This is a genomic window from Erysipelotrichaceae bacterium 66202529 (assembly GCA_017161075.1).
Lineage (GTDB): Bacteria > Bacillota_I > Bacilli_A > Erysipelotrichales > Erysipelotrichaceae > Clostridium_AQ.
In genome coordinates this window covers 57,672-173,014 of the sequence record CP046174.1, presented here as the reverse complement: position 1 = coordinate 173,014, position 115,343 = coordinate 57,672, and the positions used below count along the sequence as shown (strand labels likewise).

Genomic DNA, 115,343 nt, shown 5'->3' with positions numbered 1-115,343 from the left:
TATTCTGTTTTGGATAGTTACGGTTATTGTACTATCCATATGTATGATATTGCATTCACGCAGGCATGTGAAAAACTGCTGCTGATAAAATATAACTGTATATAAAATTGCACTCATATAGGAAATATATTAAGTTTTGTTTATTTCATATATATGATGACATTTTATTCATTATATCAGCCGTTGGATAAGCAAGGTAAAACGTAAGATAATACGCAAGTTATATATAGCATGAATAAAGGAAGTGAAACAATTAGATAACTATATGCCGCTATTTCATATTATAAATGCCCTGCTAAGCAAAGTCTCATCTATATATAAAAATAGGTGAAAGCAACTATAGGGTGTCATGAAAATGACGGTATCTGTCAGAAGATACCTTCCTCTTTGCTTACGAAAAACAGCATTATCATTATTTACATTTGGTTTCCTTCATATATACGAACCTCATCATGAAATAATATCCACCGTGATGAGGTTTTAACGATTTCCTTTTTTAAACCTGATAATCATCCAGCAAATACTTTTTTGCTTCTTCACACAAACATTATAATTCTTTTTTCCATATGTCTGCCAATGCTTTAAACAACGGATTTTCATCCTGTTCACTGCGGAACTCATCAATCGCCGTTAAGGGAAGATCAATATGCGGATAAATTAGCTTCTACCACCAGATATATTCGGCAGCCGTAAATCGTATGAGGTTGTTCGCTTTATCAAGGAACCTATACTGAAACAGCAACAAATATAAAGAACATATAGCTTTTCCACACTTTATGGAAGAAGTAAAAGAACAAAAAAGAAGAAGTGACTTTCCTTTGCTTGAAAGATTTCATTCTTCTTTTCTTTATTACTGATATCTTAATTATCCATTATTGAGTAAGAAACGATATGTATCTCTCATTCCTTTTACGATATACATTTTAATTTCTGCATTTTATTCATATCTATTTTTTGTATGCTCAGATTGCACACACAATTGTCTCATAAAATGCACACTCCTTATAAATTTTCCCCATTTGATTTGATTACCTGGCTGTACCAGTAGTAGGAATCCTTCGGTATGCATCTGCCGCTTCCATTACCTTCATTGTCAATATCGACATAGATTAACCCGTAGCGTTTTTCCATTTCACAGCTGTTTCCACTGACAATATCAAACGGCGACCACATGGTATATGCAAAGATATCTGTACCTTCCTCTATCAGGTTTTTTAATTCCGCAATATGACGCTTTTGATAATCAATACGATATATATCATGTATACAGCCATCACGATCAGGAGCTTCTTCTACTCCAACACCATTTTCCGCAATCATCATCGGCACTCCGTAGCGATCCCAATACTGCGCCATGGTAGTATAGAGTCCAGTCGGATCAATCGTCCATCCCCATTCTGTAGCTTTTGTATACGGATTGCTGCAGCGATTTCCTTCTTCATCAACGCAATGGCTATAATAATAGGCAACAGCCAGAAAATCCATTGTATACGCTTTAATAAGCTCCTCATCCCCAGCTTCCATATGAATGGTAATTCCATTCCTTTTAAACCAAGTCTTCGCATATCCCGGATATCCCCCACGCAGCTGCACATCTGCAAAGAAGAAATCCTTCATACGGTTTTTTTCAATGGCTATTTTCACATTTTGCGGGTCACACGTTTTTGCATAAGTCAATTGATCCGCCAGCATCATTCCTATTTGTAGAGCTGGGTCAATAGCCCTCGCCGCTTGAACAATTTTAGCACTTGCTACAAATTCATTATGTACCGCCTGATATTTTGCGGCTGTAAAATCCTCATATTCATCCATTACCATTCCAAGGGAGCTAAAGGACTCACCGAAAATCAGATTTATCTGATTGATTACAATCCAGTATTTCACCTTATCTTTATAACGTTTCAGACAGGTAGCGGCAAAGCGGGTATATAAATCAATCGTCTGTCTGCCATACCAGCCCTGATACTTGTTCACAACCGTCAAAGGCATATCATAATGTGTCAATGTAACGATTGGTTCAATCCCCTGTCTGTGTAACTCATCAAAAACATCATCATAATACTGCAGACCTGCTTCATTAGGCACTGTATCATCCGCATTCGGAAATATTCTAGCCCAGCTGATACTCATGCGAAAGGCTTTAAAACCACATTCCTTCATCAAAGCAATATACTCCTTATACCGATGATAGAAATCAACCGCGTTATGCTTTGGATAATAGTTCTGCTTCTGCTCAGCCTGCACATCCGCAATCCGCTTCTCCAATACATCTCTTGTATAATTGATATTGCCTCCGCCTTTTGCTTTTTTATAACAGATTTGAATATCCGCAACATTTAATCCTTTTCCATCCTCAAGATAAGCACCTTCCATCTGTACAGCAGCACTCGCTCCACCCCAGAGAAAGTTTTCAGGAAATACACCCATCAATTTTCCTCCTTTCTCACAAACATATTTGCAAAGCAGCGAAAGGTATCAACCAGGGAATCACATAGTTCTATTTCACTGTTAATCGTCATCAGTGTGTCCTGTGCATGATTAAACAGCATGCAGTATTCATACTGTACCCCCCGTGCTTCTGCCTGGATAATTGCAGTCTGAGCAGAGTGAGCCTGTGTGATTTCTTTTTTTGCTTCCTGCAGACACGTATCTGCCTCCTCAAATTGCAAAGCCTGTACATGCTTTAATGCCTTTTTAGCATGCAGTCGTGCATCTCCGGCATGTGTCAGAATACCCATAGCAGTCATAATCAGTTCGTTATTATCATCAGTCATTTGCTTCCATCTCCATTTCTTCCTTTACCATTTTATTTTCATGTGCCTTAAAGAACGGCCACCAGATTAGCCATGACAGCAGGAACATACCGACAACCAGAATAACTGCACGGAAATCTCCATGAGTTGCCAGGAATGAACATATTGGCATAGGAAGCTGATTAACATTCATAACTGCATGTGGAATTGTAACAAGTCCGCTGGAAAAAGCAAACCATGCAATTGTTGGCAACACGAGGGCATTGATCCACATAGGAATCATTAGAATTGGATTTAATGCAATCGGTGCGCCATAAACCAGGGGTTCATTGATATTAAACAGCGAAGGAATCATAGCAATCTGACCAAATTTTTTGATCCTCTTACTACGTGAGCGAAGCATCATGATATTTAATGCCAGTGTCATTCCCATTCCACCTATGAATATAACGGAGAAAGTCACATTGGATGTATAAATATTTGTCGGCTGCAGTCCCTGTTCAAAGGCTGCGGCATTTGCGGTGATACCTGCAAGTCCAATCGGACTGGTGATTGGATTCATAAACCAGCTGTTAATTCCGAAGGAATAGAAGAATACAGGTATAAAAATACAAAGCATAAACCCTGGATATGTCTGTCCAATACTAATCAATGGTGAGAAAAGATCGGTAATAAGTGCAAATAAATCAATATTACACCAATAAATAAGAATTGTTGTCAACACTAGTACAACGATTCCAGGAATTACCTGATTCAGCCAGCGAATGAGAAAATCCGGAAGAGATACAGAATCTTCGAACAGATGCAGCTTGAAATACAGGTTGCTGATAACAATGGTTACAATACCGGAAAAGAATGCAGATATCATACCAGAGCCCCCAAACCTTCCAAAAGCGACCTGAAACTGAAAATCAACGATAGTTGGCTTTATAACCATAAAAAACATCATCAGGGCTATTAACCCGGTTGAAACACCATATTCTTTAAACCCGTATTCCTTGGCTCCATGATAACCGACAAGAAATACAAGCGTCAAAGACATGATGCCAAAGCTGAAATTGTAAACCGGTGAAAGATCAGGCAGAAATGAGATATAGCCTGCTAGAAGGTTGTATATGGATATAATACTACCCAGCAGCAGAATCGGCACATTGGCCATCAATGCTCCGGAGAGTGTACGAATGATTTTCTTGTCCATAGCCTTCGCAACCTTCGGTGCGAAGCTGGAACCCAACCAGTTAATAAATGTGTTCATGTTTCTATTCCTTTCCCTTTAATGTTTCCATACATAAGGCAAGCAATCCCTTACCGTCTAAACCTGCATACATATCTTTTGGAATGATAAGAACCGGAATCTCGTACGGATCACACATCGCCTTTAAATCATCAAACGCATAGGACAGATGTGGGCCTATCAACAATATATCTGTCTTTGGAAGATCATCTGCAATATTGTTCTGGCTTTTGGCTTCCACCTTTGCTATAATCCCCTGTTTTTTTGCTGCTCCACGCATCTGCTGTGCAAGGAAGCCGCTGGACATCCCTGCTCCGCAGCATAATAATATAGTTAGCTTTTCCATGTTTTCTACCTCCTAATGGTACTGGAACTGTTCCACGCCTATATTATCTCCGGTATATATGATTTCCTCAACCTGTAATCTTTCATCACAGGAGTGAAAAATTTAATATTTTCCTCCCTGCAGTGAAAAAGATTCATTTTGAATTGATTACATATTGCATTATAATAAGAGAGAAGAGAGGGATAGTGCTATGAAAAAGAAACATGAAGAGCTTGTTCAAATACTCAGACAGCAGAAACAGCCGATTTCTTCTACCAGGCTTGCTAAGCTGCTTCAGGTTACTCCGCGTTCTGTGAAAAACTATATAGCTGCCATACAGGAAGAATTACCCGGACTGATTGCTTCCAGTAACAAGGGATACCAAATCCATGCAGATATAGCTGTACAGGGCGAAAACAGTGATATTCCTCAGACGTATCAGGAACGAAGCTCCTACATCATACGGCAGTTTTTCATCGGTCATGTAGAGACAATAGACCTCTATGATCTCTGTGATGAGCTGTTTCTCAGCTATTCCTCGATTAAAGGATTGTTAAATCGTATGAATAAAGAATATCAGCATACCGGTATCACTTTTCGATGCCGTAATGATAGGGTATATGCTGATGGTGAAGAACGAAATAAAAGAAAATTTCTGACAGATATCATATATCAGGAATCCAGTGAGCGCTTTGTGGACTTACAGGTTTTAAAGGAAATATTTCCAAATCTGAATATTCAGAGGATTCATGATATCCTACATGAAAATTTCAAAAAGCACAGCTGTTATATAAACGATTTTGGCTATACAAACCTGACCCTGCATCTTGCCATACTGCTTGACCGTCTGCTTTGTGGAAATACAATTCTGCATACGGAAGAACAGCAGCCAATATTTTCAAATATTTCATTATCAGTCATAGAAAATCTTGAAAAAAGCTTTCATGTGACCCTGCTTGCTGGAGAGCGCTGTGATATACATAATTTGATTAGCACCAGTATCAATCTATGTCATGCAGAAAACCGACAGGACCTGATTGATATTGTTGGTCAGAATATCTATGAAATCACACAGACCGTCATCACCTCCATAAACAGGCAATATGGTTTAACACTGGATAAGGATACACTGCTGTATCCTCTTGCCCTGCATTTTAAAAATCTGTTTGCCCGTTGCGAAAAAAACACAACACTTAGAAACCCATTACTGGAAAGCATACAATCATCCTGTCCCATGCTCTTTGACTGTGCCATTTATGTGGCTAATTATCTGGAAGCTTCCTGCAATCTGCATATCACTTCGGATGAAACTGCTTATTTAGCAATGCATATCGGAGCGGATATTGAGCGGCAGAGCAGTGAAAGCGGAAAGCTGAAATGTATACTGCTGTGTCCAGACTATCAAAACAGCAGGCAGGAGCTGTGTAATTATCTGCTTATTCATTTTGATACGGAAATTTGTATACAGGCCTCCTGCTCCTATGAATCACAAATACCTGATATTCCGATAGATTTATTGTTTACCACCATACCTGTGCAAAAAAAATATAAACATATCATAATGATTCCACCTTTAAAAAAGGCGCTGGATTTGAAACAGATTTTTGAAAAAATACAGGATGTTACGGATCAAAAAAAGCTGCATATTCTTTCTGATAATTTTTCTGTTTTTTTTAATGAATCACTATTTCTACTGCATACAGATGACCACATGAGGAAAGAAAATGTAATTCGCAGTCTGCATAATAAGCTGTATGAACAGGGCTACACTTCACCTTTATTTTATGAGGATGTTATGAAACGCGAGGAAGCTGCTTCTACTGCATTTGGCAAAATCGCTGTTCCTCATTCCATGAAAATGGATGCAAAAAAGACAGGAATTGCACTCGCGTTATCCAGACAGGGTATTGAATGGGATAAACAATTTGTACACGTTGTCCTACTGATTGCCATCCATGAACGGGATTCACATCTGTTTCGCAAGCTGTACGAAGCGCTTATACTTTTATTTTCACAGGAATCCATACTTGAACAAATAAGTCACTGTACAACCTTTACCGAATTTAAGCATCTACTGCTTACCTATACCAAATAAAACAGACAGTAGTTACAGTAGAACTAATATAGAAAACGATAAATACTAGCGGTATACTGTTTCCTAATCACGAAAAAAGAGGTAATTCAGATGATTTACCTCTTTTCATATTATTCTATGCTTTAATAAATTTATTGGATTATTTTAATAGTTATCTGTTACAACCTTTTTATCAAGTCCAAGAACTACCGGAACAGATTTATATCCTACACCCATGCGATCGATTCCCATATCGATCAACTGCAGGAAATGCTCTCTTGTACGGATACATCCGCTTCCCTTTACCTTACATTTTCCGTCAACCTCTTCCATCATAACCTTAATGATTTCCGGAGTTGCACCATGTGCTTCAAAGCCGGTTAAGAAGCCTGTACTTGTCTTCACGAAATCTGCTCCTGCCTCAATACAGCACTTGCATGCCTTGCGTACCTGCTCCTCATTTAATGCATCAGTTTCAAAAATAACCTTAATTTCTCTACCATATTTATGAGCAGCATCGGCACATGCCTTCAAATCCTTTGTGACTTCATCATATTTACCGGAACGAATCAGACCAAAGTTGGCAACAATATCCACTTCCTTTACACTATCATATTTTGCGACAATTTCAATCTGTTTTACTTTAGACTCTGTTGAGCTTGTTCCGAATGGAAAATCACATACTGGACAAAGCATTGTATCACTGCCTTTAACATAAGGTTCACAGAGATCCATGTAGCCTGGATTGATACAGATGGTAGCGCAGCCCAGCTCTACACCATCCTTCGTAAGAGCAATAATATCTTCTTCTGTAAATTCAGGTTTTAATACTGAGTAGTCGATATACTGTGCCAGTTCCTTTGTCGTCATTTCACTTGCTTTTTTCGTTGGTTTCATTTTGTCACCTACAACACCATAGTGCCCTTTCTTACAAACCTATTATAAATCCACATTCAAACAAAATCAAGCATTTTCATTCTATAAATCATATTTTTCTAAACAATATGCTCGTTTTTGCTCATTTATATATATATATATATATAATAATTCTCATTCCTATATTTTATGTAAATTCCAGTATGAAGCTTATATTTTTTCTTTTGTTAATAAAGCAGTGTCTGTGAACAGAAAAATGTAACCTTTTATTTGATATTTAGAAAGATCATATCACAAACAAGATACCTCCCCTCCTACATCTTATTTGAAGATAAAACCAGAAATCATATAATCTCGATATATAAAAAAACACGACATTTGCCGTGCTTTTTCACTTACCTTATTCTTAGTAGTTTTTTGCTTCTTCTGCGAAATGTGCTCCTGAATATCCGCATACAGGACATGCCTTAGGTGCAGCAGTTCCTTCATGACGGTATCCACAGATATCGCAAACCCATACAGTTGCTTCGTCTTTCTCAAATACTTTACCGTTCTTAACGTTATCCAGTAATTTCAGGTAACGCTCTTCGTGATGCTTCTCGATTTTAGCAACCTGCTCCATCTGGAAAGCGATTTTAGCAAAGCCTTCCTCTTTCGCAGTTTCTGCAAATCCCTTATACATGTCAGTCCACTCATAGTTTTCACCAGCAGCTGCATCCTCCAAGTTTACTGCAGTTGTAGGAACCTTATCCTCATGCAGAGCCTTGAACCACAGTTTAGCATGTTCCTGCTCGTTACGTGCAGTTTCTTCAAAGATATCCGCAATCTGCTCCATACCTTCCTCACGAGCCATCTGTGCATAATAGGTATATTTGTTACGTGCCTGAGATTCACCAGCGAATGCTGCCATCAAATTCTGTTCTGTCTTAGATCCTTTTAATTCCATGTTTTTTTCCTCCGTTTTAACTTTACATTGATCTGATCAGTGTTTCTGATCGATACCATTTTGCTTTTTCAAGCAATCTTCGCAGATACCCTCTGCCATTAAATTGTGTGTCTTGATTGGAAGTCCCGTCTGCTTTGACATTTCCTCGTTGAATGACTCAAGATAAGGAATATCCAAATCAAGGATGCGGTCGCACTTTATGCAGTGCAGGTGATAGTGCGGTTTACAAGTTTTATCGTACTGATAACCATCTATAGGATGCGCAATCTTTTTGACTTCATGCATCTCACAGAGAATATTCAGATTTCGATAAATCGTTGCCAGACTGATTTTCTGACCTCCGGCATTCATTTCCTGAAAGACCTGCTCCGGTGTGACATGACCCTCAATCTGCTTCATATAATTGAGTATCATATCGCGTTGTTTGGAAGACTTTCTTATCATGTCAACCTCCAATCTTAAGAACCATTCTTATTATATATCCAAATTTGTCATTCGTCAATAGGTTTAAGAATAAAATTAAAAATAATTCTTAGTTTATATAAAGGTTCATTTTCTGATATAGTCTTAACAAAAATTACAGCTATACCAGTTTGAAAACAGATAATAGCTTTATCCATACCTATATGCTCTTCCCTATAAAAACTTGTATAAAATTATTATGCATCTTCTGCTCAAAAAGAAAAAGGTCATAAGCTATGGCCTTCTTCTCTATCATATATAGGATATAAATCGTATATATGAAAATTAGTATATTATCCCCTGTCCTGCTTTTCCATAAGCAACACGATACACTGTGCCTGTACACCCTCCTCTCTGCCGACAAATCCCAGCTTCTCTCCACGCGTTGCTTTAATACTCACCTGCTCCATACTGCAATTCAATGCGGCTGCCACATTCTTTCTCATTGCCGGAATATGAGGTGCCATCTTTGGGCGTTCTATCATAATCATGGCATCCAGATTACCAATCAAGTAGCCCTTTTCATCCATTATCTTATAGACCTGCTTCAGCATCCACAAGGAATCCATATCCTTATATCGCGGATCTGTGTCTGGGAAATGACTTCCTAAATCGCCAAGTGCCAGCGCTCCGAGAATGCTCTCTGCAATCGCATGAAGCAATGCATCCGCATCCGAATGCCCGAGAAGTCCATATTCATGAGGAATCTGCACACCTCCCAGAATAAGGCTTCTGTCCTTAACCAGCTGATGTATATCTGTAGATTGTCCGATTCTCATTCAACCGCCTCCTTATCATATACTATAGTGTAGCGCAGTTTGATTCTGTACGCAATTATCATTTCCTGAAAGATTAGAGGTAACATGAACGAGTTCATCACATCATCTGATTTTCTTTACATAATACTGTGAACATATTGAAAACAGGACGATCTATATCAATACCCTTTCTTTTCCAATTACCTTACAATCTTTTCATTATCGCTCTGTTGTTCGTATATTATTAAACAGATAGCGCTAATTATTGGCAGTCTTATGAAACAATCTTTAAAAAGAAAGTTTGAATTTCTTACTTTTCTGTAATTTATCCAAAAATACTACAAAATAAAAGAACCTTATGGTATTATTAACTTATAATAAAAATAGTAAGGGAGAGAAACAAATGAAAAAATTAACCGCATTGGTATTAAGCTTTGGAATGCTGTTTTCCATGGCTGCATGCTCCGGATCCAAGGTAAATGATGATGCTTTGGATAAACTGGAAGCATCTGTTAAGAAGTTCAGTGAAGTAAAATCCGCTAATTACTCCGCAGATATGGATATGACAGTGGATAAGGAAAATGCAAAGATAAAGCTGTATGGAGATTTCATCACAGAAACAAAGAAGCCGCTGCAGCTTAGTATGACACTGGATATGGAAGCCAGTGGACAAAAGGTCGATAAATACATGCAGCTTCATGTCAAGGACGATACGATGTATATGAATATGATGGACATGATGAAGCAGAAAACATCTCTGAAGGATGCGATGGGTACTGCAAGTATTCCTAACATGAACTTTGATGCCGATACCTTTAAAATGAACAAGGAAGATATGAAGAAATACCTGAAGGAAGCATCTGTAAAGGGAAATGACCTGAAGCTTTCTTTCGATGTTGAAAAAATCAATGAAGAAGCTAAAAAGCAAACAGAGAAAAACAATGTCACGGATGCTAATGTAGAATTCAAGAAGCTGGATATGGATGTCACCTTAAATAATGACTTCATGGAAAAAGCTGTCATTACACTGGAAATGACAAATACAAAGGGAGAAACAAAGCAGGAATTAAACGGTACCGTTTCTCTGACGATAAAAGATATCAATAGAGTATCCAACATCGACTTCCCGAATTTTAAAGACTACACGGAAGGCAGCATACAATAACATAAACGGCCGTTGAACTCCTATGCTTCACGGCCTTTTCTAAATTGACACATAGGATATAAATATAGTGTGTTATATGCCGGTTCAGGCTAGATAGAAAGGGATGAGGAAATGAAAAAAGCACTGACTATGCTGATGTGCATGCTGATGGTATTTACACTGGCTGCATGCAGCAGCAAGAATAAAATCGATGAAGAAGCAATGAAGACCTATATCACAGCAACAGATAATTTGGCAAAGGTAAAATCCGCCGCCATTGACATGAAATTTCTGGTTGATGCGGATGAGCTGAATACCCATGCGAAAATAACGATGAATGGGAGCTTTAATGCAAAACAGAAGCTACAAATGGCGCTGCGGGTGGATGCTGCGGTTAATGGCATCGGCATGGAGGATTTAGCTACTATTTATATGAAGGACGATGTTGTATATGCCAATATCATGGATATGCAGAAAGAATATATGCCGCTGGATGATAAGATGCTGAGCAAGCTGAATCTGGATAAGGAGACAGGAAATTTAAAGACAAACGCTGAAAAGGCTTTTGAAGAAATGTCAATAGAGCGAAAAGATGGTAAAAAAATTATTACAGCTGTTTTAAACAAAAACAGTCTGAAATCCGCCAAGAGCTATGCAAACAAATCCATAAATGATGACACCTTCAATATCGGAGATGGTATTAAGGTTACTGATGTAAGTGAAGCTGCCTATATTATGACAGTAAATGAACAGAATCAATTAGAACGTCTGGAAATGAAAATCACTGCCGCCTATGTCATGGAGGATGCAGATGAAAATAAAAAAACAGCAGTAATGGATATAAATATGTCTTTGAACATCAACGATATCAATCAAGTAGATACCATTGATTTCCCATCCTTTAAGGGATATAAAAGGGCGAATCAGAGTAAAACTGGAGCGAAGGATCTGCTGGATGAATTTAGTGATGAAAATGCGGCCTGAGGATTGCATTTTTCAAGGATATCTGATATGATGTACAGGCTTATAAGGGAGTAGTTAGCTCACATTTGAGTAGTTAGGTCAACATAATGATTCATAGTGAATCTGGCTTAAGTATTAAATAACGAGACTTATGCGTGTGTTTTTCACGTATGAGTCTCTTTTTCATTCAGGAGGATAAGATAATGAGTTTATTTTCAATTTTCATGATTGGGATCGGGTTAAGCATGGATGCATTCGCAGTAAGTATCGCAAGGGGTATGACCATGAAGAAAGAGGAGCTTCTGCGTTATGCACTGATACTCGGGTTTTTCTTTGGCATCTTTCAGGCCGTGATGCCGCTGGTGGGCTGGTGGGCAGGCAGCTATTTTCAGGAAATCATCGCTTCCGTTGATCACTGGATTGCATTTGGCTTACTGGCGATTATTGGAGGGAATATGATACGGGAATCCTTTCACGGGGATGAGGAAGCCTGTGAAGATAAGTCTCTGACACTAAAGACCATTCTGATTCTGGCAATCGCGACAAGTATTGATGCACTTGCAGTGGGTATCAGCTTTGCTTTTTTACAGGTACATATCTGGACTGCAATTACGATTATTGGTCTTACCACCTTTGCTTTAAGCTTTGTAGCCGTTTATCTGGGAAACCGCCTGGGTGACCTTCTTGAAAAATATGCTGAAATTCTTGGCGGTATTATTTTAATACTGATTGGCATTAAAATCCTTCTGGAGCATCTATTTGGATAGAATTCAGGTTCTTACCCCGGGTTAGATATCAAGAGCTACAAAAAGTAAAAAAACAGGTTGTGCGATGTTTTGATTTATGAGCTTGTCTTGTAGATGCTGCCAATTCTGTTCCCAGTATAAACCGTTAAATACCTGCAGGTACTCCTTTTTCTTTCTATTTATGATAAAATAGTACGTACATGAAGACGAGGGAGGAATGTATATGAAGCAGCCACTGGCGTTTCGAATGCGTCCGCAGCATCTGGATGATATTATCGGGCAGCAGCATCTGATTGGCGAAGGCAAGGTTCTTCGCAGATGTATCATGGAAAAACGATTATTCTCCATGATTTTCTATGGCCCTCCAGGTACCGGTAAAACAACGCTTGCCATGGTGCTGGCAAATGAGCTGGAGCTGCCCTACCGCCTGTTTAATGCGGTAACCGGAAATAAAAAAGATCTTGAAACCATCTTCCAGGAAGCTAAGTTTTATGAGGGACTTATTGTTATTATAGATGAGGTTCACCGGTTAAATAAGGATAAACAGGATTTACTGCTGCCACATGTCGAAAACGGGAATATCACACTCATCGGCGCAACGACAAGCAATCCGCTTCACGCGATCAATCCGGCAATCCGTTCTCGCTGTCATTTATTCGAAATCAAGCAGGCAGAGCAGGAGGATATCGAGCACGCATTGAAAAAAGCAATCCATCATCCGGATGGACTTTCTGACAGTGTACAGATTGAGGAAGAAGCCCTGCATATTATCGCCCGCCACAGTAACGGCGATATCCGTTATGCTTTGAATATTTTAGAAATCTGTGCGATTGCCTGTGAAGGCACTATTACACAGGAGCTGGTTTCTCAATATTCTCAGTTTCCAAATATGAGTATGGACAGTGACGGTGACGGCTATTATGATGTATTAAGCGGTTTTCAGAAATCCATACGCGGTAGTGATGTTGATGCGGCTTTATATTATCTCGGCATCATGATCGAGGCAAATGACATGGAAAGCATTGAACGCCGGCTGCTTGTGACCGCCTATGAGGATATTGGCTTAGGCAATCCTGCCGCTGTAGCACGCTGTGCAACTGCTATTGATGCCGCAAAGCGTGTCGGATTTCCGGAGGCCCGTATCATACTGGCTGCTGCTATCATCGACCTGACGCTATCTCCGAAATCAAAGAGTGCCGAACATGCCATTGATGCCGCAATGAGTACACTGCGCCATACCTCCTACAGTGTTCCGGATTATCTGCGCTTCACACCTGTACATATGGATGATGATGAAAAGTATGACTATGAACGAAGTGATCTCTGGAATCGTATTCAGTATCTGCCGGACAGGCTGAAAAACAAACGGTTTTATGAACCAGAACTGACCTCCTCCTATGAAAAAATCCTCGCGCAGAACCTGGAGAAGCTGAGAAGGGTTCCCAGATCCAGCAACCTGAAGGAATTAAAGAAGAAATCATAATTAGGAATTCTGTGAGAATTCCTTTTTCATATGAGTGCATGGTATGCAAAACCTGTAAGGATTTCATATGCACAGAAGTCAAAAAAACGATATAATCCCTGTTATATCGCAATTCACATTCTTCTCCTTTAAACATCTTATGTTAGAAAATTTTCAAATAATGCTTTAAATCCCGATGACTTTCAAAGCCATGCTGACACAATAAATTGAACAAATTCTCCCGCTTCACACTTGCCGTCATACGCAGACCGCAATATCCATTTTTCCGTACACGTTCCTCAAACACATCATAAATCTGACGTACCTCTACATTTTCGGCATAGTCATCACTGACAACAAACGCAACAATATTGATCAGTTTATCAGAATATAATGTTTCATACGGTGCCCCGTGAATATAGCCGATTACATTTCCTTCATCCTCAGCAACAGTGATGATGTCACTGCCTGTTTCCAGAATAGAAATAATTCTGTCATACACCTTTTCCACATCATAAGAATACCCCAGCTTCTCATTCAGTGTATGGATGTCTTTATAATCCTCTGCTTTAATTCTTCTGAATTCCATACAATATCTCCTTTCCATATCAGGTTTAGTCTATCATATTTTTTACATAATGTAACGTGTCTTATATAATTCTTGCCGCATTTTTTTGAATTATACAGGATGTATAAAACTTCCTCCTGTGGGGATGCTGTAAGTGCTGAAGCATTTCACATGCAATTTACGGATACGACAGCTATGATTGTTAGAAAGACGGAGGATTAACTATGACACTTTTGATAATTGCGGCAGCAATCATTATACTTCTGTTATATATATTTACCAAAAAGAGCGAGCGGCCGGTACGCAGAGAAAATTTACAGGTGGATTTTCAACAGGATGAAGCTGAGATTTTTCTTGCGGGAGGCTGTTTCTGGGGCGTACAAAAATTTCTTTCCACCATAGAGGGAGTGCGGTTTACAGAATGCGGATATGCAAACGGCAGGACAGAGAATCCGACCTATGAGGATGTATGTACAAAGGATACAGGCTTTGCGGAATGTGTGCATGTTCTTTATGACCGCCATATGGTAACCTTAGAGGAGCTTTTGGAGCAGTTTTACACAATCATTGATCCGATTTCTAAAAACAGGCAGGGAAACGATATCGGCACACAGTATCGAACAGGTATCTATTATACAGATCCAAAGGACGCAGAGAAAATCAGCCGATCTTTGGATAAACTTCAGAATACATGTAATCAGCCAGTTGCAATCGAGCATTGCTCACTTGAAAATTTTTATTCGGCAGAGACCTGTCATCAGGATTATCTGGATAAGCATCCGGATGGATACTATCATATACCAAGGTCAAAATTTGAGAGGAAGGATGCAAATTCAGTACGCTTTAGCGTCCCTGATAAGCAAGAGTTGAAACAGATGCTGACGCCGGAGCAGTATGCAGTTACACAGGAAAATGCAACAGAGCGACCGTATCGCAATGCCTACTGGGATACCTTTGAAAAAGGGATTTATGTGGATGTTGTCAGTGGAGAACCTCTGTTTGCCTCAACAGATAAGTTTGTTTCTGGCTGCGGCTGGCCAAGCTTTACGAAGCCGATCAGCAAAGCATTACTCAAAGAGAAAAGCGATGTAAGTGCTGGAATGCATCGCACAGAAGTGAGAAGCTCTCTTTCTGATGCACATCTTGGCCATGTGTTTGAGGACGGCCCGCAGCATTATGGAGGGATGCGCTATTGTATTAACAGCGCAGCGTTAAGGTTTATACCTCTGCATGAAATGGAGGAACAGGGCTATGGAGATTATCTGTATCTCTTACAATCAGAAGAATAGAAAATTCCCTTCCACCAGCGAATATGCTTAAATTGCTATAAAAAAGGGTTTCCCTGAATTCTGCATTACTAGTGCATATATCCATTTGTATATGGTGATTCCTGTTTTTCTTCATTCTCTTTTCATACACGTATGATGTTATGCGCTTTATCACATTGCACTTTTGTATAAGGATTGACAAACAAATAACTAACATGTTCACTGTATTCATAAGAATATGATGCAATTCTCTTTTCTTAATGAATTTTATATCCTTTCTTTTATAATAAATCTTGTATAAAATATCATTTACATTAGAAAACTGTAACGGTTTGAAGAATCACAATCTTCTAAACGCTACAGTTTTTTTTAGCTATGCACTCATCAAAGCCTAAATAATTCCTGTAAATGCCCCGATAAACGCCAGTATAATATAAATGATAATCAGATGCGTCGCTTTGGCATGCTTCTTTACCATCAAAATCCAGGTTACTACTAACAGAAGCAGCGGCAGTACGGAAGGGAACACTCCATCCAGAAAGCCCTGTACTGTAACATCCTTTACAATCGTAATATTCACGCTTAACGCCACAAAGCTGGCACCAATCGCACCTGTAACAATCAACCCAAGGATTGAGAACGCCTCCTGAATACGTTTGGCATTTTTCCCAAGGAACATATTCACGGATTCAATTCCAAGTCGATATCCCCGGAAATAGACAATGTAAGAGAATGCCACGATCAACGGAAACATTGTAAAGATATAAAACAAAGGCCCTACAATACTTCCATCAGCCGCAAGTGATATACCGATACTCAGGAAAATCGGACACATCAGCCCCTGAAAGAAGCTGTCACCAATTCCTGATAAAGGCCCCATAAGTCCCACCTTGACACCGTTAATCATCCCGTCATCGATTTCAGCACCGTTTGCGCGATTTTCTTCAAGCGCAGCCACAATGCCAGGGACAACACTTCCCAGAATCGGCTCTACATTATAGAAAACACTGTGCCGCTTCAATGCCTTAATTTCTTCCTCCTTATCATCCCCGTATAGCTCTTTGATAATAGGCAGCATGCTATGCAGAAAGCCGAATGCTTCCATTCGTTCAAAGCCAAGAGATGTCAGATGGAAGAATGACCAGTTTAAATAGCTTTTCATTAAGGTAGCTTTTTTCAATTTTTTCTGTTCCATCAGAATTCAACCTCCATATCATCTTCCTCCTGATCCCCGCTGTTGGAGCGGCCAAGCAGCTTATAGGCAATGACCGCAAAGATTACAGCAATCACGGCAACGGCAACCATACTCAATTCAAAATATGTAATCAGAATAAATCCTGTCAGGAAATATACCCAGTAGGTACCATCCTTAATCAATAGACTCGTAATCATAGTAATTCCAACAGCAGGCAGAACGCCGCCTACAATTTCAAGTGCATGAATTGTCCATGCAGGTGCTGCATTCGTCAGGCTGATTACATAATCTGCACCGAAATACAAAACAAGAAAGCCAGGCACAAAGCGAAGCAGGAAGGTTGTTAGCTGGGCGCCAAATACATGATATTTTATAACACCCTTATAATCCCCTTTTTCCGCAGCCTTTACTGCCATATTCCCCCAGAATACATTACAAAATTCCATACCGTTCCAAATGAGAATACCGACAATACCCAGCGTCGTTGCCAATGCGATGGATACATTCGCATCCCCGCCGGACACTACTCCCAGCGCAACAGCAGGGTAGGCGACAACTGCGATATCTGTCTGTATGGAGCCTCCAACGGACATTGTAGCGAGATATACTGTCTGTACTGCAGCCCCTACGGTAACACCGGTAGAGACATCCCCAAGAATGATGCCGACGATCAGCCCGGAAGCAAGCGGCTTACTTAAAACATAGTAACCTCCAAAATCCCCCATTAGAACCGGTACACACTCTGCTGCCAGATAGCTGAACAGAGCAATCAGCACTGCCTGTAGTATACTCATGATACTCACTCCTCTCCTATGAATTATTTATGATGGATGGATTTCCAATCTACAGCCTGTGTGGATGGAATATTCTGAAACACAATATCCTTACCCTTTTCGGAAAGATACTCACATGCCTGAATTTCTTCATGATTCAGTGCGGTAAACTGTGCCAGAAGTGTTCTTCCCTCCTCCTGTGAAACTGGACCGAGGGTAATTCTTTCGCCTATATTCACACCGCCTTTCTCCAGCTTTTCAAATACGATGGGTGACCTTGCAATCAGAATATAATTGCGCTCACTCTCAGCAGCCTGCTTTGCCTTGATCAATGCCTGCTCGATGGTATAGATGTAAACCTTCATACCCACTGCCGCATTCTTATAAATCTGACGCATGGTGGGATCGTTTGAAATTTCATCATCGACAAGCAGAATTCCGTTGTTCTGGAAAATCTTGCTCCACATGGTAACCGTCTGTCCATGTATAGCCCGATCATCCACTCTCGTAAAAACAAATGACATACTGTAAGCCTCCTTTTTGTATTAACCTTAATCAAATTATTACATACAATTATTTTATTGTCTATACAAAAATTGAAATTTCATAAATTCGTTATGCGTTTAGGAAATGTACAGTCAATTTGAAAAAATATTTTATGTCTGATTTTTAGACACAATTCCGCATTGTCCATGAATAGACTATAAACACATAGTCTTTTTTTATTATGATTTCTCATTCTGATTGTAAAAAAGCTTATACAAACTGCACTCCTGTCTATGTGAAAACGCTAAAATCAGGCTGGTTGACAATCAAAACACAGCATGATAATAATGAAATTAGAAATGATAGGAGGTCATATTATGAACTACGATTTTGGCAGAGCATCCACAATACCATCTATATTCAATGATGAAACAAGAGAGCTGCAGCTTCCCCCTGATACTGTCGTGGAGGAAATCGCTGTACGCAGAATGAAGGATATGCGTGAATTATTCCGCGATTCCAGTGACTTTGAGGATGAGTATCCATTGTATTATATGTATAACGGTATTTATCGAAGGGCGCATAAAGCGATTTTCAAGGAACAGCACATCCGGTATGAATACACCATTCTTATGCCGCAGAGTATTCATGGTGAGATGATGAAGGCTCACGGTCATATTCATGGCATTCACCCCGTGAAAAAGACAAGACATATGGAAGCCTATGAAATTTTGCAGGGAACAGGTTTCTTTGAGCTGTTTACCTATAAAGAGCAATCCATACAGGTCATCATGCTGAAGGTTAAGAAGGGAGATTATCTTATCATACCAAGTGATTATTATCATCTATCCATCAATACCGGAAAGGATCCATTTATTTTTGGTGATCTGATTATCGAGGATGCCAATAGTGAATACGGACATCTGAAGGAAAAAAAGGGAGCACCTGTGTATGTCATGGAGGGCGCTCAAGGAATGCCTGTTTTTAACATAAACGAGCATTACCAGGGATATGAAATAGGAATCACACAGTTAAACGCTGAGGATGTTCCATGGGATAATCCGGTTGATTCGATTCCTTTATACGCTCATTTTATTGCAAATCCGGAAGCCTTTCACTATCTGAAATAGGCTGTATACAAAAAAAGGAAAAGCATCATTTCACAACTTTGGCAAAAAAAGATGCCCTGATACGAAAAGCCGATAAGGATCATTCGTATACAGGGCTTTTTTACTGCCATCGTTTCATCTTTTTGAAGTGAATTACACTAATCTGACGTATAAAGATTATTTCATTTCTGCTTGCCTGTAATATATCCAGCTACTCATTACAGGTATACAGCTGCCGCAATAACGGCTCCAGCAAAGGTTGCTCCTCTGCCTGCATACCAAACTCCCCCATACGGTATCAGGCTTATAGCTTCCATGAAAATCACTGCCGCCGCTGATAAAGAGCTTTCTTTTTTGGGCATATGTCTTAAAAAATTGCCGTTCCTTTTCATCATGGTACGTGGTAAATACCTCAATACCGTCGATGCCATCATGATACAATTCATCCAGCAATTCCTCCCTGTGATAAAAAGCAACTCCAGGATGGGCAAGCACTGCGATGCCGCCATACGCATGAATACGATCAATGACAACCTGTGCTTCCGGATAAGGAACAGGGACAAATGCTTTTTTTCCATAGGAACAAACATCCCAATAAAAGTCCACAACCGCATTCGCTGCCTTTTCCCCATCTGTGAAATACGGACGCAGCTCCTGGATATCCTTTTGTTGTGCAAGCTGCAGAAATGTCCCGTAAATAACCTGAAATGGATTCTCTGTCTCGCATCTGTGTAAAAGATACTCTAACGGCATAACTACCTGGTACAGCTCCTGCAGCAGCTGTGCCTTTTTGCGAAATGCTGCGAATTCCAATGCGTTGATTTCTTCCTGCAAATTCCGGAATACCGGCGCATGATAATCCAGTCCATACCCGATGATATGTGTTTCATAACCATGAAACAGAGAATCAAATTCTATCGCAGCTATGACATGAACACCGTGCCTGTTTCCTTCCTCACGCATTGTATCAATTCCCTGCATACTGTTATGATCACATAAAGCCACTGTTCTCAATCCTGCTTTTTTAGCTATTTGTATAAGCTGTGTACATTCGTATTCACCATCAATGCTCCATTTGGAATGCAAATGAAGATCTACCATACTAGTCACAATTCTGCATCATTGTCCGCTTCCTGTTCGATTACCGGGCAAAGCTCCATAATGCTCTCCTTCCCCTTTTTCACACAATGCTCACAAAGCTGTGGAAGCTTCATAAAGTTTCTGGACATATATGCTTCCAGCACCATGATAAGATTACACCCTGCAATAATGCGGATTTCATGAGTGCCCTGTGCCTGCAGCAGCTGCGCCTGATTCGCCGGTGAGCCTCCTGGGATATCGCTGAGTATCAAAACACCGTCTCCCTGATCCAATGCATCACATTTAACAGACAGCTTCTCATGAAAGCCTGCAGGATCATCCCCCTCCTGCAGACAGAGAATATCCATCAGATATGTCTCATCATTAAAAAAGCAGTAAGAATCGCGAAGCCCCTGAGCCAGCGGGCCATGTGAAATCAGAAGTATACCAGTCATCCTATCATCCTCCTCTTTTTCTCATCATACCTTGAAATATGTCACTCGTCAATATTTGTTTGTACATATTATTCAATTTACATACAATTTAATTTTTGTATAGACAATATGATAGTTCGATGCTATAATGCAATCGTAAAGATCATACGCTGAAAGCTACGCTGGAGCGGAAAGGATGAATGAATATGAAATATCTAACATCAGCATCTAATTATGAAAAACACCCCACAACAGTCATTCACGGTCACGACAATCAGGCCGTAAGAGGCTATCAGAGCGTCTGTGAACGCATAAAAAGCAAAATCCACAACGAGCGTACCATAGTTTGTGTGGATTGCTATATCGGTGTCGATCAGGAGGAAATACAGCAGGGCTTATGTGAAGGAATTTCCTTTGATAAAATCATTCACAGTGATGATATTTTCTATGATAACGATAAAATCTATGAGCTGCTCAAACGCAATATAACGGATGACCGTGTATATGGAATCGCCTATTATGGCAAATGGATGGATCTCGTTGACCCTGAACGGCTGGCAAAGGCAAGACAGGAAGTGCAGCAGGCAGAGGGTACGATACTTATCATTGGTACTGCTGCCGATTACATTGCGAAAAGTGATATTCTGATACTTGCTGATATGACCATATGGGAGATACAAATGCGTTACCGTCATGAGCATCTGCCAAATTTCCATACCGATAATGCGAATGAGGATATCATTCGCAAATTCAAACGCGGATACTTTATCGATTGGAGAATCGGAAATGTTCATAAGCAAAGCCTGTATGATCACTTTGACTTCTACCTGGATACCGTAAAGCATAATGATCCACGCATGATTGACCGAGATGCTTTCGACGATGGCTTAACACAGCTGTTACAACAGCCCTTCCGTACTGTTCCTTTCTTCGATGAGGGCCTGTGGGGCGGTCAGTGGATGAAGGAGGTCTGTGATGTTGAGGATAAGGACAGAATCAATTATGCATGGAGCTACAATCTGTTATTTCAGGAAAATGAAGTATCCATTACCTTTCAGGATATAGATGTAAATATTCCCGGCTATACACTTATGCAGCGCTTTCCAAAGCAGCTGATTGGGGAAAAAGGGTTTGCGAGATTTGGAGCGGAATATCCGATTCGTTATGATTTTCTGGATACCATGGAAGGAGGCAATCTGTCTCTGCAGGTGCATCCAAACCAGCAATATATGATTCAGAATTTTGCTATGCCTTTTACGCAGGATGAAAGCTATTATTACCTGGATTGTGCTCCCGAGGAAACCTACATCTATCTTGGTCTGACAGATACGGCGAATCGTGCGGATATGGAACGTGATCTTCGTCTTGCGGCAGAGGGAAAGCTGGATTTCCCTGCCACTAAATATGCGAATAAGCTCCCCGCAAAAAAACACGATCATTTCAGTATTCCTGCAGGAACGGTTCATTGTTCCGGAGCGAATACAATGGTTCTTGAAATTTCATCATCCCCTTGTATCTTCACCTTTAAGCTTTGGGACTGGGGAAGAATCGGTTTGGATGGATTACCAAGACCTGTCCATATCGATCATGGTATGAAAAACATTCAGTGGGATAAGCATACAGACTGGATTAAGGAAAATTGTGCATGTGATCCGGTACTTATCGAAGAGGATGAGGTACATAAGGAGGAGCGCACAGGTTTATGTGAGCTGCAATATCTGGAGTGCAGACGTATCTGGATGACAGGAAAAACAACACATACAACCAATGGCGAGACGAATGCCCTGAATTTAATCAGTGGAAAGGAAGCTGTGATAGAAAGTCCTGATGGTCAGTTTGCACCTTATGTGATTCATTTCGCAGAAAGTGTCTGTATTCCTGCAACAATTACATCCTATACCATAACGCCTTGTGGAGAGAGTGAGGGTAAAGAGGTTGCTGTCATGAAAACCTTTGTTCGCTTCTGACATGAAAACGCTCTACCGGATAGAACCGATTGGTCATGAGCGTTTATGGGGAGGAAATCTACTCGCAAGGGAATTTCATCTTTCTGATACAGGCTCTATTGGTGAAATCAGCTGTGTAAGTGCGCATCCAGCATGTGACTGTCAGGTGGCAGATGAAGGCTGTACGCTTTCAGAGTTTTATAAAGCACATCCCGATTTCTTTCACCTCTCGTGTCAGGATTTTCCATTACGCGTGAATGTCATGGATGCACAGGATGATTTATCCATACAGGTTCATCCCGGAAAAAGCACGCATACACAGGCTCAGCCGGAAGCATGGTATGTTGTGGACAGTGTGAATGCTTCCCTCTATCTGGGACATCACTGGCGTACAAAGGCAGAGCTTATACAGGCAGCGGAAAAAAATCTAATCCAGCGTGATGTTATCCGCCTTCCTTCTCATACCGGTGATTTCTATTATCTGAAACCCGGAACGGTTCATGCAGTGGGAAAAGGAAATCTTATCTATGAGCTGACACGGCAAGCCGATATCACATATCGCCTGTATGATTATCATCGGACAGATAAGCAGGGAAAACCCAGAACACTGCACATCGAGCAGGCAGCGGAATGTATCTATTATCCGCAAATTCTAAGCAGCCAGCAGCCATTATCCTATATACAGTCAGAAGCATGCAGTATCTTCGTGTATATTGATAAACCGCAGGTGTTCACCCTCATGAAAATCGAGCTGCACGGCACAATAAAGCTGCAGCAGTCGGATTTCTACGTGTATACGGTTCTTCAGGGCAACGGTACGATGAATGGGAAAGCTGTAACCAAATGGGAGAGTATTCTGCAGATTTGTGAGAGTGAGGTCTGCATAACGGGGAATATGACACTTATGGCCGCAACCTATCGAGAAGAATAGCGATTGGTGTGGCACACATAATAAAAATTATAGTAAAAAACCGCGTATTAGTTCATATAACACGCGGTTTTCATATTCTTTTTGTTCCTTCATACCAGGATATAAGCATTATGTGAAAGCTATTTTCAAATTGCTTTATACTTGTAAATCGTTGTTTTTACACTTCACTTATCACTTTTTTTGCCCGAAGAATCAGAAAGGTCGGTTTGATAAATTCCTTATTCAATTTCGGATACTCGTTCAATGTCTTTTGATCCGGCAATGCTTCCACCATGTCCTCAATCATAAATCCGGCATGTGCAAGCGTTGTTACTATCGACCCCATGGTACGGTGATAGTTTTCCACATGATCCACATACCAGAAGCCGCTTCTTTTTCCTTCCCTGCCATAATCGGAAAACGTATAAGATATACAGTTCCCGTTCTCATCATGATTATAATGCCCTCCCTTTCCCTGAGACGCTGTCATGAGTGGATGCTCCTGGGAAAACAACAGGATGCCGCCCGGATTTAAAAGCTCATAAATATTGTGAATCAAGGCTGTAAAATCCTCGGCATAGTGGAAAGCCAGAGAGCTGTATACTAAATCGTATGTTTCTTGCAATGTATGTAACTCATCCATGTTCATAAGCAGGTAGTCGATTACCGGATGTGAGAAGCTCTTATGTGCAATCTCTAGCATTTTTACAGATATGTCAATTCCTGTAACATGCCTGGCGCCTGCCTTGGTAAAGCTTAAACAGTTATGACCGAAGCCGCAGCCGATATCCAGAATCGTTTTATTTTTTATTTCCGGTAATAAACGTTTCATCTGCGGCTGCTCAATCAGATCATTCAAATTCTTTTTATGAAACCGTAAATCCATATACTCTTTAAAAAAAGTATCATTATCAAATATATTCTGTGTCATAGTCTCCCCTTTTCTATTCTGTCTTTAAGAATGTTATACGAGCGCTCTGCCTGTGCTCCCAGCGGATCTGCACGTTTGGTATATACATTCAGAAGCTGCAAAGCCTCCTCATAAGGAAATGCCGACATGCATAGCAGAAGCTTCCACATGAGGAGCTGATCCTCCTTCCATTTCTCAGCAAACCCCATGAACATCGTAAACAGCTCCTTTGTGGCAGCTGCCGAATGATAAAACAGCATATATCCTGCGGCATCCAGTGCTTCGCTAATAGCGGTTCGATCTGACCCGTTTAAAATACTCAGTAAGACCGGCAGTACAGAAATATCCATCTTTCCCATACTGCGGGCAATGATATCACGCGGCAGAGGATAGGATTTCTTTTCGGATACCGTTTCTTCTACTCTTTTATACTGATTCTTTCCTATTTTTCCCAGGTATTCGCCCATTTTTTCAGCTGTTTTTATGCTTCCCGCTTCCAGAGACTGACAGATTGCTATGCGTGTATACAGACATGTTTCCCTTGCGAGCTGTTGTAAGAGATGATCTGCCACAGTATCCACAATATCCATAAGACTCATAGCCGCAGCACTACGCATACCGGCAGAGGGAGCATTCAGCATACGCAGCTTCTCTGAATACTCCATATCCTGCAGTGTTCTGATATCCTCACAGGATGCTTTTCCCCGGCTCTGAAGCTGTTTTTCTGTACTCTTCATTGCTTTCCTCCTTTGTAAAAAGACACCTTTCAGTGTCTGTGTTGGTTATTACTTCTTATACTTCTTAGACGTTTCCGTACTTACTACAGTATATGTGAACATCTTATAATTGTAAATCGTTTTCGTGTATTCGATTGGATCATTGTTCAAATCATAGGCCGTATTGTATACAATGAGCGCAGGGCCTGATTTCGCCTGCAGCAGAATATGGGCATCCTCTCCGCGTATGTTGTCAGCGCGTATATCATCTCTTGCCCAGGATAAATCCAGATGATAATGCTCATAGAACACATCATATAGAGAAAAGCTTTCAAAATTAAACATTTCTAGACCTGGACAATATTTTGCGTTAATGTGTGCGTATTCCACTGCGATTGCCTCATCGTTTGCATAACGGATTCTATGCAGAAAGTATACTTCATCTTCTTCTGTCAGATTCATTGCTTCCCGAGTATGTTCATCCGGTTTTATTTTCTCAAGGTGTAATACCTTGCTGTGACATTTCAGACCCTTTCGCTCCATCAGCTCTGTAACACCGAGAATTTCCTTACTCCGCTGAATCATTAAATCCATAACAAAAGCTCCGCGTCCCCGGTCAATCCTAACAACGCCCTGCTGTTCCAGCTTCTGCAAGGCATGGCGAATTGTCATCCTGCTTGCGCCGAAGCGTTCCTGCAATTCCCGTTCAACAGGAAGCTTATCTCCCTGCTTGTAAATTTCCTGTCGAATTTCCTGATGGATAACATCTGCAATTTCCAGATATTTTGGCTTACTCTCTTTCATGTACCTCACCTCAATGTATGTTATGTCTATTATAACAAATAAATCTTCATTTGTATGTACTTTGGCAGATGATATACCTCTTATGATGATTGTATACACAAAATATCTGTTTGGAACATATTTTTCATCCTTCTGCGTCCTCATATTGCAATAAACATAAGCTGTTTATTTGTCATTTCATAATATTTCCCGGTAAAGCACAGTGTAACGTATATCTGATTCTATTATAAATATCCTGCATCCACATATTTATAAGATGGTACCGATGCGCACCGTCTTGTTTTTCTGTATCCTAACAGTAAAAGGAACTGATTCATATATTCTTGAACCAGCCCTTTCTTTTCTTTATAAATAATTCCTATGATTTCAATCTCGTATGATATCCTAGTAGTAATATTTCACTTTATCGTTGGAATTGAATAATCTGATTTTTTCTTCAACAACCTTACCGCATGCTTCCATTGCTTCCGGATAAATTTCCAGAGGCTCACGGTATCCAGGATTTGCATTCAGAACCTCGCGTGCTTTATTATAGAATGCAACCTTGATATCACTGGAGATATTGATTTTACAAATACCGTTCTGTACAGCAGCTGCGATTTCCTCATCCTTGTTGCTGGATCCGCCATGCAGTACCAGAGGCACATCTACCTGGCTCGTGATGTCCTTCAGAATGTCAATACGCAGCTCTGGCTTCATGTCCTTTGGATAAATACCGTGTGCTGTACCGATAGCAACTGCAAAGGTATCAATACCGGTATCCTCGATAAACTGCTTTGCTTCTTCTGGAACGGTATAGATAACCCCCTGTGTACCGCCCTCAATGGAATTTCCGGTGGTACCGATTGTTCCGAGCTCAGACTCTACGGAAATATTTGCAATGTGTGCAGTTTCAACAACCTTTTTTGTAACTGCGACGTTTTCCTCATAAGGCAATGTGGAAGCATCGATCATAACTGATGTCATACCTGCACGAATGGCACGTACTACAGTTTCATAAGTATCTCCGTGATCTAGGTGGATACATACCGGTACATCTGTATGTGCTGCCTCATAAATCATTGCCTGAATCTGTGCATCACCAACAAAGTTGAATTCATCCGGGCTCATTTCCAGAATTACCGGGCTTTTCATTTCCTTCACTTTTTTCATAACAGCCTTTAACAGCTGGTCGCTTCCGATATTGAAAGCAGGTACCGCGAAATGATTCTTCTGTGCGACTTCAAGTAAATCCTTCATATTCATTAACATAGGTTTAGCTCCTTCTTCCCTTATAGGGATTTTCCTTCCGATTTAGATAATCTGATATAATGTCTGACAATCTCACGACTGTCTATTTCAACCTGATGCATCATCACCCAGTAATTGATGTCCGGGTCTTTTTCCAGATGCTTCTTAATACTGTCAACATTGGCATTCATAAAATCACAGCCGACATTGATCTTGTTAATTCCGTATTTTACACAATTTTCTATATTTTTGTCCCCTGAACCGGAGCCTCCATGCAGAACCAGCGGCATTTTCGTAAGCTCCTTGATTTCCTTCAGACGTTCAAAGTCAAATTCAGGAACATAGCCCTCCGGATAGTTTCCATGAGAGGATCCAAAGGAAATCGCCAATGCATCAATGCCGGTTTCCTTTGCGAAACGCAATGCCTGCTGCGGATCTGTTTTCATGGCGTCACTAGTATAATTGCCGCCTTCACTGCCCCCCATGCATCCGATTTCCCCTTCTACAGAGGCATCAAATTGCTTAGCGAATTCAACGATTTCCCTTGTCATTCGAATATTGCCTTCCAAATCATAACGGGAGGCATCCACCATGACGCTGGAGTAACCGTCCTGAAGTGCTTTCTTCAAATATCCGATTTCTTCCCCATGGTCAAAATTTAACGCAACCTCAACACTTGCGCGCTGTGCCAGCAGCTTCACGATCGGTGCAATCAGCTCGCTGTCACAGTGATTCACCATATGCTCCTGAACAATATTCACAATGATGGGAGCTCTTAATTCCTGTGCTGCACTAATAACAGCTCTTGCGGTTTCTATATTAAAGCAGTTGATTGCCATGACTGCATAGTTTCCTGCATTGGCTCTTTGCAGCATGCCCTTCATAGATACGTACATTATAGTCCTTCTTTCTTTTTATGAGAATGTGATATCTGATAAATCCATTTCTTCCTCTATTTCTTCTACCTGTACTTCATCTGCCTCTGTTCTCTTCTTCTTGATCAGTACCAGAAGCACAGCTGTCACACAGGTACCTGCCAGCAGGGCAAGCAGTGCTGCGAATGGATTACTCATAGCCGGGATAACGAAGACACCACCAGATGGTACGGCACTTCCAACACCCAGCGTAAAGCTGATTGCACCTGTAACACCACAGCCGATGGATGTACAGATAACTGTACGGATCAAATCATTCATAGCAATTGGAATAACACCCTCTGAGATCATGCACAGTCCCATTGGGAAGGCTACCTTGATATTTTCAACCTCGGTTGAGGTATAGATACGTTTTTTTATAAATTTAGAAATAACGAGTGATAATGTAATTCCCAGTGGCGGAACCATGGCAGCAAGCACCTTGATTGCTTCCGGCTCTAAAATACCTTCCAGCAGTAAGCCGTCGCAAATCAGATTCGGTACCTTACTGATTGGTCCTCCGAAATCCAGACATCCAAGTGCTCCGATGATAAAGCCGTACAGTACCTTGGAGCTCTGATCCAGACCTGTGATGAAGTTTGTCAATGCTTCTGTTAACCATACGATTGGTGTACCGATGACAAAGTACATCAGAAGTCCTGCAATGATAGAAGATAATGTCGGTATAATCATCATCGGCATCAGTGCCTCTGCCCAGTGTGGAACCTTCAGATTCTTTCTGATGAACAATGCGATGTAACCAACGATATAACCTCCAACCATACCACCCAGGAAGCCGGCTCCCAGGAAGGAAGCAATCTGCCCCATCAGGAAGCCTGGTGCGATACCCGGACGATCTGCTATGGAGTAAGAAATATAACCTGCGATAAATGATGGAAGAAGCCCCATTCCCAATACACCGAGTGATGTCAATGCACTAGGAATCGTCATCTTGCTTAAATCTGTGACTACCTCTCCGCCCATCAGGTTTCCGATGGCGATCAGAAGACCGGATGCAACTACCAGCGGCAGCATATAGGAGATGGCGGTAAGGGCATGGCGTTTCAGCTCAGCACCAAATTTTTTCATAATCCTTTTTCCTCTCTTTCCTTATTTGTTTAATTCTGTTTCAATTTTCTGAATCAGCTGTTTCGGCGCTTTCACACACACATTGGTAGGAACCTTTACTGTCTTTTTCCCCTCAAAGCGTTCCGTGCCTGTGATCGCAATATCAATGGCAAGAATGACAACATCTGCGGCCTTGATCTGTTCCGGTGTTAACTCATCCTCTGTACCAATTGTTCCCTGTGTTTCCACATGGATGGTGTGTCCCATACCTTCCGCAGCCCGAATGAGCTTCTCTTTTGCGATATACGTATGTGCGATTCCGGATGTACAAGCTGCAACTGCAACGATATTCATTTGTACGTCCTCCTTTCCTTAACTGTCTATATTATAAAATGATTCTGACATTCCTTCCGATTCATTGTGGTATTTTTAATACTGCACTTTTTTCTTCTCTTTGAAATTTCAGGGAAGATAAATGTGGTACTTTTTATTTTCCTGCAAATATGTCCTTCAATTCTTCTACAGTCTCTACCTTTAACAAGCGTTCCACTGCCTCATCGTTGCCAAGCTTTCTGGCGATATCTGCCAGCAGCAGCATGTGATTGCGTGCATATTCATGATCATTGCTTACCGCGAACAGGAAGACCAGGCGAACGCCCTTATCATCCAGTGTTTCCCATTCAATTTCATTCTTCAGCTTTGCAATCGCAATACCGACCTGTGTTACGGAATCACTCTTTCCGTGGGGAATTGCAATATAGTTACCGATTCCTGTAGTACCCTCGCTTTCCCGTAAATAAATATCCTTTTTAAAAGCCTCAACATCCGCAATATATCCGGCATCCTTCAGCTTGCCTGCAAGCAGGGTCAACACCTCATCCTTGTTTGTCGCTTCTGCGTTTAAGTCGATGATTCTCTCATCCAATACATCTATTAGTTGCATATCCTTTTCCTCCTGATAAATTTTTTTATGATTGTATATGCCAAGGCACACTTGCCTGTGCTGCCTTGTTTACTGTATCAGATAACGATACAGCTCCAGATTCGATTTCTTACTGCGTATGATTTTTACCTTTTCATCCGTTTCTATCAGCGATATATATTGCTTATAGAAGGACTGTATTCTACGAATCTCCTCATGTGTTGACATTTTAAAGCCCAGTAGGAAGATCACATCCACACGGTCATCATCCCATACAATCGGCTCCGGTAAAACAGCAATCGCGACATGGGATTCATTAACCTCACTCATAGCTCCATGGGGAAGCGCCACCCGGTTTCCAATGCTTGTCGTTGTTGCCTGCTCTCTTTCCATGACGGAATCATAAAACTTTCCTGTCACATAGCCCTTCAGCTCCATACGCTCACACATGTATTTCAACAGGGCTTCCTTACTATCAAAGGATTCATTGATAAACATCAGCTCCGGTGAAAACAACTGAAAGCAGATTGGCTCAAAGGGGTTGATTTCCTCCGATACCCGAAGATTCAGATTATCCATAAAGCTGCGCAGCATACCGATGCCCGTATCACTTAACAGATTCGGTATGACGATAACACGCTTATCCGTTTCCTTTAACAGCTTGGAGCTGATGATGATATCCTCATCCGGATGCTCATACAGCTTGAAATCATGATAGCTGATAACCTTCAAACTGCTGATTTCCGGTACAGTTTTACGGATACGCTCGCTTAGAAGCTGTGCATGTCCCAGATTGCTTTCCGCAAGCAGAACTGCACTGTAGCGCTGATTTCGTCTTTCCAGTGCAGATTGTATATAAAGCACGATATATCCAAGCTCATCCTCTGTAATCTGCAAACCGAAGGAATTCTCGAACATCATGGAAATCGACCACGCTGCACGGAATACGGTCTTGTATTCCGTTTTTATAAAATTCACAAGTGAATTGCTCTGCGGAGAACCGTAACGCAGACGGAATATGGTTGGCCGCATATGGAAAATCAGACTTTCCCGCAGCTTACTGTCATTTGTCAAATCCACTTCCAGAATATTTCCGATCGTCACCAGCATCTCATCAATAAAATTCAATATCTTCTGATCATATTTGGAGATATTGGAGATCATATCCACAGCATTGCTGATGCCGATAAATTTTGAGCATAATATCTGAGTTGCCAGAAACATGACATCCTCATTTGAGAAGATGACATGCATTTTCTCATGCAGCTTTTTAAAGATGGCAATCGTAAACGGATATTCGTTATAGCGCTCCAGAATTTCCTGATCCTCCTGGGCGATTCTAAGCGGTGTACTGAAATCCTTGCGCTGATAAGCCAGACAGCAGTAAATGAGTATTTCATAGAAGGATGAATCCGTGAAGCGGTAGTTCCATTCATTCTCTGTCTCAATGATTGCTTTCTTTATCAAGTCAATATCAATGTTAGAGAAAAATTCCTGTGTCTGTCTGCGTGTTTCATCCAGATCATGATCGAGCATGATATAGTCCTTCAGTGCAATCCGATAGCTCGTCTCATCATATTTCAGTGAACAGCCGCGGCTGCGTTCATTGTTGATTTCTATCCCATACGGCCTCAGCCATTTTTCACAGTCCTTTATCACCTTCAATACCGTTGGGGGACTGAGATACAGCTCCTCTGCCAGCTTCTGTGTTGTAATTGTTTCACGTGGCATCATACGAAAGAAAATCTGCAGAGTCTCTCTGACCCGCTGTGTTGCGTCATAGCCTACACTGAAATGCTCCGCACCATCCAGCAGCCGCAGCATTTTTTCCTTTTGTTCCTCATTCATATTCAGCCAAATGCCGACGCGTGGCTTCTTTTCAATCGAACCAAGCTGATTTTCCTGTAAATAGTTCTGCAAATGCTCCAGCTTGTTTCGGGTAGCTTTTTCCGAAAGAGCAATCATGGAAGCTATTTTCCCTGTTGCGACGATATCGCCCTGTACCAGGATTTTCAGTATTTCCTTTATATAATAATTTTCTTTTTCAGACTTCATAGACACCTCCTGTGTCTGCAGCTTCTACACCTGAAGAAACGCAAGACAGGCTGCTCCGAGCAATCCGCTGTCCTCACTCAGATTTGTTTTCACAACCCTTACCAGCGGCTGTATATTCGGATACACCCTTGCTTTAACTCTTTGTTCCACGTCCTCAACAAAGCCCGGTATCTTAATCGCAACACTGCCCCCCAGAATCACGATTTCCGGATCGATAAATGCATAGATAATGGCAATGGTATTCGCAAGATATTCCTTTGCGTCCTCCATAATCTTTATTGCATAAGTATTACCAGCCTGTGCAAGAGTATAGACATCTCCGGCATGCTGAACTGTCAGACCGGCATTCATGGCACGCGTTGTTATTGCCGTACCACTGCAGATGGCTTCCACACCGCCGGGATAAATGAAACCATGACGCGGCCCGTCCTTCCACAACGGTATATTTGCAATTTCATGTGCAAAGCCATGCGCTCCCTGATAAATTTTTTTATCAATGACCAGACCGGAGCCAAGACCTGTGGAAACGGTCAGAAACTGCACATAGGTACAGTCCTTCCCCTGTCCCAGAACCGCCTCTGCAAGGCAGGCCAGATTTGCATCATTTTCCAGATATACAGGTACCCCTAGCAGCTTTGCCAGCTCCTCACTCACTGCAAAGCCATGCCATTTCCCCTTTAAGTTAGGTGTATCGAGAATCACTCCATGCTTTAAATCCAGCGGCCCCGGACAGGATAAGCCAACCCCGTTTACATGGACTCCAAAGCCCTGTACGGCCTCCTGAATTTTTTTCAGTGTTGCATTCGGATTATCTGTATCCGTTGAAAACTGCACCCTTTGCATGATCTCATAGGCTTCGTTCACAATGGCAATTCTTGTATTTGTTCCGCCGATATCAATTCCTGCCGTATACAATCATATCCCTCCTTCATTTTACATGTTAAGAATATCATGAACGCATTGTTCCCTCAAAAAATTATGGGGAAAATAAATGAGGTAGTTTTTCCTTTTTGGGTAAACAGGGCTTCGTTTATCTGATTACATACGACTTCTCATATGCAAAAAGGATAGAAAAAAACCGATTAAATGAATACGAAACTCATCATAAATCGGTTTTTGCATTCCCTGTACTTCTATTTATTTCTTAATAATGCTTTCATTCCAATGCTCATTTGGCGCTACTTCCAGTAAATCCGCTACTGTAGAAGCGACATTGGACAGACCAATACTTTCATCCTGCTTCAGTTCAACATCTGCACCGTAAATGATAAACGGAACCTTATTCAGCGTATGAGAGGTTTTTGCCTTTATTGGAGCATCTGCTTTTTTCTTCTTCTCATACATTTCATCAGCATTTCCATGATCGGCAGTCACAATCAGAATACCGTTAACCGTATCCACTGCTTTTTTCACACGAGCCAGCTGCAGGTCTACAGCTTCCACACCGATTACTGTCGCTTCGAAGTTTCCTGTATGACCAACCATGTCACCGTTTGGATAATTTGTACGCAGGAAATCATAGTTTCCGGACTCAATTGCTGCACACAAAACATCTGTAATCTCGGCAGATTTCATCCAAGGACGCTGTTCAAATGGAATGACATCGGATTTAATTTCCACATAATCCTCCAGCTTATCATCGAACTTCTCTGAACGGTTGCCGTTCCAGAAATACGTAACATGTCCGAATTTCTGTGTTTCACTGATTGCATATTCACGGATACCGTGCTTACACAGCTCTTCCGTTAAGGTAAATTTAATTTTCGGAGGGTATGTCAGGAAATTGTGCGGAATGTTCAAGTCAGCATCATACTGCAGCATACCCGCAAACATAACCTTTGGCATACGAACACGGTCAAATTTGTCAAAACTGTCATCACCGTCAAATGCCAGAGAGATTTCCTGTGCACGGTCTCCACGGAAGTTAAACAGTATCACGCTGTCTCCATCCTCAATCGTACCTACCGGTTTTCCATCCTCTGTAATAACGAATCCAGGCAGATCCTGGTCAACGACACCGGTTTCTGCACGATATGTCTCAATAGCCTCTCTGGCAGATGCAAATTCTCTGCCTTCACCAAGAACATGAACATGCCATCCCTGTTCCACCATTGCCCAGTTTGCTTCATAGCGATCCATTGTAATCGTCATACGTCCGCCGCCGCTCGCAATGCAGGCATGGAAGCTGTCATCATTCAGCTCAGCCATATAAGCCTCAATATCATCTACGTATGTTAATGCACTTGTTTCCGGAACATCACGTCCATCCAGCAAGGCATGTACACGCACTTCCTTCACACCGTCCTCTTTAGCTTTTTTAATCAAAGCCTTTAAATGGTTAATGTGAGAATGCACATTTCCATCAGACAGCAGTCCCAGGAAATGCATTTTTCCATCCTTACAGTTATTTACAAGACCACTCCAGGTATCCGTTTTGAAGATTTCTCCAGTCTCTATGTTTTCATTTACCAGCTTTGCCCCCTGGGAATAAATCTGACCGCAGCCCAACGCATTATGTCCTACTTCACTATTTCCCATATCATCATCTGTCGGCAGTCCGACTGCAAGGCCGTGTGCCTTAATTTCTGTATGCGGGCTGTTTTCCCACAGGTCGTCTAATGTTGGTTTATACGCTTTTTTTACGGCATTTCCAAACTCGGAATCACTGATTCCAACACCGTCCATAACCACTAATACTACTGGTCTTTTACTCATTTTCAATACCTCCTGTATTCCCTAATAATATAACACTTTTTGCCTGTTTTAGGAATCCTTTTGTCCGAATTTCAAGCGTTTTTGTGAAATCCATCACATTCCTATTCTATATGTGTTTCTGAAGAAAGGCATCAACCTTATCCCAATATGCTTTTGGATCAGTATCTCTGCTTTTTCCGTGTGCTGCCCCCTTTACAATCATGAGCTCCTTTTCACCTGTAGCGGCTTTATATAACGGATACACCATTTCCGTAGGTACAAAATCATCTGCGTCTCCATGGATAAACAGCATCGGCACCTTTTTCCTCTTAACAGCAGACAGGGCATTTGCATCCTTCAAATCATATCCTGCGCGCAGCCTTGTGACAAGATTCGCCGCATCAAGTGCCGGAAAGGAAGGCAGCTTGAATAAATCATCCAGCTGAAATGAAAATTCATCCCAGGCACTCGTATAGCCGCAATCCTCTACTGCGACATGGACGGCAGACGGAAGGCTTTCCTTACCGCTTGCCATCATCACCGTGCTTGCCCCCATAGACACGCCGTATAAGCCGATATGTGCCGAGCTGTCCTGCTTCAGGATATAATTACTCCACTCTACGATATCGTCACTGTCCCAGGCACCCATACCAATGGAATCCCCTTCACTTTGCCCGTGTGAACGTAAATCGGGAATCAGGACATGATAGCCTTCATCAGCAAAGTGATTTGCCACCTCTGACATATTTTTCGCTTCACTCATATAACCATGTACAACAATCATCCATTTACTCCCAGTATTCTGGATTTCATAGGCGTGCAGCTTATAGCCCTCCTTATTTTTCATCCATACATCCTTTGTATCACGAGCAAGCATTTCCTCATATGAGGCTTTGGAAGCCTGCACAGCTTCAGGATCCTCCTTCTCGTTTCCAAAGACGATACTTTTATCACTATGTGCATCAATCGCCAGTGTATAGAAATAATTCCCGGCAAAGCCAAGACCACCGAATACGACTATCAGCAAGCTGATTCCAATACCAAGCAAAAGCTTTGTTCTTCTTTTCATCCAATCACTCCATTTACTTTTATAATCAAACTTTGTTATTATACCAGACATTGGCTGAAAAGCAAGTAAATGGATATCGTCGTTCCTTGTGTATTTATCAAAACTCTTGAAAAGGAAAAAATGGTATACGGTACTTCAATATCCCCAACAAGTCGAAAACATAGAGTTAAAGATAATCTTAAAAATAGACCTACGCTCTCCCTGTACAGTGGATTTCAATTTTATTTTTTTTTAATCATTCCCATTCCAAAGCTACACATGAATATACCGCAGCTTCGATTGGTAAAGCTTGTTCATTAAAGCATACTTTGGGATTATGATGTGCATAAATATTATCTGAATCAGCCTTAGCTCCTATCATAAAATAAGAAGCTGGTACTTTATCTGCAAACACTGCAAAATCATCAGAACCAGTTGTGTGTAATCCAGATACTATATTAAATTTGGCATTCATAGAACTTAACGCCTTAGCAATTTCCATATTTCTTTTTTCATCACAGCAGAGCACAGGTATATCTGTTAAAACCTCCACCGTGCTTTTTGCATGAAAAGCATTGGCAATATGATTCACAATCTCCTTAATTCTCACAATTAAATGCTGTTTTAATTCATTATCAAATGTGCGAAGTGTTCCTTGTAATATACCTGTTTCCGGGATAACATTACTTACCGTTCCAGCGTTAAATTGCCCAATTGTCAATGTTACTTCTTTGCTTGGAGCGCATTCACGTGCGATTAACTCCTGCAATGCTTGATAAATATGAACCCCGACATTGATAGGATCTATTCCATTCTGTGGCATAGCACCATGTGTACCCTTTCCCGTTATCGTTATCTTAAAACCAAATACAGATGTTCCTGTCATAGTTCCATAAGCAATTGTTCCTACAGGAATGTTGGACGCCACATGAGTAGCAAAAGCTGCGCCTACTCTAGGATTATCCATTACTCCTTCAGCAATAACTGCGTTAGCTCCCTCAAATGTTTCCTCTCCTGGTTGAAACAATAACTTTATTTTACCCTTTAATTCTTTTTCGTGTTTTTTTAATATTTTAGCTGCTCCTAACAATGCGGTCGTATGGATATCATGTCCGCAAGCGTGCATATTACCATTTTGTGAAGCAAAAGATTGTTGGCTTTCTTCACACATAGGAAGCCCGTCCATGTCTGCTCTAAGAAGTAAACATTTATCTCCTGCACCAATATAACCGATAACACTATTACCATTAACTTTTGTTTCGAAGGGAATATCCCATTCCATCATTTTTTTCTTCACGAAGGAAACCGTCTTAGGAAGCTCAAGCCCTAATTCAGGTATTTTGTGAAGCTCTCTACGCCATTCTACAAGTTCATTATACATTTCTTTGCTTTCAGCATAAATTGAAGAATACATTCTTTCACTCTCTTTCCTGAAAATCTTATAATAAGTATTTTAACCCTTTTTCATATATTTGTCTTGCAGTATATTTTTATATCTGTTATAACATATACATTATAACTGAAAGGAAATTAAAGCATGGAAATACGTCATTTAAAACTGCTTATTACGATTTCTCAATGCGGTTCAATTAACAGCGCTTCACAAAGACTGTACATTTCTCAACCCTCACTATACAATACCGTAAAACGATGTGAGCAGGAATTAGGATTTCCAGTTTTCATAAGGACATCAAAAGGTGTTAAATTAACAGAAAAGGGGGAGAAGTTTATTGAAATAGCCCAAAATATTATCGCGGAATATAAAAAAATAGAAGCATTATCCGACACGAATAAAACAGTTTCTATTTCATTTATTTATTTATCATATATTCTTGAGGCTCTTTTTAAATTTCAGGAACAGGGATTTTTGCTTTCTGACATGTTTCGCAGAACAGATCCAGTTGAAATAATAAATGATGTTATATGTCAAAAAGCACATATTGGAGTTATGCCGGTATATCAAGGGGATTTCAATGGATTTGCAGAGGAAATAAAGCAATATAATTTACAATATCATATGCTTTTTGAAGCCGTACAACTATACGTTATTGTTAGTCAGACGCATTCCCTCGCCGGCAAAAAAAGTATTTCTATCAGTGAAGCACTTGAATATCCTTTGACTTATTATACGGCAGTACCGAAAAAATCTGTATTTAGAAATATATACGACTCTAAGCGTCCCCTAAAAGTACAGAATAGAGATGAATTATTTTTAGTACTGAAAAACAATAAACATTTTTCACTTTTAACACTCACATCCAATTCAAAGAATCCAGAATTTTGTTATATTCCGATAACAGATAATGCGTTCAAAATGAATGTATGTGCGATTTTTCCTTCTAGTACTGCACTTTCCAAGCAAGAAATTGAGCTGCTTGAATTTTTAAAAAACACAGTACATTTTATATAATTTAGGATTTCATTCAAAGCTTTGGCTTTATAAAAATACACAGACAACCTCAATAAGGTTTCATATGATTAAGAAAATGACCGTAAAGCTGATAAACTAAGGCTTTGCGGTCATTTAAAAGATATGAGCAGATAATCAAAAGTATATATTAAAGATTAAACAAATCCTCATAGTTTTTCCGCAGCTGCTCAGCTGCCTGCTCCTTATCCACACCCTTAATTTCGCATAGCTTATCAAATGTATAGCGCACATACATCGGTTCATTTTGTTTGCCTCTGAACGGATGCGGTGTCAGATAAGGACTGTCGGTTTCCACGAACAGCCTGTTCAACGGGAGTGCTTCCGCTGTTGCAGGAGCGCCTCTGGAATTTTTAAATGTGAGCGGGCCGCCAAAAGAAATATAAAATCCTGATTTTATCAACTCCTGTGCAACCTCCTTGCTACCGCTGTAGCAATGCATGATGCCTTTTACAGAATCAGCCTCCTTTAAAATATCCAACGTATCCCTAGTAGCCTCACGCATATGAATCAATACAGGTCTGTTATATTTACAGGCAAGCTGAAGCTGCCTTACAAAGCCGTCCTTCTGATCCTCAGGCTTTACATCATCCCAATGATAATCTAAGCCGATTTCTCCCACCGCTATCAGCCGCTCCTGCTTCAGCAGCTCTTCCAGCCGCACATAATCAACCTCTTTAAAATCATACAGATCATTTGGGTGAAAGCCCAGCGCAATATCAAAGCGTTCCGGCTCCCGATCCTTTAGGTACTGTGCCCGCTCATATTCTGTAAAATTCGTACAGACGATGAGCATCCTCTCTATCCCTTCCCGCTTTGCATGATCCAGCACCTCATCAATGCGCTCATATAATGCATCACAGGTGATGTGACAATGCGTATCAATCAATGTATTCATATCGTTATCCTTTCTGTTATTTGCCAAGGCAGAAGTTGGAAAACAAAGTATCCAGCAAATCCTCACGATGAACTTCACCCAGAATTTCCTTTAATGATGTATATGCATTCTGAATATCAATTTCCACAATATCCAGCTCCATACCTGCTTCCATAGCCTCCAGTGCCTGATGCATGCTGTTCTCTGCCTTCATCATCAGCGCAATCTGCCGCTCATTATGAAGCAGCGGCTCCTGTAAAACAAGCTGATGCCGGTCAAAGAGCTTATGAATCTCTGCGATTAGCGCTTCTATCTCGCCCTTTGCCGCTGCAATACAGATGCCATCGCTTCGCTTCGATACATCTGTCTTATTATAAACAATAATGTGTGTTTTATCTCTGGTAAGCTTTAGCAGCTCCCGGTCCTGTTCATCCAATGCACGGCTGTTATCTAATACGACGATAACAAGCTGCGCATCGGAAATAGCTTTCAGACTGCGCTGTATACCAATCTGTTCCACCACATCGCTTGTTTCCCGTATTCCTGCCGTATCAATCAAATTCAAGGTTAAGCCCTGAAGGTGTATATGTCCTTCTACGATATCCCGTGTTGTCCCTGCGATATCCGTCACAATCGCCTTTTCTTCCTCCAGCAGCGCATTCAGAAGACTGCTCTTTCCGACATTCGGCTTTCCAACGATTGCTGTCTTTATTCCCTCTTTCAGAAGCTGCCCGCTTTGAGCGCGGTCAAGGATATTCTGTATACGCTTCATCCATGCTCTGGCTTTTGGCTGTATGATTTCTGTACTCAGCTGTTCCACATCATCATATTCCGGATAATCAATATTCACCTCAATATTGGCGATGATATCCAGCAGCTCCTGAAGAAGGGGATCCAGCAGTTTTTTCACACTGCCCCGTATGCCCTGCATAGCCATACGTGCATTTTCGTTTGTATCTGCCTGAATCATATCATTAACTGCTTCCGCCTGTGTCAGATCGATACGCCCGTTCAGAAATGCACGTTGTGTAAATTCTCCCGGATTTGCCAGCCGTGCCCCGTGAGCAAGGCACAGCCGCAGGATCTTCTTTGTTATAAAGCTTCCCCCGTGACAGTTGATTTCCACAATATCCTCACACGTAAAGGTTTTTGGTGCATGAAAAACACTGACGAGGACCTCATCAATCAGCTCATCGTGCTCCTGATCATACACATAACCATAGCTGATCGTATGGCTTTTTTTCTCTTTGATATTGAAATTTAAAATGCTGTCCGCTATAGACACCGCATCAGTTCCACTCATTCGGATGATGGAGATTGCCCCATCCACAGCCGCTGTTGAAATTGCGGCGATTGTATCATTTAACATAAAAACACCTGCCATTTACCACGTTATTGTACCACAAAAAGGCAAGAAAAAAAGGTTATTTACATAATAACCCTTTCGTCCTACTGATCACTGTTCATGCAGTCTGCCGCAGGTTCTTCCTCACGGCTATGCCAGGAATTGTACACACGGCGTATCAGCCGATGTACCAGGAACAGGAATATTGCATAGCCGGCAGCAGCCAGCGCCAGTATTGGATAATAATATGCAGATGGTATATGAAGATACCGAATTCCGAGATAACTGATTAGGTACACGCCTGGAACAATCGCCATAAGCCAGCATGCTATGCTGGTAAGACCTTTCGCAGACTTCATGAAACCAGCTCCTTTACAATTATACCGATATGCTTCCACCGAATGGGACGAACAGCAGAGGCTGCCAGTATCTTATATGATCGCTAGATACCATCTAACACATTTATGATAATATATGCGCCTGTTTAAACAATTACAATGCATCGAATGGTGTACATAAGTTCCGTGAATGGCGGCAATAAAAAACAGGGAATGCACGCATTCCCTAATCCTGCTTTAACAGCTCTTTTCTCCATTGCGGTATCTCCTCAACAGCAGTCCAGTATTCGCGTAAATCAGCTATTTTCCCGTTGCGGATTTGAAATATACCGATAGTAAGAAAAGTCATATCCTTTCCTTTGACCGATGCTTCGCTGATCAGGATATCGTTTGCTTCATAAATGTGCAGTACCTCTTCCTCCCATTCACCGGGATAGACTTCATTCACATAAATAAAATCATCAAGCTTAAAAACCTCTTGTGTATTCGGCCATGTAATCTGTGCAGTCTCATGAAAAAGTGCCCTTACATCATCAAACCGCTGTTCATGAATCGCATTCCAATAATCATATACGATGCAATGCATATATGCTCCTCCTTTCATCGTTGTTTCAGAAAGAACGTATTCGCATAGTGCCCGTGATATGCTTTATCTGCTCTTCATTCTCATACCAGTGCAGACTTTCATTCATGATCCTCCACCTCCCGTATTTTACCCAAATCCATAGAATAGAACTGGCAATCCGTGGTACGGTGCAGGAATCCATACTCTATCAAATACCTGCGCAGCGATACAAAATCTTCAAATATCTGCTTTAAAAATGCATTGATTTCTTCTTCGCTGTATACCTGATGAGGCTCCAAAAATTCACAAATTTTACGCAAAATGATAATTTTTTTCTTTTCCTTTGCCGGTATCTGCTTCAGCTTCAGCGGTTCAGTGGACAGGGTCATCGTTTTTAACACCTGTTCCTCATCTTCACTTGTTGCCACATACCGCTCATCCACCTGAGCTGCATGATCGTGTACCTCCAGCAGATTATCCATCATACCCTCAACGGATAATTCATAAAGAGCCAGATACATTTTTGCCTGTCTTGCTTTTTCACGAAAAACAAAACGCTGATGCCGTACGGTTGAAGCACTCGTATTTGTCAGGGAAGCGATTTCCTTATCACTTTTTCCCTCATGAATATACTGCAACAGCTTCTTCTGTACATCAGTCAGACTGCTAGACTTCTTATCAAGCTGCAGCAGCTGTTCAAAAACAGAGCCGTGCTCCTTCTGTATATGCATTTGTACTGCCTTTTCTGCGCGATAAAAATGACCGTTAATTGGAAAGATTTCCCCATCTTCAAACACTGCATCACAGAAATTGCAGTGATAAAAATTACGTTTATCCTTTGTATATCCGTTTTTTATTTCTTCTAAATTTTTTTCTCTTGTTATTTTCATATTCCATCACCTGTTAAGCAACCGCATATGATATAGTATATCATATTTTTTCAGTTTGCGATATGATGATGAAATTCCGGTGTTGAGGAATCAATAATGCGAAATTCATAGCCCTGCGACTGCATACTTTTCAAAATTACAGGCAGAGCTTCTACAGTTGCCTTATTGCCCGTACCGTCATGCATTAGAATCATGACCTCCTTTTTATCACGTATTTCCTTTAATGCCGTATTGATCAGTGTATCACTTCCCACATAGCAGTTTCCATCACCATTGGAAGCATTCCAATCATAATACGCATATCCCTTCTTTGTCACAGCAGAAGCCAGCGTGCTCATAATACCGCTGCTGTATTTCCTGGATACCGTATTGCTTGTACCACCCGGAAAGCGAAGGATATTTACCTTATGTCCTGTCTGCTTTTCGATCAATGCATTTGTTTTATCTACATCCTCAAAATAAGCCTTTTCACTGGAATAAATTTTTCCATAATCATGGGAAAAGGTATGAATACCAATCGCATGTCCAAATGCATCCTCTTTCTGAATCAGATCATAGTATTCCGGATTGCTGCCGGTCACAAAGAAGGTCGCCTTGACATGATAGGCTTCTAAAATATCCAGTATCTCCTGCGTGTGTTTACTTGGGCCGTCATCGAAGGTCAGATATGCGACCTTTTTTTCTTCCACCTTTGCTACTGCGGATGTATCCTGTTCCATGGGAAAATACTTCTGAGCCCAGAAGAATGCCACCCACATCAGTGCCAGAAATGCAGCACTGCTCAAAATCACATCCCGCCATACTTCTTTTTTCATTTTATCACATCCTCGCAGTTAGCTTTCCCGTAAATGCGCATCTTATAAGGAACCTGGCAAAACATTCACGCAGAAAGAAGAAACGTGATATAATGGAATACAAAAGGAGGGGTCTTTTATGTTGTATGATCGTCAAATAGCTGCCGCCTATCTGGAAGGCAGAAATCCGGCACATGAGGAACCCTTTTCTCTTTTGCAGGGATATGAGATAGCTGATCCAAAGCGCAGAGATATTGTACGTGAGCTGGATGTGCAGCTGGAAAGCATCGTAGAAGAATTTCCAACCTTTAACAAAGACCTTTTTCAGGCTGTTTTCCCAAAGTATGAGGAACAATTGAGGAATGTTACGATTATGGCTGTAGTTGGTACCAGAGAAAACCGCATTGTGAAAACGGAGGACAGCTTTTGTATCCTCATCGACCTTATCCACATTGCAGATTATACCCGCATCGTATCCCAAATGACCTATATACTGCAAAATTATCTGACATTTGAGCTCTCCAAATTTCTGATACATGAACGCTTTCCTGTTCGTTCCCGTAAATATCTAAGTTTGTTAAACCACCTTGCCTTTACAAACGGTCTGGCAAATTATCTTGCATGGAATGAATCCTGTAATAATTATAAATTTTATACACAGAAATATGAAGCTCATAAGGAGCGCTCCTTCGGACTCCTTGCACAGGCTCTACAGGTGGAAACCAAGGCATTACAGCATAAAATACTGGTAAGTGCTGTGTCTCAGGAATTCTGGAATCAATTTCCTTCCGTTGCAGGTATGTTTTATTTTGATGATATTTATCGTGATCTGGGTAAGGAAGGCGTTGTTCTGCTGTATGAGCATGGACCGAAGAACTTCATTCAGACAATTTTCCACAGCTAGGTGAGCGTATGAAAATAGAAATACTTACCGCTGATATTACCAGACTGCAGGTGGATGCAATCGTTAATGCTGCAAATACCTCATTGCTGGGAGGCGGCGGTGTAGACGGGGCCATTCACCGTGCAGCAGGAGCACAGCTGCTAAAGGAGTGTCGAGCATTGCACGGGTGTAGAACCGGAGAGGCAAAGATAACAAAGGGATATCAGCTCCCCTGCCGCTACGTAATCCATACACCCGGACCAATCTGGCACGGTGGCAAACAGAATGAGCAAATGTTGCTGGAAAGCTGTTACAGAAGCTGTATGCTGCTGGCTGAGCAATATCATATCAAAAGCATTGCATTTCCTGCAATCAGCACCGGAGCATACCGGTTTCCATTGAAGCTTGCGGCACAGATTGCTCTGCAAACACTACAGACTATATCAGAAACAATATGCACTGTAACAACGGTTTATCTTGTCTGCTATGATGATGAAACGCATAGGGTTTATGAGCAGGTTAAAAAAGAATTGAATATATAAAATCCCGTCTTTATGGGATTTTTCTTTATTTGACGAATGTGTACGTACATGATAAAATCAAGCATAGGTGATGAATATGTCAAAATATGAAGCGATTTATCGTGATATTCTTGGAAGAATAGAGCAAAACATATACAATGCCGGAGATACGCTTCCCGGTGAATATGAGCTTATGAAAATCTATAGTGCCTCCAGAGACACGGTACGTAAAGCTCTGCTACTGTTGGCTCAAAACGGTTATATACAAAAGTCCAAAGGCAGAGGGAGTATCGTTCTGGACCGACAGCGCTATGACTTTCCTGTTTCCGGCGTAATCAGCTTTAAGGAGCTCGCAGATAAAATGGAGCAGGATGTAGCTACAAAGGTCATCTGTCTGGAAAAAACACAACCGGATGAACGGATTCGTCGTATCTTTCATATGGATGCTGATGCAAAGATATGGCTGATTCAGCGAGTACGCTTTATTGATCATGAGGCCGTCATTCTAGATACGGATGTACTGGATGCAGCAATTGTTCCTGAGCTTAACGAGGATATCTTAAAGACCTCTCTTTATGCCTACATCGAAGATACACTACACTTAAAAATCGCCTATGCGGAAAAGGAGATAACCTGTCAGAATGTCAGTGGACTGGATACAAAGGTTCTGGATATGAAGCAGTATGATATGGTTGTAAATGTGGAATCCTGTACCTATCTGGATGATGCTCGTATTTTTCAATACACCAATTCAAGACACCGCCCGGATAAATTCCGGTTCAAGGATTTTGCAAGAAGGGTGAAAATGGCATAGAGGAAAACAACTCATAGTAACACGTTACATGTTTTACAACACCAGTTCATAGGACTGGTTTTTTATTGCAATAACGGAAACAACACTGATGTCACATATCCGATATATAGTTTAAAAAATTTCAAAATAACCATTGACACACATGTACGTACAAGTTATACTATAGGTGTAAAAGATGTACGTACAAGTTCAAGGAGGGTTTTATGGCAAAGTTCCAGGAAGATGTAAGGAAGCTGCTCACTTATATAGGCGGCAAAGAAAACATACAGGCGGTATCGCACTGTGTCACAAGAATGCGTTTTGTACTCAAGGATCCTGCATTGGCAGATATTGCGGAAATTGAAGCACTGCCAAGTGCAAAAGGCACATTCACACAATCCGGACAGTTTCAGGTCATTATCGGTAATGAGGTCAGTGAGTTCTATAATGAATTTACAGCATATGCAGGAATTGACGGAGTTTCCAAGGATACCTTAAAAAGCTCTGCGAAATCCAATCAGACTGTTCTTCAGCGTATGATGGGAGCCCTTGGCGAAATTTTTGCCCCTCTGATTCCCGCTCTGATTTGCGGAGGTCTGATATTGGGCTTCCGTAATATTATTGGAGAAATTGCCATGTTTGACGGACAGACACTGGCACAGCTATCACCATTCTGGAATGGCCTTTACAGCTTCCTGTGGCTGATAGGCGAAGCGGTCTTCCATATGCTTCCTGTGGGAATCGTATGGTCAATTACAAAGAAAATGGGTACGATACAGATTCTTGGAATCATTCTCGGTCTTACGCTGGTCTCCCCGCAGCTTTTAAACGGCTTCCAGGTGGCAGCCACAAAAGCCTCGGATATTCCTGTCTGGGATTTCGGCTTCGCACAGATTCAGATGATCGGCTATCAGGGACAGGTCATCGCAGCTATGCTGGCCGGCTTTGTTCTTGTATATCTTGAAAAATTCTTTCGTAAGCATTGTCCTGCTGTCATTTCCATGATTGTTGTTCCTTTCTGTTCTCTGATACCTGCTGTTATCATTGCCCATACACTGGTAGGGCCGATCGGATGGACGATTGGAAATGCGATTGCCGATGCGGTATACAACGGCCTTACCTCCAGCTTTGGTGTTCTATTTGCGGCTTTGTTCGGCTTGGTATACGCTCCCATCGTTATGACTGGACTTCATCATATGACCAATGCCATAGACACCACATTGACCAATATGTTTGGTGGTACGATCTTATGGCCGATGATCGCTTTATCCAATATTGCACAGGGCTCCAGTGTACTTGCTATGGCTGTTCTACAGAAAAATGATGAAAAGGCACAACAAATCAATATACCCGCACTGATATCCTGCTATCTTGGAGTTACAGAACCGGCGCTGTTCGGTGTCAACCTGAAATACGGGTTTCCTTTGATCTGTGGCATGATTGGCTCCAGTGTTGCTGCTGTCATATCCGTAGGCTTTGGCGTACAAGCATTCAGCATCGGTGTCGGCGGCTTGCCGGGTATCATTTCCATAAAATCACAGTTCTGGCTCGCTTTCCTTGCTGCTATGGCAACTGCAATCATCATTCCGTTTGTATTGACGCTTATTGTCGGCAGGAAGAAGCTGTCATCAAAAAAGGAAACAATGAAAGCTGTAAAAGCAGAAGAAAGATTTCAGGCACCGATGAGCGGTATCTGTCTGCCTTTAGAAGCTGTTGAAGATCAGGCATTTTCATCAAAGGCCATGGGAGACGGCTTTGCTATTGACCTGCAGGATGGAAGAATTTATGCACCGTTAAGCGGAACTATCGTAATGGCATTCCCAAGTGGACATGCTTATGGTATACAGACGGACAATGGTAAGGAAATCCTGCTTCATATCGGTATGGATACCGTGGAACTGAATGGGGAAGGCTTTCATTCGCATGTTAAGCTGAAAGACAACGTTAAGCAGGGAGATCTTATAGCTGAGGTTGATCTTGCCTATATCAGAGGAAAAGGAAAATCCCTTGTTTCTCCTATCGTGTTTACAGATGGCACAAGGGTTAAGCTGCACAAGGTAAATGAAGAGGTTACAGCAGGTGATGAACATATCATCACTTACAATTAGGAGGTTGTTATGAATTTTAAAGAAAAAACAGTATATCAGATTTATCCAAAATCGTTCCAGGATTCCAATGGTGATGGCTGGGGAGATCTGCAGGGTGTAATTTCCAGACTGGACTATCTGCAGAAGCTTGGGATAGATTATATCTGGTTCAATGCGATGTTTGTTTCTCCGCAAAGAGATAACGGCTATGATGTTGAGGATTATCTAAGAATAGATGAGCGTTATGGTACCATGGATGATTTTACACAATTATGCAGGGAAGCAAAAAAACGCGGCATCGACATTATGCTGGATATGGTCTTTAATCACACCTCTATACAGCACGCATGGTTTCAAAGAGCGTTAAACGGAGAAGAGAAATACAAAAAATATTATTTCTTCCGCAAAGGAAAAGCGGATGGCAGTGCTCCTACAAACTGGCAGTCTAAGTTTGGAGGGCCTGCATGGGAATATGTAGAACAGCTTGACGAATATTACCTTCACCTCTTTGATGTCACACAGGCTGATTTAAACTGGGATAACCCTGAGGTAAGAAGGGAGCTTGTGGATATCGTCAATTTCTGGCGCAGTAAGGGTGTTCATGGCTTCCGCTTTGATGTTGTCAATCTGGTTTCAAAAAGCTGCTTTGAGGATGATCCGAATCTATTCGATGGAAGACAGTTTTATACGGATGGCCCGCATATACATGAATATTTAAAGGAACTGAATCTTAACAGCTTTGGAAATGATACAGACAGTATGACAGTAGGAGAAATGAGCTCAACCACACTGGAGAACTGTGTTCATTATTCCGGCGCTCAAGCACATGAGCTTACAAGTGTATTTACCTTCCATCATCTAAAGGTGGATTATAAGGATAAAAAGAAATGGGAGCTTATGCCGTTTGACTTCATGGAGCTGAAGCAGCTTTTGAATGACTGGCAAACAGGAATGCAGGAGGCAGATGCATGGAATGCATTGTTCTGGTGCAATCACGATCAGCCACGTGCCCTATCAAGATTCTGTGATGATCAAAATTATCGAATAGAAGCCGCGAAAATGCTGGCAACCACACTCCACTGTATGCGTGGTACGCCATACGTGTATCAAGGAGAGGAAATTGGTATGACGAATGCCTATTATACACATATTTCCCAATACCGTGATGTGGAGAGTACAAACTTCTATGAAATTCTCAAAGCCGAAGGACGCAGTAAAAACGAAATCCTCCATGTTTTGCAGGAACGAAGCCGTGATAACGCAAGAACACCCATGCAGTGGAGTGCTGAGAAAAATGCAGGATTTACAAATCAGACGCCATGGATACCAGTGATTGATAATTACAAAGAGATCAATGTGGAAAACGCATTGCAGGATGAAGCCTCTATATTTTATCATTATCAGAAGCTGATCCGTATGCGAAAGGAATATCCACTCATTCAGGATGGCCGCTTTATCCCTATATTAGAGACACATAAAGCTGTATTTGCCTACAAACGTGTATCGGCTGATGATGAGCTTCTTGTACTCAGCAATTTCTATCCTGAAAAAACCAATGTTGAGCTAAAGGACATAGACGGCTATGAACGATTACTCAGTAATTACAAGGATAGCAGATTGCAAACAGAAATGACACTGCGTCCGTATGAGTCTGTTATATTCTACAGGACGAAATAAAGCAAAAGAACCGCATAGCATTACAGGCGGTTCTTTTATACAGGATAAGCTTTCAAAATTCACCATACGGCTATTCACATTTTACAGAACTGTTTTCACTCCTACACATTACGTTATATGGATTTTCTTGTTTTGAATAAATGCACCACAGCTTTCACAGTAGCTAATAATAGTGTTAAAGGATTCCAAATACGGGTACATGGTTCGTATCAGAAGAAATGATGTAAGGCATTCACTTTCGTTTTGACTTCGGATATTCCTTGCATACAAGGGATTTTTTATATGCTTCCTACCTCTATATATTGACTTTAAATCGTAACAGATTTATAAAAATGGCACCCTGATAAGTGTCCGCATCGTATGCGTCAGTTTATACCAAGGTACCATTTTACAATATTAAATCTTTTTGCTTTTTATGTTTCCATATCAGATATAAGCCTGTACTACCCGTATGGCAGCATGTTAATAATTATTCGGTGAAGCCTCACTCGCTGACCCGTGTTCCTTTTCGGTCTTGATTTCAAAGTGAATCATCAAAGACAGCAGGGCACGCAGCAGGATGATGGCTCCCAGAATATAGATTTCCGAAAAGCTTCTGACAAGTACTGTCTTCAGTATTTCGGCACCCATTTTAAACTCCAAACCTAATGCCAGAGCATTTGCCAGTTCGATACGGATCGGATAATGTTTATGGGTGAACAGCGCTTTGATATAGTGATAAAACGCCTTCAGCGATCCGATGGTGATCACAATGATACCGATGATTTCCAGTATGGATACAATCTCCGGCAGCATGGACTCTATGAAATGTTCCAGCATACAGTTTCCTTTCTATGTATTCTTATTCAGCGTATTTCGCAACGATTTCACTGACTGGTCTGCTTTCTTCCACAGCCTTGATAACCTGTCCGAGAACAGGTCCTACAGATAATACCTTCATTTGCGGGTACAATGCAGCCTTGTCATCCTGAGGAATTGTATTGGTACATACAAAGCCTGCCAGGTTGGCAGCCTTCAGACGATCTATAGCCGGCCCGGAAAGAACGCCGTGTATGCAGGAAGCATATACAGCCGTTGCGCCTTTATCATACAGCATTTGAATACCTGCAGTTAAGGTACCTGCCGTATCCACAATATCGTCTACCACAATAGCGATTTTACCATTTACATCCCCAATGATGTTCATAGCTTCCGCAACGTTTGGCTTTGGACGACGTTTATCAATGATTGCTAATGGAGCGTGAAGAATTTCTGCAAGTCTTCTCGCACGAGTAGTTCCGCCGTGGTCTGGAGATACAACCACAACATCTTTCAGATTCAGACTCTTAAAATATTTACCGATGATGCAGATGGCTGAAATATCATCTGCAGGAATGTCGAAGAAGCCCTGAATCTGCGTTGCATGCAGCTCCATGGTGATAACCCGGTTTGCCCCTGCACGTTCCAGCAGATCCGCAACAAGCTTGGATGTGATCGGCTGTCTTGGTTTTGCCTTACGATCCTGTCGTGCATAACCGAAATACGGCATAACGACAGAAATATGACCGGCACTTGCACGCTTGCAGGCATCAATGGCAATCAGTACCTCCATGATATTGCTGGAGACAGGTGCACATGTGGATTGAACGATGTAAACGTTTTTTCCGCGCACGGACTCCCCTATTTCTACCAAGATTTCCCCGTCGGAGAAATGCTTTACGTCACACTGACCTAAAGGTATCCCTAATTCTCCCACGATTTCATTTGCTAGCTCAACGCTTGAAGTTAACGCAAAAACTACTGTTTTGTTTTCCATTGTTCTACAATCCTGTTCCTTTCCTATTTGTTCTTGTAAGTTGTTCCGAATCCCTTTTTAATGGACTGTCGTGCTCTTGCAATCCCCATATCACCGTCATCTACGGAATCCGTGATAGTGGAGCCTGCCGCAAGCAGGGCGTTCTCACCGATGGTAACAGGTGCAATCAGATTACAGTTGCTTCCGATAAATGCCCCGTCATGTACCGTTGTGCGGAATTTATGCTTGCCGTCATAATTGACAGTAACCACACCGCAGCCGACATTGATTTTCTTACCAAAGTCAGAATCTCCGATATATGTCAGGTGGGCACACTTGGAGCCATCACCAAAGTGAGAGTTTTTAAATTCCACAAAGTTTCCAATACGGCAGTCTTCACAGATTTCTGTATTGTTTCTTAAATGAGACATCGGCCCCACCGTGGAACGGTTTCCTACACTGCTTTCAACGATCTTACTGCTGTCAATCGTTACATCATCCCCAATCACAGCATTGCGCAGAAATGAATTCGGCAGTATTGTAACGTTCTTTCCAATTACTGTTTTTCCCTGGATGTATACATTCGGATATATGACGGTATCCTCACCAATGACAGCATCCACATCAATATACGTATGTTCAGGATCAACAATCGTAACTCCTGCACGCATATGAGCTTCATTTACATGACGCTTCATCCATGCATTTGCTTTTGCCAGATCTACACGGTCATTGACACCCATCGCTTCATCCGGATCCTCCACAACCATAGCATTGACACACAGATCCTTTTTATTAAAAATTTCCACAAGATCTGTCAGGTAATATTCCTGCTGTGCGTTATCATTGGTGATTTCCTTCAGACCTTCAAACAGTGCCTTGTTATTGAAACAGAAAATTCCGGTGTTGATTTCTTTTACCTTCAGCTCTTCTTCACTGCAATCCTTTGCTTCAACAATCTTTTCCACTTTTCCCTGTGCATTGCGGATAATGCGTCCATAGCGCTCCCCGTCCGGCAGCACGCTTGTCAGTACGGTACAGGCAGCATCGCGGTTGCTTTCAAATGCTTTTTGAATCGTTTCCTTCTGAATGCAGGGGCCATCACCGTTAACAACGATGGTATCTCCATCCAGACCTTCCAGAGCACCCGCCTGCATGACGGCGTGTCCAGTTCCTAACTGAGGCTGTTGAATCGCATACTCTACAGAATCCTGCAGATACTCCTTTACACTTTCAGCACCATGTCCAACAACTACAACAATGCGTTCCACACCGCTTGCTTTCAGGGCATCAGTAATGTGTCCGATCATCGGCTTGTTTAAGACGGGATGCATCACTTTGTTCAAAGCTGACTTCATTCTTGTGCCTTTTCCGGCAGCTAAAACAATAGCAGATTTCATAAAAACATACCTCCGTTACTATTTTATCAAAAAGTGACACTAAAAAAAAGGCTAACAGCCTATTTCCTGTACGAATTATGATTGAAATAGTTACTATTTACCAATAAAAGATAGAAATCAGGAAGAGTGTTATGAAAAGCGTCTTAGAGAAAGACCTACTGTCGTGTTTCTATGCTCTTTTCCCTCGATATGATATCTCGTTAACACTTGTCAGGTTTATCGGTGAATAGTTACATTATCTTAAAGTTATGAAGCAATATAGAATAGATAACAAATGAATCTAAAGAGCATGATTTCCTGTTTTTATTTATACTGTGCTGTATTTCCTGATAAAATCAACATGTTTCAAGGTTTTATTTCATAAACAGTTCGTTTAAAACGCTATAAAAAAACTGTTTTCGTTCACATAAAACAGTTTTTTTATGGCTTTATATGTATTATTTGTTGACTGTAAGCTGATTCTTTAGTTCCTGCAAGGTATCACAGGTGAATAATAAATTGGATACAAGGTCGAGCTGTTCCGTTGTTAAAGAACATAACCATGTTGAGCAGTCTTCATGATATTTATTTACCATTTGTCTATTTAATAGTTTTCTTTCCCCTTCATTTTGTCCCTGTTTAATCCCCAATTCGATCCCCTGTTCAATTCCTTGCTCGATTCCTTGCTCAATCCCCTGCTTAATTCCTTGTTCAACACCATCTTCAAAACTATCCAAAATGGCATTTTTTTCGCGCTGTTCCTGTATCTGCGTTGCCATCGCTATCGACCAGAGGTCTTCTGCATCTTGAAATTTTCTGTACTTTTCCATTACCTTCTTCACCAGCCTTTCCTCTGTTTTTAGTATACCATCTTCATCATTATTTTTAAACAGGAAGCACAATTGTTCAAAGTCATTCAGCTTTTCAAATCCTTTGCGCTTGACGATTGCATTTATCTCCGGCAGATAGATGTAAATCCTCTTCATTAAACTGCGCTTACTTTCTACTTCGCCTTCCTCATTTCTCATCTGATAGGCATCAATTAACTTCTTCGTGTGTTCTGCATAGGAATCAAGAAAGATAATTTGATAAACAGGCAGAAGATCATAATACCTTTCTCCGCTATCAAGCTGATTCGATAACATTCTGGCTCCGTACAGTTCAAAGCGTTTTAACTCTGATTGCTTTGAATACGTGGTTTGCATTTCGATGCCGTATTCTCTTCCTTCGCTGTCCTTCACACGGATGTCCAATACCATTTTTTTCTTTTTGAGAATAGCAGGATCCAGATTAGGATTTAATACGGTGCTTTCCTTAGGATGGATTCCTGTCACTCGTTCAATAATGGTGTTACGGATAAAAGCAGCATCTTCATCCTCTGTGCCAAGAGCGAACTTAAAAAAAATATCGTTATCATATTTCAGTCGTTCCTGCACCTCTACCTTCATATCTTTATTCTCTGTTACATCTTTTGTAAGCATATTCTTCACATCCTTTCGTATACAGTCTTATGCTTTACACTACTACATACGTAAGGAAAATGTAAAACTCCTAAAAAATTAGAAAAATTCTTTATATTTTTCATAATATATATTTTCAAGTGATGTTATTGACCATTAATAATATATCTGTTCAATTCTTTTACCAGATTGTTAACCAGTTTGTTCTTTTAGTATTATAAAGTTAAAGCTGTTTCTTATGCATCGGTGAACAATAACTTGAAATATGCTGGAAATGATGACAATACGCGAACAGTTGTGCTATCATAACCGTAAAGATGGGAGGTTGCCTATGAACAGACAGATTCTGTTTTTCGATATTGACGGTACTTTAGTGGATAGTACCACGCATATTGTACCTGATTCCACCAAAAAAGCATTACACAGCCTTAAAGAGGCCGGGCATCTACTGTGTATATCCACCGGACGCTCCCTGCAATCCGTGATGGATGGAGCTTACGATCAGCTGATTGACTGGGATATTTATCTCTGCAACAACGGGCAGGCGATTTACAATCATGATAAGGAGCTTATGCAGCTTACTCCGATTCCAAGAAAAAGTGTTGAAGCCTGTATTGCGGCGGCAGACCGACAGCATGCCCCGCTGCTGATTATGGGTGAAAAGGAACTCATAACAAGAGAGCCGAACGAATATGTTATCACCTCGGCAGAATTTTTTAAGGAATCGATTCCGGAGGTACATGCCTATGATGGCAGTGATGTAATTATGATGATTGCCTATGGGCCAATGGGATATACCTATGATGAATACACAGCGATTGACAGTGTGGATGTTTTAATCGGACAATCCACCTATGCGGATATTGTCTTAAAGGGCTTCAGTAAGGCAATCGGTATACGGTATGTACTGGATCAATTTCACATGCAGGACTATATCGCCTTCGGGGACAGCCTAAATGATGTGGAGATGCTGCAGAATGCCCGAATCAGTGTTGCAATGGGAAACGGACACAAGGATGCTAAACGTGTGGCAGATATGGTTACAGACACTGTATCAGAGAATGGAATCTACAACGCGCTTGCACGGATGAAGCTGATTTCAGACAAGGAATAGATAGCACACAGGAGCTTTGAAATAATCCTTTTAGTGAAAAGCCTGAACATGATAAAACGAAGACGTTCCTTTTCACCAACAGAAAAAAGGAGGTATCTAATCTTGCACAAAAGCAATAGTGTTGATACCTCCAGCCTTACATTTTATATGTAAGCAGAAGAGTGCAGCTGCATGAACAGCCTTTTTTATCTGCCTGTCCCCTCCTGTCGACAGGGAAAGAACAGCTCTACGACGAATTCTGTATCGTCATTTTCATATAAGAAGCTTCCATTCATGCTCTTCATAATCTTATTCACACTTTTTAAACCAATCTGGGTGCTTTCCTCACGGGATGCATCCTTTTTCTTACGATTTTTCAACCGAATCAGCACGCTGCCCTTTTCCACCTGCAAAGAGATGGTGACTACCTGTTTTCCTGCGTATTTCCGTATATTGGAAAATACATTATCAAACACCCTTTGCAGCATAGCTTCCTCCCCCATGATTTTCCAGCTTTCCTTTTCAAACTTGGTCAGCACATCAAAGCCTTGTTCACGAAGCTCCTCACTATAAAATTCCAGCATATTCAAAACAATATCGTCCGCTATCGGGTGCAGCTGCAATTCCTCATCCCTGGAAAACACGAGGAAATGATTAAACAGCTTATCAGACATATCCTTGATTTGCTGGGCCTTCTGGCGGCTCTTATGAATATAGTCATCCATTGCTTCATCACTCTTATAAATCTTCATTTCAAGTATATCAAGATAGCCAAGCAAGGAGGTTAGCGGTGTTCGCAAATCGTGAGACATTGCGGTAACAAGCTCGTGATTCGCATTACGGGCCTCCTCCTCCTTCAGCATATTGTCATACAATGCATTACGGAGATGATTCAGCTGCCGTGCCAGATCCGTTAATTCATCGTTTCCCTTATAGATAATCGTATGATGAAAATCACCGCTTTCAATCAGCTGCATTTCCTCCTCTATGCTGAGGACATATTTCATTTTGCGATGTACAAACTGCATTATAATCAGTATAAACGTTAAAATGGAAACAACTCCTGCAGCTATGAGATAACGCAGCATAAAAGACAGACCGAGAAAAGAATATACGATTAGATACGACTCACCGTCACTGAAGGTCAGCGTATATTCTAAATTATCTGGTTCATAGAGATTTAACCAGAATGACATGGTTCCTACATAGGCCTGATCCTCCATCGCACTGAAGGAGGTTTCACTCAAGGTATCCTCATCATCATACAAATACAGCGTTAAATCCTTATATTTATTCATTTCCCTTTTTATTGCTTTACGATTCTTCTTGGAAATGCTTTTCTCTGTTATCGTTTTCTGCAGTGTTCGGATTTGCTCATCCGTTTCCTTCTGAACAGCTTTTTCACCGACTACCAGATGGAAAATACGATAACGGTTAAAAAACAGCAGACCAAACATGGAGCCTGATATAACCGCCGCAAGAATAACAATACTGACAAATTTTAAGCTTAACCTGGAAATCCGTTTTTTCCCCGATCCTCTTTTGTTCTTATGCTTAATCAAACCGATACCCCTTCCCCCATACCGTTTTGATATATACCGGATTCTGCGGGTCTACATCCAGCTTTTTGCGCAGGTTACGAATATGTACCATGATCGTGTTATTTGCGGAATACATATACGGCCCCTTCCAGATTGCCTCATACAGCTCCTGATTGGAAAAAATCTTCTTAGGATGCTCTGCCAGCAGTAACAGAATCTGATATTCCATCTCTGTCAGATTCACCGTTTGCCCGTTCTTTTTTATCTGATTGCTTTCTCTGCTGATATCCAGATCATGCATAACAATATGGCTGTCAGTCAACGGCTCCTCTTTCCCCTTATATATACAGTATCTTCTTAACAGTGCCTTCACACGGGCAATCAATTCATTATAGGAAAACGGCTTTGCCAGATAATCGTCTCCCCCGCTGGAAAAGCCGAGAGCCTTATCCTGATCCATGGTCTTTGCGGTAAGAAACAGGATTGGTGCATTGCTGACCTCACGAATCTGCCGGCATGCCTTAAAGCCGTCCATTTTCGGCATCATGACATCTAAAATGATTAAATCCATATCCTTTGCCTTCGCAATCGCAATTTCTCCATCCTCTGCTTCCTGTACTTCATATCCTTCATTTTCCAGAAGAACACTGACAACCTCACGAATTTCCTGATTATCATCTACAATGAGTATTTTGCTGCCCATAATCGCACCTCATTTCATTTCTCTTTCATTATATATCAAAACAACGGTGTCTACTACCAAATGTTCATTAAATACATGTTAAGACTTTTTAAGATTTCAAAACTGGATTTATCACAGGAGTGTGCCATAATGATTGTATAAGGAGTGATGGTGTGGACAAAATCAGCGTGGTTATACCCTGTCATAATGATGTGAAAATCATCCGCAAAATTTATATGGATGTCGTTCGCGAATTGAAAAAGCTGCCGATAAGCTATGAGCTACTGTTTATTGACAATGCGTCAAAGGATAACAGCACGTCAATTTTGCGGCTGCTTTCCGAGCAGGATTACGCCTGTCATTATGTGTCTTTGAATCACCGGGTTACACCTGTATCTGCGATTTTTCTTGGCTCACAGTTATCCAACGGGAATCTGCTTATGCTTATGGATAGCCGCCATCCGGCTTACCTGATACCGGAGTTTTATCAGGCATTATACGGCAGAGCACAATGTGCAGGAGGTGACCGTATTACAAGCGGAAGCCATATGCGCAAACAGCCCTTTTTCAAAATGCTTCGGAAAGATTATGTTCGTGATGCATTGCAAAGGGATGATATATCACAGTTTCGCAAGCTTCTTTTACAGGATGAATCCGGCACTATATGGATTCCCTATACTGATCTGGAGCGCAGTCTGATCACATGGCAGGATCGTTTCTACTCGCTCATGATGACCTATGGAAGCCGTGTGCTTACGTACGCAGGGCTGGCATTCTTCCTTTTGATAATCGGCGTCCCCTGTTTTCTCTTTCTTATGACATGGTTCGATTTCTTATATGCAGTAATCCTATATATCGGCTTTTTATTCAGTCTGCTGTTTCTATTCACACATGTACGCCATCATCCCTATTTCTTTCGCCATGAACAGCTGCTGCTTACAGATATCAGAGAAAGCACAGTTCCCATAGAACAGTCACAGACTCCCGATCTATCTAAATTTTAAGAATTGCCGGAATATGCAGGATGGTATTCTATTAAAACTTGTCCTCGATGAAACATAGCGGTATCCGAACAGCGCTGCGTATAAGTTGAAATAAAAAAGCAGCAGGGATTTGTTATGTTACAGTATTGCATGGACATTATCATATAGACATTGCAAGGGAACAGGGCGATTTACTTTGGAAAGCTGATCGTCTATACTTTCTTTTTACTTAATTGCAACGCTAAAACAGATTGATATCAGGATTCATACGTTACGATGCCTTGCTTATGCGTGGAAACCATATATATCGTTTCTTTTGTTTTTCTTTGAGATATTGATTACACTGTCAAAAAAAAGATCAGGGACAAAATAAACCTGACCTTTTTTCTGCGTTTTCTATGACACCTAAAGGAAAGCAAACGCCGCTCTTTTTAATTTGCCTGTATTACGTCTTCATTTTAATGTTTTATACGCGTATAGAAGGATATCAATCATTGATATCCTTTGCCAAATAAAGGCTTCTAGCAGCCCTCTCGTGTACATAATGTCACAGTTTCGCTTTCATAGCTATCGTATACTAGGCTGCAGTCAATGAATGGTATCTTATTTTATGCGAGTCTGACAGACAAAATTATGTCCATCATTCATGTTTTGGTATGCAGCCTGTAACAGCTCTTTATTTTTTGTGATTGCAAAGACGGTACTGCCGCTGCCACTCATCAGTACAGCGTCAAATCCCATATCTTGCAGCTTTTCTTTGATATGTGCAATTTCAGGAACCAGCTGAAAAGCGCTGTATTCCAGGGAATTAGAAATCACATGCTGAAGCTTTTTTAACTCGCCTTTTTGCAATACCTCCATAACCGCAGTACAATCCGGATGATCGCATTTCTCAAAATCAAGCATAGAAAAAGCTTTTCCGGTCGGTACCCCCATGGAAGGCTTCACGAGCAGGATAAAAAAATCTGATGGCATGGAAAAAGGAGTGATTCTCTCACCGATTCCCTGAACAAGTGCGCATGTTTCCATAATGCAGAAGGGGACATCGGCGCCTACCTGTTTCCCAAGCTGCGCCAGCTCTTCCAGAGATATATCCAACTGCAGATAATCACGGATTCCGCGCATGACAGCTGCCGCATCTGCACTGCCTCCCGCAAGACCTGCCTGTGCAGGAATATGCTTGCTTACATGGATATGAAAGTGTTCTCTCAGGGAAAAGGTGCTTCGCATCAGCTCCACTGCTTTAACGACCGTGTTTGTTTCATCCATCACCAGCTCTGCATCACTGCAGGTATAGCAGTCCTCATCAGCCAGTGTAAGTGATAGCTCATCATGAAGTGCAAGGGGAACCATGATCATCTCCAATTCATGATATCCGTCATCCCTTTTGCATACAACATTCAAACAGATATTGATTTTCGCATGTGCCTTTATCTTCATTTTTACCTCCAGCTTCCTGCCCTTTGGACACGGGAACAGATATGGTATGAAAGGTGTTTTAAAATACTTCTATCATAAAATAAATTAACTTTCACACGTATGTACCTCATATAATCGTATAAATTCCTCAAGCGTAACGCTTTCTGCACGTCTTGCACATGCGATACCGCTTTTTTCGAGCTCATCTCTAGCTCTCTGCTTGTCCTGTATGTATTCCCCGTAATTATTCAATATAGTTTTTCTTCTCTGGCGGAAGCAGGCTTTCACCAATGGAAAAAACAATTCCTCATCGATATCGGAAGGTGTTTCCTTGAAGCGAAACTGCAATACCGCACTGTCAACATTCGGCTTTGGCAGAAAAACATTTTTCGGTACCTTCATAACCGGCAGCACCTCACAGCGATATTGGGTAATGATACTCAGCGCATTGTAGTCCTTTGTATTAACTGTAGCCGCAAAACGATCCGCGACCTCTTTTTGCATCATGACTGTAATTGCGTCGATAGGCGCACCGGATTCAAAAATTTTGAATAAAATCGGTGTCGTAATATAATATGGCAGATTAGCTGCCACAACGATATCACAGCCTTCTTTTTTATACGGCTCACACCAATGATTCAGATCAGTTTCCAAAAAATCTGTCATAACAAGCTCAAAATTATCGTATTCCTGCAAGGTATCTGCCAATACCTCTGGCAGACGCTCGTCAATTTCAAAGGAGATAACTTTTTTTGCATATTCACACAGATACTGTGTCAATGCCCCAATTCCGGGGCCGATTTCAAAAACGACACAATGATCGGAAATAACTGCATGGCGGGCTATCTTGTCTACGATGCCGGATTCGATCAGAAAGTTCTGTCCGTAATTCTTTTTCGCAAACATTCCATGTGTTTCCAGAATTTCCTTTGTTCTGGATGGTGTCGCAATGGGTTTCTTCATATGATTATCCTTTCTAAAACAGCAGATAGAAGGTAGATACCAGCAATTCTATCAGCGTATATACGATTCCTGTCAGCAGGACTGCATATAACAGGTTTTTCATAATTTTTATCAGATTGCTGTATTTTGCTGTACTTTTTACATCATAGAGCAGCGGAATGCTAAACAGCAGGAGTGTAAAAATGAAAACAAGTGGTTTTCGCAGCCCCTCCTCCTCTACACGGACACAATACAGCAGGGAAAACAGATACAGCATATTACATGTCATTTTAAAGATTCTGCGCTTTGTATACAGCTTCATATCCAGAAGCGGTAGCGGCTGATTCAGGTTTTCATGATAAAAGATGACACTCAGACCGTTCCGGCAAAGTACCTTCCATCCCTCGCTCAGAAATATACTTTCATCCGCATCGTACTTTACATCATAAAAGCAAATACGGATATGCTGCCTGTTGCCTTCGACAAAACGAAAGTTCATGAGCGCACCAAGCATAACATAGCGAAACGACTGCAATTCCCAGCCTTCCTGCAGGATTTCAGATAGCCAGCTTTCCAGCTGTTCCTTCTGCTTCAGCGCACAGGTCACCTTAACTAGTTCATTCATGCGACTGTTCCAGTAATGCTGCTACATCTTTCCTGTTTAGCTGCAGCATATTCAGCCGTTTGTACAGTGTCTTTGCATTCGGCCTTCCAAGATGCAGCGCATGTGCAACCAGTTCGCGCTTTTCAGCACTATCCGCTTTTCCATTCAGCCCCAAATCAAGATATTCCTCATAGCTCAGCGTATCATGGAGTTCTTCATCATATGTCATCAGATGGGATAAAGCCTCCAGAATATCCTCACGGCTGGCATGTTCAACACCGACCTTTTTGGAGGTCCTTGCCTTTGCCTTGTCAATAAAGGCATTTTTACAGCCAGGTACCGCAGTATTGATACAGGAGCGTATCTTTTCTCCGGGAAAATCAGGATCGGTGAATATGATTACGCCGCGTGTTTTCTGGGCAAGCTGTATCTGCCGCAGAATTTCCTTGCCAAGATGCGTGCCATGGGTTTCTATGGTATCACAGTCCAGATAGCTTTTTAGTACATTTGTGTCGTTTTTTCCCTCAACAACGAGGATTTCTTTCATCTTCACAAGCATCAGCCTTTCCTTTATATTTTACCATAAGTTGAGGTAATGCAAAAGGACATAGAAGCTAAACTTCCATGTCCCGATGATTATAGTGCACAGCTTTTGGCACCGCTTTTACCTCCCTCACGGATAATCTGTGCCTTTGCCTGCGTGTTTTGTACTGGTACGATTGCACCGGAGTTTTCACTTCCGATATACAAATCAATGTGATTTCCCTGAATTGCTCCCCCGCGATCCAGTACGATTGCATAATATGGCTGATCCGGCGATATACCGCTTCCGCTTAATCCATGGTCACTGATTTTCAGAATTGAGCATAGTGGTATGCTGGGATCCGCAGCCACGATATAATACTTGCCATATTTAATACCCGGCTGCCAAGAGCCATCCGGCATCTGAACACCCAGGTTCAGATCCAGTGCTACCCCCAGTGAAGTACCACCCCGACCGCTTTCTCCGCCGCAGCCATAGCAGTCAACACCATAGGTTGTGATTTTTGGTTGAAATACCTGTGTGGATTCCTTTTCCATCTGTTTCAGTCGTTCCTGTTCCTTACGCTCTTTCTCCAGCCGTTTCTGACGTACACGTTCTTTAACGGCCTTTTCTTTCATTTTTTTCGCATAGCCCTGGACATCGGATTTTAGAAGCAATACACCATGCTCATCCCTCATGCTTTGAAACATGGTATTGCGCTCCTGCATGGGATCATACGCTTGAAAAGCCATGGCTGCCATCGTGTTATCCTTTGTTTGAATCAGGCTGTTTGTATGAAGGGTATCAACAGATACCGTATGTTTATTATTCACAGTGTTCAGTGACTTCTGTGTGACAGAGGCACTTGAAGCACATCCATATAAAGCGAAAACACACATGAATAAAGCGAATTTTATTCGTTTTGAGTTCATTGATGTTCCTCCTTTTACGAAACAGACACTAGTCTAGCATACTTTTTTTAACTTGTCCAATATTTTTATTTTTTAACATGTATTTATGTTTATTTTCCCCTCTACATTGTATTTTATACATAGGAAATTTCAAAAGCATTTATGCCAGACCCTTTAAATAAAGGTATCTATGAACTATTGTATGATGTAAATCTGAATTTTATGTGAAAATTATATTGTGATAAACGCTAATATATTCACAAGTTGTATTTATTTTTTCATTTGTTTCAGTTTTATGAAACCGCTGTCGCTCCCCTGTTTATCGCTTTATCCTGATGTTTCTTTCACTTGTGAAGAAAACATGAAAAAAAGCCCTTTTTCAGGGCAATTTTCTATTTATTCTTCGATTCCGTATTCCTTTTCCAGGTAATCGTCATAGGAGGTACGACGATCAATAACCCCGTCATCCTGAATTTCTATGATGCGATTTGCGATTGTCTGTATGAACTGATGGTCATGACTGACAAAAATTAGCTCTCCCGGATATTTTATCAGTGCATTATTCAATGTCTGAATAGATTCAAGGTCAAGATGGTTGATCGGATCATCCATCAGCAGCAGATTTCCACCCTCCAGCATTGTCTTTGAAAGCATACAGCGAGCCTTCTCTCCACCGGATAATACATTGACAGGCTTCAAGGGCTCCTCACCGCTGAAGAGCATTCTACCAAGGAAGCCGCGTATGAAGGACATATCGTCTATATCCGTATACTGTGACAGCCATTCGCAGATGCTCTGTGTACCTTCAAAATAAGAGGTATTATCATCCGGAATATAGGAAACCTTGATTGTCTGTCCCATCTGAATACTTCCTGCGTCCGGTTCCAGCTCCTTGGCAATCAGCTTCAGCAGCAGTGTGGTTTTTAATGGATCACCAATCAATGCGACCTTATCCCCCTTCATCATGTTGAAGGATATATTTGTCAGCTTACAATCTTCGACCTGCTTCTCGACATCCTCTATATATAATATAGAACGGCCGCTCTCACGCTCCGGTTTAAATTCAATAAACGGATATTTTCTGGTAGACGGCTGCAAGTCATCCAATGTGATTTTATCCAGAATTTTCTTTCTAGATGTTGCCTGTCTTGACTTTGAAGCATTCACAGAAAAGCGTGCTATAAAATCCTCCAGCTCTTTGATTTTCTCTTCCTTTTTACTGTTGGCATCCTTCATTTGACGGCTGATTAGCTGACTGGATTCATACCAGAAATCATAATTACCGGCAAACAGCTTAATTTTTCCATAATCTACATCGGCGATATGTGTACATACCTTATTCAGAAAGTGACGGTCATGACTGACGACAATCACGGTATTTTCATAATTCATCAGGAAATGCTCCAGCCAGGAGCATGCCTTAATATCCAAATGGTTTGTAGGCTCATCCAGCAGCAGTGTGTTTGGCTTTCCAAAAAGTGCCTGTGCCAGCAGCACCTTGACCTTATCACTACCGGACAGTTCCTTCATATTCAGGTCATGAAGCTCTACCGGGATTCCCAGTCCGTTCAACAGCGTTGCGGCGTTGCTTTCCGCATTCCATCCATCCATATCTGCAAATGCTGCTTCCAGCTCTCCTGCACGGATACCGTCCGCTTCACTGAAATCCTCTTTACAATAAATTTCATCCTTTTCACGTTTGATTTCATACAGTCTCGTATTTCCCATAAGAACCGTTTCCAGCACGGTATATTCATCAAAAGCAAAATGATCCTGTTTTAAGGTGAATACTGTTTCATTCGGCTTGATAATAACCGAACCGGTATCCGGTTTCAGCTCTCCGCTGAGTACCTTTAAAAACGTAGATTTCCCGGCACCGTTCGCCCCGATCAATCCGTAACAGTTTCCATCTGTGAATTTTAAATTTACATTATCATACAGTGTCCGTGATCCAAACCGTACACTGACATTTTGTGTTTCAATCATTTTTCTACCTCCAGGTGTTAACAATTATGCATTATATCACACAAACAATCAAATGTGCAGAAAACATACGTTTCTCTACAAATATAAGGAATATAACAGTAAATTCAATGGGACGTTCTTCTTTTCTGCAGGAGCTATCACAGGAAGAATGAAAATATCCATTGTTTTTATGGCAGCAGATTTCTCCATCTGATTCGACGCTATCCTTAATCAATCCTTTCCTTATTATGAATCGAAATACACATCATGATTCATATTTTCAAGCATTGATTTCCTCATGAGAAAAACCGCGATGTATTTAGGCTGCTTCCTTCATCATGTGCATGGTATCTAGAGGATTTGATATTATTGCTATAGCATGTTCGAGGGGAATATATGAAGAGTACTGTTCATGCATTGTTTTTAGTCCCTGCCTTATAATGAATATGATTTATACGCGCATACTGACAGGCAGCGGTTGTTGTAAAATTCCTTTTCCCTTATGTCACCTTCCTATAATCCTTCGTTATAATATAGAAAAGAACCCGTACACGGATTCTTTTCTATATTATAACAGCATGTCAGTACTTTACTGCAGTATGTCTGAATTTACTTTTTTTGAAAGACTGCCGGATTTCCCCATGTCCAGCTTCCAGCATCCGCACCGATTTCAAAATGCAGCATAGCGATTCCCAGATCCAGCATTTCATGTGTTTCAGGATGCGATACCTCCGCATATACACAATCGTTTTCCCTTTGGAATTTCACAGGCTGCCTGAATAATGCAGACGGTGCCAACTGTACAGCCTCCATCCCGCTTTTCATCCAATCCGGACACTTTGGTGTATAATTGGACATTTCCTCAATGGTTTTGCCTTTTCTTCTTGTAGCGCGTGAAATCAGAACCTCCTTCATTGATTTTTTATCTGCCGTATAGCCGACTGCGATAACACAATATAGTTGTTCTCCTTCTTTCACATAGGGAGCCAGTGCCGCTTTCGCAAAGGTACCACCTACCCAGCACGTTCCCATATTCCGTCCAACCGCTTCCAATACGAGTCGCTCGCCAAAGTAACCAAGCTTTTCCTGCATATATACATCACGATAGTTTCCCATCATCATTATGAAATTTTCAACATTATGAAACATACCATAGCTGTTGCGAAAGCCCTTGAATATCTCAGGATGTCCACAAACCAGCTTCATATGCAGGCCGTACCTTTGATTATATTCATGAATACGTGTTTTCAAAAAGCTTACATCCTCGTCCCTTAACGGCTGATGCAGATAGCTTCTTCTGGAATGTCTTTGTTTTATTGCATCCTTTAACATACATTTTCCCCCTTCGCTTTTGATAAAAATGTGAGCTCTTTACGGAATCTGATTGGAAGATCATAAATTATTTCAGTATTAACAATATCAAAGCATTCCCTGTCACCATATTTTTCCGGAGCATGTGCATCCAATCCATACACAGCTTCAACATCATACATACATGCGATTTCCCAGAATCTGCGATATGGATACGTATACCGGTAGTCTTTACCAAGCTGTTTTTTCCCATACCGCAATCCGTTTAGATTTACCTCCAGAAGAACACCGTGCTTCTGCGCACTAGTACAAATTGTATGTGTCGCTTCCTCACAGGCAGTTGTCCAGGTTTCCTTACCAAACATGAACAGATCCGGATGAGCGATAATATCTGGTAATCCTCTTTCACAGGCTTTCTCAATCAGAGAAGCATACAGCAATACATCCTCATCACTGTGATCATCATAAAATTCAGGGCCGTATAGCGAAGAACCGTGCTGTCCCAGAATGAGAAAATCCATATCTTCCTTATATTGCATAAGCTCATCGAGCTGATCTTCAAAATACTCAATTTCCATACCTAGTCGAATCTCTATCTGATCCTTATATGTATCCTGAAGCCTGCGTACGCTGCTTATATAGTCATAAAGCTCTTCCTTATGCATACGCTCCCCTTTTGCATATCCGTTTTTATAAGGAGCATGATCACTGAATCCCATATAACGGTAACCATTTTTTATCGCTTCCTGAACATAGGCTTCATCCTCTCCCTCTGCATGCCCGCAGCGCTTTGTATGACTGTGATAATTAAAATCCTGCATTCCACATCCTCCTCTCATAATTTCTATTTTATATAAGGAAGGCTATAGTTCTTCCTCATACGTGAATCCAAGTCCCTGAACCTCATTTGCCTCCATAACAATTACAAACGCCTCCGGATCGATATGCGATACAAGATGCTGCAGCTCAGGAAGCTGTTTCTTTGCGACTACTGCCATAATAACAGGCCGTTTCTCTGAAGAATACCCGCCGGTTGCCTCCAGAATGGTCGTTCCCCGTTCCAATGCTTCGTGAATCCGGTCCATAATTTCCTTATGCTTATTGGATACAATCATGACATTTCGTGCATCATGACCGCCAATCATCATTGTTTTATTTATCATATAGCTGCTTACCCAGACAGACAGAATGCCGGTAAGAGCAGCCTGTAAACCATAGACCGCAGCTCCCAGCAGTACGGTAAGTGCATCAACTATCAGCACTAATGTAGGAAGCGGTATGTGTGTATACTTATTGATAATCAGTGGTGGTATATCCATACCTCCAGTACTTGCCCCGGTACGAAATACACAACCCACTCCGATACCCATCAATGCGCCGCCATAGATGGTAGCCAGATATTTATCCATGATAAAGGTGTCCGGTGCAATGACATTTTTCGCCAGATAGGATAACAGTGTCAGCAGCAGCGGATAACAGATGGTACTCAGTATCGTTTTCGCCGCAAATTTCTTTCCCAGGATAACGGATCCTGCAAGAAACAATACCACCGTTAATACATTTATGACAAGCTCAGGATTCAGATGAATCAGCGGCTCCAGTGCGATTGCAACCCCGGCCAGTCCTCCTGTTAAAACATCATTGGGAAGTATAAACCAGGCGACCCCCATAGCCAGCGCGATATTCCCGGCAAGAATCCATAACGTATCCTGCAGCATTTCCTTATTACTTAACTTCACAGTATCCCTTCTCTCTTTTCATGCTCTTTCATTATAGCATATTTTACATAACCTAACCTGTATATCTGTATTCTTCCCTATAGTTACTTCCTTAGTATTATATACAAAATGAGGTATTCAAAACTAAAAAAACAAATATAAAAAAAGCGGTACCGGTACAAAGATATCCCTCTCTGTACGGAAACCGCCTTTTCACACTCTGCTTTAATCTAAATCCTCACCGTTTGTTTCGATTACTTTTTTATACCATGCGAAGCTGTCCTTCTTGATTCTTTTTCCACTGCCCTTGCCGTAATCATCATAATCCACATAAATGAAGCCATAGCGCTTTGACATTTCTGAAGAAGAACAGGAGATAATATCAATTGGCCCCCATGGATAATAACCAATAACCTCGACACCATCCATAACTGCTTCCTTCATTTGCCGAATATGCTCTCGAAGATAATAGATACGGCGAGTATCGTGAATACTTCCATCATCCTCTACCTTATCAAACGTACCAAAACCATTTTCCGCAATAATAATCGGTTTCTGATAACGATCATAGTAATAGTTTAATACCGTTCTTAAACCAAGCGGATCTATACTCCATCCCCATTCACTTGCATCTAGATGTGGATTCATAATCGCCCCATCCTCATTTACACCATAGTCCTTCATGCTTTCCTCAGAAGAACATATTGTATAATAATAAGATATTGCTAAAAAGTCTGATGGATTCTCCTTTAATACCTTTTCATCCTCTGGGCGTATATCCAAGTGAAATCCCTTTTCGTTAAAGAAGCGGATTGCATATCCTGGATATTCTCCACGTAACAGTAAATCAGAGAAGAAGTATTCCATTTGATTGCGTTTCATCGTAGCGAACACATCCTCTGGCTTACAGGTCAGTGGTTCACTCAATCCGTTGTATACCATCATCCCAATTTGGAAATCAGGATTTATTTCATGTCCAATTTTAACAGCCGTTGCCACTGCAGTACACTCATTATGAATCCCCTGAAACTTTGCCTCCCATAGATTGTCAACCTTATCTGCCGGAATCCCCAGATGATTAAAGGATTCATGATGAATCAGATTAATCTGATTTACTGTAATCCAGTATTTAACCTTATTTTTATAGCGCTTAAATACAGTTTCCGCATATTTTACGAACATGTCAATGGTTTCTCTGGAATACCAGCCGTTATATTTAGTGGCAATGTTTAACGGCATTTCATAGTGAGAAAGTGTAACTAATGGTTCCATACCGTTTTTAATCATTTCATCAAAGAGATCATCATAAAATTTCAGACCCTCTTCATTTGGCTCTGCATCATCTCCATTTGGAAAGATTCTTGCCCAGTTTATAGAAGTACGAAAGGTATTCAACCCCATTCCGGCTAACAGGTGAAGATCTTCTTTATACGTATGATAGAAGTCTATCCCATAACGCTTTGGATAATAGCCTTCTTTGTCCTGCAATGCAAATTCAATATCCTGCATCGTCGTTTCTTTGTTGGATTTCTTTTTCAAATCGCCTTTATCCTGCACCTTCAGCAAATCCGCAACGCTTAATCCCTTGCCGCCTTCCTGATAAGCGCCTTCTGCCTGATTAGCTGCAATCGCTCCACCCCATAAAAAATCCTTTGGAAATCCTTTTACTATTTGTTTCATAATCTTCTCCTTTTTATGATTAAATCTTTATCGCAGTACGGAGGTAGCCATACGATTATACGTATGCCGTTTTCCTCGAATCACAATACTATAGGTCATAATACTTTCTGCGATACATCCTGCATGGCCTGCATCTCCAATATGATGAAGATCAGTTCCACTCATTTTGCATAGTAAAGCAATATGACGAAGCGTTTCTGTATCTGCATCCTCCTGTGATGTTCCAATCGCAGTTAATGTCATGACTTCAAGGGAATGACAGTAGGAAACAAGGTCACATACATAGTCCAGTGTGATACCTGGTACTGTTCCTGGAGCAGGTAACAGGATGATATCGGCACCTGCTGAAACAAGAGCTTTGATAGTATCCTTTGAGATGATATTGGCTCCTGCTTCTTTCAAACAACCTGCAGCGTGCATTTTTCCCGCAATAAGAATGACTTTATCTCCAACTGCTTCTTTTAGTTTCTTAGTTGCTTCTATCATTGCAGCATTTGTAACACCGGTATCTGGATTTCCAGTGAGAACGATATAATCCACTCCCAGTTGAACAGCTTTTTCAGCTGCTTCTACAGTTGCCATGCGTCCTTTACATAATTGTACCTGTTCTGTTTTTAAATCGCTGCTATCAGGAACCGGTTCCAGATTCAGACCAACCAGCTTCCCTGTGTAGCTTCTCAGTGTATGAATGCAATCATCTGAATTAGTTCCATCAATATTTTGAATGAATGGATGGAATACATCGAATTTATTCAAAAGTAGCATGTCAGCACCAAAGGCTGCATATAATTCTCCAATCGATGCATTATCCAGTGCATCAGGAGCTCCATTCATTGTCATTTCAGAAACAATGATTCTACCTTCACTAGATTGTATTGCAGTTAGCTTTTCTTCCTTACTCATATTTAGCAATTCACTTGCTGTACTACTTAACATTCGCTTCATAGCTTTTCCTTTCTATTACCGAAAGCCTTCCCCTTTTACACGATTGACGTCCTTAACAATCAAAAAGGCGTTCGGATCAATTGATTGAATCTTTGTTTCTAATTCTGTATACTGCTTCCTGGACACAACGCACAGCAGAATGGTACGAAGGGCATTCGTATATCCTCCATGCCCTTCCAGTATCGTAACACCACGGTCTACTGTTTGCAGAATATAATCCTGTATTTGTGTAGTGTGCTTCGAAATAATTTGAACTTCCAGTGCCGGCTGTGTTTTCATCATAATTACATAATTGATTGTTTTTCCGCAAACAAAGACTGATACAATACCGGTAAGCGATGGAGCTATGCCATAGGTTATAATTCCTAATAGTACAGTGAAACCATCTACGAGCATAACGGAGTTACCTGATGGAATATGACAATATTTCGTTAGAATCAAGGCCGGTATATCCATACCGCCGGTACTTGCATTCGCTCGAAAGACAATACCAAGCCCAATTCCCATAAACACACCCGCATAAATGGAAGCCAGTAGTTCATTCATCTTGAAGCTTTCCTGTCCAATGGTAGATACAATCATTGATAATAGAGTAATCATAAGTGGTGAGGCAATAGCAGAAACTATTGTTTGTAAAGCAAATTTTCTCCCGAGTAGAACTACCCCCAGCAGGAATAAGCCAATGGTCAATATATTTATCATCCATACAGAATTGATATGTATGATAGGCTGAAGTGCAACACTGACACCCGCTACACCTCCTGTTAAAATGTTATTAGGAAGCACAAAGAGCGTAACGGCACAGGCAACCATAAAATTACCAATGAGGATAAGAAATAAATTCCTGAGCTGTGTTTTTACTTGATCCGGATTCATACGCAATACCGCATATCATCCTTTTGATTCCAGAGCTTGCAGCCTTTTTTCGTAGCTTTCAAAAATTGTAATCATCTGCTTTGTAATATTTAGTTCACTATAGACTGTCATCAATGTGTCCTGTGCATGTGCAAATAATAAAGAATACTCTTTTTTCTCACCGCGTGTCTCATCCTGTATCGCATCCGTTTGTAACTGATGTGCTTTCGTGATATCAGCCTGAGCTTCCTTCATCATAGCTTTTGCATTTATAAAATCATAATTACTGATATAATCCAGAGCCTTTTTGCATTTTAAGCGGGCATCTCCTGCGTGCAGAATAATCTGCATTGCATTCTGTACAACACATTCATCCATAATTAAATCTCCTCTCAATATTTTTTAGGCTTTGTTTGCAGCCTGTTCTTCATTTATACATTGCTTTTCATATACCTTAAAGAAAGGATAGTAAATCAGTAAGGTTACCGCGAAAATTGCGAATACCAATATTATTCCAGTTAAGGCCCCACTAGTAGCAAGCCATGTACAAATCGGATATGGGCAATACCACAACTGAAAGTTAATAACCGGAATTGGAGCAAATGCAATCACCTTTGTAAAAATCCATGCAAGAGAAACAGAGGCGATACTACACAACCACATTGGAATCATCAAAATCGGATTCCATGCGATAGCACCGAATACGACCGGTTCATTGATATTGAAAATCGAGGGAACAATTGTCGCCCTTCCCAGAGCCTTTAATTTCACAGATTTTGATTTTAACATTAAAATAGCCAGACCAAGAGTACAACCGGCACCTCCGATTGCCATATAAGCATAACCGAAGGAATTCGTAAATACATTTGCTGCACCTGCGGCATTAGCTGTAATTGCTGCCAGCTTAATCGGCGTAGTTATAGGTGTTAATACCCATGCTGAAATTCCCATAGAATATAATACAATGGTAATAAAGTCAATCAAAAGGAAGCCCCAGAAAGTTTCTGTGAAGGAACGCAGCGGCTGAAAGATACTTAAAACAAGATTATAGAAATCAAAGCTCAAAATATCAACAGCTATCCATCCCAATACAACAACAGTAGCTACAGGAAGCATCTGATCAAACCAGGCTCTAATGAAATCTGGCAATACAGAATCTTCTTTAAAGAAAGAAAATTTTCCATAAGCGCGAATGATTAGTCCTGCGATTACACCAGTTAATATAGCAATAAACATACCGCCTGCACCAAATGCACTATGGGAGAAGCCAACCGCTTTATCTGCAATCAGCTGTGGTGTAATTGCAATGAAATATAAAATCAGCCCACTGATACCGCCTATGATCCTTGACCTTCTCAATCTGCTTTTTTCCATCAGATTATACGGAATTAGAAAGGCAATCATCACGGAAATAAGCCCCATGGTCCATCCGTTTGGTGTCCAGAAATTAGGCCACCATTCCCATTGAAATATATCTCCGGGCAGTGTTAACATTGAAAATATAGAGCCAAGAAAGATCAAGGGCATTACCTGATTGATAGAATCCTTCAGAGTAGTCACCCAGATGTTGTGATTGATCTTATTCATTTTTGGAGAGAACTTTGTCTCCATCCAATTTAAAAATTTATTCATACTAATCTCCATCCCTATCCTTATTTATTCATTTCAGATTGTAAGTGCTGGATTGCCGCTTCCCCATTTAATGTTGAATAATAGTCTGCTTTCATTAAAATAACCTTTACCTCTGTTCCATGAGTATATTCATCGACTTCATCCAGAATATATGCAAGGTGCGGGCCAACCATCAGCGCATCGATTTCATCAATATAGTTTTCGATTTCTGACTCGCTTCTTGCTTTAATATCAATTTCCAATCCCTGTTTAGAAGCAGCCTTTCGCATATTTGCCGCCATAAATCCGGAGCTTGCTCCGGAACCACATACCAATAATACATTTAACTTTTTCATTTTATAACCTTCCTTTCGGGTACCCTCGTCCTTTGACACTTACATTATGCATACTATTTATTTTCTTTTCCACTAAACTTTTGCACATTGCTCAGGCAATTAATTAATTTCCCCTAGGGCGGGCAATTTTCTAGTAGCGATTTGAAATCATTGAACGTATAATAAATTTGTATCTTTTATTACAATACCATTGATGACATTATTAAAATGGGAGGAGCTTATGAAACCGAATCGTTTAAAGTTGATTAGAGCAATATATGAATTACAGCCATGTACAGTAAGTACACTGTCGAATCACCTGGGTGTTTCTGTTCGCAGCATTAAAAGCTATGCACATGATATCAACATGGAATATCCGAATGCTATATCATCCTCTCGGGAAGGCTATACAATCAATCAGAGCATAGCCAAAGCCATATTAGACGAAGATAATAATCATGTTCCACAGACCTCGGAAGAACGTGTTGTTTTCCTAATAAGTCAGCTCATTAACCATCATCAGGATGAAGCTATTGACATCTATGATTTATGTGATGAAATGTTCATCAGCCTTTCTACTCTCAAAAATGAATTGCAGAAGGTAAAGCGCCGGTTGGCAAAATATGATTTGGAGCTGATTTATCAAAGAGACCAGATTTCTATTAAAGGTCTGGAAAAAAACAAAAGAAAGCTGCTCAGTACCCTGTTATATAATGAATCCAATGTTAACTTTGTCAATCTGAAATCTCTGCAGAAATCATTTATTGACATCGATATACCCTACATTAAAAATACGGTACTCCATATATTTGAGGACTATCATTATTTTATAAACGATTATTCACTCATCAATCTGGTGCTCCACATCACCATAGCCATCGATCGGATCCGTAACAATAATATCAATACACAAAGGATTGACGAGCAGCCTGCCGTACATTTACATGAATATGAGCTCGCTGAAAAGGTAGCAAAGCAGCTAGAAGAACACTTTCATATTGTTTACAGTAAGGCAGAGATATATGAAATGACGCTTTTGATTATTTCAAGAGCTACCACGATTGATTATAAAAGCATCAATTCAGCAAATCTGGAGGAGTTTATCGGTAAGGAATGCCTGGATCTGGTTAAAGAACTGATTTTAGACATCAATTCCTTTTACTATATTGATTTAAGCGAGCAGGAATTTCTGATTCGGTTTGCTTTGCATATTAAAAATTTGCTTGTGCGTTCAAAGAACAATTATTTCAGTAAGAACCCGTTGGCAGATGTTATTAAAACGTCCTGCCCTCTTATTTATGATATATCTGTTTCATTTGCGGCAACGATAAAGGATAAAACAGGAATTTCTATCAATGATGATGAAATAGCTTATATTGCATTTCATTTGGGAAGTGTACTGGAAGCGCAAAAGAGTCTGACAGAAAAAATCACAGTAGCTCTGTATTGCCCAAGCTATTACGATATGCGTTTAAAGATAACCGATGTTATCAAAGAGTATTATTCCAATGATGTATTGATAACCAACATCCTGACTGATGAAAGTGATCTGGATAAAATAAAGGATACAGATCTCATTATAACAACGATACCTGTTTCCGCGATAACCGCGACACCTATGATTCTGATCAGCTTATTCTTAAATGAAAAAGACCGGCAGCTGTTAAATGAAAAAATAGAGCTTATTCGGAAATCGAAGAAAAGAAAGGTGTTTGAAGGTTACCTGCGGGAATTATTACTTCCTGATTTTTTTGAGGTTTCCCATCAGGGATTTCCAACGGAGAAAGAATGTATTACCTACATGGTGAAGAAATTGATATCCTATGATTATGTCAGTCCTGATTTTGAGGAGGAGATTATCTCACGGGAAAATATGTCATCAACTGCGTTTGGCAGCTTTGCCATTCCCCATGCTATGAAAATGCATGCAAAAAAGACAGGAATAAATATTATAATAATTAGTGAAACACCCATAGCATGGAAGGAGCAGCCGGTTTATCTGGTTCTCATGCTCTGTTTCAATAAAAACGACCGCTATATTTTCAATGAGATATTTGACCCGATCACTATGATATTGAGTATCCCGGAAAATGTTAGAAAAATTTGCGGATGTAAATCCTATGAGGATTTTATATCAACTATGTCTGATTTACTACAGTAGGTCTGTATCAATTCCTCCTGAGCTATCAATTAAAAACAGGCTGTAATGCGCCATACAATTCATGGCAGATGCATTACAGCCCTTTTAGGATAAAAATATAATCATGCAAGCAGATGCTTTTTCCGATACATATACACATACACAATCAGCACAACCGCTAAATTTACCACTACAATAATAACAGAGTCTATGGATAAGGGTGTCTTACTGACAGATATTTGCTCATATATCTGCTGGGAATATAGAAACTGACCGAATTTTCTGATTGACGCATTAAACATGGACAGCATTGGAAGAAAGGAGGTCACCAGCATCGCAGGAACAGACAGACCGCTGGCCGCCGTTTGATTCTCAGCTATTACCCCGATCACTGCACCAATTATGGAGGAGATCAGAACTCCTCCGGCATTCAAAAGAAGAAAGACAGGTAGCTCCTGTAGCGGATATTGTCCTACCAGCCCCATAATCAGCACGCCTATCATACATAAAACAAATGCATAGCTTCCAATTCCCAATATATACTCCATCGGCTTCACATTGGACATCATCAGCATGCGCAAAGAGCCCTTTTCCTTCTCCTCGCTGATGATAGCAGAAATAATGAGAATCGGTGCCATGCAGACATACATGACGGAAAATAAGTTTACAAAGTATCTGGGCGGCAGCTGTAAATCACCGGCAGATAATGTCAAAACAGCGGCAATCGCCGGAAACATGACAAATTGCACAAGCGTAGGCTTGTTGCGAAGTGTGTCCTTTCGCTGCTTGCGAATGATGGCATGAACATGATGCAGGTTCATATCAGATCAGCTCCTTTCCTGTAAGGGATATAAATACAGTTTCCAGCGTTGGCTCCATAGAATGGATTGTTTTAATCTGTCCTTTTTCAAGAAGCTTCACGAGCTGATCTGTATCCTGCTTCATATCCTGCAGCAGGCTTCTTCCATCACTGGTCATAACTTTGACCTGATTGGATGTATTATATTTACAACAAATGTTTTCCGGCGTATCACATTCAATAATCGTACCCTCATTCAGAAAAGCTACACGGTCACAAAGCCTTGCCGCTTCTTCCATATCATGCGTCGTCAGAAATATGGTAACGCCGTTTTCTTTCAATTCAAACAATAGCTCATGAATATTAGCCGTCGTGGCAGGATCAAGTCCTGAGGTAGGTTCATCAAGAAATAAAACCTTTGGCTGATGCAGCAGTGCTCTGGCAAAGGCAAGGCGCTGCTTCATCCCCTTGGAAAGCTTCATTACCGCTGTTTGTGCACTTTCATGAAGTGATACGCGCTGCAGTGCCGGTTCTATGACCTCCTGCGGAAGCTGATACAACCGACGATAAATATCAAGATTATCTATACAGGACAAACGATCATACAGCCCTGATTCATCCAGCAGCATACCAATCTGTGCATACTCACGGTCTTTTAGACAGTCTGATGCTGTTCCCAATACGCAGGAGCTGCCGCTGTCCTTTTTCAACAGACCGATTAAAATACGTATCAGGGTAGTTTTTCCGGAACCGGAAGGCCCCAGCAATCCGAATATTTCCGGTTTCGATATCGAAAAGCTGATATCTTTTAAAACCTCTTTCTCTGCAAATTTCTTCTGTATATGCTCTGCTTCCAAAATCGTCATTTTGCTTTCTCCTTTTTTGCCTTATATGCAGCCAGCAGCTTCTGATATTCCCTATCCTTTTTACGGGTGGCATAAATACTGAGAGAGGTTGCCACTGTAAAGCAGGTCAGAAAACAAACAATAAAACCAATCCATGCCTCATGATTATCAACCGGAAACCAGCGGCACACATAAATAAACGGCAGGATCAATGCCATAGACATCGCAATACGCAGTACAATTTTATATGTCAGACGCATATTGGACAATACTCTGGGATGATCCAGAATAATATTACACACTGCAAGGAGAGCGGCCAGCGCAAGGATCTGGAAAACAGCATGAAAGGAAATACCGCCCTGCACATAAAAGCTGGATACTGTTATAACCTCATTTCCAAACAGCACACCGGAAATCGCAATACCGCAGATAGCTGTAAAAAACGAAACTGTGATTCCACTGAAAAACTTAACCAGATTTTTATACATGAGCTATTCCCCTTTCAGCCTTTGCTTAAATGCCTTCGCATATGTTCTCGTCACCATATGCGAATCTCCATTATCAAGGTATACCCGGATTCTGGAGCCGATATCTGAGCGCATGCTCATAACATGGGTCATATTGATTATCGTCGCTTTGTTAATGCGTATGAAATCATCATTCAGCTGTTCCTCAATCTGATAGAGCCAAAGCAATGATTCAAAGCAGCCCTGTGCAGTATATATAAAGGTACGCTTTTCTACCGATGCAATAAAGCAGACATCCTCTGCCCGTAAAAGATATTCCTTCTCCCTCTGATATCCGACCAGCCGCTGCTGCATAGCTGCCAGAAGACGGAATGCTTTTTGTTTTTCTTCGACTGTATCAAACCGTATGCGGACATCGAGCTGCTGTGAATCCTTACCCTCCATGATTTTCATGCTAAATCCTCCTGCTTTTATTATATTGGCACTGCTGCTTAAAAGCCATAAATTTAAACCAAGTTGCAGGAATCCGCAACTCACCTGCAAATAAAACTACAACAGATAAAGTGGTTCTTATATCCCTGAAGACAAGCAAACAGCATGAAAAAAGAAGAAGGAAAGCCCCTGTGCATTTCGGAGTTCTCTTTCTTCTATCATTTTAAGATGCAGTTTATCTATTTCTTCATCATTTTCAGGCGCCGTATTTATCCATTCCTGATAAAACCGATAAAGTACTTGTATCTGTTCAATCGCTATTGAAATATTTCCTGTAGAAGGGAGCGCGGCTGAACCTCGGGAACACATACACTTTCCGTACGCAATGTCCCGGTTATCGTATCGCCCTTCCCATCACCTTCGGTAATCACCAGCTGATTATGTTTCCAATCGGCACGCAGATCCTTGCGAAAAGCAAACAGCTCTTTATTGTGAAGTACCATCAGGATATAGGATTCCTTATGTACACCGCTTACCAGATCAGAATAAATTTCCTGTATTTTCTCCTTCAGCTCATAGGTTTGCTTTGTATTGCTGTCATAGCGTATCTCGTAGTCAATTTCAGCTCTCGCATTCCCATGAATCATCGCTGCTGCCATGAAAAACCATAAACAGCCAATTATCGCATAACGTTTCATATCTTCACCTCATAGCTGCAGTATGGACTGCTTTGTGCTGCTTATACCTTTTTCATATAAAAAAGACAGCTTCATATAAAACAGTATAACGTTTTGATACATAATCACTCATCACAGCATTTTCTATGGGTGCAACCTTCATAACAGGACGATATGACTATATAAAAGAAAAGAAGACAACACCCTCTGATACCGTTTTCATAAAGTTTTCATGAATAGCACTGGCTTTTTTCTGTTTCTGTGATAAAATACCATAGGAAAAACGAGATTTCCCGAAAGTTATACATATAACGATGGAGGTAATTTATGGATTATGATTTATTGATTGTCGGTGCCGGTCCCGGCGGTATCTTCTCTGCCTATGAGGCGATGAAACTAAACCCGGAATTGAAAATTGCATTATTTGAAACAGGAAACCCGCTGGAAAAGAGAAAATGTCCGATTGACGGTGTTAAGATCAAATCCTGCATTAACTGTAAGACCTGCGCTATTATGAACGGGTTTGGAGGAGCAGGAGCCTTTTCCGATGGAAAATATAATATTACAAATCAGTTTGGCGGTACGCTATATGAACATATCGGCAGAAAAGAAGCAATCGATCTGATGAATTATGTCGATGAAATCAATGTCGCAAACGGAGGGCAGGGTACCAAGCTCTATACCAATGAAAATACACATCTGAAGAAGAAATGTATGCAGAATGACCTGCATTTACTGGAAGCAAGTGTGCGCCATCTGGGTACGGATGTTAATTATATTGTTTTGGAGAACCTGTACAATCAATTGAAGGATCGCATTGAAATCCATTTCCATACCCATATTGATGCAGTGGAAAAGCTGGAAAACGGATACCGATTGATCAGTGGTGACAACAGCTTTACCGGAAGCAAATGTATTATATCTACAGGGCGCAGCGGAAGCAAATGGATGGGCAGCATCTGTGAACGGCTGGGAATTTCCACAAAAAGCAACCGTGTGGATATCGGAGTACGTGTGGAGCTTCCCTACAGTATTTTCTCCGATCTGACCGATGAGCTATACGAAAGTAAAATCGTTTACCGTACCAGTAAGTTTCAGGATAAGGTACGTACCTTCTGCATGAATCCGCGTGGTGTTGTCGTCAGTGAGAATACAAACGGAATTGTAACTGTAAACGGACACAGCTATGAAGACCCTTCCCGTTATACAGAAAATACAAATTTTGCCTTATTGGTAAGCAATCACTTCACTGAGCCGTTCAAAGACAGCAATGAATATGGAGAGAGCATTGCCCGCCTTTCCAATATGCTGGGCGGTGGTGTAATCGTTCAGCGCTTTGGTGATCTGATTCGTGGACAGAGAAGTACAGATTCCCGTATAGCCGAAAGTTTTGTGACACCGACTTTATCCGCAACACCGGGCGATCTGAGTCTGGTGATTCCTAAGCGCCAGATGGATGACATCATCGAGATGATTTATGCATTGGACAAGGTAGCACCGGGTACTGCCAACGATGATACACTGCTTTACGGCGTTGAAGTAAAATTTTATAATCTGGAGGTTGAAATTGATAACCATCTGGAAACAAAGCATGAAGGCTTGTTTGTAATCGGAGACTGCAGCGGTGTTACCCATTCTCTTTCCCATGCAAGTGCGAGCGGTGTTTATGTCGCACGCTATCTGTATGGAAATGGTCGAACAGCGTAAGCTTATAAATTGCAGGCAGTTAAGTTAATCCTCAAATACTATACACATTTGTTGTAATTTTAAAAGTACAGGGATTCAAGATAGAAAAGATGGAGCCTCCATCTTTTTTTCATATTAAATTGCTTATCCGGTAGCTGTTGGCTATAATATAAGTAATAAAGAGAGGAGATTGTATGAAAACGTTAAAAAGACTCACCGTTCTTACGTTATCCGCAGTGATGGCGCTATCCATCGGCGGCTGCTCTAAAAAGGACAACAAGGAAGAACAGAAAAAGTTTGATGAGTTCATGAAGCAGGAATTTGTCGAATCTATGGAACAAAGCTATCCAAATACGCATATTATTCTGGAGAATCCCAAAAATTACGGAGTAGATACAAGCAAAACTAAGATTCAAATTGATAAAGAAATGACAGAAGCCACCTTTAAGGAAAACAAGGAGCTTACGGATAAATCCGAAAAGGCTTTTGAGGAATTTGACCGTGATGCATTAACAGATGAGCAGAAGGATACATATGACATTTATAAGTATATGCTCGATTATACTTTGAAAATGAATGATTCCAAATTTGAGCATATGTCCATGCCGCTGGAATCCATGACAGGAATGCATACACAGCTTCCTACGATGTTCTCTGACTGGACACTGCGTAATGAGCAGGATGTAAAGGATGTCATTGAACTCATGAAATCCGTAAAACCGTATATGGATAGTATTCTTGATTATACAAAGAAACAGGAAGAAAACGGCACCCTGATGCTGGATATCAAATCCGTAAAGGAATATTGTGAAAAGGTTGTTAAGGAAGATGTGAACAGCAGTGTGCTTACCGGCCTCAATGAAAGTATCGACAACCTGAAGCTGGGTGATGAAAAAACAAAACAGTATAAAGCTGATTTGAAGAAGGCTTTTCAGGAATACTTCCTGCCAGCTTACAGCGATATAATAAAAGCAATGGATGATCTTGATTCCTCGAAGAACAATACGATGGGTCTTTCTCATATGAAAAATGGTAAGGCATATTATGAGCTGCTGTTTCAGCAGGCTACTGGTACGGACAAATCCGTTGAAGAAATCAAAAAGGAACTGACAAGCATGTCGAGGTCTTCTCTGTTAGGTGCACAGGCTGTTATTTCAAAAAATAAGAAAGCGTATGATTCTTATGTTAACGGCGAGATCAAAACAAAATACAAGGATTTTGAAAGCATGCTGAAGGATCTTGATACTGATATCAAGGATGATTTCCCTTCTGTAGGAAAATTGGATTATCAGATCAAGCCAATCGGTGAGGATCTTGCATCAGGCGGTGTTGCCGCTTACTTCAATATTCCTGCTCTGGATGGTACGACTCCGAAGCAGATTCGTGTAAACATGTTAAAGGATGCACTGGATGTTCAGGCGTTGGAAACCTTCTCAACCGTAGCACATGAAGGAATTCCGGGACATATGTATCAGATTGCATATGCGTATAAGAATGTAAAGGATCCATGGAGAAACAGCCTGGCAAATTACCTCGGTTATACGGAGGGATATGCTACCTATGTGGAATTATACGCCCTGAAATATCTCAACGGAGTGTCCGAAGATGCGGTAAAGCTGCAGCAGAATATGGTTGTATATCAGGATTGCCTGGTTGCCCTTGCGGATATCGGTATTCATTATGAAGGATGGACTGAGCAGGAAACACAGAGCTTCCTTGAAGAGAATGGACTCGGAATTACAGATATCAGCGCCTTCTACAATCAGATACAGGCAAATCCGACAGCATTTATTTCCTATTATGTAGGCTATGTACAGCTTGCTAATCTGAAAACGGATGCACAGGATGAATTAAAGGATAAGTTTAATGACAAGGATTTCCATGAAGCGATTCTGAAAAGTGGTTCTGCGCCGTTCAGTGTTGTTGAAAAAAATGTAAAGGCCTATATCGAGGCTGCCAAATAAACAGTAATCAATGACTAAAGTCTTATCGTACTATACGGTACTTCACATTGTCCTCTATAACATGAAAAAGACAATTCATAACCGAATTGTCTTTTTTCATATTAGTGTACGGAGTTGATGATGGCTCTGGAAAGCAGTGGTACAATTTGATTTTTTCTTGACAGTATATCCTCCTGAAAGCTGTGCTCTTCTTCAAAATGATTGGGAAATGCTTCAGCTACTACATCCGATATCTCTCCTGCGGAATAAAATACGGAGCCGTTTTCTAAAATACTTGTAAAGGCAACTACAAGAAGATCAAGCCCTTTTTCCTGTGCAAACCTTTCCATTTCTGTCTGCAGAATCTCCTCGATTTCCTTAGCTTCACTCACCTGGTAGGCGATGACCTGTGAAATCATTACTGTTCTGCCATCTATTTCAAATTTCTTAATATCCTGATTCAACAGCTCCCGCGGTGTTTTATTGCTGATATTGGAGCTGACCTTAAACATTTCCTTGGCAAATGTATCAATATCCAGCTCTGCCGTTTCTGCCAGCATTTTCGCAAGTCCCTTATCCTTCGCAGTAGTTGTCGGTGATTTAAACTTCAGTGTATCAGATAAGATTGCACCCAGAAGCAGACCGGCTATATCCTTAGGTATGCTCATCTGGTTTTCCAGATAAATGGATGTGATAATGGAAGCTGTGCTGCCGATAATTTCATTACGGAAGGATATCGGACGATTTGTGGAAATATCACAGACACGGTGGTGATCCACAACCTCAAGAAGATCTGCTTTTTCTATGCTTTTCACAGATTGTGCATATTCATTATGATCCACCAGTATCACTTTCTTATTGTGCTGATTCAAAATGTGATATCGTGATACATAGCCAATCAGATGATTTTCATCATCAATCACAGGATAACTGCGATATCTTGATTTCAGCATTTTCTTTCCTACCTCATCGACAAATTCATTTTTATTGAAGCTGACCAGATCCGTTTTCATAAGCAGCTTGACCGGAGGTGAAAAGAAAAGATAACGCGAGGTATTCATCGTCCCATGTCCAGATAGAATAATAGGACAGTGATATTCCTTCGCAAGCGCAATGACACGTTCTTCAATACGCTCTGTCCATACAGCAACAAGGATACCCGCACCCTTACGGATTGCCGCTTCCTGTGCTTCTGAGTCATTCCCTACAATGACAAGCCGATCCTGCAGCTCATAGTTGTTCAGCTTTGTTTCTGCAATCGCGATAACACTGGTTTTCCCATTAAAGTGATAGTTCCTGTCTGTATACACCATTTTACCGCTTACTGTTTTTGCGATATATTCGGGTGGTGTTTCCTGCAAAAGCTGAATAGCGACCGCAGTATCACCAAGACCAACTGTAGCAAGATCTGATTTCGTTACCATTCCCATCAGCTTTCCCTGTGCATTGATTACGCCATAGGACTGCTTGTTTTGTTCATTCATCAGTTCCAGCGTTTCCATAATCGTTGTCTGCGGACTGATAGCCAGCGGGCCGTCGATATCAATTTCATCCAGCGTGGCACGGGCATCCTCAAACAGCATAGGCAGTTCCATATGAAAGCGGTCAAGCAGATATTCCGTTTCGGCATTAAGTGGTCCAAGACGGCATGCGACAGCATTATATCCCTGACGTTGTTTCAGCTTTGCATAGGCAATAGCGGATGCGATAGAGTCTGTATCCGGGTGTCTGTGCCCTGTAATATAAATTTTTTCCTTGTTCAGCATATGCTCCTCCTTTTCTACTACATTCATCCCTGACGATATGATTATAAAACAGATTGACGCAAATTCCTATAGAAAGTACTTACTTTTGTCAATGCTATCTATATTATGGATGAAAATATAAGGAAAAGAAAATGAAATGCTTAGAATAATCTCTTGTTCATTTTGAAAGTAATTCACATATTTTCAAAGCGCATAGAATACGTTCATATAAATAGCACTGCTTTTTAACGCTATCTTTTATTTAGATGGTAAGTATCTCTTTGAATGCTTATGAAACGATAAGTCTTATCAGCCAACAATGAGAATCAAAACAGATGCAATAACCCCTAACATCATATTTTCATGAATGGCTCTCATAGTAAACTTAGCCTCATCAATACTTTGCTTTTCAATATGTTCCAGTTTCCATAAAAAATGGCAGACATGGAGTAACACCCACAAATGGTAAATAGATAAGCCTCCCCACAGCAGAGTGATAAAGAAGTATTTAATAAATGAGCCTGCATGCAATACGAAATATAAAGCGAGTGCCAATAATCCGATGGATACGAGAAAACAGCTGAGTACAATATAAAGGTCATATTTCCGATACCTTGTGTTTTTTATATACTGATGTAATATATCTTCTTCAATGATTGGCATTGCATTCTGTTCCTCTTTACCGAATATCAACAGATGCTTCCATGTACCGATCTGTCTCCAATCCTGCTGCCTGGCTTTGATCTGGATTTCTCTATTAAATAATTCAACAGGTATCATACAATACGAATAGCGAACCTTATAGCCTCGTTCAAAATACATGGATGTGTTTTTTACTTTTTTTAACCGCCAATTATCCTCCGCCATTTGCTGTAGATATTCAAGTACCTTCCTGTATTGAATCATCAGAAAGCTTACGGTCTCTTCTTTTATAACATCTTGCTCCACCATGCTATCACCTCTGAGAAATCATACTAGATTTCCGTTATTTATACTACTTTTATGGTATCTAAATGCAATTTTTGTCATCTAAACGCATAAATGAAAGGATGCCTTTAATAGACACCCTTTAAATTTTCAGAAATGACATTGTTAGCTGGAAAACAGATTGCTCTGTACTGATATCCAGTATACCATTGTATTTTTCGCACAATTCCTTGATATTTTTTAATCCGTAACCATGCTCATCCTTATCTTTTTTTACTGTTGATAACATACCGTCAACCCATTTAATTTTTGTGCAGTCGCATGCGTTTTCGACCTTTATATGAACCGTATCCTCATATTTTGTGATTTCCATATGAATCCACGCTTCCTTTACAAATTGCTGTGCTTCGATTGCATTATCCAAAGCATTTCCCAGGATAGATATAAGGTCAAAGTCATTGATAAAGGTTAATGGATCACCTATCTTATATTCAAATGGTATGTTCATCTGATGCGCTGTTGCAGCTTTTGTATTCAATATATAATTAAGAATTTCATTCTTTGTATCGGCATAGGATACAATTTCCACATGATCGCTCAACTGCTTGACATAATGTAATGCATATTCAGGATCCTCTTTTATTTTTCTCTGAAGAACGATAAAATGATGCTTCAAATCATGACGAAGCTTCCTGTTTTCTGCATTGGCGGCTGTTAGCTGATCTCTTAGTTTTAATTGAAATTGTTCACTTTGAAGCTTTAACTGTGTTTTTAAGAGCTCCTGCCCCTTTTTCCCCAAGATGATATGATATCTACTAAACAGAAAGAATATTCCAACCATAAAGCCTAGTTGTATGTAATCTATGGAAACATACATGATGCTGTTTTCCGGATCAATATAAGGTACAACGTTTTTAATATAATAGAAATAGGCACATACGATAATGGCTAGTACGGCAAATAAAGGCCAGTCCTTATCGTCTATTGTATATTGTGTTTTATTTCTTTTTCTCAATAGAATATAAATTATAGATAATATTAAAATTTCCAGTAAGAACATGATTGCAACTTGATTTGATGTGGAGATATGATGCACAATATATTGAAGAAATATGTTATCAAATAAAGATTTTAATAAATCAACGAACATGACTAATACATATCCAAAAACAATATAGTATATTTTTTTCCAAATATTCGAATGAAATAATGCCATTATTATCAACATCATAATAATATCTTCTACAATATCCGGACAGTACCTGACAGTGCCAAATTCATCCTCCCAAGATACAAAGGCAAAAAAAGCGAGATTACCTATAAATATGAAAATAAGGAATACTAGAAAACAAGATGTCTGCGCTTTTGTTTTATTATGTATTTTCAACTCCATAATCTTATATAGAAAGAAATAAGAAAATACAGATTTCAAAATCGTCATAATCAAAAATGCATCAATATATTCCATAGCCATCACCAAGGTAATTATATCATAGATTAGCTATATAGAGATAGAATGCCTTGTTTTAATAATCTTTTTATTGATACTATGAGTTATCGTAAAAGTAATTGACTTCCCATTATTTTCTATGGATTTAGATGTACTTAATATTTGATATATTTCAGCAGTATTTTTTTCAATTACTTTCGCACTACACTTCCCCGATGTAATCTTATTATTGCTAACTGTGTAGGTTCCTGTAGCGCTATATATAGCATATCTAGTCTTTGTGTAATAGACCTTTTGATTTGCCCATGTTTTTGATTTTCCTGAATAGAAAGAAATCACACTACCTAAATCCTGTACACTTCTGACATATTCCATAAGAATGTCAGTAGTCTGATATTGATTTTTATAAAATTCTTCCTTATGTTGCATAACAAATGCATTCAAATCATTACCATCGATATCCTGAAAAATATAGCGGTCAGGTTGCTGATAAAAAGAGTCTAACATTTCTATCTCTTCTGTTAAATCTAAATCTTCCTTTATCTGACTATCTTGCAATGTTTCTGAAGCAAATACATTGATATTGCAAAGCATGGTAATGCATAACAATACCATAAATAATTTCTTTAACATATTCATCATCCCTTTCATAAAGAGCATAATAATATATGGAAGAAATTACAATATACATGTCATCTAAAAACACTTTTTGTCACCTAAGAGCTATAAATCCCTCTTTTCACATACTGCTTTAAAAATTCTTCTTTATATTTTTTAGTCACTTTTAAGTGCATACCATCTTGAATAAACAATTCACCTGTTTTGTAATCGTATTTTTTTACATGACGCATATTCACTAGAACACCGCGTTCAACAGGCACGAATATTTCACTATGTGTATCTTTTAAAAATTCCTTCACTTTCATCCTTTTACTAAAAACGCCGCTCTCTGTATTGAAATCCATATAGTTTCCTTTCGCTATTAGACAGGTAATATCCTTAATATGGATGGCTACGGTTAAATCATTTACATCTTTTACATTTATGATTTGATCAAATTGGTTAAAATACTCTTTTAATTCCTTCAAGGTTCTTGGAAGCATAGCCTCCAGGCGTAGCTTACTTATGAAACGAAACGCCCGATACTGATAGCCGTCCATAGAAAGCTCCTCGTGTGAAGTCAGAAAAACAAGTAATGCTTCTGGATGATATTTATGAACTTCAATCGCTAAATCAAAGCCTGAAATGCTTGGCATATCAATATCTAAGAAATATACATCATATTGTTTATTTATATCAAAGCTTTGATCAGTCGCTGTCTGTATATCAAATGCATCCGGATAAAGATCAATTATCATTTTCTTTATTTCCTCTGCATATGATAATTCATCATCGCATAATAATATTTTTCTTTTCCCCATGTGTTCCCCTCTCCTTTTATTATCCTATTATCTACATATTACTATACACATCCGATTTGTCAATGTTCTTTCCTGTCTCTTTAGATGACAAATACTGTATTTAGATGACAAATCCATTGCAATTTTGCTTTAGAATATTATTATATAGCCATACAAACGTTTGTTAAATAATTCAATGGAATAGGAGGATCTTATGAAGAAGATTATCTGTTATTTACTATTATCTGCTATGTTGTTAAATGGTTTTGCGTTGAATTCAAATGCATCTAAAATCTATGGTGCAGAACCCTGCTCCGATTGTACAGCAGAACCATCTAATGTGACGAATGAATGGTTAGATAAAAACGGTAATGAAGTAAAAATGTATGAAGAAAATGTTGAAGTTACCTATCTGGATAACGGTGACATGATTATACGCGACTACGGACATAATTATGATAATACTTTCGACATCAAGAACACTGGAACTACACGTGTTGCATGGGTCACGATTGCCACCGTCATATGGAATGCTGTAGGTGCTTGCTCAGCTGTATATTATGTGACAGGAACAGACGCATGTAGAATCGTACTTAGATATTTAGGCACTAAAAAGAAAAACCTTGTTAAGTACGTATTAACTGGAAGATTCATACCGGGAAAAATACCAGGTTGTGAGCCTAGTTATTCAGGTCCTTGTAATAGCGGCTACTGGGAATACAGGGTAGCCAGGGCTTAATATGAAAAATTTATATGTTATTCTGACTATAATACTAGGTATAATTCTATTATTTATGATAAGATATTTATATGATTATCACATAATAACATCGTCTATTGCATTTTCTTTAAATGCAATCACCCTTATCATAGGAAATATTGCGATATACACATTATCCAAAAGGGAATGATCTTTCTAAATATAGCTAAGACAATTCTTTGTTTAACATAAGTTTATAGCCTATACTAAATTGATAATGAGGAGGAAACTGTATGAAAATAAAAAAATGGCATGTTTGTCTGGCAATCGTTATCGTTTTATGTTTAGGTTATGTTCTGTATATCATGAACCCGGAATTTAATGATCTCAAAAGATTTGTTAAACCTATTTATGAAGGAGATCAATCACACAGGGTCATAAATGAGGATAATGAGGATGTTACAGAGATTTTTGTGAAAGATACAAAGACCTACTATACCTTCAGACTGTACGGTAAAATCAGAGATTATATATCTGAAAATAACCTATCTGTCTCAAAAAATTCCTGATATACAAGTTTCTCAAATCATAAAAATTAAATAAGACAGCTTCCTAAGAGTAACCTTCATTTCCCTTATGTAAGCTGTCTTTGTTGTATCCTGTATCTATTTCCGTATTGCTAATGCTTTTTCCTTTAATACCTTAGCAGCTGTACGCGGATCCTTTTGCTTCATAATGGCAGATACCACACAGATTCCCTGAATACCTGTCCCTTTGAGAATATCACAATTCTCTGCATGTAAACCACCGATTGCTCCAACAGGTATTGAAACATGCTGACAGATATCCTGAAGAGTTTCTACACTTGTAATGACTGTTTTTACCTTTGTCGTCGTCGGATAAATGGCTCCAACACCAAGGTAATCCGCACCATCTGCTTCCGCCTGCATAGCAGTTTCTACCCGTTTAGCTGTTGCACCTATTATTTTATCCGGTCCCATCAATCTGCGTGCTTCCCTCACCGGCATATCCTCAGCACCGACATGAACACCCTGTGCATCAACTGCGAGCGCGATGTCTACGCGGTCATCAATAATGAGCGGTATCTGATAGGCATCCGTTAGCTTTTTTACCTTCTTCGCCAGTTCATAGTATTCCAGTGTTGTTCTGTTCTTCTCTCTTATCTGCAGCAGCGTCACACCACCCTGTAATGCCTGTTCAAGTCTTCTTAAAAATTCATCCTCTGTCAGGCCTGTTGAATCGCTTATCAGATATAAGGTCAAATCGAATTTCATAATCTCCTCCATTATCATCACTTTGCATATGGACACAGCTATGCAGTACCGTTACTTTAAACACTTTTGACTCCATAAATTTACGCTTACACATACCGTCTTAACCTTGCTTCTGCAAAATCTTGCTTCTTCAAGTTATATAAGCTGTCAAACAGCGATGCATGAAAGCTCCCCGGCCCTTCAGCAATCGAAATACTGTGCTCTGCCGCAAGTTCAAATGTTACACATGCCGCCAGAGCTGCAGCAAGCGGTGTATCCGCAACAGACAGATATGCAGCTGCTATCACATTCAGCATACAGCCTGTTCCAGTACAAAGTGTCATCATAGGATCACCGTTCTCAACAAAATATATCTGGCTTCCATCAGATATGATATCAGTTTCACCACTGCATAATACACAACAGCTGTATGTTCGTGCAAGCTGCATCAGCCACTTTGCACTGTGAATGGGGAGCTCCTGGTCTTCCTCTCCGGTATCTATTCCCAACGCATGACTGTCGCGACCGCTGATTGTCTTTAGCTCTGAAAGATTTCCTTTGATTATGGAAAAGCTCCCTTTCCTTAAAAGCTCCAATGCATATCTTTTCCTTAATTCGCTGCAGCCGACGCCGACCAAATCCAGAATAACAGGAATTTCATGTTCATTCGCACAGATAAGACTTTTTTGCATAGCAATACAACGTGTATCCTCAAAATTCCCCAAATTCAATGCAAGTGCACTGCTGACTGCGGTCACCTGCTCACACTCCATTGGATGCTGCGCCATGATTGGCTTAGCTCCCAGGGCGAGTACAGCATTTGCACAATCATTTATGCTGATTGGATTGGTGATGCAATGAATCAGGTTATGACTGTATTGCAACTGTTTTCTCAGGTTCCAGAGCTTCTCGTTCATTCAGATTTCCTCCCAGCTTTCTCTGCATCTTCAACAGCAGCCCGCTATGCTGCAAAGATGTCAGGAATATAAAGGCGATACTTCCCCCGATCAGGGTTCCCATAAAGAAGCTCGGTACATAAAACATCCAGGTTAAGCCGGTTCTCCCCCATAATAAAGCCATAACCGGATAGGATGCAATCGCCCCGATGATCCCGGTACCGATAACTTCACCAAGTACAGCAGCCCATAGCTTCCCCTTACTCATTCTGTAAAAAATACCGGATAGAGCGGCTCCAAACACGGCCCCTGTTAATGCAAGCGGCGGAATGCCCATTACAGCCATACGAATGACACCTATCAATACAGCACATATGAGGGAATACCATGGCCCCATAAGTACAGCTACCGTGATGTTGATAAAATGCGCCATTGGACACATACCCTCCACACGCAGAATAGGGGATATCACAACTCCCAAAGCTACCATCATTGCCAGAAAAACATGGCGGAAAACACGATTTTCATTTTTCATTTCTACTTACCTCCTGTTTGCTTTCCTTAAAGAATATAAACAGGAAGCACAAAGAAAACAGCTCTCCTGGTTTATATTCCAAGATCGGTCGAAGCCATACAGCTTCCTCTCAGCCTGTCTGGCAGGCTCCCTCGCTGAAGTTCTTTGTACGGTCGGAGCTCCCCTTCCGTATGCAGCAATAAAAAAGAGATATAGCAAACGCAGGCCATATCTCAATATGTTCATTCTCGCATATCGTACACAGTTCCCTACGTCGGCATTATCCGAATCAGGTTATGGGTCGAAGCATACGCTTCCTCTCAGCCGTTTCCAGCTCCCCTCTTTATTACGATAAAATGTTACCACGGTTTTCATCGAATTGCAATGCAGAGATGGAAGAAGATAACATAAAACAGTGTTTAACCCTAATCCTTATACATGATCACTGATACTTTTTGTATATGCTATTGTTGTTTTCATGAAAAAAACTGTCTCTATTATTTAGAAAATTCCAGCATGTTGTGATTAGCAAAAACAGTGTTCATGCGTATAAAAATGACCGTTTCCCACCTGTGAGATACCGCTTGTCCCAGAACGCTTGCTTTTATCCTCGTATTCGTTATGATAGTGATACAGAGGTCATTATAGATAAACAACTGTCCCGTTGTCATGGCTTACGTGACCTCTGTTCCATAAAACATAAAAAGGGAGGGGTTATTTTGAAACAAAAGGATTTGACACAAGAGATTGAGCATCTGATAGTATCTGAACAGCCTATATTTCATGTATATGTTGATATGCGCGGCGATCAGAGATATCATCTGAACGTATATGTTTCTCCATGGTATAAGGCGTATAACTATATGTTTTTTATTCAGAATACAAAGAAGGATAAGAGCAGGCAGTTTCGCACAGAGCCTGTATCCTTGGAGAAATTTCTTGAAAATTATGTATCAAATGATAAGAATACTCATGAGCATCTAATTCGTGAATTTGTGACAGAATGGATTGAAACCGGTATTATAAATAAAAAACTAGCCAATTTCTAATTATTTTCCTTTCAGCCTGTAAATAAACAGGCTTTGCTTGACTGCAGAGTGTATTGCGGTTATAATACAGTTGAAGCGGGGTGATTATGCATGAATTTAAAGGATATTCAGTTCAATAAGAAAGAGCCTATGTATCCCCAGCTCAGCCGGTATATCAAAAAGCTGATACTATCCGACGAAATAAAGCATTATGAGGAGCTCCCCAGCCGACGCGAGCTGGCCATGCAGCTGTCCATCAATCCGAATACTGTTCAAAAAGCCTATAAACAGCTGGAAGAAGAGGGAATCATAAAGACCATCAGCAATGTAAAAAGTGTTGTTATTGTCAACGAGGAAACCTTAACCATGCTGCGGAATGAAATGATAGAGGAGACGATGGAGAAATTTATAAAAGAATGTCAGACAAGCGGACTGGATTTTCAGCAGACAATCGCCTGGCTTACCAAAAAGTGGAACCAGTGATTTTTATTTATAATTAGTGTATTGCGACCGCAATACAGAAAGGAGTTCTATGAAAGAGATAACCTTATTTATTGAGAATACATCAGCACCCTATCTGAAAAAAATTCTATTCCTGTATATGGATATATACCTGGTACAGCTTGTATTATGTTTTATCGGCATTACCTCAGATGTCAATTCCATTATGCTCCTTGTGTTTTATCCGAGTTTTATCTTTCTCTTTCTTCTTCATCACAGGCGGTATAAAGCCTTCATAAGCGAAGGTGGTTTAACCCGGGTTCGGCTTCTTCCTATCCGCAAATCCACCTTTCTTTACAGTGAGCTGCTCTTTCAATTCATGACCTATTTAGGACTTCTGTGTACACATTTCCTTGCGTGGTCTACCATCTACCTTCTGATTGCGGAACAGCTGCCCTTTCTCAGCAATTCCTTCCTATTCTTTCAGCTCTCACAGACAACCTCACATGCCTATCTTCCTTTTACCGTCATGGTACTTATCACTGACTTATTAAAGCTGGTGACACTTACCTGTATCAGCACCCTGTTACTAATCAGCATGGAAACTCAAAAAATGCTGCAGACTATACTTATTTACAGTGCAGCATTTATATGTATCCTCAGCTTTAAACTTGTAATCTTACAAATGGGATTACAAAATATGGATGATTTCGTAAATTGTATGGCTATGATTCTCCTTCTTCCCCTTCATGCCCTACAGTTGAAATCTTATTTTATATGGAAAAGGAGGCAGCCAAAATGAGGAAAACAACCACCTTTATGATTGTAATTGCGTTGATTGGAGTGCTATGTTCAAGTGTTTTTCTCTTCACGGCAAAACATGCCCGTTTTCCACTAAAAAATGAACAGGGCAATCGCTCTGTATTGAAAAGCATTCCTTTTGACAGTATTGTTTCACTGAATGATGCTTCGATACTTGTTTCTTATGATAACGATACGCAGCAGCATCACGAAATAAAAAAATCACAGAAGGATCCAAGCCGCTCCTCTTTAAACTTCACTTATGTACGTGATGACGACTGTAAGCCCATAAGTGACTGGCAAAAAGCTCAGGAGCAATATGATGCATCAACACCACTCTATGAAAGAAAACTGAATCAAGCGAAGCTTTATTTATCCGTAATGTATACAGATAAAAACAATAACTTTAAAGATTTAGGCTTTATACAAACAGAATTGATTTATAAAGCAGACGAACAGCATATCCTGAAGGAACAGGCCTATTATGAAAAAGGTACGAATGGAATTGCATCATCAAGCTGGATCGAACCTGAGAATTTTGAGGGAAGTGAAGAATGGAGTCAGCCTGTATACTATCATGGATACTATTACATCCTGCCTCCAAGCACGATTAGCATGAGCGGATACAATTATATATATCGTGCTAAAGAACGGGAATCTGTAAAACAGTACGCTATTCCCACACAGGATCAAAATTATTATTCAATGGATAATCGCCTGGATGTGGAGAAGCTTACAAAGCTGAGAACGAATCGTAATTATCTGGCCTTGCGAATATCCTCAAATCACCTGATCGTATTCAGTCAAAAAGACAATCAACTGTATATAACAAAATATGATGATAAGGGCAATCAGATAAAGGAAATAACGATAAACAACAACAGTTATTTAAGTGCATTATATCAAAATGACGAATATATCTGCTTCATATATGACAATAAGCTGCAGGTACTGAATACTGACAGCATGAAGGTGAAGGCAACAGAAAACAGTGATATTCTTTCAAAGGATACAGATGGCAATTCTGTTATTATCAATGATATTTTATATAAAAACGGAAAAATTTATGCTTCCATGTATAAGGATGCAGACTACTTTATCAATACTGTCATTGTAATGGATTTTGAAAAAACGCTTTACATAGGAACACTGGATTTATTGCATGTAAAAACAAATGCTATAGAAATGCCGGCAATTAACTACCCGGTCACATTTCGGAGGTGATGGAAATGCTGAAACGAGAACTGGTCCAGCATATGCGGCGTTTATGGAGAGTGCTGCTGGCAATCCTGTTGGCATATTTGATTGTTAGTGCGATCATTATGCAGAGAATTGCCTCGAATATTTCTTCCCTTAGAGATATGGATACCTGGATTAAATTCCTTCCCTTCTCCTATAGCTTATTTTATGGAATTACAATTGCATTCCTAGTCATTCTGTTTTTCTTCTATACGCTGCGAACGATTGCAGACTATCGTCGTGGAAAAACAAGATGGATGCTGCTGGCATACACAGAAAAGACGCGCATATTTGCTGATGCTTTGCTTTTTGCAGTTATCATTATCATATTCTATATCCTTAGTCTCTCTATTCTGTATCTTTCCTTCCAGCATCATTTACAGCTGCTGGATAACCGCCAGTTATATGTGCCCGAAGAATATCGATCCTTTCCTGCATTTTTGGCAATTCAAAATGCATATCCTTTGCTATATCCGTCATCATTTTCATCATTCGCAGTCTTACTCAGCCTGTTTCTGTCTATTGTTACAGGCACTACCTCTATTATTCATGAGCTAAAAGCAGAAACATCCAAAGCAAGTGGGTGGATCTATATCGGGTATCTGGTTCTAGTTTATCTATGCTATACCGTATGGCATTCTGCTTTTTGGATGATGCTGATTCCTCTTTTATTTAGCATCATATTCACTATAAATATAAAAAGATGCTGTTATTTCATACAGCGGAGAGGATAAAATATGCTGATATTAGAAAATGTAAAAAAACTATACTCCAATAACCGGGGATTGCGCAGCACATCCATACAATTTCGCGAGGGTGAAATAACCGGTATTCTGGGTAGAAATGGCAGCGGTAAAACCACGCTGCTGAAAGCGATCCTGAACCTGCTTCCCCTGGATGAGGGATGGATAACACTTCATAACAAACCGGTTGAGGAACAATTTGAACAGATCGCTTTCATAACAGAGGATGGAAGCTTCTTTCCTTATATGAGTGCAAAGGAATATGGTGAATTTCTGACACTGTATTATCCTTCCTTTTCTAAGAAACGTTATTTCGAGCTGCTGGATCAATTTGAGGTCAGTATCTTTGATACAATAAAAAGTCTTTCCAAAGGTCAGCAGCTAAAGGTGGAAATAAGTGCCGGCTTTGCAATGAATGCTAAACTCATAATTCTGGATGAACCATTCACGACATTGGATATCTATGCCAAAGAGGATACAGTAAGACTTTTAATCGAACAGGTGAAAGAAGATGTCATTATTCTGATTTCCACGCATAACATAGAAGAGATTGAAACCGTGATTGACCGCTGTGTTGTTCTGGATGATGGAATGATACAGGAAGACATCATGATGGATGAGCTGAATGAAAGTGGAAAAGATCTGCGCGCTTTGCTGGATCCTTATCGCCCGGCTGTTAGAAAATAGTTTTGAAAGGAGGTCTGTCCGTGCAATTAAAAAAAATGCTGTACCTTTTACCAGCTATGATTGGGGTTCTTTTGTTTGATTTTGCAATTATGAGCAATCAGTATCCCTTCGCATTGGCAGCCTTCCTGTTAATCTGGATTTACAATTACAATATCTTGCGAAGGAAACAGATGAATTGCACCTTGTATCTTTTACATCTGTTTGTTGAAATCGTGTTACCCCTGGTCTGCATGCTTACTACTTCCATATCCATCACTGCAGATCAAAAATCCCTGTTACTGTTTCAGCCGATCGCAAGAGGTATCCTTGTCATATCAGCCCTTATGATTCATAAAAAGTTTTCTTACATGGAACAGATGCTTCCGAATATCGTGCCTGATAAATAAAATCAATGCCCATATCAGACACCATTAAATCACCGCATCGCTATGATTACAGTATTTTCATACATATTTCTATGTCAGACCATACAAAGTACATTCAGCTAAATTGCCTGCTTATACGCATTTCATAAAGTTTGTAATCCAAGAATCGCTCTTTAGTTACATATACAGCTTAACTAATATCTAAAAATGGCTACTGCAGTACTAATTTAAGTCCACTAGTCTTATAAGAGGCCAGACTGATTACGTTTAATAAATATCCACCAGTCTATTGATGTTTGAGAATATCTCATATGAAAAAGAAGTCCGAGGACTTCTTTTCTTATGTTTAAATAGAAATGGTATGCATACCTTAATTGCTTTAATTTGTATTCTTAGAACCCAATCGAATATGGTGTTCTCTTTTCAAATGATGCTATTAGTGTTTGAAATGACGTACTCCTGTGTAAACCATCGCAATACCATGCTCGTTGCATACATCTATGGATAACTGATCCTTAATGGATCCTCCTGGCTGGATGATTGCTGTTACCCCAGCTTTTACTGCCTCTTCCACCGTATCCGGCATTGGGAAGAATGCATCCGAGCTCATAATAGAACCCTTTGCTTTTTCTCCTGCCTGTTCCAAAGCAATTTTTGCCGCACCGACACGATTCATTTGTCCGGCACCGACACCAATCGTCATGTTATCCTTCACAAGAACAATGGCATTTGATTTCACATGCTTGACAACCTTCCATGCAAACAGCAGCTGTTCAATTTCTTCCTCTGTCGGCTTGCGGTTTGTCACACAGCGAAGATCTGCAGCAGTGATTTTATGATCGTCAATATCCTGAACAAGCAGCCCGTCATTGACATTGGTTACCTTATATCTGGCATTAACATCCAGCGTTGTATCCAACTGCATCAAACGGATATTTTTCTTCTTTGATAAGATTTCAAACGCATCCTCATCAAAGGCAGGCGCAATAATAATTTCCAGGAAAATCTTTGACAGCTTCTCTGCCACTGCCGCATGAATCGGCTCATTAAATGCAACGATACCGCCAAAAATGGATACCGGATCTGCCTCATACGCTTTGTCCCAGGCTTCCTCAATGGTAGCACCGATGCCAACACCACATGGATTCATGTGCTTCAAGCCTACAGCGGCAGGCTGTCCTTCAAAATCTTTTAGAATTTCAATAGCCGCATTCCCATCCTGAATATTGTTATAGGATAATTCCTTTCCATGCAGCTGCTTTGCATTTGCCAGAGAATACTGTGGATTCATCCCCTTATAGAATGCCGCACTCTGATGTGGATTTTCTCCATAGCGCAAATCCTGTACCTTATCAAATGTAATGGTGAACTTTTCAGGATATTTTTCACCGGTTCTCTCTGTCAGGTAGCTTGCAATCATCGCATCATAGCTTGCTGTATGTCGGAATACCTTTGCCGCAAGATATTCTCTTGTGACAGGGCAGGTTTCCCCGTTCTCACGTAGTTCTTTTAATACACCCTCGTAATCGTTAGGATCACAGATAACTGGGATAAATTTATAATTCTTAGAAGCACTGCGCAGCATACTTGGGCCGCCAATATCGATATTCTCGATAATTTCCTCATGGCTGACTCCCGGTTTTTGTACCGTTTCTTTAAATGGATACAAATTTACACATACCAAATCAATATAGCGGATACCCAACTCTTCAATCTGGCGTACATGATCCGGATTATCCCGTACACACAGCAGAGCTCCATGAACCTTAGGATGCAGAGTTTTTACACGTCCGTCCATGATTTCCGGAAAACCTGTAACCTCTGAAATACCAATTGTTTTCAGTCCTGCAGCCTCCAAAGCCTTTTTTGTACCTCCGGTAGATATGATTTCATATCCCAGATCAACAAGACCGGATACAAATTCAACCAGATTTGTCTTATCAGAAACACTGACCAATGCTCGCTTCATTATGCTTCCTCGCTTTCTATCATTTTACATACATACTTTACAACTTTTGGAAACATATCATACTCCATCGCATGTACATGCTCCTCCAGTATATCCAAAGACCATGACGGGTCTATGCTTATTTTTTCCTGATGGATAATTTCCCCGGTATCCACACCTTCATCCACAAAATGTACGGTTACACCCGTAAAATCTACCTTTGCTTCATAAGCATCCTGAATGCTGTGTGCTCCCGGAAAGCTTGGCAGATAAGCCGGATGAAGATTGATAATACGTCTAGGATAATTGTCCAGCAGCACCTTACCGATAAAACGCATATATCCTGCCAGAACGATTAGCTCCACCTTATGCTCTTTTAATACTTCCATAATCTTTTGCTCATAGGGTTCCTTGCCTGCATAATCCTTTGGATTTACAAACACGCACGGAATATTCAGCTTCGCTGCCCGCTGCCTTGCATACGCCTGTTCCTTATCGACGATCAGTACTCTGCATACGGCATTGTTCACATGGCCGTTGTTGATTTCCTGTATAATATTCTCGAAATTGGAGCCGTTACCGCTCGCAAATATCGCGATATTTACCATTTCAAATCCACACTTCCACTATTTGTAACTTCACCGATGACATAGGCTTCCTCACCGATTTCCTGCAACAGCTGCTGTACGGTATCCACATCTTTCTTATCAACTGCCATCATGAATCCGATTCCCATATTGAAAACATTGCACATTTCTTCCATCGGAATATTGCCATACTTGGCAATCATATCGAAGATAGGTTTATGAGGATAGGCAGTTGTATCAATCGTTACGCCCTGTCCTTCCTTCAGCATTCTCGGCACATTTTCATAGAAGCCGCCACCGGTGATGTGGCTCATGCCCTTGATATCCACCTTGCCAAGCAGATGCTTAATTGCCTTTACATATATTTTGGTAGGAGTTAACAGCACATCCCCAAGCTTCTGATTGCCAATTTCCTCGTATTCCTTATGTAAATCCAGCTTTGCATCCTTTAACAGCACCTTACGGATCAAAGAGAATCCGTTGGAATGAACGCCGCTGCTTGGAAGTCCGATCAGCACATTGCCTTCCTCAATTTTCTGTCCGTCCAGCAGATTGCATTTATCCACCGCACCAACACAGAATCCTGCAATATCATAATGCTTTACATCATACATATCCGGCATTTCTGCTGTTTCTCCACCAATCAATGCACATTCCGCCTGTACGCAGCCGTCAGCCACACCTTTTACAAGCTGTTCGATTTTCTTTGGTTCGTTTTTGCCTACTGCAAGGTAGTCCAAAAAGAAGATAGGAGCTGCGCCCTGTACCAGTACATCATTTACACACATTGCCACCGCATCAATACCTACGCTGTCATGCTTATCCATTTCAAATGCAACTAGCAGCTTGGTTCCGACACCATCCGTTCCGCTTACCAGAACAGGCTCTTTCATGTTTAATACGGAAAGATCAAACATACCGCCAAAGGCTCCAATGGAATCAATCGCACCCTTTACCTTTGTTCTTGCGACATGGCTTTTAATCAGACGAACGGATTCATATCCGGCTTCCAGATCGACTCCGGCTTCTCTATATTTATCACTCATACACGTTCTCGCTTTCTTCTCTTATTTTTCCCAGGACATTTTATCACTGTCTTTTTTCTTCACCACAGGCTTTTTTTCTTCCGGTTCTTCTAATGCCTTTGTTTTTTTCGTTTCCGGCTTCTCTTTGCTTTCCGGAGCCTGTACTACGACATTGGTATCATTATCATTCGCAGGAATACCGGAGAAATTAACATTTCTTGTGACCTTGGCGTCATATGTATTCGCTCTAACAATTTCTCCAAGATCAATCCCGGTCGTTTCCTTCATGGACTCAAACAGCTTGGTCATGACACCTGGAACGTTTCCGGCTACAGAGTCAATGCTGCTGGATTCATTTCCGGAACCGATGACCGTAATCTTATCAATCTGTGTTAATGGCTCTGCAATCTTACCTGCCACATCCGGCAGAACCTTGATCAGCATTTCCGCAACGGCAGCCCCGGTATATTTCTGATAGGCTTCGGCTTTTTTATCCATAGCCTGTGCTTCGGCAATACCTTTTGCACGTATCGCTTCTGCCTCTGCCTCTCCGACCAGCTGAATCCCCTGTGCTTCCCGCTCCCGACTGTAGCGGTCTGCATCCGCTTTTGCACGCTGTGCTTCCGCTTCCTGCTGAATCTCAAATTTCTTTGCTTCTGCTTCCTTTTGACGCGTATACAGCTCTGCATCTGCTTTCTGCTGTATCGCGAATTTTTCAGCTTCAGCCTGCTTCTTGACCTCTGCCTCTAAAGCCTTTTCCTTGACCTCTGCCTCTTTTGATTTCAACAGAACTTCTCTTTCCTGCTTAGCAATATTGGCATCTGCCGAGGTGACTTCAATCGTCTTTCTCTGGTTTTCCTTTTCAATTTCATAAGCAGCATCCGCAGTAGCCTGCTTTACATCCGCAACCTTCTTTAATTCTGCTTTCTGTATACTCAAATCATTGTTCTTGATTGCAATCTCACGCTCTGCCGCAACTCTGGCATCATTTGCCTGACGATCCGCATCTGCTTTCGCAACAGCAATTTCCTTATCTGCCTCAGCCTTGGCGATTGCTGCTTTCTTTTTGATTTGTGAAATATTATCAATACCCAAATCGTCAATAACTCCATTAGCATCTGTGAAGTTCTGCACATTGAAGCTTACGATATTCAATCCCATAGCCGCAAGATCGGGCATGGCATTCTCTTTTACAAGCTCTGCGAACTTCTGGCGGTCACTCACCATTTCCTCCAGACGCATACGTCCGACAATTTCACGCATATTACCTTCCAGAACCTCACGGGCAACGCGTGCCATATAATCACTGTTCTGATTCAGAAAGTTCTGTGCAGCCAGCTCCAGCTTATTGCTATCACTGCCAACCTTAACGTTGACTGCCGCATCTACCTGAATATTGATATAATCCGCTGTGGGAACCATACTGCTTGTTTTTACATCAATGGGAATCAGCTTCAGGCTCAGCTTATCAAGACGTTCCAGGAATGGAATTTTTATGCTTGCCTTTCCCACAATGATTTTCTTCCTCAGACCGGAAATGATATAGGCCGTGTCAGGCGGTGCCTTAACATAGCCTATCGTAACGATCAGAAGAATCAGAATGATAACAACTGCTCCCGCTATATAAGGGAGATAGGTTTGTATATCCATGATTGCATCCTTCCTGCGGAAAACCCGCTGCTCTTATTTATTTCTAAAATAATTTACGCCGTTCTCGAAGATATTCTGATACTTATCTCCATCGATGTTTTTAAACAGACCATCCTCATAACGCTCACTGTGACCCATCTTACCGAAGATTCTTCCATCCGCTGAGGTAATACCTTCGATTGCATAGCTGGAACCGTTGATATTGTAGGTACCATTCATTGTCGGATTTCTTTCCAGATCCACATACTGTGTTGCGACCTGTCCATTCTCAAACAACTGTTTAGCAACCTCATCACTGACTACAAATTTTCCTTCACCATGTGACATTGCAATGGAATGTCCCTGCCCCGGTGTGAAGCTGGACAGCCATGGTGACTTATTGGATGTTATTTTTGTTGTTGCGATATGGGATACATGGCGGTTGATATTATTTCTGAACAGGGTTGGTGATTCTTCACTCAGCTTCATGATATCACCATACGGCAACAGTCCGGATTTAATCAATGCCTGGAATCCGTTACAGATACCCAGAATCAAACCGTCATTTGCGAGCAGTGTCTGTACGGCTTTATTTACGGAAGGATTACTTAACACATTGGCGATAAACTTACCGCTTCCATCCGGCTCATCACCACTGGAGAATCCACCGACTACCATCAGAATCTGCGCGGAAGCGATTTTTTCACTCAGCTCACGCAGGCTGCGTTCGATGCTTTCTACATTCAAATTGTTGAATACATAAATTTCAACCTCAGCTCCTGCACGCTCAAACTGCTGCTTAGTATCATATTCACAGTTCTGTCCTGGGAATACAGGAATGATAACCTTTGGCTTGTCTATTGTCTTTTTCGCATGAACACGCTCGTTTGCCGTATACTCCGGAGTTTCTATAACGCTTTCTTCCTGATCCACACTCATCGGATAAATGGTGTTGTAGCGTTCACACCATGCAGCGATTGCATGATCGATCGTAATGCATTCCTCATTGATGCAGATTGTGTCGGCAGCTGTTGTTTTTCCAATCAATACAAAGGCTTCCTCATGAATCTCCTCTGTACTTTCCACAACAATGCTTCCGATACTTAAATCAAACACGTTTTCACTTGTTTTAACCTCTACACCGATTTTATTACCAAAGCTCATTTTACACAGTGCTTCCGCAAGTCCGCCAAATTTCACGGTAGCCGCAGAGCAAATGCTTCCCTTACGGATCAGATCACGGACCTTGGCAAAGTTTGCTTTTAATTCGTCATAATCCGGAGTTTTGTTTTCCTTCGGTGTATGCTTGATATAATAAATATGATTTCCGACTGCTTTGAATTCCGGTGAAATAATATGCTCTGTTTTTTCCGTTGTAACGGCAAATGTAATCAGTGTCGGTGGAACGCTGATATCGTTAAATGTTCCGGACATGGAATCCTTACCACCGATTGCCGGTGTTTCAAATGCCATTTCCGCTTCAATCAATCCCAGTAATGCCTGCATTGGTTTCCCCCATTTTTCAGGATCCGTATGCAGACGCTCAAAGTATTCCTGATTGGTTAACCGGCAGGTTTCATAATTTCCGCCCATTGCAGTGACGCGTGCTAATGCCTCAACAACAGAGTAGCTTGCGCCTAAGTATGGTGAATATAAAGACAGCTCAGGATGATAACCGTGTGTCATAATGGAGCATGTATCTGTAAAACCAAACACCGGCAGCTTCTGTACACTGCCCTCTGTTTCCGTCAGCTGATATTTTCCGCCAAACGGCATCAGGACAGTTGATTTACCGATGGATGCATCAAACATCTCCGCAAGTCCGATCTGGGATGCAACATTGGGCTGCTTCAGGTTATCTTCCAGAGAGGTTACTTCACTATGGAATGGATCTGTATCGCTCAAGCCTTCACGGATGATGACGTCCTGCAGACCGCGCACACCGTTGGTATCCAGGAAATCACGGGAGATATTAACGATTTCTTCCCCATGGAAGCTCATAACTAAACGGCGTTCCTCTGTAACCTCTGCGACAATGCAGGAATCCAGATTTTCCTCATATGCCAGCTGTTTAAATTCTTCAAATTTATCTGCTTCAATCAATACAGCCATACGTTCCTGTGATTCGGAAATAGCCAGCTCTGTACCGGACAAGCCGCTGTATTTTACAGGTACCTTATCCAGGTCAATTCTGAGTCCGTCCGCAATTTCACCAACAGCTACGCTGACACCGCCTGCACCGAAGTCATTGGCCTTTTTGATCAGCTTAGTAGCCTTCGGGTTACGGAACAGTCTCTGCAGCTTTCGCTCAATCGGTGCATTTCCCTTCTGCACCTCACTGGAGCATTTGGTTAATGAGGTATCGTTATGCTCCTTACTAGAGCCTGTGGCACCGCCTACTCCGTCACGTCCGGTAGCTCCGCCGATCAATACGACGATATCTCCGGTTTCAGGTTTTTTACGTACAACATTTTCCTTTGGTGCGGCTCCAACGACTGCACCTACCTCCATACGCTTTGCGACATACCCATCGTTAAAGATTTCCTTTACATAGGTAGTCGCAAGTCCGATCTGATTTCCATAGGAGGAATACCCTGCGGCAGCTCCCTTGGAAATCCGGCTTTGCGGCAGCTTATTCGGTAATGCTTCCTTAATATCCTTTGTAATATCTCCGGCTCCAGTAATACGCATAGCCTGGTATACATAGCTTCTTCCTGACAACGGATCGCGGATTGCACCACCGATACAAGTACTTGCCCCGCCAAACGGTTCGATTTCTGTTGGATGGTTATGGGTTTCGTTTTTAAACATCAACAGCCACTGCTGATCCTCTCCATCCACATCGACAGTGATTTCCACAGAGCATGCATTGATTTCATCACTGACCTCCATATCGTCCAGCTTACCTGTTTTACGCAGATACTTGCCGGCAATGGTCGCCATATCCATCAATGTCATAACCTTTTTATTGCCATGCACGTCTTCTCTTAATTTCAAATATAAATCATATGCCTTCTGAATCGTATCCTGCAGATTTCCTGCTTCGATTTTAACATTCTGAAGGATGGTTTCAAAGGTCGTATGACGGCAATGGTCTGACCAGTAGGTATCCAAAACCTTTAACTCTGTAAGTGTCAGATCACGCTGTTCCTCTTCCTTAAAATAGCTCTGAATATGCTTCACATCCGCCAGCGTCATTGCCAGACCATGCTCGGCACGCAATGCTTCCAGCCCTGCCTCATCCAGACTTCGAAAGCCTTCTAAAACAGGAACAGGCTCTATCTCAACATCCTCTTCATAGCCAAGCACGGCAAGATCCTTTTCACGCATTTCTACCGGATTTATTAAATACCTAGTAACCGCCTGTATGTCCTCTTCGGACACAGCTCCTTCCAGAATGACGATACGCCCGCTCTTGATAACAACATCCTGCTTGTTATTCAACAGCATCAGACACTGCTGGGCACTATCCGCACGCTGATCATACTGTCCGGGAAGACATTCATATGCGATGAAGGTCTTCCCTTCCAAATCAATATCATCAAAGACCTCATCGGTTACCTTCTCGCTCAGTACCTTTTCCTTTAAAAGCTGCATATCATGCTCATCACCATGAAATACATCGTATACGTTATACATCTGTATTCCCTGCAATCCCTGAAGATCAAGATTTTGTTTCAGTTCATGAAACAAAGAAGCGGATTCCACCTGAAATGCTTCTTTCTTTTTCACAAAAACGCGATAATTCATAGTATATTCACCTTTCCCTATTCCACTTCAATGACAGAATCCTGAATGACCTTTTCAGCCATAGATTTCTTAAATTCCACCATTTTTTGAGCCATTGTCTCATCACTTAATGCAAGCATCTGTGCTGCCAGAATTGCGGCATTTTTTGCGCCTGCTTTTCCAATCGCAACGGTAGCAACCGGAATTCCGCCAGGCATCTGTACCGTTGACAGCAGAGAGTCCATACCGCCCAGTGCACTTGTCTGAATAGGAACTCCAATGACAGGAAGCGTTGTACTGGACGCGATAACGCCACCCAAATGAGCAGCTCCGCCTGCAGCAGCGATAATAACCTTGATACCACGATCCTTGGCACCCTCTGCCAGTTTGATAACTTCATTCGGCGTACGGTGTGCGCTTAATGCGTGTGCTTCAAACGGAATACCAAATTCCTTTAACTGGTTGAAACAGTTCTCCATAGTAGGCAAGTCGGAACGGCTTCCCATTAAAATACTGACGACAGGTTTCATTTCACTCATTTGTTTTTCCTCCTTGAAATAAAAAAATACATATCGTTTTCACCAATATGTACACTAAAAACCGTTTAATTGTGTAATTGTTATAGCGTATCTTCTTAAGACCATAAGTAAGACCCTCCTATAAAAATTATAAAGACGTACCTGCCTGCAATAGAAAAAGCAAACAAGTACGTCCCAGAACAAAAAGAAAGAGTAATTGTTTGCTTGTAGCCCGTTCTTTTACGGTGAACGGCTAGAAACTCCCTGACCTTATTACAGGGTATATACAAGCATGTATGTCAATACATGTCTATTTTACTAGAAACCTGATTTTATTACAATAGATAAAGTGAATTTTCTTATATGAATTTCTTAATTCTGGAATTCTGTATAACCGGATAGGTTATGTATGCGGTTTATTTTAAAGATTCTTTAACACCTTTTATTCTTACTGCATCCGATGAATTCTTATACATGCTTACAACAGTGAAATCTGACGGATACGTTTATCTTCCCTTATTGTGATGTGGTCTTCCTCGTTCAGGTGTCCAAGCAGCACACTGCTCTTGGGATCATGCAGCTTCATTCTTTCTTCAATCTGCTTTTCATTATAATTCGCATAGCAATACCGGCATCCATGTGGACAACAGTTATAATCACCAATATCTACAGACGGCATACAGCCACAGGTGGAACGCACGCTCTTTCCCTGAATATGATCCAAGGAATGCTGCACCAGTTTTTCAAGCACCTTTCGATCCATACAAAGACCCTTGTGAATATGAAAGGAGGAAAGGTCAATATCCTCAGCGCAGGTTTGTATATGCACAGCATAACGTTCAGCGACAGTTCCCAGGGCTCTGCCTATTTCCAGCATATCCTGTTCTCTCATTTTCTGAAGCTGCATGCGTTTCTGGTTTTCTGCTGTATTTTTATACATATCCACAAAAGAAATAATGACAGTATTCACATAGCCTTCCAGCTGACTGATCAGCTTATCAAAAGCTCGCTGATGGTATTCCACTGTATATTTTGGGGTAAGCAGTATCGGGTCATACCGAACGATTACACGCTCCCTTCCAAGCCGCAGTGACAAGTCTTTTATCGCATTTATAATTTCCTTTTTTGATGGTACATGTTCTTCTATATCCTGATGATAGGGAGTCAGTGTAATCTGGAACTGATAGGGAAAGGTTATTTCGTCAAGTCTGCTCATCATAGGAATCGGATTCTTTGTACAAAAGAGGATACAGTCAATATTGCGTTCATTCAGATAAATACGGCTGATTTGATGAGAATTAAACGGATTTCGTACATCGACATAGCCTTCCTGAAGCCGGTTAAAAAACCATGTACTGTAAAATGCCGGGATATCACAGCGCCCACTTACAAATAATATCATTTTCATTCCTCATTTCGATTCTTATAAAATATAGCGTAATCGTTCACATATCTGCATGGATTTAGTATTCACGAAACCTACGCTATATCAATGAATTCACTATATGATATCAGCCTAAATATCCTTTAAAGCTGTTATGACATTTTGTTTTATCTACATAATAATAGCCTTCATCTATCATAGCTTTGAAGTTCTCAATACCAATTGGCGAACGTTTCATATGATCAGCTCCCTTGTATATTTATTATACCACGCTATGAATCACGAACAAAAGAGAAATGGCACGGATAGAGTATGTAATACAAGCGTTATCAGAAAAAAGGCGATTCCATACAGAACCACCTGATTGCTTCTTATTTACACGTATCCAGTATATCCTTCATACGCTTTGCAAGACCCTTGCATTTCTCTGTACTCAATGAGCATACCGCAACACGAATACCTTTATTTACCTTCACTGTATAAATATGCTGTTTCATTAGCAATTCGTGGAAGGTATCCCGCAAATCATTATCTTCTATTTTTACAGTTACAAAGAAGCCTTCTTTATAAGGATAATAGACGAGTCCGCAGGCATCTGCCTCCGATGTGAAGATTTCACTTCTCTGCTTCAGTAAATCAACATACATTGCTTTTTCCTTCATATACGCATCATAATTTGTCGTGGTGACATACGTGAAGTTTTCCATGGCAGCATTTGGTATATTGCTCCAGGTAGCTCTTGCCGCTTTTTCAAATACGATTTCCACATCACGAACAGCTGCTTCTGCCTGCGCCATCAGAATAGCTGCTCCGCATCGTAACCCGTAAGAGGTCAATGCCTTACTGCAGCTGAAGGCAATCACTGCCATAACATTCTCAGTAAAACCATTGAATGTCTTAATATAATCGCGGCAATGCTCCAGATCATAAGAGAAATCAATATATGCAATATCATTCAGTAATACAACCGGTACTTCTCTGCTGCATTCATTCAGAAATTCCACAACCTCCTTCCATTCCTCAATACTCATAGAATAGCCGGTTGGATTATGGCATGGGTCATTGATTACGAGAAGCAGCTTTTTCTGCGTTTTCATAACCTCACGGCATGTCTCCTTTAAAGAAGTTAAGTTGAAATGATCTCCTTCAAATAAAGTATAGCTTTTCACGTTCAGGTTATCCATGGTAGCCATCAGCTTATAGCTTCCCCATGCAATTTCCGGAAGAATTACTGTTTCTCCCTCATCCAAAATTTCCTGCAATGTAATAGCAACAGCTCCGGTACCTCCCGGTGTCGCAATCACACTGTGAGCCAGTGTAGAGCCGGTTCCACCAACAATCCACTCATAAACCTGCTTCCGGAAGGAATCATTTCCAACAAAGCTGGCAGCATATGCTGCTTTTGTTTCCTTTGCAATTTCATTATAAGGTGTAAAAACACTATCAAAGGCTACGATTGTGCCCTCCTCATTATATAAAGAACCAATGGTTGCATCAACGACATGCTCAGCACCGATGGCAGCCTTCGCCTCCTTTGCTTTTTTTACGATAGCAAATACAGTATCCTCGATTGGCGTCTTATTGACATTCTCTTTAACAAAACTCATAGTTATCCCTGCTTTCTTTCTTCATTCTGGTATGCACCAAGTATTTTTACTTCTTCACATACCTCTTTTAATTCATGAATCAAATGCTGTTCCCTCGCTTCACCCAAATCCCCTTCGATTTCCACATAGAAATAATATTCCCACGGGCGCTCCTTAATGGAACGTGATTTAATGCTCTGCATATTAAAACCGTATTTTGCGATAATATTCATTGCATGAACAAGTGCTCCGGCTTTGTGATGTGTGGTAAAGGCTAGAGAGAAACGGTTTCCATGCGGTATCAGCTTCTTACTGACAATAATAAAGCGTGTCGTATTCTGCTCGCTTGTATTGATATCCTCAGCAAGGATATCCAGTCCATACAGCTCTGCATTTTCTTTTGCAGCAATAGCTGCCTTGGTTTTATCCTGTTGCTTTGCGACATACTCTGCAGCAAGTGCTGTATTCGGATATGGAATCAGCTCATAGCCACGGCCTTCAAGAAATTTTTTTGACTGGTAAATAGCCTGATCCTTTGAATAGACCTGTTTAATATCTGCAAGAGAAGCTCCCTTTATCCCTAACAGGTTTTGAGAAATCTTCAAATCATAAATATCATTGATGTATACATCATATCGCATCAGTAAGTCCAGAACCTCACCTACTTCACCAGTATATGAATTTTCAAATGGAATGACTCCATATACGATATCGCGTTCTTCTATTGCCTGAAACACATCTTCAAATGTTGCATAGCTTTTTTTTCGATGATCTGGGAACACCTTCTCAGCAGCAATATGGGAAAAGGCACCCTCTGTCCCGGAATAGCCAACCAGATCGCGATTGATAATAGATTTTTGATATTTTCTTGAAATAGCAAGCATATCTGTAATAAATTCTATGTAGCTGTCTCTGTATGCCTCCTGTTGGATATAGGATGTATTGTGTTCAATAACATATTGTTCTCTGGATGTATCCAGAACCTGCATCTGATGCTCCTGCTTATAACGGATAACATCCTCTACTGCCTGCATGCGTTCTTCAAAGAGTCTTGCCATATCTGCATCGATAGCATTGATCCGTTTTCGGGCATCATCTAGTAAACTCATAAGCTCACCCCTGTTTCCACAATATTATACAATAATTCCATATAATATCCTATCATAAATTCAAAAGTTACATGATTTAATGAAAAATCTTACAGTTGTAATGCAAATTTTCACAAATGCTGCTTTTTACCGAATGTAACGCATAACTATAAGAGAAGCGAATGTTTATCCGGTTCTTTTTCGTCTTTTGATATATGAGTTTCATGAAATACAAAATAATCAATGCTCATCCACCCTTTTGTATTTCATTTCCTTCCTTGTACCTTAACGTGAGAAGAATTGTATGTCCTATTATTCCATTTGTTTCTTCTTTATTACTGATTGTAGCTTATTCTCTTTTTTCATATCAATCGAATCATATATGACTATTTTCCATAAAATGGTTATTGTTTTTCTCTCACTATGCATTTACAATTTCCGAATAGATGTTATAATGAAATTAGCCGAAATTCACATATTGAACAATCCAATAGGGAAGATGGAATGCTTTCATTTTTAATGTGTTTAAATTAAAAAGAGGAGGATCATCATGATACATATTGGAATGTTTTGTTTTGCAGGAATGAGCACAAGTGTTCTGGTTAGCCGTATGAATGAGTATGCAGCTAAAAAAGGGATTGCATGTTCAATTGAAGCATATCCCGAAACTGAAGTTGCGAATAAAGCCAAGGATTTGGATATCGTTCTAATCGGTCCCCAGATCAAATATATGCGCAAGCGCATCGAACAGATTTGCAGCCCCTTAAATGTTAAGGTCATGGTTGTTTCCAATGTTGATTTTGGTCGTATGGATGCAGCGCATGTTCTTGATGAAGCTTTAAAGCTGATTGAGGCTGTATGATGAAGGAAAGCAGAAAAAGCAAAAAAGAGCAGCTGTTTCAGCAGTTATCAATACAAAATGCTGCAACCTTTCGAGGTAAATACTTGAACCGCATACGTCAACAGTTGAAATATGCGTCTCTTGGCAGAAGATTCTTTGCATTTCTCATCGATTTCGTATGCAGCTCCATTTTTATCACGCTTATGCCAATGCTGATAACCAGTATTATTACTCAGGAAAAATCATTTACAACAAGGAGTCTCATGAAGCTTCCAATGCCATTGCAGATACTTTGTTGTTTACTAGCTGTCAGTGCTGCGGTGTACTACTACTGTATCTATCCATCTGCTTCTGCACATAACGGACAGACGGTTGGCAAACGGCTTATGCATATCAAAATACAGAAGCAGGATGGCGGACAGATTCATATGACTGATCTTTTGAAACGTGAGCTTATAGGCTCCCTTCTGCTTGAAGGAGAAACTGCATTTCCTTCTGCATTTGTTCGCTATCTTGTATTTTTATGGATACCGGCCATACTAAGCAGGGGACTTATGATTACATCTGTACTCATTTCCCTTGCATCCATTATTTGGTGCGTAATAGATCAGCGCCGCTGTATGTTTCATGACCTTATAGCTAAAACAAGTGTTGTCGATATGTAAACATGTTTTTTCTTAACGGTAACATGTTTCAACATACCTCGATATGATAGACAAAAAGAACGAAACCTCTATAATGGGAATTAGAAGAGGTCTAGTTCTTTTTTTCGATATATAACTGCAGAATATATTCAAAGGCTAGAATCGTTAATGCGCAAAACGTGTCCGCTTCAAATAAAAGAGGGTGTCGGTTGCAGCTGATTTCCAAAACGAGATTGCTTCTCTTTGCTAACGTGCTATCAGGATTGGTTGTAAACAGGATTGTTTTGATATTTGAATTTCGGGCGATATCAACATTTCTAAGCAAATCTTCCGTTTCTCCGCTTTTTGATATCACGATGAGAAGACCGGCGTCTTTGTTCAGAGGGCCTGCATCATAGACATCCAGATGTGCGCCATTATATGCGATGAAACCAAGCATTGAAAGCTTACGGGTGATATAGTCACATGCAATTTCGGAGTAACCCAGTCCGAGGGAGCTGATGCGTTTATCCTCACTCTGCATGATGTATTCAACTATATTCCGCATTAACTCATCACTGTAATTACGCACAATATCTTTTAAAGAAAACGTAGAAGATTCTGTATTGGAAGAAGCCAGAGCATTTTTGATTTGAAACACCATTTCACTATATCCGTTATATCCTAGCTTTTTAACAAGCTTGAAAATCGTCGAGGTAGACACATAGTTGATTTTCGCTATTTCACGAATTGTGCAGTCTCCCTGTGAAAGGATCTGCTCTTCTATCGATTGAAGTATTTCAATCTCTGTCGCCTTCAGATTCGGATAGTTGCTGAAATTCTGTATGATCATACTCATCACCACTTTCGCTTTTTCCATTATAACACAACTTGGAATGAGAGGAGAACATACACAGATGAAAAGATATTCTATTGTTATTTGCGGGGGCGGCAGTACCTATACGCCGGATATGCTGGAGCTGTTATGCTTTGTACAAAAGGATTTTCCTTTAAAACGAGTAATGATTTACGATATAGATGAAACCCGTCAAAAACCAATAGGTGAATACGGAAAGATTTTATTCCGTGAATACTATCCTGAAGTAACATTTGATTATACTACGGATAAGGCCGTTGCATTTACAGATATTGACTTTGCTTTTGTTCAAATCCGTGCAGGCGGTATTGCTATGCGAAGCTATGATGAAAAAATTCCCTATCGCTATAACTGCATTGGACAGGAAACCTGTGGTGCAGGAGGACTTTCCTACGGTATCCGTTCTGTTACACAGATGATCGAGCTGATAAAGGATATACGTTCGTATTCACCAGACAGCTGGATTATCAATTACTCCAATCCTGCGGCAATCGTGGCAGAAGCAACGAAAAGAATATTTCCAAATGACCGTAAGCTGATCAATATTTGTGATATGCCGACACAGATTATGGATTCCTATCTGCCTCTTGTCGGAAAGAAAAGGCGTGATGTGGATCCAGTTTACTACGGTCTAAATCATTTTGGATGGTTTACGCATTTCATAGATAAGGAAACAGGCAGAGATGTGCTTCCTGAAATCCTGAATATCTGCAAGAGTGAACCGCAGCGTGTCCGTAATTCACTACATGCAATGTATCACAGCGATAAGCACTGGGGTGGAACCTTCCAGGAGCATCTGGATTTCGTTTTGGATTATCCTTATTCATTGCCAAGCACCTATTTACTATATTATCTGTATCCTGATAAGTGCCTAAAGCACTACAATGAAGCATATACACGCTATGATGAGGTGCTGAGCGGACGTGGGGAGAATGTAAAAAAATATTGTGAGGGGATTATTAAATTAGGAAAAATGCGTGGAACACAATATGATATCGGTATCCATATCGATCAAAATGCCGTTGATGTATCCCAGGCAACCTCTTCAACGATTGCCTATAACGATGTTCATGCAACCTATCTGATTGAGCTTGCAATTTCCATTATTCATAACAAGAATGATATTTGCCTTGTCATGGTAAAGAATGACGGTATTATTCCGAATGTGGACTCCGAGATGATGCTGGAGGTCGGCTGCCGCATTGGTAAAGAAGGAATTGAACCCTTACATATAGGTGAAATACCTGCTTTTGAGAAAGGTCTGATGGAAAATCAATATGCCTGTGAAAAGCTGCTTGTTGATGCAATTTTCGAGCATGACGATCAAAAGCTGCTTCAGTCCTTTACAATAAACCGTCTGATCAGTGATACAGATCGTGCAAAACATATGATTGAAGATTTCAAACGTGTAAATAAAGATTTCTGGCCAACATTTGAAAGGAGTGAATGATCTTGTCAAAATTTCTAAGCTCACTTGAAGAAAAAACGATGCCGATTGTCGAAGCTGTTTCAAATAACAGGATACTAATGGCTGTACGAGATGGACTTGTATTATGTATGCCTTTAATGATTGTCGGTTCCATAGCTCTTGTTATCAGCGATTTCCCGCTTCCCACCTTTCAGAATTTTATGGCCTCCCTATTCGGGGAAGACTGGAGCTGGTGGAGCGGTGTTATTTCCAGCTCAACTACAGGACTGGTAGCCATATTTACAACCTTTGGAGTTGGCTACTCCCTGGCAAAAAGCTATGATATTGATCCATTGCCTGTGGGAATGATTAGTGTAGCTGCTTATTTCATACTTCTGATACAGATCAATGAGGGGAGCGCCTTCTCTGCTGCAGATTTTGGTGCACAGGGTCTGTTCAGCGGTATGATTACCGCAATCCTTGCGGCTGTAATCTATGTAAAAATATTAAAAATGAATCTGGTTATTAAAATGCCGCCAAGTGTACCGGCATCTATTTCCAGATCGTTTACTGCCTTGATTCCCACAGCTGTAATTCTTCCGCTGTTCCTGATAATCCGCTATATCTTTATGCTGACACCATATGACAGTGCAAATGATTTCATATTACATGTTTTACAGATTCCATTGCTTGGTGTTGGCACATCACTGATTGGTACCGAGATTACTGCAGGCTTCTTTAATACCTTTTTCTGGATTTTTGGAATACATGGAACGCTGATTGTACAATCCGTTATGCAGCCGATCTGGGATGCTGCCAAATATGCAAATTTAGCAGCACATCAGGCAGGACTGGCAATCCCTTATATCGTCACAACAGAATACCTGGATCACTTCGTATTTCTGGGTGGCTCCGGAATTACTCTTCCATTGTGTTTTATGCTCGCATTCAAGTCAAAATCCAGGCAGTTAAAGGAATTGGGAAAGCTTGCACTCGTTCCCAGCATCTTCAATATAAATGAACCTCTTATTTATGGTCTGCCTATTGTTATGAATCCGATACTTGCCATTCCGTTCTTTATTACACCAATGCTTTCTATCCTGCCTAGCTATAGTGCCATGGCAATGGGAATTGTGGCGTCTCCTACAGGGGTAGCGATTCCATTTACAACTCCGGCTCTAATTGGCGGCTTTCTGATAACCGGTGACATTAAGGTAGCCATATTACAGCTTATTATTCTGCTTATGGCTGGTGCAATATATTTTCCATTCTTTAAAATTCTTGATCGTAAATGCGTAAAAGACGAGCAGACGCTTTTTGAGGAATCCGATGGAACAGAGTGAAGCTGTATGCTTTCAAATGATTGCCAGCATTGGTGAAGCTACAGCCTGTTATATGGAAGCTTTAGAAACGGCGAAAAACGGCGATTTTGTGAAAGCTGGATTGCTCATTCAACAGGGTGAACAAAATGCTTTGAGCTGCCATCGTGAACATGCTACACTACTAAGTGCTATGGCTAATCATGAGAAAATAGAAATATCTCTGTTACTGATGCATGCTGAAGACCAGATGATGAATGGTGAAATGATAAAGCTGATGGTGAAGGAATTGATAGAGGTATATCAAACAATCAAAGCCTGAAACTCCCCTTGCAGGGAGTTTTTTTACTAATCTATTTTCTTATCCCTATTTGATTGACTATTATAACGTATTGATAATGGCTAATTATATTAAAATAGGCTATAATATGCGTGAAAGAACAGGTGATATTTGTGAAACTGAAAATACCAACAGGAATTATGAATTATAGAGAATTGCGTACAAATAATTATTATACTGTTGATAAGACTCTTATGATTCAGGATTTTTTGGAAAGAGGATCCAAAGTTACCTTATTAACACGTCCTAGACGTTTTGGAAAAACTCTGAACCTTTCAATGCTAGCTGAATTTTTTGATATAACAAAAGAATCCTTTGAAATATTTAAAAACACAAAGATCATGCAAACGAAGTATGCTGCTGAAATGAATCAATATCCAACTATATTTATTTCTTTTCTAAACGCGAAAGGCGATGAGAATAATGTAATCAAATATATC

General features: G+C 40.6%; 114 protein-coding genes, 1 pseudogene and 2 riboswitches (2 of these 117 cut by a window edge). Of the genes and pseudogenes, 36 read left to right on the top strand and 79 right to left on the bottom strand.

Translation table 11 applies throughout. The features are described from left to right. Window positions 1–85: the end of an ABC transporter permease gene (locus GKZ87_00825; GenBank protein QSI24142.1), read on the top strand. Its footprint begins 1,385 nt before the window's first position; the window shows 85 of its 1,470 coding nt (coding positions 1,386–1,470); the start codon falls outside the window, past its left edge; it ends in the stop codon at window positions 83–85. Between the two features lie 917 nt (window positions 86–1,002). Here the strand turns inward: GKZ87_00825 and GKZ87_00820 are convergent. From GKZ87_00820 to GKZ87_00805, 4 genes are read right to left on the bottom strand one after another with little or no spacing between them, the layout of a single operon-like run. Continuing rightward, complete coding sequence (locus tag GKZ87_00820) at window positions 1,003–2,427, bottom strand: family 1 glycosylhydrolase (GenBank protein ID QSI24141.1); 1,425 nt, start codon at window positions 2,425–2,427, stop codon at window positions 1,003–1,005. Continuing rightward, window positions 2,427–2,774: a PTS lactose/cellobiose transporter subunit IIA gene (locus GKZ87_00815; GenBank protein ID QSI24140.1), complete on the bottom strand. Its 348-nt coding sequence runs from the start codon at window positions 2,772–2,774 to the stop codon at window positions 2,427–2,429. Before GKZ87_00815 ends, GKZ87_00820 begins: the two co-directional genes overlap by 1 nt. Further along, complete coding sequence (locus GKZ87_00810) at window positions 2,767–4,008, bottom strand: PTS sugar transporter subunit IIC (protein ID QSI24139.1); 1,242 nt, start codon at window positions 4,006–4,008, stop codon at window positions 2,767–2,769. Before GKZ87_00810 ends, GKZ87_00815 begins: the two co-directional genes overlap by 8 nt. 4 nt (window positions 4,009–4,012) lie before the next feature. Further along, window positions 4,013–4,333: a PTS sugar transporter subunit IIB gene (locus tag GKZ87_00805; protein QSI24138.1), complete on the bottom strand. Its 321-nt coding sequence runs from the start codon at window positions 4,331–4,333 to the stop codon at window positions 4,013–4,015. A 190-nt stretch (window positions 4,334–4,523) separates the two neighbouring features. Between GKZ87_00805 and GKZ87_00800 the strand changes: the two genes are divergently transcribed. Beyond that, a complete protein-coding gene (locus GKZ87_00800) occupies window positions 4,524–6,407 on the top strand; it encodes a PRD domain-containing protein (protein ID QSI24137.1) in 1,884 nt (627 codons plus the stop codon). A 144-nt stretch (window positions 6,408–6,551) separates the two neighbouring features. Here GKZ87_00800 and deoC read toward each other — a convergent pair whose 3' ends face one another. The 4 genes from deoC to GKZ87_00780 all read right to left on the bottom strand — a co-directional run bounded on the left by deoC (window position 6,552) and on the right by GKZ87_00780 (window position 9,449). Further along, window positions 6,552–7,283: a deoxyribose-phosphate aldolase gene (gene deoC / locus GKZ87_00795; protein QSI24136.1), complete on the bottom strand. Its 732-nt coding sequence runs from the start codon at window positions 7,281–7,283 to the stop codon at window positions 6,552–6,554. Between the two features lie 385 nt (window positions 7,284–7,668). Next, window positions 7,669–8,208 (bottom strand): rubrerythrin family protein, encoded by a 540-nt coding sequence (locus GKZ87_00790; protein QSI24135.1) that lies wholly within the window; start codon window positions 8,206–8,208, stop codon window positions 7,669–7,671. Window positions 8,209–8,244: 36 nt separating this feature from the next. Next, window positions 8,245–8,652, bottom strand: a complete 408-nt coding sequence (locus GKZ87_00785; GenBank protein QSI24134.1) for a transcriptional repressor — start codon at window positions 8,650–8,652, stop codon at window positions 8,245–8,247. A 311-nt stretch (window positions 8,653–8,963) separates the two neighbouring features. Beyond that, window positions 8,964–9,449, bottom strand: a complete 486-nt coding sequence (locus GKZ87_00780; protein ID QSI24133.1) for a 2-C-methyl-D-erythritol 2,4-cyclodiphosphate synthase — start codon at window positions 9,447–9,449, stop codon at window positions 8,964–8,966. Between the two features lie 382 nt (window positions 9,450–9,831). On the opposite strand from GKZ87_00780, the gene GKZ87_00775 reads away from it, so the two are divergent. Then, a complete protein-coding gene (locus tag GKZ87_00775) occupies window positions 9,832–10,593 on the top strand; it encodes a Fe3+-citrate ABC transporter substrate-binding protein (GenBank protein ID QSI24132.1) in 762 nt (253 codons plus the stop codon). Here the strand turns inward: GKZ87_00775 and GKZ87_00770 are convergent. Further along, the gene (locus GKZ87_00770) at window positions 10,562–10,717 is read right to left on the bottom strand and encodes a hypothetical protein (GenBank protein QSI24131.1); all 156 of its coding nucleotides are present in this window, start codon (window positions 10,715–10,717) and stop codon (window positions 10,562–10,564) included. The genes GKZ87_00775 and GKZ87_00770 overlap by 32 nt on opposite strands. Here GKZ87_00770 and GKZ87_00765 point away from each other — a divergent pair. From GKZ87_00765 to GKZ87_00755, 3 genes are all read left to right on the top strand, one after another. After that, complete coding sequence (locus tag GKZ87_00765) at window positions 10,705–11,556, top strand: hypothetical protein (protein QSI24130.1); 852 nt, start codon at window positions 10,705–10,707, stop codon at window positions 11,554–11,556. The two genes, GKZ87_00770 and GKZ87_00765, sit on opposite strands and share 13 nt — an antisense overlap. A gap of 182 nt (window positions 11,557–11,738) precedes the next feature. Beyond that, complete coding sequence (locus GKZ87_00760) at window positions 11,739–12,302, top strand: hypothetical protein (protein QSI24129.1); 564 nt, start codon at window positions 11,739–11,741, stop codon at window positions 12,300–12,302. Window positions 12,303–12,504: 202 nt separating this feature from the next. Continuing rightward, window positions 12,505–13,764 carry an AAA family ATPase gene (locus GKZ87_00755; GenBank protein ID QSI24128.1) on the top strand — a complete coding sequence of 420 codons (1,260 nt, stop codon included), beginning with the start codon at window positions 12,505–12,507 and terminating at the stop codon, window positions 13,762–13,764. Window positions 13,765–13,906: 142 nt separating this feature from the next. Here the strand turns inward: GKZ87_00755 and GKZ87_00750 are convergent, their stop codons facing one another. Next, a complete protein-coding gene (locus GKZ87_00750; protein QSI24127.1) occupies window positions 13,907–14,332 on the bottom strand; it encodes a GNAT family N-acetyltransferase in 426 nt (141 codons plus the stop codon). A 203-nt stretch (window positions 14,333–14,535) separates the two neighbouring features. Between GKZ87_00750 and msrB the strand changes: the two genes are divergently transcribed. Further along, window positions 14,536–15,600 carry a peptide-methionine (R)-S-oxide reductase MsrB gene (gene msrB, locus GKZ87_00745; GenBank protein ID QSI24126.1) on the top strand — a complete coding sequence of 355 codons (1,065 nt, stop codon included), beginning with the start codon at window positions 14,536–14,538 and terminating at the stop codon, window positions 15,598–15,600. Between the two features lie 370 nt (window positions 15,601–15,970). Here msrB and GKZ87_00740 read toward each other — a convergent pair whose 3' ends face one another. Genes GKZ87_00740 through GKZ87_00730 form a run of 3 tightly spaced genes read right to left on the bottom strand, consistent with a single transcriptional unit; the run spans window position 15,971 to window position 18,071 of the window. Continuing rightward, complete coding sequence (locus GKZ87_00740) at window positions 15,971–16,774, bottom strand: PTS system mannose/fructose/sorbose family transporter subunit IID (protein ID QSI24125.1); 804 nt, start codon at window positions 16,772–16,774, stop codon at window positions 15,971–15,973. Further along, the gene (locus tag GKZ87_00735) at window positions 16,774–17,568 is read right to left on the bottom strand and encodes a PTS sugar transporter subunit IIC (GenBank protein ID QSI24124.1); all 795 of its coding nucleotides are present in this window, start codon (window positions 17,566–17,568) and stop codon (window positions 16,774–16,776) included. Before GKZ87_00735 ends, GKZ87_00740 begins: the two co-directional genes overlap by 1 nt. Window positions 17,569–17,591: 23 nt before the next feature. Further along, on the bottom strand, window positions 17,592–18,071 hold the full coding sequence (locus tag GKZ87_00730; protein ID QSI24123.1) for a PTS mannose/fructose/sorbose transporter subunit IIB: 480 nt from the start codon (window positions 18,069–18,071) through the stop codon (window positions 17,592–17,594). Window positions 18,072–18,410: 339 nt separating this feature from the next. On the opposite strand from GKZ87_00730, the gene GKZ87_00725 reads away from it, so the two are divergent. Beyond that, window positions 18,411–19,163 (top strand): glucose-6-phosphate isomerase, encoded by a 753-nt coding sequence (locus GKZ87_00725; protein QSI24122.1) that lies wholly within the window; start codon window positions 18,411–18,413, stop codon window positions 19,161–19,163. Between the two features lie 190 nt (window positions 19,164–19,353). Here GKZ87_00725 and GKZ87_00720 read toward each other — a convergent pair. Continuing rightward, window positions 19,354–20,243: pseudogene (locus GKZ87_00720) on the bottom strand (PHP domain-containing protein). A 5-nt stretch (window positions 20,244–20,248) separates the two neighbouring features. Next, window positions 20,249–20,677 carry a PTS mannose transporter subunit IIAB gene (locus GKZ87_00715; GenBank protein QSI24121.1) on the bottom strand — a complete coding sequence of 143 codons (429 nt, stop codon included), beginning with the start codon at window positions 20,675–20,677 and terminating at the stop codon, window positions 20,249–20,251. 185 nt (window positions 20,678–20,862) lie between these two features. Here GKZ87_00715 and GKZ87_00710 point away from each other — a divergent pair, with 185 nt between their 5' ends. Both GKZ87_00710 and GKZ87_00705 read left to right on the top strand, forming a co-directional pair. Continuing rightward, the gene (locus GKZ87_00710) at window positions 20,863–22,623 is read left to right on the top strand and encodes a mannose-6-phosphate isomerase (protein QSI24120.1); all 1,761 of its coding nucleotides are present in this window, start codon (window positions 20,863–20,865) and stop codon (window positions 22,621–22,623) included. Window position 22,624: 1 nt separating this feature from the next. Further along, window positions 22,625–23,533 carry a mannose-6-phosphate isomerase gene (locus tag GKZ87_00705; protein ID QSI24119.1) on the top strand — a complete coding sequence of 303 codons (909 nt, stop codon included), beginning with the start codon at window positions 22,625–22,627 and terminating at the stop codon, window positions 23,531–23,533. A 157-nt stretch (window positions 23,534–23,690) separates the two neighbouring features. Here the strand turns inward: GKZ87_00705 and GKZ87_00700 are convergent, their stop codons facing one another. From GKZ87_00700 to GKZ87_00640, 13 genes are all read right to left on the bottom strand, one after another. After that, a complete protein-coding gene (locus GKZ87_00700) occupies window positions 23,691–24,443 on the bottom strand; it encodes a methyltransferase domain-containing protein (protein QSI24118.1) in 753 nt (250 codons plus the stop codon). Further along, complete coding sequence (locus tag GKZ87_00695) at window positions 24,440–25,159, bottom strand: hypothetical protein (GenBank protein QSI24117.1); 720 nt, start codon at window positions 25,157–25,159, stop codon at window positions 24,440–24,442. The genes GKZ87_00700 and GKZ87_00695 overlap by 4 nt, the downstream gene beginning before the upstream one ends. A gap of 48 nt (window positions 25,160–25,207) precedes the next feature. Continuing rightward, window positions 25,208–25,942, bottom strand: coding sequence for a UTRA domain-containing protein (locus GKZ87_00690; GenBank protein ID QSI24116.1), 735 nt, complete (start codon window positions 25,940–25,942; stop codon window positions 25,208–25,210). Between the two features lie 384 nt (window positions 25,943–26,326). Next, window positions 26,327–27,193, bottom strand: coding sequence for a ketose-bisphosphate aldolase (locus GKZ87_00685; GenBank protein ID QSI24115.1), 867 nt, complete (start codon window positions 27,191–27,193; stop codon window positions 26,327–26,329). Between the two features lie 20 nt (window positions 27,194–27,213). After that, window positions 27,214–28,068, bottom strand: a complete 855-nt coding sequence (locus GKZ87_00680; GenBank protein ID QSI24114.1) for a ketose-bisphosphate aldolase — start codon at window positions 28,066–28,068, stop codon at window positions 27,214–27,216. Window positions 28,069–28,086: 18 nt separating this feature from the next. After that, complete coding sequence (locus GKZ87_00675; GenBank protein QSI24113.1) at window positions 28,087–29,175, bottom strand: PTS fructose transporter subunit IIC; 1,089 nt, start codon at window positions 29,173–29,175, stop codon at window positions 28,087–28,089. Between the two features lie 21 nt (window positions 29,176–29,196). Then, entirely contained in the window at window positions 29,197–29,508 is a 312-nt protein-coding gene (locus GKZ87_00670; GenBank protein ID QSI24112.1) for a PTS fructose transporter subunit IIB, read from the bottom strand. A gap of 133 nt (window positions 29,509–29,641) precedes the next feature. Next, a complete protein-coding gene (locus tag GKZ87_00665; protein ID QSI24111.1) occupies window positions 29,642–30,097 on the bottom strand; it encodes a PTS fructose transporter subunit IIA in 456 nt (151 codons plus the stop codon). 69 nt (window positions 30,098–30,166) lie between these two features. Further along, on the bottom strand, window positions 30,167–32,131 hold the full coding sequence (locus GKZ87_00660; protein ID QSI24110.1) for a PRD domain-containing protein: 1,965 nt from the start codon (window positions 32,129–32,131) through the stop codon (window positions 30,167–30,169). Window positions 32,132–32,155: 24 nt separating this feature from the next. Further along, window positions 32,156–33,046, bottom strand: coding sequence for an ROK family protein (locus GKZ87_00655; protein ID QSI24109.1), 891 nt, complete (start codon window positions 33,044–33,046; stop codon window positions 32,156–32,158). Window positions 33,047–33,268: 222 nt separating this feature from the next. After that, window positions 33,269–34,846, bottom strand: coding sequence for a 2,3-bisphosphoglycerate-independent phosphoglycerate mutase (locus tag GKZ87_00650; GenBank protein ID QSI24108.1), 1,578 nt, complete (start codon window positions 34,844–34,846; stop codon window positions 33,269–33,271). Window positions 34,847–34,952: 106 nt separating this feature from the next. Next, complete coding sequence (locus tag GKZ87_00645) at window positions 34,953–35,894, bottom strand: alpha/beta fold hydrolase (GenBank protein QSI24107.1); 942 nt, start codon at window positions 35,892–35,894, stop codon at window positions 34,953–34,955. Between the two features lie 235 nt (window positions 35,895–36,129). After that, window positions 36,130–37,287, bottom strand: coding sequence for an amidohydrolase (locus GKZ87_00640; protein QSI24106.1), 1,158 nt, complete (start codon window positions 37,285–37,287; stop codon window positions 36,130–36,132). A gap of 123 nt (window positions 37,288–37,410) precedes the next feature. On the opposite strand from GKZ87_00640, the gene GKZ87_00635 reads away from it, so the two are divergent. Continuing rightward, on the top strand, window positions 37,411–38,283 hold the full coding sequence (locus tag GKZ87_00635; protein ID QSI24105.1) for a LysR family transcriptional regulator: 873 nt from the start codon (window positions 37,411–37,413) through the stop codon (window positions 38,281–38,283). 148 nt (window positions 38,284–38,431) lie between these two features. Here the strand turns inward: GKZ87_00635 and GKZ87_00630 are convergent, their stop codons facing one another. The 6 genes from GKZ87_00630 to GKZ87_00605 form a co-directional block, all read right to left on the bottom strand. Continuing rightward, complete coding sequence (locus tag GKZ87_00630; protein QSI24104.1) at window positions 38,432–39,199, bottom strand: YchF/TatD family DNA exonuclease; 768 nt, start codon at window positions 39,197–39,199, stop codon at window positions 38,432–38,434. A gap of 16 nt (window positions 39,200–39,215) precedes the next feature. Beyond that, window positions 39,216–40,547 (bottom strand): tRNA uridine-5-carboxymethylaminomethyl(34) synthesis GTPase MnmE, encoded by a 1,332-nt coding sequence (mnmE, locus tag GKZ87_00625; GenBank protein ID QSI24103.1) that lies wholly within the window; start codon window positions 40,545–40,547, stop codon window positions 39,216–39,218. An 80-nt stretch (window positions 40,548–40,627) separates the two neighbouring features. Further along, on the bottom strand, window positions 40,628–40,882 hold the full coding sequence (locus tag GKZ87_00620) for a hypothetical protein (protein QSI24102.1): 255 nt from the start codon (window positions 40,880–40,882) through the stop codon (window positions 40,628–40,630). A gap of 205 nt (window positions 40,883–41,087) precedes the next feature. Further along, a complete protein-coding gene (locus tag GKZ87_00615) occupies window positions 41,088–41,447 on the bottom strand; it encodes a nuclear transport factor 2 family protein (protein ID QSI24101.1) in 360 nt (119 codons plus the stop codon). Between the two features lie 98 nt (window positions 41,448–41,545). After that, window positions 41,546–42,316 (bottom strand): DUF2087 domain-containing protein, encoded by a 771-nt coding sequence (locus tag GKZ87_00610; protein QSI24100.1) that lies wholly within the window; start codon window positions 42,314–42,316, stop codon window positions 41,546–41,548. A gap of 50 nt (window positions 42,317–42,366) precedes the next feature. After that, window positions 42,367–43,131: a polysaccharide deacetylase family protein gene (locus GKZ87_00605; GenBank protein ID QSI24099.1), complete on the bottom strand. Its 765-nt coding sequence runs from the start codon at window positions 43,129–43,131 to the stop codon at window positions 42,367–42,369. 118 nt (window positions 43,132–43,249) lie between these two features. On the opposite strand from GKZ87_00605, the gene GKZ87_00600 reads away from it, so the two are divergent. The 5 genes from GKZ87_00600 to treC all read left to right on the top strand — a co-directional run bounded on the left by GKZ87_00600 (window position 43,250) and on the right by treC (window position 49,071). Further along, window positions 43,250–44,014: a hypothetical protein gene (locus GKZ87_00600; GenBank protein QSI24098.1), complete on the top strand. Its 765-nt coding sequence runs from the start codon at window positions 43,250–43,252 to the stop codon at window positions 44,012–44,014. A gap of 8 nt (window positions 44,015–44,022) precedes the next feature. Continuing rightward, window positions 44,023–44,535: an O-acetyl-ADP-ribose deacetylase gene (locus tag GKZ87_00595; GenBank protein QSI24097.1), complete on the top strand. Its 513-nt coding sequence runs from the start codon at window positions 44,023–44,025 to the stop codon at window positions 44,533–44,535. A 76-nt stretch (window positions 44,536–44,611) separates the two neighbouring features. After that, a complete protein-coding gene (treR, locus tag GKZ87_00590; protein QSI24096.1) occupies window positions 44,612–45,328 on the top strand; it encodes a trehalose operon repressor in 717 nt (238 codons plus the stop codon). A 203-nt stretch (window positions 45,329–45,531) separates the two neighbouring features. Next, complete coding sequence (gene treP / locus GKZ87_00585) at window positions 45,532–47,415, top strand: PTS system trehalose-specific EIIBC component (GenBank protein ID QSI24095.1); 1,884 nt, start codon at window positions 45,532–45,534, stop codon at window positions 47,413–47,415. Window positions 47,416–47,424: 9 nt separating this feature from the next. Further along, a complete protein-coding gene (gene treC, locus GKZ87_00580) occupies window positions 47,425–49,071 on the top strand; it encodes an alpha,alpha-phosphotrehalase (GenBank protein ID QSI24094.1) in 1,647 nt (548 codons plus the stop codon). 462 nt (window positions 49,072–49,533) lie between these two features. On the opposite strand, the gene GKZ87_00575 is transcribed toward treC, so the two are convergent. From GKZ87_00575 to GKZ87_00560, 4 genes are all read right to left on the bottom strand, one after another. Next, the gene (locus GKZ87_00575) at window positions 49,534–49,890 is read right to left on the bottom strand and encodes a DUF1622 domain-containing protein (GenBank protein ID QSI24093.1); all 357 of its coding nucleotides are present in this window, start codon (window positions 49,888–49,890) and stop codon (window positions 49,534–49,536) included. A gap of 22 nt (window positions 49,891–49,912) precedes the next feature. Next, window positions 49,913–50,866, bottom strand: coding sequence for a ribose-phosphate diphosphokinase (prs, locus tag GKZ87_00570; protein ID QSI24092.1), 954 nt, complete (start codon window positions 50,864–50,866; stop codon window positions 49,913–49,915). Window positions 50,867–50,889: 23 nt separating this feature from the next. Further along, window positions 50,890–52,245, bottom strand: a complete 1,356-nt coding sequence (gene glmU, locus GKZ87_00565; GenBank protein QSI24091.1) for a bifunctional UDP-N-acetylglucosamine diphosphorylase/glucosamine-1-phosphate N-acetyltransferase GlmU — start codon at window positions 52,243–52,245, stop codon at window positions 50,890–50,892. A 437-nt stretch (window positions 52,246–52,682) separates the two neighbouring features. Next, the gene (locus GKZ87_00560; GenBank protein QSI27841.1) at window positions 52,683–53,672 is read right to left on the bottom strand and encodes an Rpn family recombination-promoting nuclease/putative transposase; all 990 of its coding nucleotides are present in this window, start codon (window positions 53,670–53,672) and stop codon (window positions 52,683–52,685) included. A gap of 343 nt (window positions 53,673–54,015) precedes the next feature. Between GKZ87_00560 and GKZ87_00555 the strand changes: the two genes are divergently transcribed. Beyond that, window positions 54,016–54,798 (top strand): Cof-type HAD-IIB family hydrolase, encoded by a 783-nt coding sequence (locus tag GKZ87_00555; protein QSI24090.1) that lies wholly within the window; start codon window positions 54,016–54,018, stop codon window positions 54,796–54,798. Between the two features lie 185 nt (window positions 54,799–54,983). Here GKZ87_00555 and GKZ87_00550 read toward each other — a convergent pair whose 3' ends face one another. Beyond that, window positions 54,984–56,339: a HAMP domain-containing protein gene (locus GKZ87_00550; GenBank protein ID QSI24089.1), complete on the bottom strand. Its 1,356-nt coding sequence runs from the start codon at window positions 56,337–56,339 to the stop codon at window positions 54,984–54,986. Continuing rightward, a complete protein-coding gene (locus GKZ87_00545) occupies window positions 56,332–57,021 on the bottom strand; it encodes a response regulator (GenBank protein ID QSI24088.1) in 690 nt (229 codons plus the stop codon). Before GKZ87_00545 ends, GKZ87_00550 begins: the two co-directional genes overlap by 8 nt. A 152-nt stretch (window positions 57,022–57,173) precedes the next feature. Between GKZ87_00545 and GKZ87_00540 the strand changes: the two genes are divergently transcribed. Continuing rightward, window positions 57,174–58,004 (top strand): glycosyltransferase, encoded by an 831-nt coding sequence (locus GKZ87_00540; protein QSI24087.1) that lies wholly within the window; start codon window positions 57,174–57,176, stop codon window positions 58,002–58,004. A 582-nt stretch (window positions 58,005–58,586) separates the two neighbouring features. Here the strand turns inward: GKZ87_00540 and GKZ87_00535 are convergent. From GKZ87_00535 to GKZ87_00465, 15 genes are all read right to left on the bottom strand, one after another. Beyond that, window positions 58,587–59,423, bottom strand: a complete 837-nt coding sequence (locus tag GKZ87_00535) for a 4-(cytidine 5'-diphospho)-2-C-methyl-D-erythritol kinase (protein ID QSI24086.1) — start codon at window positions 59,421–59,423, stop codon at window positions 58,587–58,589. 84 nt (window positions 59,424–59,507) lie between these two features. After that, complete coding sequence (gene rsmA, locus GKZ87_00530; protein QSI24085.1) at window positions 59,508–60,365, bottom strand: 16S rRNA (adenine(1518)-N(6)/adenine(1519)-N(6))-dimethyltransferase RsmA; 858 nt, start codon at window positions 60,363–60,365, stop codon at window positions 59,508–59,510. Window positions 60,366–60,378: 13 nt separating this feature from the next. Next, window positions 60,379–60,969, bottom strand: coding sequence for a DUF2812 domain-containing protein (locus GKZ87_00525; GenBank protein ID QSI24084.1), 591 nt, complete (start codon window positions 60,967–60,969; stop codon window positions 60,379–60,381). Continuing rightward, window positions 60,962–61,507, bottom strand: a complete 546-nt coding sequence (gene rnmV / locus GKZ87_00520; protein ID QSI24083.1) for a ribonuclease M5 — start codon at window positions 61,505–61,507, stop codon at window positions 60,962–60,964. Before rnmV ends, GKZ87_00525 begins: the two co-directional genes overlap by 8 nt. A 77-nt stretch (window positions 61,508–61,584) precedes the next feature. Continuing rightward, window positions 61,585–62,403 carry a peptidoglycan-binding protein gene (locus GKZ87_00515; GenBank protein ID QSI24082.1) on the bottom strand — a complete coding sequence of 273 codons (819 nt, stop codon included), beginning with the start codon at window positions 62,401–62,403 and terminating at the stop codon, window positions 61,585–61,587. Between the two features lie 375 nt (window positions 62,404–62,778). Continuing rightward, entirely contained in the window at window positions 62,779–64,368 is a 1,590-nt protein-coding gene (locus GKZ87_00510) for an ATP-binding cassette domain-containing protein (protein ID QSI24081.1), read from the bottom strand. Window positions 64,369–64,956: 588 nt separating this feature from the next. Continuing rightward, window positions 64,957–65,679, bottom strand: a complete 723-nt coding sequence (locus tag GKZ87_00505) for a nitroreductase (protein QSI24080.1) — start codon at window positions 65,677–65,679, stop codon at window positions 64,957–64,959. Then, window positions 65,673–66,479 (bottom strand): PHP domain-containing protein, encoded by an 807-nt coding sequence (locus tag GKZ87_00500; protein ID QSI24079.1) that lies wholly within the window; start codon window positions 66,477–66,479, stop codon window positions 65,673–65,675. Before GKZ87_00500 ends, GKZ87_00505 begins: the two co-directional genes overlap by 7 nt. A gap of 42 nt (window positions 66,480–66,521) precedes the next feature. Continuing rightward, window positions 66,522–67,397, bottom strand: coding sequence for a DUF2179 domain-containing protein (locus GKZ87_00495; protein ID QSI24078.1), 876 nt, complete (start codon window positions 67,395–67,397; stop codon window positions 66,522–66,524). Between the two features lie 204 nt (window positions 67,398–67,601). After that, window positions 67,602–69,056 (bottom strand): family 1 glycosylhydrolase, encoded by a 1,455-nt coding sequence (locus GKZ87_00490; GenBank protein QSI24077.1) that lies wholly within the window; start codon window positions 69,054–69,056, stop codon window positions 67,602–67,604. 27 nt (window positions 69,057–69,083) lie between these two features. Next, on the bottom strand, window positions 69,084–70,001 hold the full coding sequence (locus GKZ87_00485; GenBank protein QSI24076.1) for a haloacid dehalogenase-like hydrolase: 918 nt from the start codon (window positions 69,999–70,001) through the stop codon (window positions 69,084–69,086). A 15-nt stretch (window positions 70,002–70,016) separates the two neighbouring features. Further along, a complete protein-coding gene (locus GKZ87_00480; protein ID QSI24075.1) occupies window positions 70,017–70,877 on the bottom strand; it encodes a DUF2179 domain-containing protein in 861 nt (286 codons plus the stop codon). A 15-nt stretch (window positions 70,878–70,892) separates the two neighbouring features. Next, entirely contained in the window at window positions 70,893–71,234 is a 342-nt protein-coding gene (locus GKZ87_00475) for a PTS lactose/cellobiose transporter subunit IIA (GenBank protein ID QSI24074.1), read from the bottom strand. Between the two features lie 24 nt (window positions 71,235–71,258). Beyond that, a complete protein-coding gene (locus tag GKZ87_00470; GenBank protein ID QSI24073.1) occupies window positions 71,259–72,488 on the bottom strand; it encodes a PTS sugar transporter subunit IIC in 1,230 nt (409 codons plus the stop codon). Window positions 72,489–72,508: 20 nt separating this feature from the next. Next, window positions 72,509–72,823 carry a PTS sugar transporter subunit IIB gene (locus GKZ87_00465; GenBank protein ID QSI24072.1) on the bottom strand — a complete coding sequence of 105 codons (315 nt, stop codon included), beginning with the start codon at window positions 72,821–72,823 and terminating at the stop codon, window positions 72,509–72,511. Window positions 72,824–73,043: 220 nt separating this feature from the next. On the opposite strand from GKZ87_00465, the gene GKZ87_00460 reads away from it, so the two are divergent. After that, window positions 73,044–74,963, top strand: coding sequence for a PRD domain-containing protein (locus tag GKZ87_00460; GenBank protein QSI24071.1), 1,920 nt, complete (start codon window positions 73,044–73,046; stop codon window positions 74,961–74,963). Window positions 74,964–75,064: 101 nt separating this feature from the next. Here GKZ87_00460 and GKZ87_00455 read toward each other — a convergent pair whose 3' ends face one another. The 5 genes from GKZ87_00455 to GKZ87_00435 form a co-directional block, all read right to left on the bottom strand. After that, complete coding sequence (locus tag GKZ87_00455) at window positions 75,065–75,763, bottom strand: ABC transporter permease (protein QSI24070.1); 699 nt, start codon at window positions 75,761–75,763, stop codon at window positions 75,065–75,067. Window position 75,764: 1 nt separating this feature from the next. Then, window positions 75,765–76,607, bottom strand: coding sequence for an ATP-binding cassette domain-containing protein (locus GKZ87_00450; protein ID QSI24069.1), 843 nt, complete (start codon window positions 76,605–76,607; stop codon window positions 75,765–75,767). Further along, the gene (locus tag GKZ87_00445) at window positions 76,604–77,074 is read right to left on the bottom strand and encodes a hypothetical protein (GenBank protein QSI24068.1); all 471 of its coding nucleotides are present in this window, start codon (window positions 77,072–77,074) and stop codon (window positions 76,604–76,606) included. Before GKZ87_00445 ends, GKZ87_00450 begins: the two co-directional genes overlap by 4 nt. Window positions 77,075–77,077: 3 nt before the next feature. Continuing rightward, window positions 77,078–77,506, bottom strand: coding sequence for a LytTR family transcriptional regulator (locus GKZ87_00440; protein ID QSI24067.1), 429 nt, complete (start codon window positions 77,504–77,506; stop codon window positions 77,078–77,080). A gap of 296 nt (window positions 77,507–77,802) precedes the next feature. Then, window positions 77,803–78,183, bottom strand: coding sequence for a multidrug transporter (locus GKZ87_00435; GenBank protein ID QSI24066.1), 381 nt, complete (start codon window positions 78,181–78,183; stop codon window positions 77,803–77,805). A 306-nt stretch (window positions 78,184–78,489) separates the two neighbouring features. On the opposite strand from GKZ87_00435, the gene GKZ87_00430 reads away from it, so the two are divergent. Together GKZ87_00430 and GKZ87_00425 are read left to right on the top strand one after the other, a co-directional pair. After that, window positions 78,490–79,869, top strand: coding sequence for an FAD-dependent oxidoreductase (locus tag GKZ87_00430; GenBank protein QSI24065.1), 1,380 nt, complete (start codon window positions 78,490–78,492; stop codon window positions 79,867–79,869). Window positions 79,870–80,042: 173 nt separating this feature from the next. Continuing rightward, window positions 80,043–81,812, top strand: a complete 1,770-nt coding sequence (locus GKZ87_00425; GenBank protein QSI24064.1) for a DUF885 family protein — start codon at window positions 80,043–80,045, stop codon at window positions 81,810–81,812. Between the two features lie 101 nt (window positions 81,813–81,913). Here GKZ87_00425 and GKZ87_00420 read toward each other — a convergent pair whose 3' ends face one another. The 5 genes from GKZ87_00420 to GKZ87_00400 all read right to left on the bottom strand — a co-directional run bounded on the left by GKZ87_00420 (window position 81,914) and on the right by GKZ87_00400 (window position 87,334). Then, window positions 81,914–83,557, bottom strand: coding sequence for a putative manganese-dependent inorganic diphosphatase (locus tag GKZ87_00420; GenBank protein QSI24063.1), 1,644 nt, complete (start codon window positions 83,555–83,557; stop codon window positions 81,914–81,916). 288 nt (window positions 83,558–83,845) lie between these two features. Further along, window positions 83,846–84,487, bottom strand: coding sequence for a DUF2812 domain-containing protein (locus tag GKZ87_00415; GenBank protein QSI24062.1), 642 nt, complete (start codon window positions 84,485–84,487; stop codon window positions 83,846–83,848). A 118-nt stretch (window positions 84,488–84,605) separates the two neighbouring features. Beyond that, window positions 84,606–85,931: a GHKL domain-containing protein gene (locus GKZ87_00410; GenBank protein ID QSI24061.1), complete on the bottom strand. Its 1,326-nt coding sequence runs from the start codon at window positions 85,929–85,931 to the stop codon at window positions 84,606–84,608. A 33-nt stretch (window positions 85,932–85,964) separates the two neighbouring features. Next, entirely contained in the window at window positions 85,965–86,546 is a 582-nt protein-coding gene (locus tag GKZ87_00405; GenBank protein ID QSI24060.1) for a hypothetical protein, read from the bottom strand. 83 nt (window positions 86,547–86,629) lie between these two features. Beyond that, window positions 86,630–87,334, bottom strand: a complete 705-nt coding sequence (locus GKZ87_00400) for a response regulator (protein QSI24059.1) — start codon at window positions 87,332–87,334, stop codon at window positions 86,630–86,632. A 193-nt stretch (window positions 87,335–87,527) separates the two neighbouring features. Between GKZ87_00400 and GKZ87_00395 the strand changes: the two genes are divergently transcribed. Continuing rightward, window positions 87,528–88,052, top strand: a complete 525-nt coding sequence (locus tag GKZ87_00395) for a hypothetical protein (protein ID QSI24058.1) — start codon at window positions 87,528–87,530, stop codon at window positions 88,050–88,052. Window positions 88,053–88,306: 254 nt separating this feature from the next. Further along, complete coding sequence (locus tag GKZ87_00390) at window positions 88,307–88,582, top strand: hypothetical protein (protein ID QSI24057.1); 276 nt, start codon at window positions 88,307–88,309, stop codon at window positions 88,580–88,582. Window positions 88,583–88,678: 96 nt separating this feature from the next. On the opposite strand, the gene thiE is transcribed toward GKZ87_00390, so the two are convergent. The 3 genes from thiE to thiW all read right to left on the bottom strand — a co-directional run bounded on the left by thiE (window position 88,679) and on the right by thiW (window position 90,718). Beyond that, window positions 88,679–89,308 carry a thiamine phosphate synthase gene (thiE, locus tag GKZ87_00385; protein QSI24056.1) on the bottom strand — a complete coding sequence of 210 codons (630 nt, stop codon included), beginning with the start codon at window positions 89,306–89,308 and terminating at the stop codon, window positions 88,679–88,681. An 86-nt stretch (window positions 89,309–89,394) separates the two neighbouring features. Next, window positions 89,395–90,204, bottom strand: coding sequence for a hydroxyethylthiazole kinase (gene thiM, locus GKZ87_00380; protein QSI24055.1), 810 nt, complete (start codon window positions 90,202–90,204; stop codon window positions 89,395–89,397). After that, complete coding sequence (gene thiW, locus GKZ87_00375; GenBank protein ID QSI24054.1) at window positions 90,155–90,718, bottom strand: energy coupling factor transporter S component ThiW; 564 nt, start codon at window positions 90,716–90,718, stop codon at window positions 90,155–90,157. Before thiW ends, thiM begins: the two co-directional genes overlap by 50 nt. A gap of 227 nt (window positions 90,719–90,945) precedes the next feature. After that, window positions 90,946–91,048: riboswitch (TPP riboswitch) on the bottom strand. A gap of 368 nt (window positions 91,049–91,416) precedes the next feature. On the opposite strand from thiW, the gene GKZ87_00370 reads away from it, so the two are divergent. The 7 genes from GKZ87_00370 to GKZ87_00340 all read left to right on the top strand — a co-directional run bounded on the left by GKZ87_00370 (window position 91,417) and on the right by GKZ87_00340 (window position 96,022). After that, window positions 91,417–91,746, top strand: coding sequence for a hypothetical protein (locus GKZ87_00370; GenBank protein ID QSI24053.1), 330 nt, complete (start codon window positions 91,417–91,419; stop codon window positions 91,744–91,746). A gap of 90 nt (window positions 91,747–91,836) precedes the next feature. Continuing rightward, on the top strand, window positions 91,837–92,208 hold the full coding sequence (locus GKZ87_00365) for a GntR family transcriptional regulator (GenBank protein QSI24052.1): 372 nt from the start codon (window positions 91,837–91,839) through the stop codon (window positions 92,206–92,208). Between the two features lie 49 nt (window positions 92,209–92,257). Further along, entirely contained in the window at window positions 92,258–92,968 is a 711-nt protein-coding gene (locus GKZ87_00360; GenBank protein QSI24051.1) for a hypothetical protein, read from the top strand. Further along, window positions 92,965–94,191, top strand: coding sequence for a hypothetical protein (locus GKZ87_00355; protein ID QSI24050.1), 1,227 nt, complete (start codon window positions 92,965–92,967; stop codon window positions 94,189–94,191). The genes GKZ87_00360 and GKZ87_00355 overlap by 4 nt, the downstream gene beginning before the upstream one ends. Before the next feature lie 5 nt (window positions 94,192–94,196). Continuing rightward, window positions 94,197–94,940, top strand: coding sequence for a hypothetical protein (locus tag GKZ87_00350; GenBank protein ID QSI24049.1), 744 nt, complete (start codon window positions 94,197–94,199; stop codon window positions 94,938–94,940). A gap of 3 nt (window positions 94,941–94,943) precedes the next feature. Continuing rightward, a complete protein-coding gene (locus GKZ87_00345) occupies window positions 94,944–95,636 on the top strand; it encodes an ATP-binding cassette domain-containing protein (GenBank protein ID QSI24048.1) in 693 nt (230 codons plus the stop codon). Between the two features lie 20 nt (window positions 95,637–95,656). Continuing rightward, window positions 95,657–96,022: a hypothetical protein gene (locus GKZ87_00340; GenBank protein ID QSI24047.1), complete on the top strand. Its 366-nt coding sequence runs from the start codon at window positions 95,657–95,659 to the stop codon at window positions 96,020–96,022. 415 nt (window positions 96,023–96,437) lie between these two features. Here GKZ87_00340 and purH read toward each other — a convergent pair whose 3' ends face one another. From purH to GKZ87_00290, 10 genes are all read right to left on the bottom strand, one after another. Then, window positions 96,438–97,970 (bottom strand): bifunctional phosphoribosylaminoimidazolecarboxamide formyltransferase/IMP cyclohydrolase, encoded by a 1,533-nt coding sequence (purH, locus tag GKZ87_00335; protein ID QSI24046.1) that lies wholly within the window; start codon window positions 97,968–97,970, stop codon window positions 96,438–96,440. Continuing rightward, complete coding sequence (locus GKZ87_00330; GenBank protein ID QSI24045.1) at window positions 97,970–98,557, bottom strand: phosphoribosylglycinamide formyltransferase; 588 nt, start codon at window positions 98,555–98,557, stop codon at window positions 97,970–97,972. The genes purH and GKZ87_00330 overlap by 1 nt, the downstream gene beginning before the upstream one ends. Next, window positions 98,551–99,582, bottom strand: a complete 1,032-nt coding sequence (locus tag GKZ87_00325) for a phosphoribosylformylglycinamidine cyclo-ligase (GenBank protein QSI24044.1) — start codon at window positions 99,580–99,582, stop codon at window positions 98,551–98,553. The genes GKZ87_00330 and GKZ87_00325 overlap by 7 nt, the downstream gene beginning before the upstream one ends. A 21-nt stretch (window positions 99,583–99,603) precedes the next feature. Then, window positions 99,604–101,211 (bottom strand): flotillin family protein, encoded by a 1,608-nt coding sequence (locus GKZ87_00320; protein QSI24043.1) that lies wholly within the window; start codon window positions 101,209–101,211, stop codon window positions 99,604–99,606. Window positions 101,212–101,244: 33 nt separating this feature from the next. After that, a complete protein-coding gene (locus tag GKZ87_00315; protein ID QSI24042.1) occupies window positions 101,245–104,940 on the bottom strand; it encodes a phosphoribosylformylglycinamidine synthase in 3,696 nt (1,231 codons plus the stop codon). A gap of 17 nt (window positions 104,941–104,957) precedes the next feature. Further along, window positions 104,958–105,458, bottom strand: coding sequence for a 5-(carboxyamino)imidazole ribonucleotide mutase (gene purE, locus GKZ87_00310; GenBank protein ID QSI24041.1), 501 nt, complete (start codon window positions 105,456–105,458; stop codon window positions 104,958–104,960). A gap of 187 nt (window positions 105,459–105,645) precedes the next feature. Continuing rightward, a riboswitch (purine riboswitch) is annotated at window positions 105,646–105,747 on the bottom strand. A gap of 168 nt (window positions 105,748–105,915) precedes the next feature. After that, entirely contained in the window at window positions 105,916–106,839 is a 924-nt protein-coding gene (locus GKZ87_00305) for a DUF1848 family protein (GenBank protein ID QSI24040.1), read from the bottom strand. Between the two features lie 109 nt (window positions 106,840–106,948). Then, entirely contained in the window at window positions 106,949–107,059 is a 111-nt protein-coding gene (locus tag GKZ87_00300) for an AAA family ATPase (protein QSI24039.1), read from the bottom strand. Between the two features lie 133 nt (window positions 107,060–107,192). Then, the gene (locus GKZ87_00295) at window positions 107,193–108,428 is read right to left on the bottom strand and encodes an aminotransferase class I/II-fold pyridoxal phosphate-dependent enzyme (GenBank protein ID QSI24038.1); all 1,236 of its coding nucleotides are present in this window, start codon (window positions 108,426–108,428) and stop codon (window positions 107,193–107,195) included. A gap of 2 nt (window positions 108,429–108,430) precedes the next feature. Then, entirely contained in the window at window positions 108,431–109,516 is a 1,086-nt protein-coding gene (locus GKZ87_00290) for a bifunctional chorismate mutase/prephenate dehydratase (GenBank protein ID QSI24037.1), read from the bottom strand. Window positions 109,517–110,045: 529 nt separating this feature from the next. On the opposite strand from GKZ87_00290, the gene GKZ87_00285 reads away from it, so the two are divergent. Further along, window positions 110,046–110,357, top strand: a complete 312-nt coding sequence (locus GKZ87_00285) for a PTS sugar transporter subunit IIB (protein ID QSI24036.1) — start codon at window positions 110,046–110,048, stop codon at window positions 110,355–110,357. Continuing rightward, window positions 110,354–111,001 carry a hypothetical protein gene (locus GKZ87_00280; protein QSI24035.1) on the top strand — a complete coding sequence of 216 codons (648 nt, stop codon included), beginning with the start codon at window positions 110,354–110,356 and terminating at the stop codon, window positions 110,999–111,001. Before GKZ87_00285 ends, GKZ87_00280 begins: the two co-directional genes overlap by 4 nt. A gap of 91 nt (window positions 111,002–111,092) precedes the next feature. Here GKZ87_00280 and GKZ87_00275 read toward each other — a convergent pair whose 3' ends face one another. Continuing rightward, window positions 111,093–111,839: an SIS domain-containing protein gene (locus tag GKZ87_00275; GenBank protein QSI24034.1), complete on the bottom strand. Its 747-nt coding sequence runs from the start codon at window positions 111,837–111,839 to the stop codon at window positions 111,093–111,095. Between the two features lie 37 nt (window positions 111,840–111,876). Here GKZ87_00275 and GKZ87_00270 point away from each other — a divergent pair, with 37 nt between their 5' ends. The 4 genes from GKZ87_00270 to GKZ87_00255 all read left to right on the top strand — a co-directional run. Further along, window positions 111,877–113,286 carry a 6-phospho-alpha-glucosidase gene (locus GKZ87_00270; GenBank protein QSI24033.1) on the top strand — a complete coding sequence of 470 codons (1,410 nt, stop codon included), beginning with the start codon at window positions 111,877–111,879 and terminating at the stop codon, window positions 113,284–113,286. Next, the gene (locus tag GKZ87_00265) at window positions 113,283–114,587 is read left to right on the top strand and encodes a PTS sugar transporter subunit IIC (protein ID QSI24032.1); all 1,305 of its coding nucleotides are present in this window, start codon (window positions 113,283–113,285) and stop codon (window positions 114,585–114,587) included. Before GKZ87_00270 ends, GKZ87_00265 begins: the two co-directional genes overlap by 4 nt. Further along, window positions 114,574–114,885 carry a PTS lactose/cellobiose transporter subunit IIA gene (locus GKZ87_00260; GenBank protein QSI24031.1) on the top strand — a complete coding sequence of 104 codons (312 nt, stop codon included), beginning with the start codon at window positions 114,574–114,576 and terminating at the stop codon, window positions 114,883–114,885. The genes GKZ87_00265 and GKZ87_00260 overlap by 14 nt, the downstream gene beginning before the upstream one ends. A 158-nt stretch (window positions 114,886–115,043) precedes the next feature. Beyond that, on the top strand, window positions 115,044–115,343 hold the 5' portion of the coding sequence (locus GKZ87_00255; GenBank protein QSI27840.1) for an AAA family ATPase. Its footprint extends 1,347 nt past the window's final position; 300 of the gene's 1,647 nt are visible here — the first part of the coding sequence; it begins with the start codon at window positions 115,044–115,046; the stop codon falls past the right edge of the window.

What these genes read in the sequence shown, in the direction of transcription:
- GKZ87_00820 (QSI24141.1), bottom strand. Translation starts at nt 2,427, where the DNA reads ATGGGTGTATTTCCTGAAAACTTTCTCTGGGGTGGAGCGAGTGCTGCT.
- GKZ87_00815 (QSI24140.1), bottom strand. Translation starts at nt 2,774, where the DNA reads ATGACTGATGATAATAACGAACTGATTATGACTGCTATGGGTATTCTG.
- GKZ87_00810 (QSI24139.1), bottom strand. Translation starts at nt 4,008, where the DNA reads ATGAACACATTTATTAACTGGTTGGGTTCCAGCTTCGCACCGAAGGTT.
- GKZ87_00805 (QSI24138.1), bottom strand. Translation starts at nt 4,333, where the DNA reads ATGGAAAAGCTAACTATATTATTATGCTGCGGAGCAGGGATGTCCAGC.
- GKZ87_00800 (QSI24137.1), top strand. Translation starts at nt 4,524, where the DNA reads ATGAAAAAGAAACATGAAGAGCTTGTTCAAATACTCAGACAGCAGAAA.
- deoC (QSI24136.1), bottom strand. Translation starts at nt 7,283, where the DNA reads ATGAAACCAACGAAAAAAGCAAGTGAAATGACGACAAAGGAACTGGCA.
- GKZ87_00790 (QSI24135.1), bottom strand. Translation starts at nt 8,208, where the DNA reads ATGGAATTAAAAGGATCTAAGACAGAACAGAATTTGATGGCAGCATTC.
- GKZ87_00785 (QSI24134.1), bottom strand. Translation starts at nt 8,652, where the DNA reads ATGATAAGAAAGTCTTCCAAACAACGCGATATGATACTCAATTATATG.
- GKZ87_00780 (QSI24133.1), bottom strand. Translation starts at nt 9,449, where the DNA reads ATGAGAATCGGACAATCTACAGATATACATCAGCTGGTTAAGGACAGA.
- GKZ87_00775 (QSI24132.1), top strand. Translation starts at nt 9,832, where the DNA reads ATGAAAAAATTAACCGCATTGGTATTAAGCTTTGGAATGCTGTTTTCC.
- GKZ87_00765 (QSI24130.1), top strand. Translation starts at nt 10,705, where the DNA reads ATGAAAAAAGCACTGACTATGCTGATGTGCATGCTGATGGTATTTACA.
- GKZ87_00760 (QSI24129.1), top strand. Translation starts at nt 11,739, where the DNA reads ATGAGTTTATTTTCAATTTTCATGATTGGGATCGGGTTAAGCATGGAT.
- GKZ87_00755 (QSI24128.1), top strand. Translation starts at nt 12,505, where the DNA reads ATGAAGCAGCCACTGGCGTTTCGAATGCGTCCGCAGCATCTGGATGAT.
- GKZ87_00750 (QSI24127.1), bottom strand. Translation starts at nt 14,332, where the DNA reads ATGGAATTCAGAAGAATTAAAGCAGAGGATTATAAAGACATCCATACA.
- msrB (QSI24126.1), top strand. Translation starts at nt 14,536, where the DNA reads ATGACACTTTTGATAATTGCGGCAGCAATCATTATACTTCTGTTATAT.
- GKZ87_00740 (QSI24125.1), bottom strand. Translation starts at nt 16,774, where the DNA reads ATGGAACAGAAAAAATTGAAAAAAGCTACCTTAATGAAAAGCTATTTA.
- GKZ87_00735 (QSI24124.1), bottom strand. Translation starts at nt 17,568, where the DNA reads ATGAGTATACTACAGGCAGTGCTGATTGCTCTGTTCAGCTATCTGGCA.
- GKZ87_00730 (QSI24123.1), bottom strand. Translation starts at nt 18,071, where the DNA reads ATGTCATTTGTTTTTACGAGAGTGGATGATCGGGCTATACATGGACAG.
- GKZ87_00725 (QSI24122.1), top strand. Translation starts at nt 18,411, where the DNA reads ATGAACTACGATTTTGGCAGAGCATCCACAATACCATCTATATTCAAT.
- GKZ87_00715 (QSI24121.1), bottom strand. Translation starts at nt 20,677, where the DNA reads ATGACTGGTATACTTCTGATTTCACATGGCCCGCTGGCTCAGGGGCTT.
- GKZ87_00710 (QSI24120.1), top strand. Translation starts at nt 20,863, where the DNA reads ATGAAATATCTAACATCAGCATCTAATTATGAAAAACACCCCACAACA.
- GKZ87_00705 (QSI24119.1), top strand. Translation starts at nt 22,625, where the DNA reads ATGAAAACGCTCTACCGGATAGAACCGATTGGTCATGAGCGTTTATGG.
- GKZ87_00700 (QSI24118.1), bottom strand. Translation starts at nt 24,443, where the DNA reads ATGACACAGAATATATTTGATAATGATACTTTTTTTAAAGAGTATATG.
- GKZ87_00695 (QSI24117.1), bottom strand. Translation starts at nt 25,159, where the DNA reads ATGAAGAGTACAGAAAAACAGCTTCAGAGCCGGGGAAAAGCATCCTGT.
- GKZ87_00690 (QSI24116.1), bottom strand. Translation starts at nt 25,942, where the DNA reads ATGAAAGAGAGTAAGCCAAAATATCTGGAAATTGCAGATGTTATCCAT.
- GKZ87_00685 (QSI24115.1), bottom strand. Translation starts at nt 27,193, where the DNA reads ATGTTAATGAATATGAAGGATTTACTTGAAGTCGCACAGAAGAATCAT.
- GKZ87_00680 (QSI24114.1), bottom strand. Translation starts at nt 28,068, where the DNA reads ATGTACGTATCTATGAAGGGCATGCTGCAAAGAGCCAATGCAGGAAAC.
- GKZ87_00675 (QSI24113.1), bottom strand. Translation starts at nt 29,175, where the DNA reads ATGAAAAAATTTGGTGCTGAGCTGAAACGCCATGCCCTTACCGCCATC.
- GKZ87_00670 (QSI24112.1), bottom strand. Translation starts at nt 29,508, where the DNA reads ATGAATATCGTTGCAGTTGCAGCTTGTACATCCGGAATCGCACATACG.
- GKZ87_00665 (QSI24111.1), bottom strand. Translation starts at nt 30,097, where the DNA reads ATGCAACTAATAGATGTATTGGATGAGAGAATCATCGACTTAAACGCA.
- GKZ87_00660 (QSI24110.1), bottom strand. Translation starts at nt 32,131, where the DNA reads ATGAAGTCTGAAAAAGAAAATTATTATATAAAGGAAATACTGAAAATC.
- GKZ87_00650 (QSI24108.1), bottom strand. Translation starts at nt 34,846, where the DNA reads ATGAGTAAAAGACCAGTAGTATTAGTGGTTATGGACGGTGTTGGAATC.
- GKZ87_00645 (QSI24107.1), bottom strand. Translation starts at nt 35,894, where the DNA reads ATGAAAAGAAGAACAAAGCTTTTGCTTGGTATTGGAATCAGCTTGCTG.
- GKZ87_00640 (QSI24106.1), bottom strand. Translation starts at nt 37,287, where the DNA reads ATGTATTCTTCAATTTATGCTGAAAGCAAAGAAATGTATAATGAACTT.
- GKZ87_00635 (QSI24105.1), top strand. Translation starts at nt 37,411, where the DNA reads ATGGAAATACGTCATTTAAAACTGCTTATTACGATTTCTCAATGCGGT.
- GKZ87_00630 (QSI24104.1), bottom strand. Translation starts at nt 39,199, where the DNA reads ATGAATACATTGATTGATACGCATTGTCACATCACCTGTGATGCATTA.
- mnmE (QSI24103.1), bottom strand. Translation starts at nt 40,547, where the DNA reads ATGTTAAATGATACAATCGCCGCAATTTCAACAGCGGCTGTGGATGGG.
- GKZ87_00620 (QSI24102.1), bottom strand. Translation starts at nt 40,882, where the DNA reads ATGAAGTCTGCGAAAGGTCTTACCAGCATAGCATGCTGGCTTATGGCG.
- GKZ87_00615 (QSI24101.1), bottom strand. Translation starts at nt 41,447, where the DNA reads ATGCATTGCATCGTATATGATTATTGGAATGCGATTCATGAACAGCGG.
- GKZ87_00610 (QSI24100.1), bottom strand. Translation starts at nt 42,316, where the DNA reads ATGAAAATAACAAGAGAAAAAAATTTAGAAGAAATAAAAAACGGATAT.
- GKZ87_00605 (QSI24099.1), bottom strand. Translation starts at nt 43,131, where the DNA reads ATGAAAAAAGAAGTATGGCGGGATGTGATTTTGAGCAGTGCTGCATTT.
- GKZ87_00600 (QSI24098.1), top strand. Translation starts at nt 43,250, where the DNA reads ATGTTGTATGATCGTCAAATAGCTGCCGCCTATCTGGAAGGCAGAAAT.
- GKZ87_00595 (QSI24097.1), top strand. Translation starts at nt 44,023, where the DNA reads ATGAAAATAGAAATACTTACCGCTGATATTACCAGACTGCAGGTGGAT.
- treR (QSI24096.1), top strand. Translation starts at nt 44,612, where the DNA reads ATGTCAAAATATGAAGCGATTTATCGTGATATTCTTGGAAGAATAGAG.
- treP (QSI24095.1), top strand. Translation starts at nt 45,532, where the DNA reads ATGGCAAAGTTCCAGGAAGATGTAAGGAAGCTGCTCACTTATATAGGC.
- treC (QSI24094.1), top strand. Translation starts at nt 47,425, where the DNA reads ATGAATTTTAAAGAAAAAACAGTATATCAGATTTATCCAAAATCGTTC.
- GKZ87_00575 (QSI24093.1), bottom strand. Translation starts at nt 49,890, where the DNA reads ATGCTGGAACATTTCATAGAGTCCATGCTGCCGGAGATTGTATCCATA.
- prs (QSI24092.1), bottom strand. Translation starts at nt 50,866, where the DNA reads ATGGAAAACAAAACAGTAGTTTTTGCGTTAACTTCAAGCGTTGAGCTA.
- glmU (QSI24091.1), bottom strand. Translation starts at nt 52,245, where the DNA reads ATGAAATCTGCTATTGTTTTAGCTGCCGGAAAAGGCACAAGAATGAAG.
- GKZ87_00560 (QSI27841.1), bottom strand. Translation starts at nt 53,672, where the DNA reads ATGAAGGTAGAGGTGCAGGAACGACTGAAATATGATAACGATATTTTT.
- GKZ87_00555 (QSI24090.1), top strand. Translation starts at nt 54,016, where the DNA reads ATGAACAGACAGATTCTGTTTTTCGATATTGACGGTACTTTAGTGGAT.
- GKZ87_00545 (QSI24088.1), bottom strand. Translation starts at nt 57,021, where the DNA reads ATGGGCAGCAAAATACTCATTGTAGATGATAATCAGGAAATTCGTGAG.
- GKZ87_00535 (QSI24086.1), bottom strand. Translation starts at nt 59,423, where the DNA reads ATGAAGATAAAGGCACATGCGAAAATCAATATCTGTTTGAATGTTGTA.
- rsmA (QSI24085.1), bottom strand. Translation starts at nt 60,365, where the DNA reads ATGAAGAAACCCATTGCGACACCATCCAGAACAAAGGAAATTCTGGAA.
- GKZ87_00525 (QSI24084.1), bottom strand. Translation starts at nt 60,969, where the DNA reads ATGAATGAACTAGTTAAGGTGACCTGTGCGCTGAAGCAGAAGGAACAG.
- rnmV (QSI24083.1), bottom strand. Translation starts at nt 61,507, where the DNA reads ATGCTTGTGAAGATGAAAGAAATCCTCGTTGTTGAGGGAAAAAACGAC.
- GKZ87_00515 (QSI24082.1), bottom strand. Translation starts at nt 62,403, where the DNA reads ATGAACTCAAAACGAATAAAATTCGCTTTATTCATGTGTGTTTTCGCT.
- GKZ87_00510 (QSI24081.1), bottom strand. Translation starts at nt 64,368, where the DNA reads ATGATTGAAACACAAAATGTCAGTGTACGGTTTGGATCACGGACACTG.
- GKZ87_00505 (QSI24080.1), bottom strand. Translation starts at nt 65,679, where the DNA reads ATGTTAAAGGATGCAATAAAACAAAGACATTCCAGAAGAAGCTATCTG.
- GKZ87_00500 (QSI24079.1), bottom strand. Translation starts at nt 66,479, where the DNA reads ATGCAGGATTTTAATTATCACAGTCATACAAAGCGCTGCGGGCATGCA.
- GKZ87_00490 (QSI24077.1), bottom strand. Translation starts at nt 69,056, where the DNA reads ATGAAACAAATAGTAAAAGGATTTCCAAAGGATTTTTTATGGGGTGGA.
- GKZ87_00485 (QSI24076.1), bottom strand. Translation starts at nt 70,001, where the DNA reads ATGAAGCGAATGTTAAGTAGTACAGCAAGTGAATTGCTAAATATGAGT.
- GKZ87_00480 (QSI24075.1), bottom strand. Translation starts at nt 70,877, where the DNA reads ATGAATCCGGATCAAGTAAAAACACAGCTCAGGAATTTATTTCTTATC.
- GKZ87_00475 (QSI24074.1), bottom strand. Translation starts at nt 71,234, where the DNA reads ATGGATGAATGTGTTGTACAGAATGCAATGCAGATTATTCTGCACGCA.
- GKZ87_00470 (QSI24073.1), bottom strand. Translation starts at nt 72,488, where the DNA reads ATGAATAAATTTTTAAATTGGATGGAGACAAAGTTCTCTCCAAAAATG.
- GKZ87_00465 (QSI24072.1), bottom strand. Translation starts at nt 72,823, where the DNA reads ATGAAAAAGTTAAATGTATTATTGGTATGTGGTTCCGGAGCAAGCTCC.
- GKZ87_00460 (QSI24071.1), top strand. Translation starts at nt 73,044, where the DNA reads ATGAAACCGAATCGTTTAAAGTTGATTAGAGCAATATATGAATTACAG.
- GKZ87_00455 (QSI24070.1), bottom strand. Translation starts at nt 75,763, where the DNA reads ATGAACCTGCATCATGTTCATGCCATCATTCGCAAGCAGCGAAAGGAC.
- GKZ87_00450 (QSI24069.1), bottom strand. Translation starts at nt 76,607, where the DNA reads ATGACGATTTTGGAAGCAGAGCATATACAGAAGAAATTTGCAGAGAAA.
- GKZ87_00445 (QSI24068.1), bottom strand. Translation starts at nt 77,074, where the DNA reads ATGTATAAAAATCTGGTTAAGTTTTTCAGTGGAATCACAGTTTCGTTT.
- GKZ87_00440 (QSI24067.1), bottom strand. Translation starts at nt 77,506, where the DNA reads ATGAAAATCATGGAGGGTAAGGATTCACAGCAGCTCGATGTCCGCATA.
- GKZ87_00435 (QSI24066.1), bottom strand. Translation starts at nt 78,183, where the DNA reads ATGAAACGTTATGCGATAATTGGCTGTTTATGGTTTTTCATGGCAGCA.
- GKZ87_00430 (QSI24065.1), top strand. Translation starts at nt 78,490, where the DNA reads ATGGATTATGATTTATTGATTGTCGGTGCCGGTCCCGGCGGTATCTTC.
- GKZ87_00425 (QSI24064.1), top strand. Translation starts at nt 80,043, where the DNA reads ATGAAAACGTTAAAAAGACTCACCGTTCTTACGTTATCCGCAGTGATG.
- GKZ87_00420 (QSI24063.1), bottom strand. Translation starts at nt 83,557, where the DNA reads ATGCTGAACAAGGAAAAAATTTATATTACAGGGCACAGACACCCGGAT.
- GKZ87_00415 (QSI24062.1), bottom strand. Translation starts at nt 84,487, where the DNA reads ATGGTGGAGCAAGATGTTATAAAAGAAGAGACCGTAAGCTTTCTGATG.
- GKZ87_00410 (QSI24061.1), bottom strand. Translation starts at nt 85,931, where the DNA reads ATGGAATATATTGATGCATTTTTGATTATGACGATTTTGAAATCTGTA.
- GKZ87_00405 (QSI24060.1), bottom strand. Translation starts at nt 86,546, where the DNA reads ATGTTAAAGAAATTATTTATGGTATTGTTATGCATTACCATGCTTTGC.
- GKZ87_00400 (QSI24059.1), bottom strand. Translation starts at nt 87,334, where the DNA reads ATGGGGAAAAGAAAAATATTATTATGCGATGATGAATTATCATATGCA.
- GKZ87_00395 (QSI24058.1), top strand. Translation starts at nt 87,528, where the DNA reads ATGAAGAAGATTATCTGTTATTTACTATTATCTGCTATGTTGTTAAAT.
- GKZ87_00390 (QSI24057.1), top strand. Translation starts at nt 88,307, where the DNA reads ATGAAAATAAAAAAATGGCATGTTTGTCTGGCAATCGTTATCGTTTTA.
- thiE (QSI24056.1), bottom strand. Translation starts at nt 89,308, where the DNA reads ATGAAATTCGATTTGACCTTATATCTGATAAGCGATTCAACAGGCCTG.
- thiM (QSI24055.1), bottom strand. Translation starts at nt 90,204, where the DNA reads ATGAACGAGAAGCTCTGGAACCTGAGAAAACAGTTGCAATACAGTCAT.
- thiW (QSI24054.1), bottom strand. Translation starts at nt 90,718, where the DNA reads ATGAAAAATGAAAATCGTGTTTTCCGCCATGTTTTTCTGGCAATGATG.
- GKZ87_00365 (QSI24052.1), top strand. Translation starts at nt 91,837, where the DNA reads ATGAATTTAAAGGATATTCAGTTCAATAAGAAAGAGCCTATGTATCCC.
- GKZ87_00360 (QSI24051.1), top strand. Translation starts at nt 92,258, where the DNA reads ATGAAAGAGATAACCTTATTTATTGAGAATACATCAGCACCCTATCTG.
- GKZ87_00355 (QSI24050.1), top strand. Translation starts at nt 92,965, where the DNA reads ATGAGGAAAACAACCACCTTTATGATTGTAATTGCGTTGATTGGAGTG.
- GKZ87_00350 (QSI24049.1), top strand. Translation starts at nt 94,197, where the DNA reads ATGCTGAAACGAGAACTGGTCCAGCATATGCGGCGTTTATGGAGAGTG.
- GKZ87_00345 (QSI24048.1), top strand. Translation starts at nt 94,944, where the DNA reads ATGCTGATATTAGAAAATGTAAAAAAACTATACTCCAATAACCGGGGA.
- purH (QSI24046.1), bottom strand. Translation starts at nt 97,970, where the DNA reads ATGAAGCGAGCATTGGTCAGTGTTTCTGATAAGACAAATCTGGTTGAA.
- GKZ87_00330 (QSI24045.1), bottom strand. Translation starts at nt 98,557, where the DNA reads ATGGTAAATATCGCGATATTTGCGAGCGGTAACGGCTCCAATTTCGAG.
- GKZ87_00325 (QSI24044.1), bottom strand. Translation starts at nt 99,582, where the DNA reads ATGAGTGATAAATATAGAGAAGCCGGAGTCGATCTGGAAGCCGGATAT.
- GKZ87_00320 (QSI24043.1), bottom strand. Translation starts at nt 101,211, where the DNA reads ATGGATATACAAACCTATCTCCCTTATATAGCGGGAGCAGTTGTTATC.
- GKZ87_00315 (QSI24042.1), bottom strand. Translation starts at nt 104,940, where the DNA reads ATGAATTATCGCGTTTTTGTGAAAAAGAAAGAAGCATTTCAGGTGGAA.
- purE (QSI24041.1), bottom strand. Translation starts at nt 105,458, where the DNA reads ATGAGTGAAATGAAACCTGTCGTCAGTATTTTAATGGGAAGCCGTTCC.
- GKZ87_00305 (QSI24040.1), bottom strand. Translation starts at nt 106,839, where the DNA reads ATGATATTATTTGTAAGTGGGCGCTGTGATATCCCGGCATTTTACAGT.
- GKZ87_00300 (QSI24039.1), bottom strand. Translation starts at nt 107,059, where the DNA reads ATGAAACGTTCGCCAATTGGTATTGAGAACTTCAAAGCTATGATAGAT.
- GKZ87_00295 (QSI24038.1), bottom strand. Translation starts at nt 108,428, where the DNA reads ATGAGTTTTGTTAAAGAGAATGTCAATAAGACGCCAATCGAGGATACT.
- GKZ87_00290 (QSI24037.1), bottom strand. Translation starts at nt 109,516, where the DNA reads ATGAGTTTACTAGATGATGCCCGAAAACGGATCAATGCTATCGATGCA.
- GKZ87_00285 (QSI24036.1), top strand. Translation starts at nt 110,046, where the DNA reads ATGATACATATTGGAATGTTTTGTTTTGCAGGAATGAGCACAAGTGTT.
- GKZ87_00280 (QSI24035.1), top strand. Translation starts at nt 110,354, where the DNA reads ATGATGAAGGAAAGCAGAAAAAGCAAAAAAGAGCAGCTGTTTCAGCAG.
- GKZ87_00275 (QSI24034.1), bottom strand. Translation starts at nt 111,839, where the DNA reads ATGGAAAAAGCGAAAGTGGTGATGAGTATGATCATACAGAATTTCAGC.
- GKZ87_00270 (QSI24033.1), top strand. Translation starts at nt 111,877, where the DNA reads ATGAAAAGATATTCTATTGTTATTTGCGGGGGCGGCAGTACCTATACG.
- GKZ87_00265 (QSI24032.1), top strand. Translation starts at nt 113,283, where the DNA reads ATGATCTTGTCAAAATTTCTAAGCTCACTTGAAGAAAAAACGATGCCG.
- GKZ87_00260 (QSI24031.1), top strand. Translation starts at nt 114,574, where the DNA reads ATGGAACAGAGTGAAGCTGTATGCTTTCAAATGATTGCCAGCATTGGT.